This window comes from Segetibacter koreensis DSM 18137 (assembly GCF_000374045.1).
Classification (GTDB): Bacteria; Bacteroidota; Bacteroidia; order Chitinophagales; family Chitinophagaceae; genus Segetibacter; species Segetibacter koreensis.
The window spans coordinates 173,015-258,827 of record NZ_KB893381.1; the positions used below are offsets into that span (position 1 = coordinate 173,015).

Here is an 85,813-nt window from a genome sequence, read left to right on the forward strand (position 1 = left end):
GCAAATGTACTTCTATCGTTCCCAGACTGAAGAAAAACACTGTTATTCAGAGACACTGGCTTTATAAAGAAAGTGGAAGGATCGTTCGCTGCAGCTACCCAAGGCGTAGCTTTTTTATAATTTGGAGAAGTTGGGTCAAATGAATGCCATTGGTAAACCATTAAGTTCGGATTAAAAGCAGTACCCCAGGAAGCATCATCATAAGTTGGGGCTATTTTGTCAGGAACTCCATCACCATTCACATCAGCCTCGTCAAAATAAGAGCCGTAACCTGCACCGTATTTTTTTTGATACTTAGGAAAAGTATTTCTTAAAATAGAATTTACGGTTACACCGGAATTTATAATAATTCCCAAACCTCTTTTGCCTTTCTTAGTTGTAATTAATATTACTCCATTACTTCCTCTCGATCCATAAAGAGCACTTGCAGCAGCTCCTTTCAAGACAGTTATATTGTCAATATCGTCAGGATTAATATCCGCAGCAGCATTGCCGTAGTCGTATCCTCCACGCCCGGTTGTCTGGTCAAGAGTATTATTATTACCATTATCAAAAGGAACCCCATCGACAACAAATAAGGCCTGGTTACTACCTGTAAGAGACTTTGATCCTCTTAACAAGACGTTTGTAGAACCTCCCATAGTATTAGGCTGCCTTATTTCCAAACCAGATACCTTTCCAGATAGATTTTGAACAAAATTAGAAGTTCTTGTTTTGCTGACATCTTCGCCTGTGACTGTTTGGGCAGCATAAGGAACCTGGTTACGGGTTCTTCTGATACCTAAGGCAGTAACCACCACCTCTGAAAGATTTTCACTTTGTCTTGTCAATGAAACTGAAATAGAAGAACCTGCGGGAACCCTTACTTCTTTAGAAGGTATACCTACCGCAGAAATTACCAGTACATCACCGGTTTTTGCATTAATAGTGAAATCTCCACTTGCATTAGCAGAAGCTCCGGTATTAGTACCTTTAATAAGGACAGATGCTCCACTTACAGGTTGCCCTGATTCATCTAAAACTCTTCCTGCAATTTGCCGGGTTTGTGCGATTCCCAGCATAACTACAAGCATGAGCATTGTAAAAAGTGATAAAAATTTTCTCATGTGCATATAAATTTTTCTCTAATAAAATCGTAAAACTACGTGAATTGAAACAAAAAGTTAAAAAAAACCTTTAAAAAAGTTATTTTTAGATTAACGGTAAATAACGCAGACAGATGGAAAGCTGAAAATGCTGCTTTGATTAAAAAAAAATTAAAAAAAGCAATTTGAATAGACATTATTTATTAAAAATCGTACAACACCTGGATTTTTACTTCACTTCTTTTATTTCCTCGTATTTGATTCAGGCTCGCCCCAATCAAACTTTTATTTGTATAAATTGTCTGGGCCCATCTGAACCAAATTGCCATTTTTTTACTAAAATCATAATTTACGTTTAGATAATAACGGAGACCTTGTCCTGTAAACTGAGGTATGGAATAGCTGTATAAAACATCACTTTCAAAAGCATACAGACCGCTTTCTGAACTATCCGTTTTGAAATACTGCAACCTTCCGTTTAATGACAGAGGTTTGTTGAAAGGTTTATACACCGCTTCAAAATAACTTAACAGCCCGTGTTCCATTCTGTCTTTTTGCTGGGTATCAAACCATAATAGTTCAATTCTTTCGCGTAGTGTTACTGCTTTAGTTATAGCATTAGAAGATTGAATGCGCCAATTTATTCGGGGCACGGTATATACAGGTATTGTTGGAAGATCTGACCGTGAAACATTAATAGCTTTATTTTCATTTCGTAAGCGGCTATATAACTCAAACTGTTTATTAGGTTTATAAGTTAGCTGCAACAAATATTCAGTGCCGTTGCTGGGTGCATCTACCCGGTAGCGCAACCAGGGAAAGCTGAAGATATCAGCATAGGCATCTATTTTTAAAAAAGTAACTGGCTTAATGCTTATTCCTGTAAACAGCCCTTTCTCATTTGTAGGCAAAGTGCTTTCAGTAAACGCATTACCGTTTAGAGCCTGGTAAGTTTTTTCTATGTTTCTATATAAAACTGAGGCATCAACCTTTGGGTCAAGACTCGCTATGATACCACCGATAAAAGCTTTTGATTTTCTTTTATCCATTGCCGCTTCCCCAAAAAAATGAAAATTGCGAAAAGTATAGCTATAGTCCAGACTATAATTGTACCACTCCTTTCCCTGTATAGCATACTGATTATAAGGTTGAACATCACGAATCAAAGGAATCGAAAATTTAAAGGCAATAACATTTAAGCCAACATGAAAACTATTTTTATTGTAAGAAACATTGCCTCCTAAAGAAGCTTGTGTCACTATATTTTTCTTTGCATTTTCATTAGGAGTACGATGATATCCTGAAGTTGCTATTGATGAAACAAAATCCCTATTCATTTGTGAGGTATCGTCATTAAAAGTTGCATCAAGTTTACGAACAGATGCAAAAGCAGTTACACTGGTGTTTTTGCCGCCTGCTGTTATACCTGCACCACGCATAAAATTGTATTCTCCTGCCGAATTGTAGGGTCGTAAAATATCTGCCTGCCTTTTAATCGCCGTTATATCTGCACTTTTCTTAAAAGCAAGGCTTTGCCACTGTATTAGCCCCTGTCCGAGGTTTACTGCAAAATCTCCCAGGGCGAGCATTTTTACAGCGCCTAATTTTCTTGCAAACAAATGGAACGAATAGAAATCAAAACCATATTTCTGTTTTCCCTTAAAAAATGCTTCACCTGCATCTTTATCTCCTGTTAGGCCGAATTGCAAAAGATTGCGATATACATATTTATACCTGAAAAAAAGTCGTTGAGCACTTCCCATGTATCGGTTTGAGACAGTATCATTTCGTGTAAATCCATCGCTTTTTTCTAATAGTTGTTGTGCCCTGAAAAGAAAGGAATGCTGCCCTGCTACCAGTCGGTCTTTAATATCTGCAGAAAAAGCTACTGCATTGCCCACCCGTATATCCGGTAAAATCTGTTGTATAGTCTCCAGGTCCAATAAGGGCACAGCTTGTAATTCATAAATACTAATAAAATTTCCCAGTAATCTTCTGTATCTTAACAAACTTTGAATTTGCAAATCAGAAAGGATTCTTAAGTCACGCAGTTCATTTTCCTGCGCGGTATTTATGTTGATAGGATTTCGATGAAGTTGAACCAATTGCTGCAGGTAACTATCATCTTCTGTTTCGGCTTCCTGCTGTTCGGTAATATTTTCCAATTGCTGCTCTGCAATACTTCCGGGTTGAGTTGGGCCTTCCTCTTGTGAATAAGCATAAGAGCTCCAAAAAGCAATTAATAATATTACTGCTTTTTTCCTCAAATTTTATCTTCTTTCTTTAATTTAAACAACAGTAGCAATCCGGGAGTGAAGCCAAGCTGGGGATGATAAGAAGCGCTTACATCAATTCTTGCAAAACTCAATTGTAAGCCAACAGCAGCATAACTATTACTGGTGAGGGTTGAGACGCCGGTTCTTATAAAGATATTTTTTTGAAAGTTGTATTGAAAGCCTGCATTTATACTTACCGGCTGATTTTGCTGTTTTACGACTTCTGCACTTACAAACGTCGTTTCAGAAACTTCATACCCGATACCCAAGCGATAAACAGATGCTAATTGCTCCCTGGTATTTTTGCCTAATTTACTACTGGCAGGATTGTATGTGTGAAGACCAGCATGCAGCTTATCAGTTAAATGAAAAATCAAACCGGCTTCAAAATTTATTGCAGTTGCACTGCCATAACCGGGAATTCGAAGAGAATAATAATTAAACTTTGTACCAATATCTATGTTTCTGGTAACTTTTCTACCGTATAGAATACCTAATTCATTTTCGTTAAATTCTGCAGAGCCAAAATAATCTGCTTCAAAACCAAACACACCTGATGATGCCGGAATGGCGACAACAGCAGCATAATTACTTAATTCTTCAAGTAAAAATCTTTTTTCGCCATACACAGCAAACCCAGCCGTTTTTAGTTGTGCCAATGAAGCCTGGTTAGAAGTAGCTGAAAAAATATCAGAAAAGTTTTTGCTGTAGGCGCCGAGTGCACCATACTGTACCGACAGAGGTTGTTTAATCACCTGCGCGTTCGCAGTACTTATCGCAACCATGGTAATTAACAGGTTGAGCAATTTCAATCGGCTAGCATTAAGATTGGAAAGTAGCAATAAGAAATTAATCAGTCAAAAATTTTATTAGTAATTCCAATAGTTATCCTTCAGTAATTTAAATCCGAGGCAATATCTTTGGCAAATGTTACTACTTGATGGAAAAATTGCTTCGCAATCAGTTAAACAAAATTTGACAGAAGCGACTAAAAAATTATTGGAACAAGGAAAAAGAGCGCCCCATCTTGCCGCTATATTAACCGGAAATAATGGAGCAAGTGAAACTTATGTCGCAAGTAAAGTAAAAACTTGCAGCGAAATAGGATATAAGTCCACACTTATACGCCTGGAAGAAACTGTTGAAGAACAGGAACTGTTGAGAAAAATAATAGAACTGAATAATGATGACTCAGTAGATGGAATTTTAGTTCAACTACCACTGCCAAAACATATCAGCGAAGCAAAAGTTATCAATAGCATTAATCCCGATAAAGATGTTGATGGTTTTCACCCCGTAAGTGTAGGGCGGATGGTTCAAGGGCTTGATACCTTTATTCCCGCAACGCCATACGGCATTATGCTCATGCTTGAGCACTACAACGTGGAAACGAAAGGAAAACATGCGGTTGTAATTGGCCGAAGTAATATTGTTGGCCGCCCTATGAGTATTTTACTTAGCAGCAATCTGCCATATGGAAATTGCACTGTTACTATTTGTCACAGCCACACAGTCAATTTAAAAGAAATAACACTGCAGGCAGATATTATTATAGCCGCGCTTGGAAGGGCCGAATTTGTAAGGGAAGACATGGTAAAAGAAGGCGCCACTGTAATAGACGTAGGCATAACCCGGGTAGATGATGCTAGCGCGGCAAAAGGGTACCGTATAAAAGGTGATGTTGATTTTGCCAATGTTGCTAAAAAAGCATCTGCCATTTCACCTGTTCCTGGAGGGGTGGGACCAATGACAATTGCTGGTCTTATGAAAAACACTATGGACGCTTATATAAGAAGAAATTTATCCATAGAATAAGAAATGCATGTAAACCTTTTGCAATAGAAGTAAGCTTACTTTTAATTTTAGATAACTACAGCTATTGCATCGGTTTTACCATTTACCTGTTTTCAAGGAATCGGGCAAATAATTCCTGAATTGAAATTTTGTTTCAGCTTGAAAATATTATTTACTAAAATGCGAATGAAGAAACATTTAGTAAATAACCGTATACCCATAACAAACACGAAGGCTTCAACTTGCCTTTTCTTCCTTAGGAAGTTGTAAAGTTTTTATTTCACTGTGTAAGTTTTCTTTTCCAGGCCTATTCCTGTTAATTGTAAAGACTTCCACTCTGAAGGCAGCTTAGTTTTTAATTGCGTAATGCCATCAGTGGTAATTTCTAACCCACCGAACCCGTTAAGCATCGCTTGTATCATACCGCCTGCACCGGTAGAAAAATAAGGATTATTGCCGGTAGCTGTTTCTGCAATAACACCAAAAGGAGGGCGCATATTAGGCGTATAACCGGCCTTAAAAGCCTTATATGCTTTGTCAGGAATTCCTAACCTGGAGTATAAAATAGCGAAAATAGCGTGTGTCATAGCAGGACCTTCACCCACTCGTGGCTCGTAATATTCAAGATCTTTTTTGATAGCTGCCGCATCGGTGATTTCCTTTAAAGGATAGGCAAGCAAATTCACATCTCCCTGTTTAATCTTTTCACCCTTGTATGTCGCGTGCTCTTTAGTAACGCCATCCGGAAACTTAAGAATAGGAATATTGTTAAACACATTCATCCAATCTGAGTCGGGAGTGATGCTTAAAAGTTTAGCTGCATCCGTTGCGTATTTCAGGTTAGCTTTTGCAGCGGCATTGGTATATGCGTTGTTATCTATATTTTCTGCCCACTCATCGGCTGCTACTACATTTTTAATATCATATTTTCCAGGTCCATTTCTTTCTACACGACTGGCCCAAAAGTCAGCAGTTTCTTTTAAAATAGGGTATCCCTTTTCTCTTAGCCATTCTTTGTCTTTTGTTACAACGTAATAGTTCCATGCGGCAATAGCAACGTCGGCAGTTATATGATGTTCAAACGGTCCGGAAAGTGCCCAAACAGGAGTCTCCTCATTACCACTGGCAGCACTTTCCCATGGATACATGGCGCCTCTATACCCATGAGCAAAAGCATTATGCCTGGCGGCCTGCAACCGTTGATACCGGTACTCTATGAGCGACTCTGCTATTTTTGGCTGAAGCAATAACAATGATGGATACATCCATATTTCAGTATCCCAAAACGCATGACCATTGTAACCGAGTCCGCTTAGCCCCATAGGAGATAAACTATAAGCTGTACCTGCACGCGCGAAAGAATACAGGTGGTACAACATGCTGTGTACTTCCCGCTGGGTAGCATCATCACCCTGTATGACAATATCACTTTTCCACAATTCATCCCACGCTTTGTTATGAAATTGTAATAGTCTGTTCCTTCCTTCGAGCGTTGCAAAAAGAGTTAGCCGTTCGGCTTCATTTAAAGGATCATCGTCATGTGCAGAAGTGATGGCAGAGCCAACAACGGCAAAATGATAAGTTTGGCCGGCTTTCAGTTTCTTTCTAAACTTAAGCAAATGCATATTGTTATCCCACATTTCATGGATAACAGAAGGCTCAGAGCCATGTGGCTCATCAAACAAAAAGCTATTGGAAGCAGCCATCAATAGTTTACCTGTCGGACTTTTTGCAGTAGATGTCAGCAACGAAATTCTTACGTGTGGACGGTCAATTTCGTTATAATAATTCTGCACGTCTTTCAGCATATCAGGAGCTTCCATTACACTGGCTGGTGTAATTTCTATATCTTTCTTAGCCGTAATGGTTACATCGACTAAAGCGGTATAAGGCAAGTGCCGCAAAGCATAATGGCTATAACTGACTGTAGCCTTCTCCCCGATACTGAAACTGGTCGTCATGCTTGCGTGTTTCATGTCTAAAACCTGCTGAGCATTTTGCACCTGGCTAAAATTTTCAATTCTTGCACCATCTACATCGAGATACATATTCACGAAATTGAAAGTTTTTAAAATGTTACTTACCCTACCTCGACCATATAAATCAAAAGCGCCATTAAGCACAACATCTTTTACTTTAAAAGGCTCGGGCGATGATACAATGCCTACCATTCCATTCGCTACAGTTTCGCCAAAATAGTTTGATGGATTGATAGCTGAAGCTTTTATAGTCCAGACGTCCTGTGCTATGAGAGATTGTAATACGAGGAATACGAAACACAATAATGACAATCGTCTTAACATTATAAGTAGTTGAAGAATTTAAAAAATAGGAAATAAAGATAGAGACAATCCACTGATAATTACACAAACCATATCGACATAAAAATGTTTAATACTAGTTTAAAGTTGTACTAATATTCTTTGAGTCTGCACCTGCGAACGTTACTTTGCAGACTAGCACATAAAGTTTTTAATATGAACAAAGCGTTAATCGGTTTATCTTTTTTCGTGGTATTAACGTTAATATCCGTTTATATTTTCATTCCCGCTCAACTGCATATTTCTGTAAGTACAGCAATGAATACAAACACTAATGCTTTATTCCGCTATGTATCAGATGAGTCAAAGTGGAACCAATGGTGGCCGCTTGAAACCAATGAAATAAAACTAATTGATGAAGACCATTATAAACATTTTAATGGATATACTTACAGGCTAAAAGAAAAATTGTATAACGCTGTGGGTGTAGAAATAATAAAAAAAAACCAAGTTATTGCCGGTAAAATTATTATTATTCCAATTGCGCAAGATTCTCTTATTGTACAATGGAATAACAATCTTACAACAAGCATAAATCCTTTCATCAGAATTAAGCAGTATCAGCAGGCCTTAAACACAAAAAAAAATATTACTGTCATTCTTCATAGCCTCAAATCTTTTGCTGAAGACAAAGACAAAGTTTATAAATTAAACATTCGTCGTACCACATTAACAGATACACTTTTCGTAGCTGTAAAAACAGTCACAACAGGTTATCCATCAACCGAAGTTATATACCATTTTATTCAAAACCTGCGAACATACATTACTCAACAAAAGGCCAGGGAAATGGATCGTCCGATACTTAATATTACAAAGAGGGACAGTGTACATTATGAAATGATGGTAGCGATTGCTACCAATATCGCTTTAAAGGGAAATGGGAGCATAGCCTTTAAACGGATGATAGCATATAAAGATAAAATTCTTACAGCAGATGTAACAGGAGGGCTGAATAGTATAAAGAAAGCTTATAATGAACTGAACACATATATGAGTGATTATAACCTTACAAGCCCTGTTATTCATTGGGAAACACTTATTACAGACAGATCTAAAGAAACAGACAGTACTAAGTGGATTACGAGAATTTGTATTCCTATTGTTTAATAAAGAATTTTTGCTTTTTAATTTAATTCTCAATTTAATTAATCTGATCTAGAAAAGGTGTAAGGAAATAAGTTTCTACAATTATTAATTTTTTCTTTCAAATTGAATAACCTTAGTACTATCGTTATTTCTGGCAATTACAAATGCCTCCCTTTTTGCAATTGTTATCTTTTTTATATGACGCGATTGTCCCTTTATATTTAATCCATTTAAACTTTCACAAGAAAAGTTATCGTTGCCATGATTAATGAGCAGCGAACCATAGTCTGCATCATATCTTCCCATTTCTACGTTATTTTCATAATAATTTCCGACCAAAAAAATGTCTGGAAGCTTGTCGCCGTTTGCATCCACCACAACTGCATCTTTGTAAGGCGCTAATTGAGCCTGCCAGGGCAATGCTTTCATATCAAAATCAAGCTTACCATTGTTTATAAGAATGGCATTAGAGAAATAATCGGCAGTGTATACTTTAGCTTCGCTCAACTTCGATTCTGAAAAAATATCCTGCAAAGAAGCTTTTGCAAAATCACTCGCGTACAAAAACTTTTTCTTAAGAAATGGCATCTGCTTTTCAAGCTCCCCTTTATTTGCAAAAGGAATTTCTTTTCCATTAAGGTGATATGTTAGTACCTGTTCTTTTGTACCATTATCATCAAAATCGTTGTAATATAATTTAATCGGTTCCTTTTCTGAAGCTTTTAACCTGCTGTTCAATCCAAGATTGCCGGCTATCAGGTCTATGTCTCCATCGCCATCAATATCGCAAGGCATCACAAAATTCCACCAACCTTTTTTGTCTGTTAATACCTTTTTAGTAAAAGTTCCGTTGTTATTCATAAAAGCCACAATACCATCCCATTCCTGTGAAAGTATCAGATCTTTATCGCCGTCTTTGTCAATATCGAACCAAACACCTTGTGTTACAAAACCTGTGTAAGCGAGATCTTTTGCATAGAGAGAAGTAACATCTTTAAACCTGCCTGTTTTGTCATTTTGCAGAAGATAGGATCGAGGGATTTCTCCATACTTCCAGGAGACGGCCCGACCACCTATAAACAAATCCATAAAGCCATCGCCATTAAAGTCGCAAGGCAATACACAAGATGCAGTAATATATAAATGATCAAATGCGTTTGGAGCAAGAGTAAGATTAGCCTTACCATCATTCATGTAAACACGCGGCATTAAATATTTATCCTCACCGTAATATTCATTGCCTCCACTTGCCACTACCAGGTCGACATTACCATCATTATTTACGTCAGTCCAGCAAGCGTCTACATCTTCCCATGTACTGTCATTATCTAACACAGGCGTTTCACATTTTGTGAATTTGCCCTTATTATCCTGAAGAAAAACTGCACTTTTATATAATTTTGAAGATCCTATAAACATATCTTCAAGTCCATCATGATTAATATCTGCTACCGCCAGAGCTGGTCCTTCAGCAGACATCATGTGAGGAATTAAAGGCTCCCTGTCAAATTCTGTAAAAGAATTTTCTACATGCTGATACTTAATATCGATATCGGCAGTTATGTCTTTTACCGGAAAACTCTGAGGTTTATAGTAACCGGTTATTTTTTTATAATCAAAAAGCGGTAAGTCTTTTTGATAACTAATTGTAACAGGAGTTGTATCTTTTGACAGCGTAACGGATTGATAAGTATTGTCGGGCCAAATAAGAAATATTGAATCTATTTTAGTTTTATCGAGCCCGATCTGTAAGGGCACTTCCATACTCGACTGAAAACCGTGAACAGGAAATTTCTCGTACGTTCTAATCCCATTATTTGCAAACACCACAACTTTAGCACCTACTGCATGGGTGTTTTTAGCAGATCCATTTAATTTTATTTCCAGAGAGCTTTTATGCTTTATATTATTGTATTTATTTTCATACAATAAAGCAGGCTCGTCGATATTATTAACTACCACATCCAAATCTCCGTCGTTATCAAAATCTGCACACACCGCACCATTTGAATATGTAGGCTTGTCATTGCCGATTTGAGTCGACAAGTCCTGGAACATCAGCTCTCCATTATTCTTAAAAAATTTATTGGGTAATTTTATTTTAGGAAACTTATCAATCAGAGTAGCGTCGTTTGGATCAATTTTATTATCGGCTAATTTTTGCTGAATTTCCTGGTCTGAGATAAAATTGATATAATCAATGTCATTCATTCTTTTTGGGATTCCGTTTGAAATAAACAAGTCTTTTAAACCGTCATTATCAAAATCCATCCACAAAGGCGACCACGACCAGTCTGTAGCTGCAACCCCCGAATACAAGCCGGTCTCACTGAACATCCCATTTCTACGGTTAAACTGCAAGTTATTTCGCGTATACTGGTAATTATAGCCCTCACGTATTTTAGTATTAAAAATATCATATTCATTCTCCCCCAGCGATCTTTTAAGTATGTATGGATCAGCCGGCAGCATATCTACTGATATAATTTCAGGGTAGCCATCATTCGTCGCATCTGCTGCATCTACTCCCATCGTAAACTTACTTGTATGCATCACCTGGTCATTAATATCCTCCTTAAAAGTCCCATCCTTTTGGTTAATGTACAGGTAATCATTTTCATGAAAGTCATTACCTATATATAAGTCCGGGTATCCATCAAGATTTATATCCGCTACTACTACACCCAATCCATAACTGATAGCAGAGCTGTTTATTTTAGTTTCACGGGTGACATCTGTAAAATGCTTTCCATCATTCCGATACATGCGATCGCCAGATAACTCACTGTATGTTCCGATAAAATCTCTTCTTGGTCTGAATGAGCCATCCTGGTGTACAGAATGGTTTAATAAAAACATATCGAGGTCACCATCCATATCATAATCAAGAAAAGCGGCCTGGGTGCTAAAGCCTGAAAAGTCAAGACCAAATTCATGTGCCTTTTCTGCATAATAAGGCACTCCATTTTTATCAATGCCCTGGCATATCAAAAGCTGGTTGCGACTTTTCAGTATTTCATAATTACCAACACGGCAAATATAAATATCCAATAATCCATCGTTGTTAATGTCAACTACAGAAACGCCGGTGTTCCACCCCTTATCTTTCGGTATTTTTGCCTCTGCAGATACATCTTTAAACTGCAGTTTTCCTATATTGAGGTATAAGGTATTGCTGCCCTGGTTAGATGAAAAAAACAAGTCAATTTTTCCATCATTATTAAAGTCTCCGGCACCTACACCTGCGCCGTTATAAAAATACATGTACTTAAATAAGTTGAAGGAATCGGTTGAAGTCAGATGATTGGTAAAGTTTAAACCTGTTGCTTTATTGTCCAATACTTCAAACAAAGCCGGATCTTCTTTATGCGCATGTGAAGCACATGAATTTAAAATAAATAAAGAAACTATTAAAATTAAAAATCTCACTTTCGGTTCACAATACATCATAAACGCCTGTAATTAAATAGCTGCTTTTTTGTAATTATCACTTTTTTATTTGTATACCGGCAGTTGTTTTTCAAATCATCATTGTTGTGTCACTCACTTGTACATTTCTTTTTTCATGGCAGCTCTTTGCTTCCTTTAATAATTTGCAAAGGATTCTAACTGGACTTTTTTATAACAGTTTAACCTTAATAATATAAGCAGTTGTAATGCAATGATTTAATTGTTTATCCTGTACATCATTGGGTAATCATTATTTCTTAAAAAAAGCAAATAATTTCTACTTTTCTCTTTTAATTCTTTTATATCTCTCACTTCACCCTCTACTTTTAAGCCAGACCGCTTTTCGCCCATCCATGTAAAACCGCCTCTACCATTATTAATGAAAACATCACCAAAACTTGCATCCAGCCTTTCTAATTGAGGAAGAAAACCCGAATTGTTACCCCCGGTGATCAAATCAACATAACCATCCCCGTTCACATCCCTGCAATATATAGCATTTACCGAGGAAAGCTGGGCTCGAAAAGGTAATTTCTGAACTGTGAAATTTCCATTGCCATTATTTATTGCGACACATGAACTTGTATAATTAAAGGTTTTAACAACTGCCTTGCTTAAAACTTTGGATGGAAACAATTGCTGTATCGATTTTTGTGCATAATCCTGGTTTTTAAGATTTTCCTTTTTTATTCCAGGCACTTGTTCCTGCAAATCATTTTTTAAGAAAACGGGCTTATCGTTTCCCTCCACCGTTCGTGTAAGTATTTTATCGGCATCTCCGTTACCGTCCACGTCTGCAATCCACAATTTTACCGGATTTTTTTCGTCAGGATGCAGGTAAAAATTTTCTCCGATATTTCCCAAAATTAAATCTGCTTTACCATCTCGGTTTATGTCGGCAGCAGCTACTGATTGCCACCAACCAAACATTCCAGATAGATTCGTCTTAACCTCTATAAAATGATCTCCATTGTACGAAAATATTTTTGGAGCCATCCATTCACCGGTAATTACCAGTTCTTTATCACTGTTGCCTACAACATCTACCCAAAGCGCACCTGTCACCATACCTATCGAAGTAATATCAGGGTTTTTTGTTTCAGCCATATCTTTAAAATGGCCGTTGCCGTCATTTACATAAATATAACTGGTTGGACTTACGCCATAGTCTCGTGGAGAGCTTCTGCCACCAACGAATAAATCAAGGTCACCGTCATGATCAAAATCATTTGCTGCTGCCACTGCTGTATTCATGCCATTGGTCGGAAATGCAGAAGCATCTAAGGAGAAATTTCCTTTTCCATCATTTTTGAATAACCTGTTTTCCATTTGCCTTGAGTGAGGAGGATTATTATTTCCGCCGGGGCCTATAAACAGATCAAGATCGCCATCTTTATCTGCATCGAAGAAAAGAACTGCCTCATCTTCAAAGTCTGAAAATTGCTGAAAGATTTTTTCATCTCTTTTTTCAAAACCTGAATTATTTTGAATATACAATTGTCCGGCATGTCCTTTTGTTCCGCCAATAAATACGTCCGTTAATCTGTCGTTATTCACATCTCCTGTAGCTGCCTTCGGACCTTCTCTTGACAGCATTTCAGGAATATTTCTTTCATAATAAAAATCTACATAATCATCTTCCTGGTGTTTTTCGAAAGTATTTTTTACTGAGTCAAACAATGTTGACGTCACAGTCATAACAGACGATAACCCAGTGTCAGGCAGTGCAACGCCCGAAGCGTTTTTATGAATATCATACACGGAATCAACCGATGGGTGTATGAAACGAGTGCGGGTAAGATCGGGCCAGGTAATAACCATTGAATCAACTTCTTTCAATTGACCCAAACCTATTACCTGCTTATAATCCACAGAAGACTGAAAACCCCGGCTGGGAAACATTTCCCGGCAAAAAAGCTCACCGCCTTTGTATATTTTTATTTTACTGCCAATGGCAAATTTATTGTTCGCATCACCCTTTAGCTGCACCGCTATATAATGGTTTTTGTTCTGCTCTCGGGCATTGTTTTTATACACAAACGCCGGTTGATTTTCGTTGTTGATAATAAGATCGAGATCGCCATCATTGTCAAGGTCTGCGTAGGCAGCCCCATTTGAAAAAGAGGGTTGTGTAAAACCCCATTCTTTTCCTTCATCTGAAAATTTTAGATTGCCGTTGTTTCTAAACGCTTTGTTTAGCATAGGGGTAACCGGAATATGTTTCAAGACTTCATCCACATTGTCTTTTTTACCTGTCAGCACCATTTTTTGAATGACATCATTGGCAAAAAAATTCATAAAATCAAGATCAGTTACATCTTTGTTTACACCATTACAAACATAAATGTCATTTAAACCGTCATTATCAGCATCAAAAATAAGAGCGCCCCAACTCCAGTCAGTTGCATCTACCCCGCTGTAATTGGCAATCTCAGAAAATGTACCATTGCCATTATTTAACTGCAGGCAATTTTTCATAAACTGGTGATAAAAACCCAACTGCAGCTTTTTATTATAAACATCAATATTGTCAAAAGCGCCTAGTGTTTTTAAACGATAATCATCCCCGGGCAACATATCGGTAGTAAATATTTCAGGCGAACCATCATTATTTATATCTGCCACATCTGCCCCCATAGAAGAAAAACTGGTATGCTTTATACATTCCTCAAATTGGTCTTTAAAGGTGCCGTCTTTTTGATTCAGGTATAAATAATCGCGCTCGTAAGAGTCGTTTGAAACATAAACATCAGGATAGCCATCGTTATTTACATCACCTACAGAAACGCCGAGACCAAAGCTCATGAGCGTGCCATGAATACCTGCTTCTTTTGTTACTTCCTTATAATGCCCGTTATCATTGCGGTATAAATGATCGCCTCCATCCTTTACAAAATCTGCAACGGGCCAATCTTTTGCAGGCAGATCGCGCCTATTGGCAAACCCCAATGTATTGATGGGCATTGGGCTATTTGCGATAATAAAACAATCGAGATCACCATCAAGATCATAATCGAAGAACGAAGCCTGCGTAGAATATGATGAAATATCTAAACCATATTTTTTTGCAGATTCAGTGAAGGTGACCGATCCTTTTGACGCTGGCTGTCCATTATTTATATATAATTTGTTTCTCCTGTTTCCACTTGTCATATGGCCCGAATTACAAACATAAATATCTAACAGACCATCATTATTTATATCTGCCATAACCACCCCAGTACTCCACATGCTGTCTTGCCTAAACCCCGCCTTCTCTGTAATATCTTCAAACTTAAAGTTTCCTTTATTAATATATAACTTGTTTTCTCCCATATTTGAGGTGAGAAAAACATCAGAAAGGCCATCGTTATTAATATCACCTATGGCTACGCCGCCTCCATTATAATAATTGCGAAAAACAAAGGTGTTTTCTATTTTTCCATCAATAACGTCGTTTCTGAAGTTAATGCCAGTATCTTTCATCAACTCATATAAGGGCTGTTCAGATTTTTTACAAGAGAGATTAAAAAAAATACAACAGATAAAAAAATAGATTTTAAGCTTCCACATATTAATTTAAATGCATTGTTTATTTCACTTTCACCACTATGTCATGCCGTGGCAGTCGGATCCTTTGAAACTTGGTGAATAAATTTGACACACAACTGCTTCCTTCCACCGGCTTGTTATGAGCTGAAGTGTTTTGAGCATTGTCAGTTTTAATGAAAACAAAGGAGATTAATAATAACATTTTTTTGAAAAGCGTTCCTTTTATAAATTTTCATCGCTCGGTTATTAGTATTATAAGATTGATAGGTAATGCCGATCGCTGCTTATCACAAATTGCATTTACACAAAAATGAATATGAAAGTTGAACGAAATGTACCATTATAACGAACACTCCAAGGTATCTTTATCGGTCTGTCGTAAACTTAGTACTAAAGAAAAAATTGTAATTGTGGCTAGTCCCTGTTTCTCTACTTGAAAATATCGCTGCTAAGATGTTTGAAAGCTTCCATAGCGCCCATGTATTCACACGTCCGTGCTCCTGCTTTGTTAGAATTGTATATAATTTCTTTCCAATCTTCTACAGACAAAGAGAGAATTGCTTTTAAATTTTTATCACTTAACTGATACAATACAGCTCCTACAAAAGCGTCACCCGCGCCTGTTGTATCTACCGGTTTTACAGGTATGCTTGTTATGATTTGTGTAGTATTGTTTATGCCCAGCATTGTACCGTCTTTTCCAAGAGTAATGGCAAAGATGGCTTTTGTTTTTTGCATTAAGGTATGGGCTGCCTCTTCTATGGTAACATTACCCGTTATCATCAACGCCTCTTCGTCACTTAATTTAAAAAAGTGACAGCTTTTTATAAAGTTCCATGACTGGTCAATAAAATGTTGTGTATTGTTTTTAAATAACAAATGCCGGTAGTTCGGATCGAAACTAATAAAGACCTCCTGCAACAAACATTTTTGCAATAGTCCTTGGTATGCGGACTGCAAAGGGCCGGGTAAAAAAGCCGTTGCTGAGCCAAAATGTGCAATAGAGAATAAATTCAAATCTATACCGTCTATCTCCTGCCTGTCTAATTCTCCATCCGCACCCCTGTTGAAATAAAAATCCCGTTCACCATTTTCCATTAGGGAGACAAAAGCCAGGGTAGTAAAGTAACGCTCGTCTTTCAGCATGCAAAGAGTACCTACGCCAAAAGATTGCATCACATTTATGAGATAATTACCGAAGGGATCTGCACCTACTTTTGCTGCCAGTTCTACCTTGCCACCTAATGCGGCGATAGCGGCAGCCACATTTGCAGGCGCACCTCCTGCTTTTTTTAAAAAAGACTGTCCTTCAGTTAATGATTTGCCAATATCAGTACAAATCATATCAATTAAGGCTTCACCGACACAAAGTATTTTCATAATTTCGGTTGTTATTAAAGGTAATGAGAGGCTAACTCAAAAGTAATGTCTCATCTTTTATTTAACGGATTTTATTCTAAAAGAAACTTTTAAGCTAAAGAAATTTTCTTAGAACTACGATTTTTTTATCGTTATTTAAATTTTACAGTAATCTTTTTAAGAATAGAAGGTTAGTGTTGTGATAGCATTTAACTTATGAGCTATGAAAAAAAGGTTAATTAGTTTATTTTTATTGGTGGTGTTAACGTTAATATCAATTTATTTATTTATTCCGACTCGACTTGAAATATCAACTGTAACTGTAATGAAGGCAAACACAAATGCATTATTCAGGTATCTGTCTGACGAGAACAAATGGGAAAAATGGTGGCCTGTTGACCGCGAAGAAGAGTCGATAAATGCAAACGCTCCTCCCAGGTTAAATAATTACACTTATCGGGTATCCAAAAAATTATACAATGCTGTAGAAATAGAGACAATACAAAAGAATCAACTTGTACCTGGTAAAATTATAATACTACCCATTACTGAGGACTCTCTTATTGTACAATGGAAAAGTTCTATCACCACGAGCCTTAATCCCTTTACCCGAATCGAGGAATATCGTGATGCGGTAAATGTCAAAAAAAATATGACGGTAATTCTTAACCATTTACAATCTTTTATTGAAGACAACGAAAGAGTATATAAATTTCATATCCGCCATACTACATTAAAAGATACAGCTTTGGTAGCTATTAAGGTGCTTACAACAAGTTATCCTTCAATACCTTTTATATATCAACACATCAAAGAATTACGGACCTACATAAGTTCCCAAAAAGCCAGGGAAGTAGATTATCCGAGACTAAATATTACAAAGAAGGATAGCTCACATTATGAAGTGATGGTTGCAATTCCTACAAATATTCCCTTACCGGGAGAGGGGAATATCTCGTTTAAACGATTGCTGATATATAAAGATAAAACCCTTACAGCCGATGTAACAGGAGGTCCGGAAAATATAAAAAAGGCATTCGATGAATTGAGCACCTATATGAGTGATTATAACCTTTCTAGCCCGGTTATTCCCTGGGAAACACTAATAACAGACAGGTCAAAAGAAACGGATAGTACGAAGTGGATTACAAAAATTTTCATTCTTATCGCATAATACAATATTGGGCCTTACTCAATTTCTTACTATCTGCTTACTAGTAAAAAACTATTGCTATTCCAAATTTGTTACCTAGATCAATATCTAATACAATTTTTATATTCTAAATAAGTTGAGAAAACAGACATGTAGAAATAAGAGTAAATTTTAAACAAGTAAATTAAACTATCAAACAGAGTGGCTGTTTTATTAATAAAAAAGACCAGCGAACTGGTCTTTTTTATCTTATAATTCAAGATGCTTGAAATTAATATCCTGCATTTTGTTTTAAATTAGGATTAGCCGCTAAAGCCGAAGAAGGTATTGGGAAAACCAGATTACGGGCATCACTTGCTGGTTTATAAGCCCATGCTTTAGTAAATACTCCGAAACGAATTAAATCTGTTCTTCTTACCCCTTCCCAATATAGCTCGCGTCCTCTTTCTGCCAATAAGGTATTAGGGTCATAAACATTAGCTGTATTAACGAGTGGCATAGCTGTTAACGGAGTGGCGGAGCGCGCAACCCTAAGTGCATTAACCAGAGCCAGGGCGCCAGCGTTATCAGGTGCAGAAGCCCGCATCTTTGCTTCAGCAACCATTAACACCACATCAGGATATCTAAATAGCATCAACCAGTTTCCTGCTTTATTATCCCCATAATTTGCTCCATTGTTAGAATAATCAGGTGGATATTTGACAGCCCGAATACCTGTAATTTCCAGGTTATTCCCTGTTTCCTTCAAGTCTGCGGCAACAGTTGGAGTGTAACTTAAAGGATTGCCTTTCCTGTCTTTTAAAGGCTCAGTCAAACCTGCATCTAAATATTGTTGTCCCAATAAAAGGCCGGGCCTGAGGCCGGATATATCTGTCGCGCCTTTATAAAATCTACCGCCTATCCTTTGATCTAATGAACTGTCTGCAAGCGTTTGCTTGGCAGTAGAAGAAACGGCAAATGAATTGTAAAATTCTGCTACAGTTGCAAAACCATTCCAGCCGCCTATTTTTCCCGGAAGACCTTGATTGTAGTGTAATGTTGGCCACCACCTGTTATGAATACCTGAATTATTAACCGAAACGCCCGAGAAGTTCCTATAAGTAAAGATGCCTTCTTTAGATTTTAGTCCGTTATCGGCACTGAAATTATCAAAATAATTAGGAGTGTACGTGTATTTTCCGCTGTTAATAATTTCATTTCCTAAAGAAATTACTTTCTGCATATCTGCATTATCAAAAGTGGGAGCTGCGCGGTTATTAAAAGCACCCCTGTTTAAATAGCATTTCATCAGCAACGTTTTCGCTGCATCCGGATTTGCCTGATAGCTTGCGTTGGAAGCACTTAGCTTAGGTAATATTTCGGTTAATTCGCTGATTATAAAACTAACTGCGGAGTCTCCCGTATAAACTTTTGGCGCATTAAGGAGGTTTTCGTTAGGTTGACGAATAGGAAACTGGCCATACAAATCCAACAGTTGATAAAGAGCTAATGCTCTTATAAATCTTGCTTCTGCAGCCTGCTCCTCTGTTGGCGTAAAGCTTAATACGTTTGTCGCATCAAAACTCATTTTATTAAGAGCATTAAATTGTTCTATAATAGTATTAACACCATCTACAGCCCAGTTGTGTTGGTGTAACGCCCTGAATTTTCCATTATCATCCCAATCGCCTCCACGGGTGGGAACAAGAGATTCGTCAGCCGTTACCTCTTCCAAGGTCGAGATAGCACCCAAGTCAGAAAAAGGAACTCCAATATCTGTATATGCCGTTTGTAATAACAATGAAGTGCCATTAGTACCTAATGCATTCCTTGCCTGCTCGTTAGTAAGTGCGCTATTTAGCTTCTGATCTAGTTTTGTACAACTGAAAGTAGTAACGGTGAGCAAGAAAATAAGTAAGGCAGAGATATATTTATATGTATTCATAAAGCAAATTTTATTTTAATTTTTTACAAGCCGAGATTAAAGCCAAAAGATATTGTCCTTGGAGTAGGATAAGGCAGATATTCCATATTCCTGGAAGGATAAGCGTTACTACTCTTATCAACATTTACTTCAGGGTCAAACCCGGTAAACTTTGTTATTACAAACAAATTAGTACCGCTAACAAAAGCATTTAAATTCTTAATGTAACGACCGACATCTCCAACTGCATAGGTTAAAGAAACATTTCGCATTTTAAAGAAATTCCCACTTTCAAGATATCTTGTTGATGCGGCAACCCCCGATTTAACACTTTCGGCACTACTTACATTAGCCGCCGCAATATTCTGCCCTTTCGCAATCTGGCTTATGTTAGTAATCGTATTAAAAGTATTGTTGTATATTAAGTATTTGAAGGCGCCGCTGCCGTTGATGGTTAATGAAAGTTTATTGTATCGAAGCGTATTGCTAAAACCAACTATATAGCGAGGGTTTGGGTCTCCTGCATACACGGGATTATCGTCAATAATCTGCTGACCACTCTGATCAAAACCATTAAACTTCTTCAGGTAATATTCGTTCACCGGATAATTATTTGCAATGATTTGGGCTAATGCACCTGAAACACCATTACCGTCAACTCGTCCGGTTGCAATAGGAGCCTGGGCAAAATTCTTCAACAAATTCTTATTGTAAGCTATATTAAAGCCGGCATCCCATCCAAATTTCTTATGCGAAACAATCGCTGCACCAATCGAAAATTCCACACCCTGGTTAACAAGGTTAGCAGGCAAATTGATAAAGAAAATAGAAGCCGGAGCTGGCTGAATGGCTGTACTTTGAAAAAGAAGATCGGTTGTATTTTTATAATAATAGTCAATAGAACCTGTTATCCTATTTTTTAATAAGCCGTAATCTAAGCCAATATTATAAGAAGTGGTCTTTTCCCATTTTAAATCAGGATTAGCAACATTGCTTTGTCCAATGCTGTTATAACCTCCCGAAGTAAATTGTTCAAGTGAAGCTCCTGCCGGAAACTCCTGGTTACCTGTGATACCCCAGGAACCGCGCAGTCCCAAATTACTTATTGTCGTATTACCCTTCAAAAATCCTTCATTGCTTATCAGCCATTTTGCACCTACGGAAGGAAAGTAACCGTATTTGTTGTTTTTACCAAATTTATTAGAACCATCAGCCCTCATTGTAACTGTTAATATATACGTACTTAATAAGCTTAAATTAACCCTTCCGAAATACGACTGAATTTCAGTAGTAGGATCTACTGTCGTTCTTAAAGGATTTTGGGTCCTCGCGTTTTGCAAAAAATCAGTATAAAGTATAGGAATCCTGTTTGCCTGATCTAGGTTTGTATTAAATCCGGTTGCAGATACAATCGAATTTGAGTAAGCGGTCTTCCAATATTCATAGCCTGCCACAGCATTTAACGTTAAATTGCTGGTCAGGTCCGCATTATAATTTAAAGTGTGGGTGAATGTTTGAGAAGTTAAAGTTGCGTGGGATATAGCTCCTATTCCTGTACCTGAAATGTCCTGGATCGATTCTAGCCATCCTCCTATGTTTGAGTTTCTTACGCCGGCGCCATGGTTAATTGCATATAAAAATTTGTACTCAAGAGCTTTTGTTATTTTAACTCCTGCAGAAATATTTGCTAAAAAAACGTTTACATCCGCCACATCATCCACACCATCGATTACAGCAACAGGGTTAGGAATTGAATTAGCGGTCAAATTGTACATCCCATTACTGGCATAAAACGGCGCAGTAGGATTCCAGTTTAGGGTATAGCTCATTAAATTACCCGCAGCACCAGCAGTATTGCTTATAAGACCCATATGCTCTGTGGTATGTCCGGCTATCACACCAAAATCAATGGACAAGCGTTTATCAATAAATTTATAGCCACCTGAGAAATTACCCAGGTATTTGTCTAAAGAGGTCTTTTTAATAAAGCCAGGTGTTCTGGAACCTAAAAATGAGGCACGGAACTTTCCGGTTTCATTTCCACCACTTACTGCAAGATTATAATTTTGTGTCAATGTGTTTTGTGTAATTGCTTTCAACGCATCTACAGATCCGCCGTGATCATATGAGGTAGAAAACGTATCTAAAGTATATTTATGGAGCGCAGATCTATACTCATCTGCATTAAGAAGTTTGTACTTTTTCATATATCCGGCAAACACTCCGACGCTCGCACCAAATTCCAGCTTTGTTCCAGATGACGTACCTCTTTTTGTAGTGATAACAATAATACCATTAGCACCTCTCGAACCATAAATTGCAGTTGAAGACGCATCTTTAAGTACATCGATTTGGGCAATATCAGCGGGATTAATATAGAGCAAAGGATTTGACTCTGGTGTAGGACCAAAACCTCCTGAACCAAAATCGAGGCTGGGTCGGGCGGTTCTTCCGTCCAAAGGCACGCCATCTATAACATATAAAGGATTATTATTAGCTCTTATGGAATTATTACCCCTTATTTTAACGGTAGTAGCAGCACCTGGCTGGCCACTATTTGTAGTAATATCCAAGCCGGGAACCTTGCCTTGTAGCAATTGATCAGGCGATGCAATAACGCCCTGGTTGAAATCCTTTGCTTTTACAGAAGTCAACGCCCCCGTTGCATCTTTTTTACGAACCGATCCATAACCGATAACAACCACTTCATTAAGATTTTGAGAAGAAGCAGCCATAGCAACAGTTACATTGTTAGAAGCAGGAATGTCAACGGTTTGATCTGTATACCCAACATACGTGACTTTTAGCTGGGTAGCTCCTTCCGGCACGTTAATAGTGAAAGCGCCATCGGCTTTTGTTTTTACACTTACTGGTTTTCCTACAACAGACACCGTTGCATCTACAAGAGGAGCGTTGTCTTTATTATCTGCTACCTTTCCGGTTACTGTTCTTGCCTGGCTAAACAATAATGAGGGGATAGATAATAGCGTAATAAAACACAAAAAGAGCAGAACTTTTTTCATAAACAGCAGTTATTAAAATTGTTTAATAAATATATACAGATAGATCTACATTTTGTTGCATTAACAATTAGTTTTTTTAAGCTTTCTTTTCAAGAAAAGCCACTTTATAAATTGTCGTCAGCAGACGCCTATATATATCAATCATTAATAATAGAAACAAAAGTTTATTTCAACTAATATTTCCGATTCATTCAAGACTTATAATTTCCTCATTGTGCTGCTTTTAAATAAAAATATTGAATAAAATATTTTTCCTGTTATTGCCACCTCTGCTTTTTATACAATTATTTGCCTTAAAACCTGTTTTATATCTTTTCACATAGTCGGATAAAATGACTTAGGGAAATTCTGGAGGCACACTTTGCCCTGTAAAGTAATAAACCCCTATCTTCATATTAATCTAATTATATGAAAAACATTTGCACTTCCCAAATACTGCAAAAAGCTGATAACTGCTTTTATATTACATTGGATTCTCGGCTAAATATTGTAAGCTGCAACAAGAAATTTCAAAATATCCTGGATCACAACGGTCAGGAGAAAACCTTTCTAAACATTTTTAGTATAGCTGATCAGGAACGTTGGAAGAACATTTTTGAAAAAGCTGAACAAACAAGTCACAATCTTCATACTGCAATAATTCCTTTACAAACGGGGAAAGATATTTTAGATCTAAATTGGAACGTGTGTGTATTGGATAATGACAAGGAGGTAGTGGAGAGATTTGAAATTTTAGGTGTACCGTCGTTCAGCAAGAAGGAAGAGGAAAACAGGACCATTCGCACTACACTCGGTTTAAGGGAAACCCGATTTAAATCAGTCCTAAGTAAATTAAAAAAAGTATTAAATTCTTCCCTAGATATCATTTGTGTCCTTGATTCGAAAGGGATGTTTACAAGAGTAAGCCAGGCCTGCAAACCCATTTTAGGCTATGAACCGCGAGAACTGGTTGGCAAGAGCTACATAGATTTTGTACATGAGGAAGACATACCTCGCACCATTGAAGCTTATGATAATATTAAAAATGGTTTAATTACTACAAATTTTGAAAATGAGTATCGTAGAAAAGACGGCTCACTTGCCAGATTAATATGGTCATCAAAATGGGAAGAAGAAGACCAGAAATATTATTGTATAGCGCGTGATGCTACGGAAAAAAAAGCCGCAGAGGCAGCGTTAAAAGCATCTGAAGAAAAATACAGGATTCTATTTCAAAACCACCCTTTGCCAATGTGGATATACAATGTAGAAACATATCAGTTGCTAGAGGCAAATGACGCGGCTGCAAACCACTACGGATACACACACGAGGAGCTCTTACATTTAACCGTTAAAGATCTGCTTGACGACGAAGAGGTGGTAAAGTTTGAAAAGTTATATCAGCAAAAAGATTATTACAGGCAAGATCACAAAGGAGTATGGAAGCACAAAAAGAAAAATAAAGAAATATTCCATTCAGAGATAACTTCAAATTTTATAGAATTTCAGGGAACCCGGGCTAAGCTGGTTTTATCAATTGACCGTACACAACAGTTAAAGGCTGAAAGGGAACTTATAAAGATTCATGAAAGATATAAATTTCTAAGCCTTGCTACATTTGACGCTATCTGGGACCTTGATCTGAAAACAAACGAGGTAGAATGGGGCGAAGGAGTAAAGCGCATGTTTCAGATTGAAGATCTTTCAGTAATGAAAAAAATGGATGGATGGCTAAAAAATCTACATCCTGATGACAGGGAAAGGATAGAAAGCAAACTGCAGGATCATCTACTTAGATTAGAATCACATTGGGAAGATGAATACAGGTTTAAGATTGGCGAAAACACTTATAAGTATATTTCCGCAAGAGGCTATACCATATATGATGAGAATAAAACTCCTGTAAGAATGATTGGCGCTATGCAGGATCTCACAGAAAGGAAGATCCATGAAAATATGCTGCAGCAATTGAATCAGAATTTGGAAAAAAGAGCAAGAGAATTATCTGAATCAAATGCCGAATTGGAAAGGTTTGCTTATGTTACCTCACACGACCTGCAAGAACCCTTACGGATGGTCACAAGCTTTTTACAATTGCTTGAGAAAAGATATAAAGACAAATTAGACCAAAAGGCGCATGAATACATTGCCTATGCAGTGGATGGAGCCGAGCGAATGAAACGCCTTATTTTAGATCTTCTTGAATATTCGAGAGTAAACTCGAGCGTTATAGAAAAAGAAGATGTTGATGTAAATGAAATAATTGATGATTTAAGGATAACATATAAAAATCTGCTGCTTGAAACTGATGGCACAATAAATAGTGAAGAACTTCCGTTAATAAAGGGTAATAAAACTCAAATTTTACAATTGTTTCAAAACCTGATTGGAAATGCATTTAAATACAAAAGTGAAAAACCTCCAATAATAGATATCACTTATAAAGAAGATATTAACTACTATAAATTTGCCATCACTGATAACGGAATAGGTATTGATCCTAAGTTTTTTCAGAAAATATTTATTATTTTCCAACGTTTACATAAAAGAGAACAGTATTCGGGAACAGGAATAGGTTTAGCCATATGTAAAAAAATAGTGGAAAAACATGGTGGGAAAATCTGGGTTACTTCAGCCCCCGAACATGGAAGCACCTTTTACTTTACATTACCTAAACCCAAATTAGAGCCAATATGATGAAAAACGCACACATCTTACTCGTAGAAGATAATGAAGGAGATATTGTGCTTACAAAGGAAGCGCTGGCAGAAGCCAATATAAAAAACAAAGTTTCAGTAAGCAGAGATGGAGAAGAAGCGATCAATTATCTTACAAAAGCGTTTGAAAATGTCGAAGAGCTTTTGCCTGACTTAATTTTGCTCGATATCAACCTTCCACGGGTAGATGGTAAGGAGGTGCTTCATTTTATAAAAACTACCCCCGGGTTAAAAAAAATCCCCGTGGTCATGTTGACCACTTCTTCCAATCAGTCTGATATTGCTGATGCCTATAATAACTATGCTAATTGTTTTATATCAAAACCGGTAGATTTTAACAAGTTCTTCGATGTAGTGAGAATGATTGAAGATTTCTGGATTTCCATTGTTAAACTACCGTCTAAAAATTGAAAATGCGACAAACTCTCCTGAAATTATTAGTCATAGAAGACAATCCCGGAGATTTTATACTGGTAAATGAATACCTGGAAGAAAGTTTTCCAAAAGCAACTATTTTTCATGCAGATACTTTACTAAAAGGAATAGAATTTTTAGAAAATGAAAATATAGATGTTATTCTTTTAGACCTTACTTTGCCTGATGGAATGGGTATAGACTCTTTTCTCTCCATTAATTTAAAAGCGCCACAGGTTCCCATTATTATTTTAACCGGCTTAGGTGACACAAAACTTGCACTGGAAAGCTTACAAATAGGAGCACAGGATTATATTGTAAAGGATGATTCATCGCCTGCGGTATTGGCAAAAAGCATTCAATATGGAATTGAAAGAAGTAAGATTTTTGCCCGTCTAAAAAAATCCGAGGAACAATATAAGTTGCTGTTCGATCACAATCCATTGCCAATGTGCGCATATGATAATGCATCACATCAATTTTTAAAGGTAAATGAGGCAGCTGTACGACATTACGGTTATTCAGAAGATGAATTTTTAAAACTGACTATTGATGAGTTGGAACCAGGCAGTGAAGATGTAAACCAACCGATTTCAATAAGTGATTATAACGTCAGCAGAAACGGCCTTTACTCCATCGATCATAAACACAGAAAAAAAAACGGGGAGATTATAGATGTGGAAATGCGTTCGCATGAAATTATAATTGACGGGCAAAATGCCTGCCTTGCAGTTATACATGATGTAACAGAAAGGAACAGGGCTAAAGAACAGCTACGTGAAAGCGAACAAATGTTTAGAACCATTTCAGAGAATTTTCCTAATGGTGAAGTTGCCATTTTAAATAAAAATCTTACCATTTTATATATTGCCGGTAAAGAATTTCACATTCCCGGAACTAATGCATCTTATTTCGAAAATACAGCATATACTTCGCATTTTCATTCTCCGGAAAAAGAAAAAGTTTATGATAAGCTTATGCAGGTTTTTGCCGACAATAACGTTGTATTTGAAGCAGCCTATGACAACCTGAGCTACATGATAAGTGCAGTACCATTGTATGAAACCGATGGAAAGATTAATAAAATTCTTATCGCATCTCAAAACATAACAGAACAAAAAAGAAATGAGATCGAAAAAGAAATGTTTATTGAGAAATTAAAACAAAACAATAGCGACCTGCAGCAGTTTTCGTACATCACTTCTCACAACCTTCGCTCACCGCTGGGTAACCTTTTAGGGATCATTAAATTGCTTGACACTTCTTCGATCTCAGATCCCATGACAAAGATGCTCTTGAAAAATTTTGAAGATTGTACGATACAGTTAAATGAAACGGTTAATGACCTCATTAATATCCTACTCGTTAAAAACAGCAGCGACTCTAAGAAGGAAACACTTGATTTGAGAAAGACATTCGAAAAAGTTGTGCAATCGGTACAAAACACCATCGATCAAAAAAGCATGACTATCATAGCTGATTTTGATGATGCTTATGAAGTAGAATTTAACCGGACGTATCTTGAAAGTATTTTATTAAACCTGATCACAAATGCTGTAAAATACAGCTCACCAAAACGTGATCCACAGGTAAAAATCAGAACAGAAAAAATTGACGGGGGAATAAAGATGTACTTCTCAGATAATGGCCTGGGCATTGACATGCAAAGAAATAAAGATCGTATATTTGGCCTTTATCAGCGTTTTCACAACCATGCCGATAGCAAAGGATTAGGTCTGTATATGGTAAATTCGCAAATACGGGTTATGGGAGGAGGAATAGATGTTGAAAGTGAGGTAGATAAAGGTACTACTTTCATCATCACCTTTAAAAACTGATATCTATGATAAACAAGGTATTCTGCATAGATGATGATCAAATCACTCTTGTGCTTTGTGACATGGTAATTAAAAAATCGGGGTTTGCAAAAGACGTTATCACAGCGCAAAATGGCAAAGAAGGGTTAGCATGGTTTTCTGCTTATTTTTCAAAAACTAACACTGGTCCAAAACCAAATCCACCTGAAGTAATTTTCCTTGATCTTAACATGCCTGTCATGAACGGATGGGATTTTCTCGAAGATTATTTGATGAAGTACGCTGAAAGAATACCCGAAACAAAAGTGGTCATTTTATCTTCAACAGTAAACCCTGAAGATTTTTTAAGAGCAAACAGGTATGATATAGTTATTGATTTTATAAATAAACCTTTAACTGCCGAAGGGCTGGACGAACTTAAAGAGAATGATCAGTTGAACGGCTACTTTTAGGGCTAAACCCTTTTACTCCTTTATATACCAACCCTCAATTATTGAGGGTTTTTGATGTAATCACATTTTTGGTTTTTACCTTCGTTGCGCTAAACTACCTCTATGAATAATTATGCTATCGCTGATAACTTTTCATTACTTTCCAAACTTATAGATATTCATGGAGATGATAGTTTTAAAGCCAAATCATATTCATCGGCGGCATATACTATAGAAAAACTTCCTGTACAACTTTCTACACTTTCAGCAGAAAAAATTTATGCGATTAAAGGTATAGGAGCCACCATTGGCAAAAGAATAATCGAACAAATTGAGTCAGGAAGACTTGCTGGTCTTGATGAGTACATCAACAAAACGCCGGCAGGCATTTTCGATTTGTTAAAGATAAAGGGGTTGGGCCCTAAGAAAATATCTGTGATATGGAAAGAGCTTGGAATAGAAAGTATTGGCGAATTATTATACGCGTGCGAAGAAAACAGGTTATTGCTGTACAAAGGCTTCGGAGCGAAGACACAACAAAACATCGGCGATGCGATACGGTTTTACCTTAACAGCCAGGGCAGTCACCTATACAGGCAGATAGAAGAATATGCTCCTGCATTTACCAAAAGGCTTCAAAAAACTTTCCCATCAAACACATTTTCAATTACAGGTGATTTTATTCGCCATGCAGAAGTGATACATAAACTTGAATGGGTAACAGATATAGATCTACATGTTTTAGAAACATTTTTTAGAGAGCAGGAATATGAGGTAAATATAACAGACACTATACTTTCTGTACGCGGCGCTGACAATGTTAACCTTGAGTTTTATTATTCGCCCGCTGACAGTCTCATTGGTGAATTATTTATTAGAAGCTGCAGTCCAGAATTTTTTACTGCCTTTACAGAAAAGTACGGCTGGAAGCCCGGAGAAAATTATGTAGATGGAGAGCAGATATTCAAGCAAAATTCGCTTCAGTTTATTCCGCCTTTTTTACGTGAATCGCCTTATGTTTTACAACTAGCCGCTGCACATACTTTGCCTGATGTTATTGAGCAAAAAGATATTCGTGGCATAATACATAGCCACAGCAATTGGAGCGACGGCGGCGATACAATTGAAGCAATGGTGCAAGGGGCAATACAGCAAGGTTTTGAATATCTTGTTATCAGTGATCATTCGCAGTCCGCTTTTTATGCAAAAGGCTTATACCCGGACCGAATAAAAGCACAACATGAATTGATAGATGAGCTAAACGAAAAATACAAACCGTTTAAAATATTTAAAAGTATAGAATCAGATATTTTAAATGATGGCAGCCTAGATTACCCCGATAACATTCTCTCTGCATTTGACCTTGTCATTACTTCCGTACATTCTAATTTAAAGATGACTGAGGAGAAAGCTATGACAAGATTACTGAAAGCTATAGCTAATCCGTATACGACGATCCTCGGTCATATGACCGGTAGATTGTTGTTGAGCCGCAATGGCTACCCGGTAAACCACAAAGAGATTATAGATGCATGTGCGAAACATAACGTAGTAATCGAATTAAATGCGCACTCCCGCCGTCTTGATATGGATTGGCGACATATTCCTTATGCAATAGAGAAAGGCGTTCTCATATCTATTGATCCTGATGCACATGCAGTTGATGCATTCGGCGATATAAAATACGGTGTGCTGGCAGCTCAAAAAGGAGGGTTGACTTCACAACAAAATCTAAGCAGTTTTACCTTGCAACAGTTTGAAAGTTTTCTTCAAAAACAAAATGAGAAAAGATAAATTCCAATTTCAAATTTTACCATACCGTCCATAATTGAGGGGCACCAATACGGGCAGATATTTGCAGAAACTATTGCAAATATTAAAAATATTATCTACTTTTCATTGTCTTTACTTCTTCATGGTATTGTGTTCGCCTGTCACTCAATATCCTATTAACACATTTTTGCCAATATACTATCAGACTTACTTCCCGAAGTTCTACAGAATTTACATGCTTCCCTGCTTTTAAAATTTATTTTTTAAACAACTAAAATATGTTTTTATGAGCCCCTCTGTATTTTCATTCCGAACTGCCGTGGGTATGGCAAAGAAAGATTTGATCCAAAAAAAACGATTCGGTCAGTTTCTTAATTGCTTCAAAACCATTTGCATTTACCTGTCCTTCTCGCTTGCAACATCTGCAACTTCTTTCGCCCAAGACATCCTGGTGGGATTAACGTCCGTTGGTGGCCAAAATGGAGCAGGCACAGCTTTCAGTATAAAAACCACGGGCAGCAATTTTCTACTTCACCGGAATTTCTTAAATGCAGGATATTCTCCACATGGCGACCTTGTGAAAGGCGCCGACGGTTATTTTTATGGGATGACCTCTAGTGGTGGAACGAAAGGTTATGGAACTATTTTTAAAATTTCCTCTTCTGGTACGCTAAACATTATTAAGAATTTAGATTATTATACCACTGGCGCTTATCCTTACGGCAGTTTAATACTAAACGCTACAGATGGTAGTTTCTATGGCCTCACCTCAAGTGGTGGTGCCAAGGGTTATGGTGTTGTCTTCAAAATTACGCCCACTGGCACGCTGACCATTATTAAAAGCCTAGATTACTATACCACCGGCGGTTATCCTTCCGGCAGTTTAATAAAAGCTACCGATGGATACTTTTATGGTCTGACACAAAAAGGAGGTACTGGGGGGTATGGCACTGTTTTTAAAGTTACACCAACCGGTACTTTTACAGTGCTTAAGAACCTGGCCACAACTACGGGTATCTATCCTTATGGCAGTTTAGTTCAGGGAAATGACGGTAACTTCTATGGCGTGACTTACCAGGGAGGCACAAATAATTACGGTACTATTTTTAAAATAACTCCAACTGGAACTCTTACTGTTTTGCACAATCTTAATTATACTCTTACAGACGGATCCAATTCAACTGGTAGTTTAATAAAAGGCAATGATGGTAATTTCTATGGTTTGACTTACTATGGGGGAAGTAAATATTATGGCGCGATTTTTAGAATAACCCCGGCAGGAAGTTTTAAAGTTTTCGGTAATTTAGATTATTATACCACCGGAGGTTACCCCAGAGGCAATCTCCTACAGGGAGCTGATGGTAATTTTTATGGCTTGACTTCGGCGGGAGGCACTAACGGAAATGGTACTATTTTTAAGGTTACACCCACCGGTTCCATAACTGTTTTACGTCATCTAAAAAATACCACTGATGGCAGTAACCCTTATGGAAGCTTGTATAAGAGTAGCGATGGTTACTTCTACGGTTTGACTTACCAGGGTGGCACCAGTTATTATAACGGCGGCACTGTTTTTAAAATCTCATCTACAGGTAGCGGCTTTGCCGTATTGGCGCGCTTCCCGGATGATGCAAAAGGCATATATCCACAGGAAGGCCTTTTACAAGCCAAAGACGGGTATTTTTATGGCACAACGCAGGAGGGTGGCAACTACGGCTACGGCACTATTTTTAAACTTTGTACCAGTGGTTATTTCGCTACTGTTAGGTCGTTAGAATTAACCGTCAATGGAGGGCGACCTAAAGGTAGCCTGGTACAAGGTACCGATGGATACTTTTATGGCACTACCTATCAGGGCGGCTCTAAAGGTTATGGTACTATTTTAAAAATTTCCCCGGCCGGCGCTATTACGGTGCTCAAACACCTGGATTATTACACAACCGGAGGTTACCCTGAGGGCAGTCTTGTACAAGGCAATGATGGTAACTTCTACGGCACAACTGTTCAGGGGGGCGCAAATAATTATGGCGTTATTTTTAAAATCTCACCTACCGGTACATTTACAGTATTACGAAGTTTAAGCCCTAATACTGATGGGTACTATCTATACGGCAGCCTGGTAAAAGGCAACGATGGTAACTTTTATGGTTTGAGTTATGCTGGCGGTCCAGGTGGTTATGGCACTATTTTTAAAATTACTCCAACGGGTACTTTTACAGTTATTAAAAGCTTCAGTTATTCTGTCACGGGCGGTAACCCTTATGGTAACAGCCTTCTAGTTGGGAAAGATGGCAACTTTTATGGCCTGACCACTTATGGTGGCACGTATGGTTATGGAACTGCATTTAGAATAACCCCAACCGGCACATTAACAGTTCTGCATAATTTTTCGAATGCAAAGGAAGGCGGTTATCCAAGAGGTAACTTAGCGCAAGCGTCAGATGGTGCTTTTTATGGCTTTACAAGCCAGGGCGGCACATACAATGGCGGCACTATATTTAAACTTACATCCTCTAAGGCCTTTACTGTTTTACGTCACTTAAATCCAGCGACAGATGGCGGCACTCCGCTCGGAAGCCTGGTGGTTCAGAAGGCAGATCCCAAAGCTGTTGCTCAAAGTATAACAGATGGTGAAGATGCGGCAAAAGCGATCACATTAACAGGTATTGGAGGCATACCACTCACGTATACCATAAGTACCCTACCTAAAAATGGTACACTTACCGGCACAGGGGCTATCCGAACATATACCCCAAAAGCTAATTACGCTGGCAGAGATTCATTTTATTTTACTACTACCTGGGGTTGTCAAACGTCTTCTCCTGCAAAAGTGTATATATCAATAACACAGGTAAATGATGCTCCCGTGCTGAATCATATCGGAAACAAGACTGTAGTGAAAGGTTCTAAACTAACCTTTACTGCCACTGCCACTGATGTAGATGCGGGTCAGACAAAAACCTACTCTTTGGTAAATGCTCCGTCTGGCGCGAGTATAGGCACAGGCTCCGGCGTTTTCTCGTGGACACCTGCCACTGCCGGTAGCTTTACCTTTACCGTAAAAGTTACAGATAATGGTTCACCCAGGCTTTCAGACACAGAAAGCATTACAGTAACCGTTACCAACCCTCCAGCAATAATGGCAGAGAGGCCAATAACTGATACTAAAGTGAATTCAGCAGAAAGAAGGCTAATTGTTACTGCTTCACCAAATCCTTCTCCTGTCTATTTCACCGTCAATTTCAAAAGTAACAATAACGAGCCTGTGAGCCTTAAAATAATAGATGCAACGGGAAGAATAGTGGAAGTAAAAAGTAACATCGCAGCTAACGGAAGTACAAGAATAGGAGATAATTATCGCGCGGGTTTTTACTTCATCGAGGCGTTGCAAGGAAATGAACGAGTAATGCTAAAACTGGTTAAATCAAAGCAATAACTCTTGCTTTTTATACGCAGTAAAAATGGCGGCGACTAAACCGCCATTTTTATTTTTATCATTTTATATAAGGAATAAGTCATTTAAGTACTTCTTACTTCAAAATTATTCCTGCTAAAGGAGGAAGATTTAGCGTAAGCTTGTATGTGTTTTCTTCTGTATCTATAACCTCTGATCTTACCGTTGGGTTATAAACATCTCCTGCTCCCCAATAATCTTTAGAATCACTATTAAAGATTTCTTTCCAGTTTTTTTTACCTTTTACATTTATTTCAACATCGTACCATGGTTGCGGCTTCATGTTTAAAATAACCAGCAGGTCATCCTTTTCCTGGTTGCCCTTGCGTTTATAAACAAGTATGCATTGATCCCGGTGATTAAGATCGATCCACTCAAATCCTTCCGAATCAAATTGTTTTTCGTAAAGCGCGGGTTCCTTTTTATACAAGTGATTTAAATCTTTTACACAATGCTGCAGCAAGCGATGAGAACTTTCACTCAATAAATTCCATTGCAATTCGCTCTTATAGTTCCATTCGCTGGTGTCACCAAATTCATCACCCATAAAGAGAAGTTTCCCGCCGGGATGAGTGAACATATAAGTATATAGTAACCGCAGGTTTGCAAACTTCTGCCATATATCGCCAGGCATTTTATAAATCATAGGACTCTTGCCATGCACTACCTCGTCATGGCTCAAAGGCAACATGAAATTTTCATGGTAATAGTACACCATGCTAAAGGTCAACTGATCCTGGTGCCAGGGCCGGTGTACTGGTTCTCGTTTAAAGTAATTGAGCGTATCATGCATCCAACCCATCATCCACTTCATGCCAAATCCAATACCTCCCTCAGCAATTGGTTTCGATATTCCCGGCCAGTCTGTAGATTCTTCTGCAATGGTTTGAACTCCCTCAAAATCCCGGTAAACCATTTCATTCATTTCTTTTATAAAAGCGATTGCTTCGAGGTTTTCAAAACCTCCCGATTCGTTTGGCTCCCACTCACCTTCCTTGCGACTATAATCTAATCGAAACATAGATGATACCGCATCTACTCTTATGCCGTCAATATGAAACTTTTCGAACCAAAATCTTGCATTGCTTATTAAAAAAGATTTTACCTCTCCCCTTTTATAATTGAAGATGTACGAGTTCCAATCGGGATGAAAGCCTTTTCGCATGTCTGCGTATTCATAAGTATGCGCACCATCAAACATAAATAAGCCATGCGAGTCATAAGGAAAATGTGAGGGCACCCAATCTAAAATAACCCCTATATCCTCTTTATGAAAGGCTTCTATCAAAGCAGCAAACTCTTGTGGGCAGCCAAAGCGGCTCGTAGGGGCATAATAGCCGGTACCCTGGTAACCCCAGCTGCCATCAAAAGGAAACTCCATTACCGGCATAAGTTCTACGTGCGTAAAGCCCATTTCTTTTACGTATGGCACGAGCCGTTCTGTTATTTGCACGTAAGAATTATAACTTTCTTCATCATACCTGCTGGGGCGCATCCAACTGGCAAGATGAACTTCATATACTGACCACGGAGCACTAAGCGAATTATGTTCTGCCCTTTTTTTCATCCATTGTTCATCCTTCCAATCATAATTTGTGTCCCAGGTAATAGAAGCTGTTAAAGGCTTTTTTTCCCAGAAATGGCAATAAGGATCTCCTTTATCAATTTGAACGCCGTTATAACCATGAATGTGATATTTATAAACTTCGCCCCCCAACACATCTGGTATAAATCCTTCCCAAATGCCTGATCTGTCAAGACGTACAAAAAGAGGATGTGAATGCTTATCCCAGTCATTGAAATTACCAATCACTGTTACATATGTTGCATTTGGAGCCCAAACTGAAAAATATGTTCCTTTTTTATTCGACACCTCAATCTGTTTGTTACCAAAGTACTGATAGGCATTATATAAGGTGCCGTGTTGAAAATTTGTAATGACGTCGTCAGAGAATAGAGAATAATTCCAGACGTTTTTTGAAGTATCGATAAAGGCAGCATCCTCATATTTTTCTTTGATTGGTTGTTGCTCTTTTTCTGTTATGACAGTTTGTGTTTTTTGGGCCACAGAAGTTGCTAAACCTTCGACTTTTTTAGTCTTCCTGGATTTAGCAACTACCTTGTCTGAAACGATAACTTCGGCTTTGACCTTTGAGACTTTTTCAACTGCAGGCGCAGATATATCTATCTCTTTTTTAGAAAGAACCCCTTTTTTTGGTAAAGCAACTGCCTTGTTATTCGTAGCTGAACTTTTCTTTACAGGCGGTGCCGGCACATCAGCTTGTTTTTTAGCAGCAGAGGCTTTTTTTATTGAAGATGCAGGTAAATCAATTTCTTTTTTAGAAGCTGAAACTTCTTTAGTTGTCGCTGGCACGGCAACATGTTTCTTAGAAGCTCCAGGTTTTTTTATTGATGCTTCTGTTACATCGGTTTGTCTTTTAGTAGCTGAGTTTTTTTTATCTAAAGCTGTGCCCTTATCAGCTTGTTTCTTCGCAACTGGGGTCTTCTTAGCAGTAGGCGTTGGATTGGTTGTTTCTTTCTTTATAATTGGATTTTTCTTTTTTTCGGCCATATTAGTATTTTTTAAAAAATAAAGAAAAGCATTTCCTGCATTAATTGAAATAAATTATTTATTATATCTGTCGGTTGCTTTATAAAAATGTAAAGATTTTTGTGAAGCTTGTCCTTGTTTTACCTCGGTTTCGGCCACCATCTACCCGGTGTACCCGGCGCAATTTTCACATAATAAAAAAACCCATGCCCTATAACGACATGAGTTTTTATTATTAATATCTTTTTATTTTATTTCTTCTTCATAACCAACGCAGTTCTGTTGGTAAGGTAGACGCTTACGTTTTGATGTTCGTCTGTTGGATAATCAATACTGTCGTCCACCCTTTCAAATCCTCCAAATTCTTTTTTATCAGAATTAAGTACAATTTGATACGTACCTTTTTCAGGTGCCCAGAACTTGTAACCGAAAATGGAATTAGCAGGACTAAAGTTAAAAATGAAAATCAGATTACTCCTTTCAAACACTATCACTTTGTTATTTCCGTCAAGGTGTATCTGTCTTGCACGTTGCGAGGCAAGTACTTGATTTTCCTTAATGATATGTATCATGGCTTTATCCCAGTTAGCCATGTACTGGTACTTGAGTTCACTGTTATCCACCAGCGACCATTGTCTTCTTGCATAATGATGGCTCCAGTTATTGCCTTCCCGCGGAAAATCAACCCATTCAGGATGACCGAATTCGTTACCTATAAAATTCAGATAACCTTCACCTCCAAGACTTATAGTAAACAGCCGAAGCATTTTATGTAACGCTATTCCGCGGTCAACTATCAGGTTTGGATCATCTAAACGCATGTGGAAATACATTTCTTTATCCATTAGCCAGAAAGCAATGCTCTTATCTCCCACTAGTGCCTGGTCGTGCGATTCCGCATATGCAATTGTTTTTTCTTTATAACGGCGATTGCTTAGAACGTCCCACATTTCATATATATCCCACTCTTCGTCTGTTTTATGTTTCAAAATTTTAATCCAGTAATCAGGTATTCCCATGCCTAACCTGAAGTCAAATCCACAACCTCCTTCTTCCGGCTTTCTACACAATCCTGGCATGCCACTTACATCTTCGGCTATAGATAATGCATTCTTTTTAAATTCATGAATTACATCATTTGCCAATTGCAAATAAGTAACGGCATCCCAGTCAACACCTTCTTTAAAATATTTATCATAATGATCGAAAGAAGTATAGCCGTGATGAAAATAAAGCATAGAGGTCACTCCGTCAAAACGGTAGCCATCGAAATGAAACTCTTCCAGCCAATACCTTACGTTTGACAGAAGGAATTTTTTTACTTCCCATTTGCCATAATCAAATAATTTAGAGTCCCAGCCTTCATGGTAACCCCTGCCGCCACTGTGAAAATACTGGTGATCAGTTCCATCAAATTCATTTAATCCCTCCGCAAGATTTTTTACAGCGTGAGAATGTACTATGTCCATAATGGCAGTAATTCCCAGGCTATGCGCTTTATTTACAAGGTATTTAAGATCTTCAGGAGTTCCAAACCGTGAAGACGGAGCAAAGAAATTGGAAACATGATAGCCAAATGATCCATAATAAGGATGTTCCATTACTGCCATTAATTGAATAGCATTGTATCCGCCTTCTTTTATTCTTGGTAAAATTTCGTCGGCGAATTCTCTATAGGTCCCAACCCGTTCATGTTCCTGTGCCATACCTACATGACACTCATAAATAATAGGTTGCTGAAAATTTTCAGCCAGGTCAAAATTGCTGTCGGTCCATTCAAAGGCTTTTTCAGGGAACCATAACTGCCCGGCAAAATCATACGTTTCAGGGTCTTGAATTACTTTGCGCATGTATGCGGGAATTCTGTCTTTCGAACCATTTCCAGCTTGTACGTTTACCTTTACTCTACTGCCATGTACAAAAGTTTCTCTGTATTTGTCATAGGGAAGAAATATTTCCCAATCTCCTTTATCGTTTCTCTCAAGTTTATGAGAAGTTCTGTCCCAGTTATTAAAATCGCCGATTAGGCATAAACCATGAGCTCCCGGCGCCCACTCTCTATAAGTCCATCCATTTCTGTTTTGGTCGAAGTTGATACCATAGTAATAATGTCCCCTGGCAAAGTTGAGTAAGCTACCTTCTGCATCCTCAATTTCTTTGCGTGCTCTTTTATAACGCTCAAATCGTTCGTGAACATCATACATGTATGGATCCAACCAGGAATCTTCCTGGATTATGGCTAGCTTTTCGATTTGGTTCATAGCAAATAAACTTAGTTGTTTGGTACTAAGCTAGCGAGTTTTATTATATAAAGCAATCATTTTATTTACTCCGCACAATTGAACTTCAGTTGAAAAACCTTTATACCGGCTTATTCAATAATAATTACTCAAAAAATATGATGAGCCTATCGATTGCTTAAATTTTACCCTGCTCTGTTTCAGGAGCAACTAGTTATCAACCTTTTTATGGAAATATTCATTTTCTTAATCTAAATCAATCTAAACATGTTTTATGATTTATTCATTCAGCGTTCACCATTCATCATTAGTAATAACCTTTCCTCCTGTTTCTGTAGCCTTTTGTTTTATTTTTTATACTTTCCAATACCAATAAAATTGTCTGCGTGAAAAAAGCTTCTGCTATTTTATTCTTTTCCTTTTTTTGTTCTACAATCGTTTTGGCACAACGTGCTAGCGTTAAAGGAAGTATTGCCGATACCTTAAACAAACAAAATCTATCAAATACTGTCATTTCTCTACTTAAAGAAAAAGACTCTGTACTGGTAAAATTTACACGAAGTGATAAAAGCGGCAATTTTGAGATGAAGAATTTGCCTGCGGGCAATTTTTTTTTAATGATATCTTATCCTGCTTACGCTGATTATATTTACCCGCTAACCTTGCAAGCAGATACTGCAGCAGATATTAGCATTGTAAAAATGACTTTAAAATCAAAACTGCTGGAAGAAGTTTTGGTGAAACAAAAAGTGGCAGCAGTAAGGATGAAAGGCGATACGCTGGAATATAACGCCGATAGTTTTAAAGTACATGCAGGTGCAAGTGTAGAAGAGATGCTGCGAAAAATGCCGGGGCTACAGGTAGATAAAGACGGAAAGATAACCGCCCAGGGAGAAAAGGTCGAAAAGGTACTGGTAGACGGTGAAGAATTTTTTGGTGATGACCCGACAATGGCAACAAAAAACCTGCAGGCAGATGCGATAGAAAAGGTACAGGTTTTTGATAAAAAGAGCGACCAGGCGGCCTTTACAGGAATAGATGATGGAACAAAAAAGAAGACATTAAACCTTACCCTTAAAGAAGACAAAAAGAAAGGATATTTTGGAAAAGTAGAATTAGCATCTGACTTTAAAAACAGGTGGAATAATAATGTAATGGCTAACAGCTTTAAGGCGAAGAGAAAATTATCGGTTTATGGCATTATGAGCAGTACAGGCAAAACTGGTTTGAGCTGGGAAGAGAACAGCAAATACGGCGAAAACAACAACATGGAATATGATGAGGATGGGGGTTTCTTTTTTAGTTTTAATAATGAAGATGACCTCAATAACAGTTCTTACTACGGCCAGGGATTACCCACAAGCTGGAGTGGGGGAATGCAGTATTCACGAAAATTTGATAATGATAAGCAGAATTTTAACGGCAGTTACAGGTATAATAAATTAAATACTATTGGCGGTGGCAACACCGTTTCACAATCTATATTACCCGGCAATGTATTTTACAACAAAGAAAGCCGCACTGCATATAGCACTAAGCAAAGACACTCATTAAACGGAACTTATGACTACCAGGTAGACAGTTTTACATCTATAAAAATTAAGGCCAATGGCTATGCGGGTAACCAAAACAGCTTTACCAGTTATAGCAGTCAGTCACTAGATAATTTTGGCAATAAAATAGAAAGCAACCGTAACACTTCTGCGATTGGAGACAACAGCAGCTTAAACACCAATTTTCTTCTTCGACACCGTTTTCAAAAGCCTGGAAGAACGGTTTCTCTTGCTTTTGACCAGCAGAGTAAAGCTACAAATACAACAGGTTTTTTATATTCTGTCAATAATTTTTATGATAAAGTTGAACTTAAAAATATTGATACTGTTGATCAAAAGAAAGTAAATTATATTATAAATTCTGGATATTATACCCGACTTGCTTATACAGAACCTGTCGTAAAAAATGTATTTGTTGAGGTTAGCTATGGGGTAAGGGTCAGCAACAGCGAATCTAAAAAACTGTCTTATGACAGAAATGGATCAGGCAAGTATGAAAATTTAAACGACAGTTTCAGCAATAATTATAAATATTATGTTCTTACGAACAGTGGTGGCATGGTTTGGAGGTACAACGGCAAAAAAACAACTGCTTCGGCCGGGGGAGATATAGCTCTGGCAGACTTTAAACAAACAGATGTTCTGCACCAATCAGAAAACAGGTACAATTACACCAACTTTTTTCCAAAGGCTAATTTTATGTATAAGTTCAATGCGACGAGCCGTTTTAATATTAATTACAATGGCAGCACAAGACAACCGTCAATTGAGCAGGTACAACCTGTCAGGGACAATACAAATCCATTGAATGTAGCAATCGGTAACCCGAACTTAAAGCAGGAATTTAATCACCGGTTCAATTTTAACCTTAACTCGTATAAAGTTTTAAAGCAACGTGGCTTTTACATTTACGGGTCGTTTAATACAACTTCTAATTCGATAAGTACAAATGAAACAACTATTACAAGCGGAGACTCTGCAGGTATCAGAACATACCAATATGTAAACCTTAATGGAAACTATAACGGTTACTCAGGTGGAGGGTACAACTTTAAAATACAAAAAATTGATCTTTCTTTCAATTTTGGTTTTAACATCAACATTAGCAGGTATAACAATATCGTAAGCACACTAAATAACAATGCTCTTACCAGTATTAAAAACAGGACAAATAACAACAGCTACGGCTTCAACTTCGGAACCTATAAAAATAAAGAAAAGAAATATGACATAAACTATTATGGCAACATCAACTACAACAGTTCCACTTCAACCGTCAATCCCAATATAAAAACAAATTATTTTACCCAGAGCCATAACTTGTATTTGAATGTAACGCTACCTTATAAATTTGAAATAAATTCAAATGTAGAGGCAAATTTCAGGCAAAAAACTAACCTGTTTACAGGAAATAATAACGTTATACTTTGGAATGCTTACTTAGGAAGGAAAATGTTTAAAAACGATAAAGGGATGATAAGTATGCGTGTAAATGACATTCTCGATAAAAACCGTGGATATCAAAGATACCTTAACTCCAATATTTTACGGGAAGACACTTATGAAACTTTGCGCCGTTACTTCCAGTTAACCTTTACCTGGAACTTTTCTAAAAATCCCGGAGGCGCCTCGCCAATGCCATAGAAATTTATTATGAAACAACTTATAATTACATTACTGTTTACTGTTATGCTTTTAAAAGTAACAGCGCAAACACCCTTTATTGTAAAAGGTAAAATAGAGTTCGAAAAAAAAGTAAATCTTTATAAACAATTGGATAACGAAGAAGATGAGAGTTGGCGAAATATGATGAAGAAAATGCTGCCCGCCTCAAAAACCTCTTATTTTGATTTATATTTCAATGGCAATAAAACCGTCTATACACCTGGCCGTGAAGTAGTTTCCGCACAAAAAGTGCCTGAGTGGTTTGATGGGCCTGCTACAGATAATATTGTTTTTACAGACCTGGAACAGCAAAATGCAATCAGCCAGAAAACCGTGTTTGATGATATATACAATATACAAGATAGCGTTAGAAAAATGAGTTGGAAAATAACTGCAGATACAAGAACAATCGCAGGTTTTGAATGTAGAAAAGCAACAGCTATCATTATGGATTCTGTTTTTGTTGTTGCCTTTTTTACAGATCAGATTGTCACTTCAGGCGGACCTGAGTCTTTTTCAGGCTTGCCCGGAATGATTCTGGGAATTGCTGTTCCAAGATTAAATACCACATGGTTTGCAACTAAGGTCGAACTGGTAGATGTAAAAGAGACTACATTGCTTGCTCCCAAAAAGGGCAAAAAAACCAATATCAGTAATTTGAAAATACAATTAAATTCTGCTATGAAAAACTGGGGTAAATGGCGTGATAAAAATATTTGGCAAATAATGATTTAAGGAAAGTTTTTTTGCCTTTTTGATTTTGGTGCTAATTCTGTGCGTGTAAAGCAATTCTATTTCCTTCTGTATCTGCAAAGAAGGCCATATAGCCAATTTCCGGACTTACTTGTGTCTTTGGCACCAACACTTTTCCATTTGCTTTCTCAACTCTGTCTATGACTGTCTGAATGTTTGGATTTGCATTCAGGTAGATGATACACCCTTCCATCGAAGGCTTGTGATTATTACTTCGCACCAATGCTCCCGAAACCTTTCCGTTTCCCATATCGGCAGGAAATCCAACCATCTTCATGCCCATCATGTCAGGGAACCTTTCCATTTTAACATCAAAAATAGTTTCGTAAAATTGGGTAGCTCTTTCAATATCCACAGCAGGAATTTCGAACCAATTAAGAGAATTTGAATTTTTGTCCATAACGTGTCGATTTATAAATGTTAGATATAAATTGAGAAATAACGATATGAGAAAAGGTGTTTAAATCGGGACAGGTTAGAGCGTTTCTGTAGAAGAAATGGGAATTTCGATAGATTATACTAACCAAGCGTTGCCAAGTCTAAAATATAGCATGTTTTAAAGAAGTGCAAGTTTCCTGACAATAATTTGGCGAATAAGATTCTTTTTCATTAAAAGTACTTTTAAAGATCTACTCAAAAACGGGGATGAAAAAGAAAGTACGTGCATAAAACAAAAAACCGGCAAAATTTTGCCGGCTTTTTGTTAATTCAGAAAGTATGAAATAATTATTTTACTTCTACATCAGCTCCAGCTTCTTTTAGTTTAGCTGCAATTTCTTCAGCTTCTGCTTTAGCTACACCTTCTTTAATTGGTTTTGGAGCGCCATCCACTAAGTCTTTAGCTTCTTTCAAACCTAAGCCAGTTAATTCTTTTACGATTTTAACTACTTGTAGTTTAGCTGCACCACCGCTTTTCAAAATTACATCGAAAGCAGTTTTTTCTTCAGCAGCAGGTGCACCAGCACCAGCACCAGCAGCAGGACCAGCTACAGCTACAGCAGCAGCAGCAGGTTCGATACCATAAGTATCTTTCAAAATTTTAGCTAATTCATTAACTTCTTTTACTGTTAAGTTAACCAGTTGTTCTGCGAACGCATTTAAGTCTGCCATTGTTTCAAATTTTTTCCGCCTTCATTGCCTGTGCTCCGGCGGGTATATTAAAAAAATTTGTGTATTTCAACCTTCAGGCTTGGTTGAATAAGTTTGATATTTAATTACGCTTCTTGTGGTTGTCTGTCTTCCAAAGCCTTGATCAGGCTTGCTAATTTACCACCAGCATTTAGGCCGCTGATAACATTTTTAGCAGGAGATTGCAACAATCCAATAATTTCCCCGATAAGATCTTGTTTGCTTTTTAGTGTTTTTAAAGCCTCGAGTTGATCGTCTCCCACAAATACATCAGTATCAATGAACGCCGCTTTTAAAACCGGTTTGTCTCCCTTACTATCTGTACGGAAACTACTGATGATCATTGCAGGCTCTTTAGCATTCTCGCTAAACAGTAGTGCTGTAACACCATTCAGGCTATCAAAAACGCCTGAGTATTTTGCAGAATCAATATTTTCAAGAGCTTTTTTAATTAAAGTGTTCTTAGCCACTTTCATTTCTACATTCTTGTCAAAACATATTTTGCGCAGTTTATTTACCTGTGCTACAGATAATGCTTCTGTATTTGTAACGTAGAAGTTATTATATTGATTGAATTTCTCTTTGAGAACTTCAATTGCTTCGTTTTTTTGTTCTTTGGTCATAACGCTTATTTTTTCGACGATAAGTAACTGCCCAACCCCAAAGGTTTTTGTTTACCACTTTTCTATCGGCGCAAGGTTTAGATGAATGATTTAGTGTCGACTGTAATACCTGGGCTCATCGTGCTGGCTATACTTACACCTTTAAGGTATGTACCTTTAGCAGCGGATGGCTTAAGTTTCATAATTGCATTGATGAATTCAGTGCTGTTAGCAGCAATTTTTTCAGGAGGAAATGAAACCCTTCCTACAGATGCGTGTATGATACCCGCTTTGTCAACTTTAAAAGCGATTTTACCGCCCTTTACTTCATTAACTGCTGCGGCAACATCGTTTGTTACAGTACCGGTTTTAGGGTTTGGCATCAGGTTACGCGGACCTAATATTTTACCTAATCTACCAATTCTTGGCATCACAGATGGTGTCGCAACTATTACGTCAACATCAGTCCATCCACCTTCAATTTTAGTAATAAATTCATCCAATCCAACATAGTCAGCACCGGCATTTCTTGCATCGTTCTCTTTATCGGGAGTGCAAAGTACAAGTACTCTTTTGGTTTTACCGGTTCCATGAGGAAGCGTTACTGTACCACGAACCTGTTGGTCAGCTTTTTTAGGATCAACGCCCAAACGAACGTGAACATCTACGGAGCTGTCAAATTTTGTAAGGTTAACTTCTTTTACCAAAGCAGAAGCTTCAGGAAGTGAGTATATTTTATTTTTATCGATTTTAGCTTCTACAGCTTTTCTTTTTTTAGTGAGTCCCATTGTTAATCAGTTTAGAAATTGATCAATTTATTTGTCCCATGGTGCCTGACCTTCTACAGTTAAGCCCATGCTGCGAGCCGTACCAGCAACCATTTTCATTGCGCTTTCTTCAGTAAAGCAGTTAAGGTCGCTCATTTTGTCTTTAGCAATAGCTTCTACCTGTGACCAGTTTACTTTTCCAACTTTGTTGCGGTTAGGCTCTTTGGAACCACTTGTAATTTTTGCTGCTTCCAGCAACTGTACTGCTGCAGGAGGAGTTTTGATAACAAATTCGAAAGACTTGTCGGTATATACAGTAATTAATACGGGAAGTACTTTTCCCATTTTATCCTGGGTTCTTGCATTAAATTGTTTGCAGAACTCCATAATGTTCAAACCTTTTGAACCTAATGCCGGTCCAATAGGAGGTGCAGGGTTGGCTGAACCGCCTTTAACCTGCAACTTTACGTAGCCGGAAATTTCTTTTGCCATGATGTAAATTTTTGGTGTTAACGTTCCACCTGATAATTTTCAGAACGGAACTCCCAAATCAATCAATTCTTCTGAAAGAACTTTTTTGGGAGTGCAAAGGTAAGAAAAAGGTTTATATGATATTATAAAATTTAATAAATAATTTTTAATAGTGGTTTTATTAGCCAGATAAGAAATTGGCAGGCACAAGTATATTTCAATTTATGCTCACTACACATATACAAAAAGGTATTTGTAATTGATATTATTAAAGCATCTGAGCCAATTTATATCATCTCAAAATCGAGGAGATGTTGTAGAGAATGAGTATCTGTTTTCAATCTATTTTTTCATGATAAACTTTTTATTTTTTTCTAAAAAATTCTTCTATTCCAATAGGTTTTAATTGCCATCATTGCAATTTTTTTTAGAGAATTCTTTGTACACACATTGTGTGAATATTGTTTGTAAAACAAGCGGAAAACTTTTGTAATTTGTGAATATGCCAGCTTTTATTGTTAATAAACCTTTGTTTTGGGGAAAAACAATGTTGAATAAAAAAGAACAATTATTCTTTAGGCAAAAGTTTTTTCTTCAGTTTTTAAGGTTCTATATTCGCCTCCCCCGAGTCGGATAACAATTTGGTAACATTAAAAAAAAGAGTGAATTGTGAAGGCGAAATGGAAGGGGAAGTAAGAAAAAATCACGTATAAAAAGACCACCTAAAAAATAATGGATCTAACGAACTTGAATAAGGACAGGAAGAACAGGCGGAAGTCTTCCATTGACCTTAGCACAATGGTGTACGGCAAAGTGCCTCCACAAGCCAAAGAACTTGAAGAAGCAGTTTTAGGTGCAATAATGCTTGAAAAAAGCGCATTTGATAATGTTGTAGAAATTTTAAAACCAGAATGTTTTTATGTAGAAGGACATCAGAAAATTTTTAAGTCTTTTCAATCACTTGCGCAGAAAAGCCTGCCAATAGATATCCTTACAGTAGTAGAAGAGTTAAAAACAACTGAGGAACTTGATGTTATAGGCGGTCCATATGCAATAACGAAGTTGACCAATATGGTGGTGTCCACCGCCAATATTGAAGCGCATGCAAGAATTATATTACAAAAGTTTATCCAACGCGAACTCATACGTATAAGTGGTGAGATCATTGGTGACGCTTACGAGGACAGCACCGATGTGTTTGACCTGCTTGACGAAAGTGAGAGCAAAATGTTTAACATAACCAATAACTACCTTAAAAAGAATTTTGACGATATAGGTACTGTTTTGGTTAAGACCATTCAACGTATTGATGACCTGAGAAACAAACAGGAAGATATTTCAGGCGTTCCCACAGGTTTTCCAACGATGGACAAAGTCACTTACGGTTGGCAGCCCACTGACCTTATTATTCTCGCTGCTCGTCCCTCAGTAGGTAAAACAGCTTTTGCGCTAAACCTTGCACGGAGCGCCGCATTACATCCAACAAAACCAACGGGTGTAGCATTTTTTAGTTTGGAAATGAGCGCAAGCCAGCTGGTGCAACGTATTCTTAGCGCCGAAAGTGGTATTATGCTGGAGAAAATCAGTCGGGGAAGGTTAGAAGACTATGAAATGCAGCAATTGTACAGTAAAGGGGTTACAAAGCTTAGCGATGCACCAATTTTTATTGATGATACTGCTGCACTCAACATTTTTGAGTTTCGTGCAAAAGCCCGCAGGTTGGTAAACAAACATAATGTTGGTTTAATAATTATAGACTACCTGCAGTTAATGAGCGGCAGCGGGGACCGTAATTCTAATCGTGAACAGGAAATTAGCCGTATTTCAAGAGATTTAAAAAGTCTTGCTAAAGAACTGCAGGTGCCGATAATTGCCTTGAGCCAGTTAAGCCGTGCGGTAGAAACAAGGAAGGAAAGCAAGATGCCTCAACTGAGCGACCTTCGTGAATCAGGTGCAATTGAGCAGGATGCCGATATGGTGATGTTCCTGTACCGCCCTGAGTACTACGAAATTGTAACTAATGAAATGGGTGAAAGCAACCGTGGTGAAACGCATGTAAGAATTGCAAAGCATCGTAACGGTAGTTTGGAAACTATTAAATTAAGAGCCTTATTGCACATTCAAAAGTTTGTTGAAGAAGAAGGTGACGATTTAGGACCGGGTCCTGCCCCTTCACCGGGGGGAAACTGGAAGCCGATACCTCCCGGCGGTGGACCCGGTGCTCCACCATCAGATGATGGAGCACGTCTGTTTATACAAAAAGGAAGTAAAATGAATACAGGAGAGTTTGACGAAGGATTTGATGAAGCTGCTCCTTTTTAATTAAGTCTAATTTGTCATATTTCTAATTTGTCATATTCTAATATAAATAGATGTTCTAGCGGAATATTTGGGAATCGCCACTTTCGCTAGAACATCTTTTAAAAAATCCACCAAAAGGTCTTAAACGTCCGTTGCCACCTGACGTTCCCACTCCTTTCGAAATTTCAGTTGTGGATGAAACAAAAAGGAACTTACACAATGAATTGACAGTTTTTAAAACTTGCGCAAACAATCCTGCTACAACTTTTATTGAGACTAGAATAGGGGCGATGAACAATAAAGAATGCATTATCTTTCAGAATAGACACTCACATACCTTTTCAAACAATCCAGTTTGTTGCTGCCATTACTTAGAGTTGCTATTAAAAACTAGCAATAATCAAATATGTGGTAGTATAAGCGCGAAATCCTTTCTTACCAAAGACCTTATTTTCTAATTTCTGCTTACATATACTTAAATAAAAAAAATTAAACTGCAAACAACACTGTTTGAAAGGAAGCCTCGCCGGTTGGTCTATTGAAATGATTATCAGCTATTTTTCATCTAAAAAATATCACTAAACATACTGCGATTGTTTAATTAACATAACAAATATTGATAAATAGTTTGCTGTTTTAAATAATAACGATATCTTTAATTTATTAATTAAAATTATCATGAAGGAAACAGGTACAGTTAAGTTTTTTAACACACTAAAGGGTTTTGGTTTTATTACAAGCACTAATGGAAAGGATTATTTTATTCATATTTCAGGGCTTAATGGTGTCTCATTAACTGATGGGGCAAAAGTTGAATTTGAAACCAGGCAAGGACAGAAAGGTTTAGAGGCTTTTAATGTCTCTTTACTTAACTAAATATATATAAGTATATTAACAAAAAAGCCACCTTCCATTAAGGTGGCTTTTTTGTTTAAACCATTCATTGTTCTTCGTCTGTCACTCATCTAATTTCCTTTGACTCAGCGCCTATTCCCCGCTCTTATTTTTTCATTACAGCTTTCACCCAAAAATCTTGAAAACCTTTTCCATAATTGTGTAACAATAACTTATAAGTGCAATGGTAGCTTTGCTATATTAATATAAATTAAATGGCAATCGGAAATAATAACTCTATTTACCTGCCCTTAGAAGGCATAGAAAGCGAACATGGGGCCATAATAGTTGATAAAGGATTAAGTAAGGTAAAAGGCATTACAGCACATAAAGTAGAATATAATAACAACCGGGCAGTCATAAACACTAATGGAGATGCAGACGTTTTACCAGATGCGGTTAAAGCTATTCGTGATTTAGGGTATAATGTAGAAACAATCAAAAAAACTTTTCCTGTTCTTAATATGTCTTGTGCTTCTTGTGCAAGCAGTTCACAAAGCATGTTGGAAAACGAGCCAGGAGTAGTAGCTGCCGCTGTTAATTATGCAAATGCAACGGCGCTGGTAGAATATATTCCAACTATAACAGACCCGGGCAGGTTAAAAGCTGCACTGCAAAGCATCGGCTATGATCTGATGACTGACGAAAGCGTAGAAGCAAAGGACGAGTTAGAAGAATTACAAAAATCGAAGTATCTAAAACTTAAAAGAAGAACAAGGGGCGCAATTCTTTTAGCGATACCTGCAATAATTATAGGAATGTTTTTTATGAATATTCCTTATGCCAATTACATCACGTGGGCTTTATCTACTCCCATAGTACTAATATTTGGCAAACAGTTTTTTATAAATGCCTGGAAACAATCTCAGCATCTTTCAGCTAATATGGATACGTTGGTAGCCTTGAGTACTGGTACTGCATATTTATTTAGCGTCTTTAATACTCTATTTCCGGGATACTGGCATACCAAAGGCTTCCACGCCCATGTTTATTTTGAAGCCGTAGCAGGCGTAATTGCCTCTGTTTTATTAGGTAAACTACTGGAAGAAAAAGCGAAAGGAAACGCGTCTTCCGCTATCAAAAAGCTAATGGGCCTACAACCTAAAACAGTAATAGTAGTTCAAAGCAAGGGTCAACAGATGGAAATACCAATTGCGAGGGTTAAGGTAGGCGACACACTATTGGTAAGGCCGGGAGAAAAGATTGCTGTTGACGGAACAGTAACTACAGGCAATTCTTTTATAGATGAAAGTATGATTAGCGGAGAACCTATACCTGTTGAAAAAAGACAAAATGACAAAGTATTTGCCGGAACAATTAACCAAAAAGGGAGTTTCCAGTTTACTGCCGACAAAGTAGGAGGAGACACTATATTAGCACAAATCATAAAAATGGTACAGGAAGCACAAGGCAGTAAAGCACCTGTACAAAAGCTGGCCGATAAAATTGCAGGAATCTTTGTTCCAATAGTTATTCTTGTAGCTCTCCTCAGCCTTATCGCATGGCTAATACTAGGCGGAGAGAATAGTTTTATACAAGGCTTACTAGCATTAGTTACGGTTTTAGTGATTGCATGCCCCTGTGCTTTAGGCCTTGCAACACCTACAGCTATTATGGCCGGAGTAGGTAAAGGAGCAGAAAACGGTATTCTTATAAAAGATGCAGAAAGTTTGGAATTAGCAAAAAAAGTAAATGCAATTATTTTTGATAAAACCGGTACCATTACAGAGGGCAAACCAATTGTAACAGACCTTCGTTGGTTAAATAATGACACCAAAGGTTTAGATATTTTAGCTTCTATCGAAAAACAATCAGAACATCCATTAGCGGAGGCAGTAGTAAAGCATCTTGGGAAAACAAATCATTTACCGGTATTTGATTTTGAAAGCATTACAGGCTTAGGAGCAAAGGCAAGAGTAGGTAATGAAATGTATTATATAGGAAATGCGCTGCTTCTAAAAACAAATAATATTTCTGTTGGCTTGGAGTTAGAAAAGGTGGCATCTGAATGGTTAAGCGCAGCTAAAACAGTTATTTATTTCGCAAGTGAAAAGCAGGCATTAGCAGTTATTGGTATCGCAGATAAAGTAAAACTAACGTCTGCAGAAGCTGTAAAACAAATGCACGATTTGGGGATAGAGGTTTATATGCTAACCGGAGATAATGAATCGACAGCAAAAGCCATTGCAGACCAGATAGGCATCAAACATTTTAAAGCGGAAGTTTTACCTGCCGACAAGGCAGCGTTTGTAAAAGAGTTACAGAAAAAAGGTAAGGTTGTAGCAATGGTCGGTGATGGCATCAATGACAGTAACGCATTAGCACAGGCAGACGTAAGTATTGCAATGGGCAAAGGTAGCGACATAGCTATGGATGTAGCTAAAATGACAATTATTTCTTCTGACCTGACTAAAATTCCTAAAGCCTTAATGCTATCGAGATATACGGTGGCAACTATAAAACAAAATCTTTTCTGGGCATTTATCTACAACCTTATAGGCATTCCAATTGCTGCTGGTGTTTTATACCCTATTAATGGTTTCCTATTAAATCCAATGATTGCCGGCGCCGCTATGGCACTAAGTTCAGTATCTGTAGTATCAAATAGCTTGCGCCTGCGGTCAAAAAACCTTTAGGTGAAAAAATAAAAGTCGCATTAGCATTTTATAATACAGCGGCGGAGATTTGCAAAAGGGACGTCCCAGAAACTGAAGAAAAATGCGCAGGATTACTGTGCATTTGTAACGGAAGACCAAAAATTATATAAAACAAATCGAGAATTGTGTAACAACCTGGGGTTCTTGCTAAAGTAATTTTACATCATAAAAAAATTAAACAGAAAGTCATGAAAACAATAGAACTGAAAACAAACATAATGTGCGGCTCATGTGTGGCAAAGGTTACCCCAATATTAAATGAAACAGTGGGCGAAACAAACTGGAAGGTAGATACGCTACATCCGAAAAAAATACTACGGGTATCTACTGATAAATTAAATGAAGATGAAGTAATTAAAGCTGTTGAAAAAGCCGGGTATAAAGCAGAAAAAGTAGCTTAAAAAATTTCTTATTAAGTCGGGCAAAGTTTTTGTTCGGCTTAGTTTGTTAGATGTTAAGATTGCTTTTAAAGTTTACAAAACAAACCGGGTAGCTTTACATTAAATATCTTTACGGTTTTATTTACAAAAAAGAATAAATAGATTTTAATACTTACAGGTGAAGAAGGTATTAGCAACCATATTAACACTCATATATTTCATAGCATCAACAGGTGCTACCGTTAATATTCATTATTGTATGGGGAAGCCTCAATCAATGGATTTGGGGCATCCACTTTCAAAGAAAGAGGTTTGCCATAAGTGTGGCATGACCAATAAAAAAGGTTGCTGCGAGGAGAAACAACAAGTTGTAAAACTTGAAAAAAAATACACTATTCCTGTAACAGGTGTTTCTGCAACTAAAACTACCAGTTTACCCGCCAAATATTACGCAATTGAACCAAGTGTGATACAACTGAATGATGTTGCAAATTATTTTTCTTCTAATTCACCGCCGGGTAAAAGTGACTTACCTATTTTTATTCGCAATTGTGTTTTTCTCATTTAATTTACTCCTCCCCTAACAGCAGTTCGCCAGGTAGCAATTTGTCTACTTAGCCAAACGACAACTTAAATGTTTTAAAAGAACATCTGCATGTATGAGGCTTGAAGGCAATACATCTCCCTTTCGCTCTGTAGTAAACCAATCTAATATTATTGATATAACCGTTTTTAAGATCCTTTTTCTTATTACACATCAAACCATTAAAATGAAATCAATACAATTTATAATAATGACCATTATGGTCTTTATCTCGGCAACATTATTTGCACAAACTGCAAAAACTGAGGATATAAAAGTTTGGGGAAACTGCTCCCTTTGCAAAAACCATATAGAAACATCATTAAAAGTTGATGGTGTTGCAAAAGCAGACTGGAATAAAAAAACAAAGATTCTTACGGTAACATATGACTCAACAAAAATTACAAATGACCAAATACAAAAGAATATAGCGGCTGTTGGATATGATACTGAAAAATACAAAGGAGATGACAAAGCTTATAATGATATAGATGAGTGTTGCCAGTATGATCGCAAGAGCACCGAGGATAAAAAGAAAGATTAAAAATATAAGGTCGTTTTACTATAAATGTATTACCGGCAACTCTAAAAGATTTTAAAAGATAAAATATGAAAAAGCTATTTTTCCTGATAATAATAAATTGCTTGCTCGTGTATGTGGCAAGGGCGCAGCACGAACATCACATGATGCATGATACAGCCAATACTGAAAAGAAAATGTCTGACAGCATGCAGATGGATGGAATGAATATGGGCAGTGAAAGCAATATGAATATGAGCCACCATAATAGTATGAGTCATGTGTATTCATTAAACCTGCCAATGAATAGAAATGGCTCAGGCACCGCCTGGTTGCCAGACGCATCTCCGATGTACGGCTACATGTTTCATGCATCCAAATGGATGTACATGCTTCATGGCAACTTATTTTTAAGATATAACAACCAGGATTTTACAAACAAAGGTTCCAGGGGAGATAAAAAATTTGATGCCCCAGACTGGGTGATGTTTATGGGGCAACGACAGGTTGGAAAAAACGGCCTTTTTCATTTTAGCACTATGTTTTCTTTAGATGCAGCTATTGGCGGCGGTGCAGGCTATCCTTTGTTGTTTCAAAGTGGTGAAGCATATAAAGGCAAAGCGATTGTTGACCGCCAGCACCCTCATGATCTATTTTCTGAGTTATCAGTAAGCTATTCACACGCTTTATCAAAAAAAGCAGATGTTTTTGCTTATATTGGTTATCCCGGTGAGCCTGCATTAGGTCCCGTAGCGTTTATGCATCGTCCCTCGGCATTAGACAATCCTGATGCACCTATTTCGCATCATTGGGTAGATGCTACGCACATAACATTTGGTGTAGCAACATTGGGTGTAAGATATGGTGATTTTAAAATAGAAGGATCTTCGTTCACTGGCCGTGAACCTGATGAAAACAGATATTCATTCGACAAACCATTGTTCAATTCATGGAGTGGGAGGTTGTCTTATAATCCTTCTCAAAACTGGGCTCTGCAGGTGTCACACGGCTTTATTAAAAGCCCGGAACTGTTGCATCCGTCAGAAGATATACATCGCACTACAGCCTCTGCTATATATAGTACCCCTATAGCCGATAACGGCACTTTTAATGCAACTGCAATATGGGGGTTAAACAAAATAAAAGATCATGAGGGAGAAAATGCTTTTCTGTTAGAAGGCTCATGGAGAAGAAGTAAACTGGCACTTTATACCCGGTATGAATTTACCCAGAAATCTACAGAAGAATTATCTTTAGAAGGAAGAGAATTTGAACATGATGCAGTGTTTCCTGTTAATGCTTTTACTGTTGGTTTCAATTACGATGTGTTGCACTTTAAACAAACCCGCGTGGCGGCAGGAAGTCAATACACATTATATCACGCAGATGAAAGATTAAACAGTTTATATGGCAAAAATCCGATGGCGTTTGAAGTATTTCTTAGAGTATATCCGTCGATGATGAAGATGAAGATGAAAAAGAACTAATCCTGATATTTCCCTAACCCTTTATTTATTATTTAACTTAAAAATTTAAAATTATGACAGGTTATCACACGTACAAAAATTGTATTGATGCATGTTTACATTGCGCTGCTATTTGCAACCATTGCGCTTCATCATGCACCCAAGAAGAAGATGTAAAAATGATGGCGCGTTGCATTCAGCTAGATATGGAATGTGCAGCTATCTGCTATGCAGCAGCCCAGCTAATGAGTTTAGGCAGTGAAAAGGCAAAAGATATTTGCCGCATTTGTGCTGATTTATGTGAAGCATGTAGTGCCGAATGTTCTAAGCACCAGACTGAGCATTGCCAGGAATGCGCGCGCGCATGTAAAGAATGCGCTGAAGCATGCAGGGCAATGTAGTTTTTTTAAAGGTATGAGAAAGTTTCATGCCTTCTTCTAAAAACTTGTACTGACATTACTCCAGCCTTTCATAAAAAAAATTGAATGGTAAAAATATATTAGATAGAAACAAAATAAAAAGAAAGAGGCATTTGAAAAAAATCAAATGCCTCTTTCTTTTATTGTTCGCAAGGTGATTGCTTAACTATATTGCTTGCCTTAGTACAAAGCCGTCAAGTACAATGTCTGTTACTCCATCATGTTTTGCTATTCTCATTTTGGTAGGATAATAGCCAGCCTTCTTAAACTTTGCGGGTTGCGGTATTATACGCTCAAAGTTTGAATTGCTTTTCAGAAAAGCAAGCGTTATCATCGGTTCAAAAAAAGTTACTTTAGCATCATATGTTCCATAAATGAACGTTTGTGAAAATGGTTGTCCATTCAATTCGGGAGAAGTTACATCAATAAAATGTTTGCCCATTTGAGGAACAGGAGGACCAGGTACATAATTTTGTGGAAGGTAATCAGCAGCGGGGTTTGCATTTAGCTTTGCGGTATCTGTTGCAGCAGCCACTTCTCCTTCTGACACCATGTAAAAATGAAAATCAAAATGGGGTTTGTCATAAATACCGGCAGGCTCGTGGCCATGAGGGTTCCAACCTACTTCAATATGGTCAAAAGGGGTAGACGATTTAGCCATCGCAGGTAAAGAAAGCTTTACTTCACTTTCATCTCCATCTGCAGGCATACTATTTAGCGCTTCATCAGTAATCGTTAATCCTAATTGCTCAGGTGCACCAGTGGCACCCAATTTAATCCAGCTTTTTCCTTTTCCTTGTTGTATAGTTGCATCAGGACCACTAAAAGTGCCCGATCTGTCATCGTTTTTTTTGCAGGAAAACAATAAGTTTACTGTCGCCACAAGAATTAAAATTTTTTTCATAATTACAGTTTTTTATATTTTGGTTGATGCAAAAAAATGAAGGAAAACATCTCAACGCAATCACATAAATATGTATCTTGGATAAACGGCAATAAAAAAAATAAATTGAATTCAGAAAAAGGATAAGTGGAAAAAAACAATCCTTTAGACTTTTTAGGAAACATTAAACTAAGCAGGCATTTTGCATACTAATACAGTAGTGTATGCAACAGAAGCAATTGCAATAGCTGATAAAAACAGAGGCCTCATTCTTTATCGTAATTACAACTGTATTTTTACAACAAAAGGGAGTGCTATAAAAGTAACATTAGAATTACCATAAAATTCTAATGTTACTATGGATGATTTTAAAATAGAATTTGAAAATTCATCTTTATGCTTATTCTTCTTCTCCGGTATTCTTCATCTTCATTAAAGCAGCGTAAGCATTTTTTATAATAATAACCTGGTTAAGCATGTCGGTATCGGTAGAACTAATTGAAACCAATCCGCTTTGAGATACAGCAGTATTTACAGGCATCATTTCAAACTGCTTATTTTTACGTTCAATAAAAATATACTCTTTATCTCCTGAGCGAACCACAGCTTCCTCTGGTACTGTGATAGCTGTATTGTTCGTTACCTGTATATCTGCATTTACAAACATCCCCGGTAATAAGGGCGGTGTTGCTCCATCAAAATGACAATGAACCGTAGCACTCCTGTTACTATCAAGTGTTTTGCTAACAAGCAGCACTTCAGCATTATAGGTTTTAGTAGTATCGCTGGTTAGATACACTTTTACTTTTTGCCCTGTATGAATAGATCGGAGATCTTTTTCAAAAACTGTAAGAACCAGGTGTAAATCTTTTGGATTAACAAGTTCAAACAATACATCGGTGGGGTTTACATATTTGCCAATATTTACATTAACAGCAGCAACATATCCACTTATAGGGGCATAAATATTAACAGTCCTGCTGATAGTACTTTCATTTAGCGTGGAAGGGTTTATTCCTAACAGCAACAATTTCTGTTGCAATGCTTTTACCGTAATTCTTACTGACTGGTAATCACTCGCTGTTTGTTCGTATATTTTATCAGAAGTGGCTTTTGTAGTATTTAACAGCTTTTGCCGTTCATATTCTTTTTGCAAGAAAGAAAGTTTTGCAACCGCCATCAAATAATCCTCCTGCATTTGTACAAAAGACTGATCCTGCATTACCCCTATAACCTGCCCTTTGCTAATTTTCATACCCGGTAACAGATGGGTACTTTTCAGATACCCTCCCGATGGAAAACTTACCGTTACCATGTTCTGAGGTGGTACATCTATTAATCCATTTACTTTTAGCACTGCCTCGATGCTACGCATGACCGGCTTTCCGGTTACAATGCCTGCATTTTTTATTTGCGCATCTGTCAGGCTAACTGTTGTGACTGCGTTTTGTTTAGGTGCACTTTCTTTTTTTGGCTCTTCTTTTTTTGAAAAGCAGCCAATAAAAAGGGGTAGAAATAATATAAAAAAGAATTTGTTCATAATTGATACTTTAAAAGTTAGGTGCATAAGTATTTAGTTCAATAACGGTGCGGTTTCTTTCGCTTAATGCACTGATATATTCTGACTGAAGGTTAATGGACTGATTGATAAGCATTGACCATTCTAAAAAGTTTATAGCGCCGTTGTTATATTGAAGCGTTGCATTTTCCGAAAGAATTGAAGCCTGGTTTAAAGCAACAGTTTCATAATACTTTACTGTTTGTTCATTTTTCTTGTATCGTAAAATCAACTGCTGCACCGCTGATTTTTGAAGTGCCAGCGTATCTGCGTACTCAGCTTGCACTGCAACATATTGCGATTCACTTGCAGCTACTCTTGCTCTTCCACTTTTGTTGAAGATGGGTATGCTAATGCCTGCTAAAACGGAGGAAAACCGCCTGGCAGATGTAAAGTAGTGTTCACTTCCATTTATATTTTGAGAACCAATAATAGATTGATTGCTATAACCTGCATTTAATAAAGGTAACGTTCGGGCCTTGTTCAATTTAATTTCCTGCTTTGCAATTTCCTGCTGTTGCTTTTTAAACAGAACTACAGGATGTTGGCTTATGGAGCCTGTATCAGGTAAGTTAATAAGTGCAACTTTTAAGTCTGGCTGCTCAGGTACAAATGAAGATGTACTATTAAGCAGGTAGCTAAATTGCGCTTGTACGATCTGAAAGTCAGCATTTAGTTGCAGCAATTGATTGGTTGCTTGCATCCGTTGTGTTTCTGCTGCTGTTTTTTCAACAATGTTAGCTTCTCCCGCTTTGAACCGCTGCTCCTGCCTTTCAAGAAAAGCAGCATATAAACTATCTGCTCTAATTAAAAGATTCCTTTTTTGAACCATCATCAACAATTCGTAATAAAGTTGGGTAACGTGCCTTTTAATATTTAACTTAATTATGTTTTCATTCAATAGACTTCCTGTCGTCCGGGCTTTTAAAACCTCCAGCTGTCGTTTATACACAATCGGAAAAGCTATAGACTGGGTTAACGTAAACCGGGTATCATTCGCAATTGTATTCATCTGGCCATATTCTCCTTCGACCGCAGTAAATGGTATATCCCATGCACTTTTTTCAAGTTTTTGAAGCGTTTCTGTCTGCAGCCGCGAAGACCGGACAGACAAGTTTTGCGTTACGGCCATATCAATTGCAGCTTGCAAGGAAATCTTTTTTTCCTGTGCTTTAATCGAAAAGGAGGTTGCTAGTAAAACAAAAATAATAGAGGCTATTGTTTTGCTTTTTGCTTTAAATGGATCCGAAATATTTTTAGATGTTCCTTTGTTACGAACTTTATTAAATAACATGTATAAAACAGGTAGTACTACAAGTGTAAGAAGGGTGGCCGAAATTAATCCTCCTATAACAACAGTTGCCAACGGCCTTTGTACTTCTGCACCTGCCCCATTGCTTAAAGCCATAGGTAAAAAACCTAAAGAAGCAACAGAGGCTGTCATAAGTACAGGTCTTAGACGCGTCGACGTGCCTTCCCTGATACGCTCCATTACATCGTGCACTCCATTTTTTTTCAAGTGATTAAACTCGGTCAGCAATACAATTCCATTCAATACAGCTATACCAAACAAGGCGATAAAACCTACGCCGGCAGAAATACTAAAAGGCATACCTCGCATGCTTAAAGCTAAAACACCGCCAATAGCAGAAAGCGGAATGGCTGTAAATATGAGCAGGCCTTCTCCTAAAGAATTAAAAGCAAAATAAAGCATGATAAAAATGAGCAGCAACGAAACAGGAACGGCAATGCTAAGTCGTTTTTTGGCTTGTACTAAATTTTCAAATTGCCCTCCATAAGTAATGTAATAGGCCGCTGGTAATTTTATTTGAGCTGCAATTTTGCCTTGAAGATCTTTTACTACCGTTTGAACATCCTTTCCCCGAACATTAAAACCAATGGTAATTCTTCGCTCAGCGTTTTCACGCTGTATTTGATTAGGCCCTACTTTTATTTGTACATCAGCTACTTGCTGCAAAGGAAGTTGTTGCCCTTTTGGTGTAGGTATCAGCAGGTTTTGTACATCTGTAAGGCTCTGCCTGTTTTGATTATTTAGCCGAACCACTAAATCAAATCGTCTTTCGTTTTCGTAAACCTGCCCACTTACCGCTCCTGCAAATGCGGATTGAAGTACATTGTTTACATCTGCCACTGATAAACCAAACTGTGATAAAGCTGCCCTGTTGTAGTTAACTTCAATTTGTGGCAAGCCCGTTTGCGATTCCACATAAACATCTTTGGCGCCATCAACCCTGCTCACAATGCCACCAATTCTTGCTGCATACTTTGCAAGGGTGTCTAAATCTTCTCCAAAAATTTTACATATTACATCTTGTCTTCCACCAGTCATCAATTCATTAAAACGCATTTGTACAGGAAACTCAAAACCTGCTGTCACCCCCGGAACGTCTTCCAGCGCTTTGCTCATTTTCTCTGCAAGTTCGTCGAACGTCTTGGCTGACGTCCACTGTTTTTTAGGCTTTAAGATAACCATCATATCGGAGGCATCCATTGTCATCGGATCTGTAGGAATTTCGCCGCTACCGATCTTGGTTACCACTTTTTGTACCTCAGGAAATTTTGTTAACAGTATGTGTGATGATTGCTGAGTAGCTTTTATGGTAGTCGTAAGAGAACTGCCGGTAAGCACCCTTGTATCAACAGCAAAGTCGCCTTCTTCTAATTTAGGAATAAATTCACCTCCAAGATTTAGTAAAATAACAAGCGCCACAGCCAATAATAAAACAGCAAAACCGATGACCATTTTTGGAAAAGAAAGCGCTTTATTCAATAATGGCTGATACGCTTTTTCCAGCCGGCTCATCATTTTATCGGCAAAAGAAGGCTTGGTTACTACTTTTTTACTTAATACCAAAGAACTCATCATAGGCACGTAGGTAAGTGAAAGTATAAAAGCCCCTATAATGGCAAATAATACTGTTTCCGCCATAGGCCTGAACATCTTTCCTTCGATGCTTTGTAACGATAAAATTGGTAAATAAACAATCAGGATTATCATTTGGCCAAAAACAGCAGCATTCATCAATTTGCCTGATGCTTCCTTTACTTCCTCATTCATTTGCTGTTGAGAGAGACGTTGCAAACCTTTGAAGCTGGTGGTCTTGTGCAGCGCATGCATTACCGCTTCTACAATAATAACAGCGCCGTCTACAATCAATCCAAAATCGAGCGCCCCAAGACTCATTAAATTACCACTAACACCAAAAAGGTTCATCATGCTGATGGCAAACAGCATGGCTAACGGTATAATAGATGCTACCAGCAAACCGGCCCTAAAATTCCCAAGAAATAGTACCAGGATTAATACTACAATTAAAGCACCTTCAATAAGATTTCTTTTAACTGTACTAATTGCGTTATTAACCATTTTGGTTCGGTCAAGAAATGGTTCTATAATTACACCTTCCGGTAATGTTTTTTGAATTTGCGCAATTTTTCTTTTTACATCCTTAATGACTTTAGATGAATTTTCGCCTTTAAGCATCATTACTACCGCACCTGCCACTTCACCCTGGTCGTTATAACACATCGCTCCATAACGTGTAGAAAATCCCAGATGTACGTCGGCAATATTGCGTATCAAAACGGGGGTTCCATCTTGTAGCGTTTTTACAATAATACCTCCAATATCATCTATTGTTTTTACCAATCCTTCACTTCGTATAAATAAAACCGCAGGCCCTTTTTCTATATACGCTCCCCCCGAATTCTGATTGTTTTTTTCAAGGGCAGTAAATACATCACTAATGGTAAGGTTATAAGATTTAAGGCGGTCTGCGTTCACTCCTATTTCGTATTGTTTAAGCTTGCCGCCAAAGCTGCTTACATCTGCAACGCCGGGTGTACCAAGTAGTTGCCTGCGTACGATCCAATCCTGTATGGTTCTTAGTTCCATTGCATCGTACTTGCCTTCATAACCCGTTTTTGGTTTAACCACATATTGAAAAATTTCACCCAAACCGGTTGTTACCGGTCCTAATGTAGGTGTTCCAAGTCCGAGAGGTATCTGGCTTTGCACCTGCACTAATCGTTCACTTACCTGCTGTCTTGCCCAATACACATCAGTTTTATCGTTAAAAACAATAGTGATGATGGAGAGGCCAAACCGGGAAAAAGAACGTTGCTCAATTATTCCGGGAATATTACGTGTTGCTATCTCGATAGGAAAGGTAATGAGCCTTTCAATGTCAGATGCACCTAAGGAAGGTGAGGATGTGATTACCAGTACCTGGTTATTAGTAATGTCTGGTACGGCATCAATAGGAAGCCGAGTGGTATTATACACGCCCCATATAATAAGGGCGAGCATCATCATCCCGACAATTAACTTATTACGAATAGAAAATGCAATGATTTTATTAAGCATAAGCAAAAAAATCTTAATCAGTGTTAATTCAATAATAGAAATAATTTGCCTTAACAACAGTTACTGTCAAGGCCAGGCAAGCATTATTTATGACCAGGAAAACCGGGGAGGCTGGAAGATGTCGTTATGCTTTTCAGAAGGAATCCACGTTACATAATTCTTATTGAAATGATTTAGTATCTCTTTTTCGGGCAAAATAAGAACAATTGCAGAGGAAGGAACAGGAACGGAATGACTATGGCTTATGATAAGAGCTCCCGCATTTGTTTTAAAAGGTAATTGCATGTCTCTTTCATAATCCGCGTCTTTAGCATCACCATTAAAATAATGCATCTTAAGAAAAGCAAAAAAGGATATACCGTTATCCGCACCTCCATGCTCTTTGTAGTGTTCAATCAATACAGGCAACTTTATCAGCTGGCATAATTCGGTATTGGTCAATAACTGTAACGATAAAAATAATATAGCGATAAAGCGAGGCAACTATTTATAGTATTTAGTTAAGCGATTAATATTTATCAATGCAGTGTTTTTATGTAATTACAACAAATGTATAAATAGACGTTTAATAAAGGTAAAATATTTTATTAAACAATATTATATATGATCTGATATCATTTGTCTTGTGAATTAGTATCCATCGACAACAGCGATCCATTTCTGCAGGATTATATCTGTTATTTCCTTTCCTTTTTCGACTGTTGCTTTTCCTCGCAGCCTCTCCAACTTTTCTAAATATTATTAATCAGCTCATTGACAATGCAAAACGTAATTATTACTTTTATATCATACCCTTACCCATGAAAAGGCAATTTAATACAGACCTTAATGGGGAGCCTTTTTCTGAAGAAATCAAACGGATAGTTTGGCAAAAAGGCTCTTCACTTTTAAACTATGACCCTAACAAACTGAGAAGAGACAGATGCGGACATCTTATTCAGTATAGTCAATTTGGCAATAGACACAACGTTCATGGCTGGGAAATAGACCACATTATACCCGTTGCTAAAGGTGGAACCGATGCTATAGACAACCTACAACCATTATATTGGAAAAGTAATTTTGAAAAGGGAAATAACCTTAAATGGCGATGCAGGTAAAAACAATCACATAAGTGCGTTCGCCCCGAAGCTTACTAGAAATATTTTAGTGGAAAACATTTTAATAATAATTACCGAAAATAAAGAGCTGTTGTTTTACATCATTATCACCTTCTCCCTTCTTCCCCATCAACTGTATCTCTTTTTCATAATCATTGTTCTATTCCCAGGTATTTATTTTTAAATACCTCTGCAACCATATCGAAGATTTACCTATCTATTGATTAGTATTTTGTACAAAAACCACATTTATTCATCACAATTACAACTAAAAATTTTATGCAAAAACAATTTGTCATTTATGCCTTGTGTCTTTTTTCTCTATCCGCTGTTATTCTTCCCAGTTGCCAAAAGGGTTTGACTGATGTACCGAAGAATACAACCACAATACCGCCAACTACAGCCGATAGCACCAACAACAATACAACAGACAGTACTAATAATTCTGCTGACACTGTAAACAAGGAATTACCAGTTTTAATAAATGCAAGTGCAACTAATATAACAGCAACAAGAGCTACAATAGGTGCTGAAATAACAGCAGATGGCGGTTTCCAAATAACAGAGCAAGGTATAGTATATGATACGCTTCCTAATCCAACAATTAACAGCAACATCTTAAAAGCTAAAACCGTGCAATTAGGAGCTTTCTCATTAGAAATAGCAAAAGGATTGAAACCTAACACAAAATACTATGCGCGGGCTTATGCAACCAATAGTGCAGGCACCGGTTATAGCAAGCAGGTAGACTTTACAATTGCAGCGGTACAAATAGGACAACGCTATGGTGGAGGAGTTGTTTTTTACATAGATGCAACAACACACCACGGTTTAATTTCGGCATTGCCCGGTCAAAATGAGACTGCAGAATGGGCAACCGTTTCTGTAAGCGTACCCGGATTGAAAACCGAAATAGGTAGTGGTCTGGCTAATACTAAGGCTATTCTTGCAGCTTTAGGTGACAAAGCTACAGCAGCTAAATTTTGTGATGACTTAAGTTCATACGGATTTACTGACTGGTACATGCCGTCAAGAGATGAGTTAGCCGAAATGTATAAGTATCGTGATCTGATCGGATTTAACAGCGCATATCGTCTCAGTTCTTCCGAAGCTGACGCTGATACTGCATGGGGTCAAAGTTTTGACACCGATGGCAGCAACGGACCTACTAAAATCAGTAAGACTGCAGTAGCCGGTGTACGCGCAATCAGAGCCTTTTAATCATTCTTCCTAAAACTTTTTAAAAATCTATTCAAAGCCCTTTTCTGCTGATAGCAGAAAGGGGCTTTTTGCAAATAAGAAAAACAATCATTAATTGTTGGAACTCTACGCTGGCTCATACCTACTCGGTGTTTCCTTGCTATGCATTCATGACAATAGAAAAGACGAATAAAAAAATGCCGTACAAGTTTTTTGTAACAGTAACTGCGCCTACTTCTAACTTCGGGGGTCGTAAATTTTAATTCAAAATCAGCAATAGGTTTTTTGTAAAAAGAAATATAATATCTTGCCGTACCTAAGAGGAATATAGAATGATTGAAGTTTACAACATTCTAAATAGCTTTTTTAAAAATCACAAAAAGTAATTTTATTAGTGCGAAGATGTATGTGAAAAGCATATTGCAATAGATAACAGGGAGAAAACAATTAATAGTCTTTATATATTTTCAGTAGCTTTTAAAAATTAATTTATACAAATTGACGATTACCGCCTATGAATAATTTCAACATCAACCGACGGAGATTTCTTAAGGGAACTGCTGCAACCCTCGCTTTAACCGCTCTTGGCGCCAACGCTATGGACATTATTTATCAGCCCAAAACGCTTCGCGTTGCGTTGATAGGAACAGGATGGTATGGTAAAAGTGACTTATTCCGGTTAATACAAGTTGCCCCTGTTAATGTGGTTGCTCTTTGCGATGTCGACAAACACCAATTGAGCCAGGCTGCAGACATGGTAAGTCAACGGCAAAAATCGGGAAAAGTGCCAAGACTTTACAATGACTATAGAAAGATGCTGTCCGAAAATGCAATGGATATTGTACTTATCGGAACGCCAGATCACTGGCATGCGCTGACGGCAATAGAAGCAATGAAATCCGGGGCGAATGTGTACGTGCAAAAACCCATAAGCGTTGATGTGATTGAAGGAGAAGCTATGGTGGCTGCAGCACGAAAGTATAACAGGGTAGTACAAGTTGGCACGCAACGCAGAAGCACTCCTCATCTTATAGAAGCTAAGAAAAACATTGTAGATGCCGGCCTGCTTGGAAAAGTATCGCACGTGGAGATGTGTTGTTACTATCATATGCGGAACAATAGCAATCCTCCTGTAATTCCAGTACCGGATTTTCTTGATTATGATATGTGGACCGGCCCTGCCCCTTTTCGTCCTTATGATGGCCTTCCGCATGTTGGCTGGTGGCGGACTTTTATGGAATATGGAAATGGCATAGTCGGGGATATGGCCATACACATGTTTGATGCCACACGGTGGATGTTAAACCTGGGATGGCCAAAACGTATTAGTTCAACAGGGGGCATTTACATGAATAAAGGAGGAAAATCAGACATTTCAGACACGCAGTCAGCATTGTTTGAATATAATGATCTTACTTGTATATGGCAACACAGAACATGGGGAACTCCATCAGACCCCGAGTACCCCTGGGCGTTTACATTGTTTGGAGAAAAAGGCACTTTAAAGGCAGATGTTTATAAATATGATTTTATACCTGAAGGGAAAGGCAGCAAGATTCACAAAGACGTGGTTTACGAAAAAGAAAAATATCCTGAGGATTTAAAAGAACCAAAGATTGAATTACATACAGCTCCCGCAACAAGATTGCATATGCTAAACTTTTTGGGTGCTATCGCTAATAATAGCAAACCCGTAGCCGATATAGAACAAGGCCACATATCCACAGCAAGCTGCATAATGGCCAATTTATCAATGAAAACAGGACGACCATTAGTCTACGACCCTCAGAAGCGTATTATTGTAGGAGATACTGAGGCCACCAGCCTCCTTAAGCGTCCTTATCGCCAGCCGTGGGAACATCCTGATTTTGATAAAGTTTAAAAGCAAAAAATATATTGCATTCAAATTAAACGTTCGATACTGATTACATAAACTTCATTTTTTTCATCCATTGTTCCACTAAATCCATCCACTTAACAGGGCTGGTCTTATTGTTCATGCCATATCCATGTCCACCCTTTTCGTACTGGTACATTTCTACTGGTACGCTATGCTCTTTTAAAGCTTTTTCAAATTCCAGTGAATTTTGAACTTTAACTGGGTCATCTTTTGCATGCACTAAAAAAGCAGGTGGCGTTTTGGTAGTAACGTGAAATTCATTGGAGTATTCTTTTATTTTTTCTTCAGACGCATTTTTGCCTAACAACTGATCTCTCGACCCAATGTGTCCTATACTATCAGTAAAGGAGATAACAGGATATACTAAAATCATAAAGTCGGGTCGAAGACTTGTATGATTTGGATTTGAAATGTAAGTTTTATCAAAATGAGTTCCGATGGTAGAAGCTAAATGCCCACCAGCAGAAAAACCCATAAGGCCAATATGATTTTTATTGATGCCCCATTCTGCACTTCTTTCTCTAACTATTTTTATCGCCTGCTGAGCGTCCTGCAATGGCCCGATTTCTTTGTTTATCATGGTCTCATCATCAGGTATGCGGTACTTTAATACAAAAGCTGTTACACCCATTTCATTAAACCGTTTGGCTACGTCTGCGCCTTCGTGTCCCGCTGCTTCTACCGAATAACCACCACCCGGACAGATAATTACAGCAGCACCTGTTCTTTTCTCTTTCGCCGGCTGGTAAACGGTTAACGCAGGCCTGCTTATTTTGCTTATGATTAGTATGCTGTCTTTATTAATTTCTGATTTTTCCTCATCCTGCGTAGGCTTTGAATTGGGAATACTGTCAGTATACAGCGGGATAATGGTTTGAGAAAAACTTTTAAAGCTTGTGCCTGTAATCATACCCGCAAGTAAAACAATAATGAGAGAAGAGTAACCTCTGGCCATACGATATTTTTTAATGATTTTTTTTATAACAAATATTTTTTCTACCTTTTTATATTAATGCAGGAAAACAACTCAAAATAGGCATAAAAAGAAAATTCAACTAAAAAGTTTATTCCTAATTTTAAGTCTTTTATTTTTCGCGATTCAACTATAAATTTTATAGTCCCTATTTTAAAAACATTTCATGAAAAAAGTTACTCTTATTTTGCTTTTCTTTTTTGTACAAATTATGATGTATGCTCAGAAAGAATGGAGCGCGTTTTCCCCTGATCATTCTCTTGCTATAAAATTATCTAACAACAATGGAACACTTTCTTACCAGGTCCTGGCTGGTCCTGAAGTATTAATTCAACCATCTTCTTTAGGAATTGAAACCAGTAACAATAATTTTTTAAGCAATCTTTCTTTCGTAAAAACCACTTCAAAAAAAATTGATGAGCAGTACACGTTGACCATAGGCAAACGAAAAAAAAATCATGCTACTGCCAATGAAACAAGTGTTGTTTTCAGAAATGAGAATAAGACATTACTGCAAATAGATTTGAGAGCATACAATGATGGGATGGCTTTTCGTTACCAATTTCCCGGGAAAGGAAAGAATATAACCGTTACCAATGAAGCGACTGGATTTGCTGTTCCGACCAATGGTAAAGCCTGGTTTGAACCTTATTCACCACCATATGAAAATGTATATACAAATGGTATTCCTATAGGCACTAATGCAAAAGATTCCAGTGGTTGGGCATTTCCAGCACTTTTTCAAACCAATAATCATTGGTTACTGATAACAGAATCCAACTTACATAAAAATTATTTCTCATCGCACTTACAACAAAATTGCGAAAACGGCTTGTATAAATTGTCGTTACCAGGCCAACAGGAAGCAAAAGGCACAGGTACGGCTTCGGCAACTGGTTCTACCCCTTTTGCAACACCATGGCGCACTATAATTTGTGGAAAAAAATTAGGTACGATAGTAGAATCAAACTTAGTATATCACTTATCTGATGCCAATATAATTGGTGATATAAGTTGGATAAAACCAGGACGTGCTTCGTGGAGTTGGTGGAGCGACCATGCCAGCAGCAAAGACTTCAATAAGTTAAAAAGCTTTGTTGATCTAGCTAAAGAAATGGGATGGGAATATTCCCTGGTTGATGCTAACTGGAACATCATGCAAGGCGGAACTATAGAGGATTTGGTCAAGTATGCTGCAACAAAGAATATAGGATTAATACTATGGTATAATTCAGGAGGGCCCCATAACGATGTTACAGAGCAACCAAGAGACATCATGAGCGACCCGGCAAGGCGAAGAGAAGAATTTAAAAAATTAAGATCGTGGGGTGTAAAAGGCGTGAAGGTTGATTTTTTTGAAAGTGATAAACAAAACGTTATTCAGTTATATCATGATATTTTAAGTGATGCAGCCAAAGAACATATTTTTGTTGATTTTCATGGTTGCACAATACCTAAAGGATGGTCAAGAACATACCCTAACCTAATGAGTATGGAAGCCGTAAGAGGTGCAGAAAATTATGGCTGGAGTAATGAATTTGCACAGGCAGCCCCGCAACAAAACAACATCTTTACTTATACAAGAAATGTGGTAGGACCGATGGACTATACACCTGTTACTTTCTCTGATTATGAATGTTGTCCGCACATCACTACAAATGCACATGAGCTGGCATTAAGCGTTTTATTTGAAACAGGTATTTTACATTTTGCCGATAAAGCAGCTTCTTACGAAAACCTTGATAATAGAATAAAAGAATTTATGAGAACTGTTCCAACGGTTTGGGACGATACAAAGTTTATACAAGGGGAGCCTGGCAAAGAAACTATATTAGCGAGAAGAAATAAAAATACATGGTACATAGCCGGAGCGAATGGAGAGAATTTACAAAAGGCAATTACCTTACAACTTCCTTTCTTAACGGGTAATTATAAAGCAGTTGTACTTTCAGATGGTGACGTAGCAAGAGAAATAAAAGTAAGTGAGATGGATATAAAGAAAAACGGCACAATAAACATTAATATGCTTCCAAATGGAGGATTTACTGCAGTGCTAACTCCCACCAGGAAATAATATTAATATAATAAGGGCCTTTTTCAACTGTAAAGAAGACATAAAAACCTTCGGAGGACATCCGCGTCATAAAGGCGCTGTACAGTAGTTCTATATCTCTATACCAATTTTTTTCATTAATATAGAGGCATTCAGGCTTTTGCAAATGCCTCTTTTCAATTTATAATCAAAATATAACTCCTCCCCTTCTACCTGCACGTCAAAATGATAATTGGTGATTGCATCAATAAATTCACTTTCAAGACTAGCAAGTTCTACATCATGGGTAGCAATAACTGCTACAGCCTGCTCTCTGATCAATTGCCTGATTAATGCTTCGGAACCAGTATGACGGTCTAGTGAATTTGTACCTCTTAATATTTCATCAAGCAAAATGAATATTTTTTCATGTTGCTTTACCTGGTCAATAATGCTTTTCAGCTTTTTTAATTCTGCATAAAAGGTAGAAGTGTTTTCGGCAAGATTATCAGCAATGCGCATACTGCTGTACAAATGAACCGGGCTAAATATAAACGCTTTTGCACAAACGGGCGCTCCCATCTGTGCAAGTACAAGGTTTACAGCAACGCTTCGCAAAAAAGTGCTTTTGCCCGCCATGTTCGAACCTGTGATAATACTTACTTTTCCTGTTCCATTTGTACAAAAAGAATTATTTACCCTTTTTCTGGCATCAATCAAAGGATGCCCTATTTGTTCTCCGGCCAGCGTAAAATGAGTATCGACTATAACTGGAAAAACCCAATCAGGATGATTAAAAGTTAATGTAGCCAATGAGTTAATTACTTCAATATTTGTAATAATACTGAACCAGTTTGGCACCGAGGCTGCATTTTTCTGCTTCCATTTTCCAAGACCATTTACTTGTCTTACATCCCATAGTAAAAAAGTATTAAGAACCAAAAACACAAACACATTTAACCTAAAATCAAATCTTTTTAATATCTTTTTCAGATCTTCAATGCTTGCAGAACCGCTTTTTTCTAATGTCAACAAAGATTTATAAGAATGTAGAAGTGGCGAAGAAGCAGGAACGTTTTCTACCTGCCTCAATTGTTGCTGAATGGTATTAACCTCAGGTTCAATTTTAGATAATGCCATGTATATCTCATGTACTTTGCCGCTCGTATATTTTGCTATTAAAAAGAAAATAAAAAGAAGAAGTGTAAAAACAGATGCATTTATCCAATCAAGTAAATATGCGACAAGGGTGGCTAAAGTAATTGAGCTAAATATCAATGGGATAAATTGCCAGAACTTCTGGTTGAAAGGAATGGGCATTTTTATCCATGAAATTATTTTTTCCTCAGTAGCAAAAGTTAAAGGATTGGCTAAGCCGGCAGCCTGCAGATCCTGTCGCCATTCTATGTGCGAATGGAGACTTTTTGCTGTTTCCCGTTGTTGAATAATGACTTCTTTTTTTAAAGGAGATAACAAATGTTTTGCAAGCATTTTTTTTGATTGCTCAGAAGTACACCTGTTGATATACTGGTAAATAGAAGCGGTACCTAACAAATCTATATCACTGGCATAGGGATGATCATTTGGCAAAAAAGAAAGTCCATCTTCCCTGCCTGAATAGTTGCCGTTTAATATTGCTAATTCTTCACTATTAATAAGAAGCAGCCTTTCAAGATAACTAATTTTATTATTGTTATTTGTATCAACTGAGACAGTGTACAGAAAAAGTACAATTCCTGCTGCTGCAGCTACCCAGACGAATAAAGATGAGTTGAAAAAGAGGTAATAAATCATTAAGATAATGCTTAGTACAATAATGAGCCGAAGCCAGCCAAGCCTGCTTCTTTTTATTTTAAGTTTTTTTAGACCGGTTGTATAAAAAGCAACCTGTTTTTGATATATTTCTTCGGGTGTCGTTTTTGTCAGCATTTGTTATAATAAAAACGTTAAGATAAACATTGCTATACAAATGTTTTGTAAATTTGCATTTCACATGGGGCTGTACCTGGTTTTGACAGCATAGGTTGTTGTGGGTATAAGCATGCAGTGCGTTGTGTTATTAGCACTTTAATCTGAAAGCTCAACAAACAAACGGCGAAAATACTTACGCCATGGCTGCCTAGTTCAGAGAATTAGCATCCATTATGGCCGGGAATGCAGGCTGACCTGTTGCCACGCTTCCCCGCCCAATCAAACAAACAAAACAGGTTGCCACTACAGAAGGCTGTGATTGTAGTGTAAGACCATCCAGCTAAGGAAGCAATTGGTTTGTCCGGTTCCGGCTGCTTCCCGACAAATAATTCCGGAATAAGCATGTAGAAGGCTTATGGCAGATATGTTTGGACAGCGGTTCGACTCCGCTCAGCTCCACAATTAAAAGGATAAGTGTTGTAAATCAATTACTTATCCTTTTGTTTTTGTAGTAGGCAGCAAAAAGGGTAGCAATCTGATTGATAATAAAAAGCCTCGTTGGTTATGTTGGAGTTTTTTCAAATCATTGAACTTGTAATAGCGATTTGTTCTTGTATCTATGGGGGCTTAACCGCTAACAAATGGAAAGAAATCAATTCTACAAAACAAACTTTTGTAGTTATAACAATTATTGCCGGTATCACTTTGGCTTACAGATCCACGAAATCACAAGGCAATGACTTTTAACTCTTATATGAAATTTTGTTGAATACCTTTTCGTCTCTCAGTTATTTGGAGGAAGGTAAGGAGGCGATTAAAATTTACTTGAAGACAATAAATCTACGATGAAAGTCGTTAGAATTATCGGTAAATTCTCTAACAATTCCATACACTTTACACGTTAGCTTTATGCAAAAACTGACTTTCTTTTTTTTATTGCTCTTGCTTTTATCTTGTACAAAAAATTCTACTTCTATCAAAACAACGACCAATAACCAAGGTAGTGGTCAAACGGAAAGTAAACCTGTATGGCCTGTTGCGAGTGGGAATTATTGGGTGTATCAAGATTCCCTGTTTAATGATGACGGGTCTTTTGGTTCCGTATTTCCTTCGGATACACTTAAAACTACTGATAGTATTATCCATGAAGGAAAAGTGTTTTATGGAACTAATCCTTTTTATATTTCCCGGACCTACTACAGGCAGGCAGATGATAACACAGTTGAAGAATATGATTTCAACACAAATTTTTCCGCTATTTATTTTAGACAAGTACAAGCAAACAATACAATAATAAGGAAACAAGATGTAGTTATTCCCAACGAGTATGGTTATGATTGCATCAGAAATGAGAATACGCAAACCATTTCTGGCGACCTTAGGTTGAGAGAAATTTTTTATGTGAAACCGGGTGTCGGATTAGTACGACTTGAATACTTTGTAAAATACAGAACGTCAACAAAATTAAACTTATACTTCACCCGGACTCTCGTATCTTACAAGATTAAATGACAACAAGGTCTAAATAACTTTTTCAAAACTTTGCGATCTTCTATTAAGGATTAAATACCCTTGCCAAATAACTTTGCTACCCTTTTTGCTACGTAAAAAGATGTAACTAATAATTTTCAATGAGTTATACAGTAATTAATAGAGAGAAGGTGACTTAAATGATAAACTAAACGGTGTCCACTTTGAATAAATTCTTTTGAACTGATAGTGCATTTATATTTTTTTTGTTGCTCCCCTTTTTGCTGGCTGTAATTTTAAAAGAGCTGTATCTTATTCTTAATCAATTTTTTATTTTTGCTTGTATTAAAGGAAGAAGAACTGCCTACTTCTCGTTGATGTCCTTCCAACAAGTTAAAAAATTCCTACCTTGTCTTTTCTTGCTTTCTAACGCTTTAACTACCTCGCCAGTTATAACGAACTGCACTTCCAATTTGTAAAAATGGAATAGTTCCGCGTTTTCGATAACGAATAGCTGTCGGCTCAGTAATATTTAATCTAGAGCAAACATAATTATCTATTTTTTTAAGCTTAAATGTAGTAAGGACGGAATAATCCAAGACATTTTATCTTGTAGTTACTAATGACGCAAATATACTTTTTGCTGAAGCAATCTACATTTTGGATAGTTGCTCCTCCCAGAACCATGGTTAAGATGTCACGAGGCATAGCTAGAGAGATTCAGCAGTAAAAAAATAGTTAGCTGCAGCTTAATTAGTACTCAACCGGAACGTGAAAATTATTTGTTTACGAATGGAGCCGTTCCCGCCTCTTTTAGGTCTAACTCTTTGTCTAATGTGTAGCATTCTTTTGTACCTGGCCGCAAAACCTTCAATTATCCTATGGCACTAATGAATCTGCACCTTAAATTTGAAAATCAACGCTTAGAACATTTTAAAAAATCCGCTATTCATATGTTCATTTTGTCTGGCTTTGGCCCTGCCCACGGTCCTGTTGGCTTCACCAATTATGCCCGGTACCTTGGCTAACACACAGGGCTTTGAAGGAGACCCGGTAGGACGAAATATTATCAATCCCTGAAAGAGATGGTAAATTTTGAACCCTCATTAATTTTACTTTCTAAAGATATTGTTCCGCCTAAACTTGTAATGTGATTATACACTAAATAAAGTCCTATCCCTTTGCTATCGGCATGTTCATGAAACCTTTGATGCAATCCAAAAATCCTTTCTCTTACGTTGTCCATATCAAAACCTACACCGTTATCACCAATAATCAACTGACTAATTCCATTCACTCTTTTTGAAGAGATGGTGATAACCGGTAAACAATCTGTTTTGGCATATTTAATAGCATTAGTAAGTAAATTAAGGAATATACTATGCAGGTAAGCTTTATTAAACTTCACTTTAGCCAGTTCTGAAAAGTTTACTTCAATTGTGGCTTTTGAACTTTTAATTAAGGAATTGATTGATTCGAGCACTATATCCAGAACATCTTTTAAATACAGTTCCTCAACAGGTACATTCATGCTTTCTTTTTCACTTAAAATATCTACATAACCGTTTAGGGTATGCCTTAAACTTTCACTTGCAGCTTTCAGAATATGTATTAATTCAAGTGTTTGTGCATCAGTAATCTTCGAAATATCTAACAGGTCGAAAATGGAAAGTAGATTATTTACAGGAGCTCTAAGATCGTGTGAAGTAGTGTAGGTTAATTCCTTAAGCTCTTTATTAACACTGGTCATGTTCGCCAGAAGCATATTCCGATCTTCTTCAAGTCTTTTTTTATGTGTTATATTTTTAGCGATTGCAAAAACCATTTTGTCGCTGTCTATATTCATCGAGGTCCAGGAAAGCCATACAGTCTCGCCTAATTTCGTTACGTAGCGATTTTCAAAATGGAAAAGTGGATTACCCTTAACGAGCTCAGAACGAACTTTACCTGTAATTTCTTTATCATCATCATGCACAAAATCGTTAATGGGCCTTGACATTAGTTCTTCATTTGTATAACCTAATAATTTCGAAACAGCAGGATTTATTTGTTTAAAATATCCATCAAATCCAGCAATGCATAACAAGTCTGCCGATAGTTCAAAGAAAAGTTCAAAAGGGTTGCGTTTACTAAGGGAAACCAGTTTGTCACAGTCGTTCATTTGTAGTTTTAATGGTTGTCGAATTGTTCGCGCCCCTAGGCATTTTTATAGGAAACGCACATTATTGTTAATAATTGTATGGTATACTCAATCTTTGCCCTTAAGTTTTTGCTTTTGCAATCCCCTTACTAAATATTCCAATAGTTTACTTACGCGACAAAACGAAAAATTTTATTCGCTAGGTTTCGTTGATAAAGGATTGGGGGCGGAAGCACAGGAATACTGCTTCAACTAACATAAATCCTTCTTTTGTACCCAACCTCAATACTTTTACTAAGCCTCCTTTGCTTCCCAATTTTTACATTTGTGCTCCGTGCGACAAATCCTGTACTGCATGTTAAGGAGCCTCCTGCTCAATTGCATCTTTTATTTTTGCAACATCAATTTTCTTCATTTTCATCATTGCTTCAAATGCCCGTTTTGCTACTTCGCCACCCCTGGCCATTGCATCAGTCAGAACACGGGGAGTGATTTGCCACGACAGTCCCCATTTGTCTTTGCACCAGCCACACTCACTAGCTGTGCCTCCGTTGTCAATAATCGCATTCCAATAAAGGTCAGTCTCGGCCTGGTCGTCTGTAGCAATTTGAAAGGAAAACGCCTCGCTATGTTTAAAGAAATCGCCGCCGTTAAGTCCTATACAAGGTACTCCACAGACAGTAAACTCTACTGTAAGCACGTCGCCTGCCTTGCCTCCCGGAAAGTCTGAAGGCGCCTGAAATACCTTTCCAACGGAACTGTTGGGAAATGTATTTGCATAAAAGTGAGCGGCATCCACCGCGTCGTTATTGTACCATAAACAGATTGTGTTCTTTTGCATGGCTACATTTTTTATGTATTTAATCGTTGTTTGCCTTTTATAAATTGAGCAAATTAATCCAACAAATCTGAAGCAATATACTCTTTGCTTATAGAATTTCAAAGAACGGGGATAGTGGTGAAAATCTTTGTACAGCTGGTCATCTAACGGTAGGAACAAAAGTAAATTTTTGTCACTCTGGCAACCAACAACTGCAAGAACCCGTGGGGTCTTGGAACACAAGTAATGGTAAAAAATTGCTTTACAACTGGTTTAAACGCTGCCAAAGTGCCGTTGGGTTGTCTTTCGAATTTTTAGTGTACATCGCAAATGCTTAAACCTGTGGGTGGGAGAAAAGTATAAGTTTTTCTAGCCGGCATTTAGAATGTCGTTCGCCACCGTAGTGTCAATGCTTGTACTTGTATAACCTGGATGTAGCCTAACATTTGCTGTAAACGTTAGCAGTTGTTTTCCAAATACCACATAGTCGGGCTTCTTCATTTGCCTCGGTAGTTAGAGACGTACTGAGAGCAGCGGAAAGTCAAGGAGTGCTGGGGAGGTAGAGTAGAAAATCCGGAGGATCACTTTTAAAACACCCCAATAGTAGCGATTCATAGTTATTTGTGGACAAATAACTTCTTGATTTCTAAATATTTAATGCTAAAAACTTTTATTTACAAAAAAGTACCCTTACTTTTAGAAATCAATGCTTCTGTCAGCTCATTTTATTGTTGTTCAACTTCTCTTCATCCGCAGTAGATTTTAAAAAAGCATTGTTACGGACCAATACACCACCCCAACAAGGGCGCTTTCACTATCATGGTTTATCGAATAGACGATAAATACCTCCAATATTTATGCTCCTCAACTATCCTAATAAAAGTTTTAGGTGATAATTATTTATTTACGGTTAAGCTACTTAAACGAGTTATACTAATAACCTAAAATCTTTCTTTTAAGGTGACACGTGCTGCATGCTCAGGTATCCTTCATACTGTTACGAGCTAATCAGATGATCAGGATCCGTTGAGTCCAACACTAAACTCCAATTCAAAACTTAGATCGTTTTGACTTCTATTTAATACCCTGAATGTTTTTTTTAATCATTTAAAAACAAAAGAAATGGAAGAGAAATTTGACAAATCGAACGTCTTGAATTTATCAATGCAAACATCTTTGATGTTTAAAAAAGAAAATCACCAAAGCTGCAATTATCGAAAGCTCATTTCATTTATGTTGTTGTTAACGCTCTTCTCATCCCAATTGATAGCGCAGGATAAAAAGCTATGGTTGATGGGTGGGCAAAACCTTAATAACACACGCAATGCTGTTGAAGAAAACACGTTATCTGCCAAAAATGTTAGCGATCTAACTGTAAAGTGGACGTTCACAACAAGCGGTGACGTGTCCGCTACTCCCGCAGTTGACGAGGATGGTGTATATTTTCCTGACTGGGGCGGCAATCTATATAAAGTGAACTCTGCCACAGGTGCACAGGTTTGGAGTAAAATGATTAAAGATTATACGGGTCAGGTTAAAGGCCTTGCGCGAGCCACACCAGCCCTTTCGGGAAATACGCTTGTAATTGGAACACAATTAGGCTTTCCCTTCGAAGGGGCTTATGTGCTTGGTATAAACAAGATGACGGGTGCGTTGCTCTGGAAGACAAAGGTAGAAGATCACCCGCTATCAATCGTCACACAATCAGCTACAATAAACGACGGAAAAGTTTATGTCGGAGTAGCATCCCAAGAGGAAGGTTTTGCTGCAGACAACAGTTATCCGTGCTGCTCTTTCAGGGGAAGTATGCTTTGTCTTGACTTAAGTAGCGGCCACATAATATGGAAGACTTACATGCTGCCTGAAGGTAAAGGCTTTGCGGGAAATGCTGTATGGGGAAGCACACCCGTAGTTGATATGAAACGCAACTCTCTTTTTATAACTACCGGTAACAATTATAAGGTTCCACAGGCAATCCTCGATTGTCGGGCAGTTGGCGGCGGCGCAGCAGCGGTAAAGACATGTATAGAGGCGGTACCTGGAAGTGCTGAAAATTATATTGACGCTATTGTAGCGATAGATTTAAAAACCGGGGCTATAAAGTGGACAAAGTCAGCCCTTCCTTTTGATGCCTGGACCGTTGCTTGCTTTATCCCCGGCTCTGCAAATTGCCCCGAGAACGCTGGCCCCGATTACGATTTTGGACAAGGCCCTGCTTTATTCTCTGCAGGAACAGGCGCTAATAAAAGGGAGCTATTAGGAGCTGGACAAAAAAGTGGAACTTATTGGGCAGTAGACCCTGACAATGGAGCAGAGGTATGGCGTACCGAAGTAGGACCTGGGAGTTCTCTTGGAGGTCTCGAGTGGGGTTCGGCAGTTGATGACAAACAGATTTATACTGCCGTTGCAAATTATTATTACATTCCTCATCTTATGACAAAAGGACCAGGAGCTGGCAACACAGTAAAAGGAGGATTTTGGGCGGCGTTGGATGCTACAACAGGTGTTCTAAATTGGGAGTATGCAGCAGACAAACTACCTGCAATTGCTCCTCCACCCGGAACCACTGCCCCTAACCTTGGAATGGTAACAATAGCTAACGGAGTAATGTTTGGCGGTGCGCTTGATGAAAAAGGAACAATGTATGCACTAAATGCCGCTACCGGAGAAAAATTGTGGTCTTTTGAAAGCGGCGGATCCGTTAATTCAGGGGCTGCAGTAGTTAAAGGAAATGTATATTGGGGAAGCGGTTATTCTAACTTTGGACTCGGAACCCCTAACAATAAACTATATGCTTTTTATGTTCCGAATAAAAATAATAATGCAAACAGTATTGTTGCAAGAAGCTCTGCTATCAGTAATAAACTCGATCAGCTAAATACATCAAACAAAAGCATTTCCATTTACCCCAGCCCCGCTAAGGATGTACTTCAGGTTATGTCTATCGACAAGAGCATGATAACTTCGATACGGCTTTTTGATCTTTCAGGCAAGCTGGTAAAAGATTTTCGCCCATCCCAAACTTCCAGCGCAAAACTTGCTGTCGGCAGCATTAAAACTGGAAGCTATGTTATTAAGGTTTCTACCACGACGAGTAACCTATCCACGCAGGTGTTAGTAGTGCATTAATTAAAATTAATTGTAGTGTTATAAATTGTAGCGGGGAAAGTCAAAAGAATACGGCTTTCCCCGCTTTTTTTGCGAAAATTGTAAGGATTGACTTAAGCTCGAAACCGAAGACGCTAGATTGTTTACTTGTTACATCACGTACTTCTTTTAAGTTGGTAACTTTCAAACTAGCGTTTTCTAACTTTCCTTCATAACAATATACCTTTCAGGATTGAGATGACAATAATGTTAAAGCCCCACCTTCTTTAGTAGGCATTGAATTTCCCTTATCGTCCGGCATTACTAACTTCATAGTCGCGGGCTGACTTAGGGCTATAGTAAATATAAAAAAGGTAATGAGCAGGAAACCTAGATCTACCATTCGAGTAAGATCAACACGTGTTGAGAGTCTTTTTGACTTTGCAGTAACTGCAGTCTGTTTTTTGTGGCTTTCGCCTGGAGAAATTTCCGCGATAGCTTAAGATTTATATTAAGATGCCTATTAGCTTGAATTCCATATTCTATTACAAGGTATTTGGATTTTAGGCCAATGGAAAATAGCCTTTGCGTCCATCGCACTTTACAACACGGAACCGAAGATGGCGGGAGAAATTTTCCCCCACGCGAGCAGCAGCAATCCATTAGTATCTTTCGCATCTGGCTTTCGAAAGCAGCGGTGGGCAAATGTTCTTCAAACAGTTTACCATTTACATATGGGAAGGCATTGAGGCTTTCGTTGATGTTGCGGAGGTACTTTTCTTTGGGCGTGTTGAGTACCTCGGAGAGTTGTGCAAGTGTTGCGGCAAGGTTAGTTCCATCTTCTTCAGTTGTGACGTCGAGGTAATCGTAAAGAATACCCGTTCATCAAAAATAGCTGTATCGTCGGCAAACAATAAGAACACGAGACGAACGAGGTATAACTCAAGCGAATTACCTTCGCAACCGATGTCTTTTAGTTTATCGTGCAACAGAGCCATTAGTTCGGCAGCTTCTATATTTACCGGGTACTGTTCTTTGTAAGTTCGCTTTTGATAACCAGAAATGAAGCCAAACAAGCGCACATGATCTACGAGTTGCGATAGATTGAATTCGTATTGCTGTCCATCTTCAAGGTCGTATAGTTTGAAGCGTTCGAAATCGCTTACAGGTATGTATCTGGGAAGTTCTTTTTCGGTCAATCCGGGAAAGGTTGAAGAAGTTTCTCGAACGAAAAGACTGTTTGGAATTTTGATTAAACTGCTCATCCGTTAATCCTCCTGCTATCTGCTGTACGACGAATTGCAAGGGCCAAATAAAGGGAGCTTTACCTTCACAATTAGAAAGATTTGGTTGTTAATACTACTTGCCCCCCGGATATTGAACGTTGGAGTCATCTTCGCCTGTTATAAAAATGGCTGTAGGTTTATAAGGCGTTGTCGTTGTAAGTGAACTTTTCAATGTACTCGAAAAAAGTCCACTGGACGTATTTAACCTACCGATGTTTTTTGTGCCGTTATGTTCAGTTTCCATCCAAACTACGTAAGTGCTTTTAGGGGGACTAATCTTTTTGGCTCTGCCAGCCGAATAACTTTTAAATCAATGCTGTAATTCTTATTATTGTCCTTTTTAATTTTTACCGAACCCTCTGCTGTAGGCACTACTGTTGATTTGGCGAAACTTATTTTTCTGGAACAAGAACTAAGAAAAAAAATCATAAATATCGAGAGTAAAACCGGCAAACCAGCTACCCTTAATTTTGTTGGCTTCATTGTATCTATTTTTATGTTTCTATTCAATTTTTAAAACCGATTAAAAATTGTTCCTTTATTCAGGTCGTTTATAATTTCCGCTAAAGCAATGAAACTTCCCCGTTTAACTACGTAAAAATCGGCGCCTATTTCAAAGCAATACTCTACATCTTCTTTAGCCGAAGATGTAGAAAATATCATAATAGGTATAGAATTGTACTTTTTATTTTCTCTGATAGTCTTTACGCACTCAATCCATTCATCCGAGGCATATTTAAATCCAGAATAACAACATCAGGAGGTTCCTCGTTCTCTGATAGTTCTATAAGCTTTAAACCATCTCCTGCAGTTACTATTCTAAAGCTTTCGTTACATTCTTTTGCAACCGATTGAAACAGTTCGATATCATCAGCATCATCAGCTAATATGATGCGTTTAAATGTAGACATTGATAGAGTTGAGGAAAAAGAACTAACGGAATGTAAATGTCGTTTTTAGCAATTAGAGATAGATTAGTGATTGATTAGAACTGTATTAGAATTGGCTGGTAGTTAAATATTCCACATTTTCCCGTTCATTTTATTTCTAAACTTAATCTAATCTTCTTTTAATCCACCCTTAATAACGCCCAGCTAGTTTCGTATCTAATTTAATTATTTCAAAAAAGATACAATATGAAAAAGATAATATTTTCCATCGTCCCTTTTTTATTCTTCCTGCTGTTTCAAACTGGTTGCACAAGCAAAATGACACCTACTGTAGCTAAAAATGCGGACCTTTCAACTAACTATAAGAATATAAAGACCTACTCCTGGACTTCGGATATTGATAATATACCTAATGACCAGCTTTTTATAGGGATGAACGGTATATACATTTTCAACAATGAATCTGCAAGAAAAATGATTAAAGATGCTATTCAATACGAGCTTGACTCTCGCGGGTATAAAAAAGTGAAAGGCGACAACGGCGATATGAAGGTATCTTTTTCAGTGTTGGAAAGAGAGGGCAGATTAAAAACTACTAATGGCTATGTAACCTTGTCTTCCGGCGAGAAAGTACGTACAGACGACAACGTCAGTTATACAGATGTAAAGCCTGGTACCCTTATCATTAACCTTATCGACTCTAAACAAAAAGTGCAGATCTGGCAGGGTTTTGCTTCAGGCATTTTGCAGCCTGATAATCTTAGAGATCAGTCTAAGGTGAGACAGGCGGTATCCAGCATTTTTTCAAAGTTCCAGCACAACAACCATAGTAATATGTAAGAACTAAAGCTTTTGCCGATAACCCTGGCGACGGTAAACAGTTATCGACACTAACATCATTAAAAGGGGGCGCACAGTTATTGCAGGATCTATGTTGTAGCCAAAAAAGCACGATTGTATGGAGGCAATTATAAAGTGGTTTAGAGTTCGTTATAGAAGTATTGTAAATAGTATTGCCTTTCTGCCAGCTATAATTGCCTCCCTTTTTTTAGTGTTGTCATGGCTAATGATAGCGTTCGATTTTTCAAATGCGGGAAAAAATATAAAATCTCAACTACACTGGTTAAGTTTAAAAGATGCTACTACCGCCAGGAGCATTATCTCATCAATTGTTGCCGGTATTATATCTCTTACCGTCTTTAGTTTCTCTATGGTTATGATTGTTTTAAACCAGGCAGCATCACAAATGAGCAACCGGATTCTTGATAAATTGATAGGCAACCGGTCTCAGCAATGGCTGCTGGGATTCTATATTGGTACTATTGTATATGCACTTTTTCTGCTTAGCGCTATCCGCGATATTGATTCGGGTATATATGTACCTGCCTTAAGCACTTACCTGTTGATCACACTGACCATCATCGACATTTTTTTATTTATTTATTTCTTGCACTACATTACTACCTCGGTTAAGTATGAGACTATTATCGGCCGAATTTTCAAACAAACTAAAGAAAGTCTCGAGAAGAGTTGTAACCAGAAGAAATTCATCCCAAGGGAGCCAACTACGGAACAAGGAGTGAGAATTACAGCTAAAACGTCGGGCATATTCCAGGGGTTTCAGCAAGAAAAGCTGCTGAAGCTGTGCGAAGAGGAAAACCTGTTGATTTCGTTTATTTATGCTGAAGGCACGTTTATTTTAAATGGGTCGCCTTTTGCTGTTGTCTTACATGCAAAAAATATTTCAACAGAAACGGGAGATAAAATTGCTTTCTTAACCTACATAGAAGACAGTGAAAAAATAGAAAGCAATTTTTACTATGGCTTCAGGCAATTAAAAGAGGTAGCTGTTAAGGCATTAAGCCCTGGTATTAACGATCCGGGAACTGCTATTTTAAGCCTCCATGCTTTAGCAGACTTACTGGCGTTTCGATCGTGTAATTATCCTGAAAGTGGAATAGGGGATTCAAAAGACCGTGTACGAATCCTGGTTAATGAGAAAAGCTTCGACCAACTATTTGTCGAATATTTTTTGCCAATTTGGGATTATGGCAGGAACGACCGTTCTATAAGACAAGAAGTACGGTTAATATTAGTTCAATTACGAATGCAGACAAAAAACCAACTGGTCAGTAATCTTTTACAGGAAGTGGAAGCATTGGAAAGCGACGCAATTACGTTGAAGCGTGACTACTAGTGCGTTCGCAGAAGTACGGTGGTATTTGATCAAACATTTATAGTGCAGGAACTGTTATCTATTAAAGCTTGTTATGGATAAAATTATAACGCGACTGCATACTTATTACATCGCTTTTTTAAAAGCAATACCGCGTATTGGATTAGCAATTTTAATCTTAATCATAGGTATTATTGTTGCCTCCTAGATTACCAAAGTCATCTGGGAAAGATTGATCGGTAAATCGCACGATCCATTAATGAGTGGTTTTTTAGAGAAAGCAATTAAACTGGTCTTGCTAATTGCTGTTTTTCTTCTTGCTTTAAACATTGCTGGGTTAAGCAGCATAGCCGCAGCAATAATGGCAACTGCCGGTGCTTCGGCTTTGGTAATAGGTTTTGCTTTTAAAGATATCGCCGAAAATTTTCTGGCAGGAACCATTTTGGCATTTAATCGTCCCTTTCATGTTAACGATACAGTGCAGGTAGAAAATGTTTTTGGCAAGGTGAAATCAATGCATCTAGTCCCTTTACCGTTAAAGCAATAAATGGAGCAAATAGCCCCGTAGAAGATAAGTAGCCAAATTATAAGAAATGGGAGGCATAATGGAATTTGTTGAACTTTAAAATTTGTATAGCGCCTCCCATTTCATTTAAAGCCCCGTTATCAATTTGCCTTCTTATCGCTTTTTTTGTTGTTCGACTTAGTTCCATTATTTTTAAGAAGTTCATTTGATGCTTTTTTGCCTATTGCATTTTCCGATGCAGAGCCTTGAGGAGATCCGCTGAGTGTACCGCCGCCGGCTCCTCCTGTACCCACCGGGCTGCCTGGCGTATAGTCATGCTTACCATGATGAAGGGTAACAACTTTACCACCATGTATCGCAGTTCCAGGCGGAAGGTTTGATTGTTTCAATTTAGAAACTTTTGACTGCCCTGTTTTACTCTTATTGGTTGATTCGGCAAAGGTGTTGCTTTTTACTTTGTTAGTCGCTTTGCTCTTTGCCTGAGCATTTACCAAAGTAGTTGATAGTGTAAGCGCTGTTATAAGAACTAGTAATTTCATACTGTTGCTTTTATAAACTTACTCAATAATGTTGCCATACCCCTCAAATTTAAAATATTATAACAATAGACCTTTCCGGATTGAGATGGCAATAATGTAAAGCCCCACCTTCTTTGGTAGGCATTGAATTTCCCTTATCGTCCGGCATTACTAACTTCATAGTCGCGGGCTGACTTAGGGCTGTAGTAAATATAAAAAAGGTAATGAGCAGGAAACCTAGATCTACCCATTCGAGTAAGATCACCATGTTGAGAGTCTTATCGACTTTGCAGAAACTGCAGTCTGTTTTTTGTGGCTTTCACCTGGAGAAGCCTAACATCTGTTTCGAATCGGGATAGCGAACAAAGAAAAGACGCAGCATCAACTTCATTAGCCACGCCGGGAGTTTCGCCAGACGAGCCTGAGCATCCGTCAGGGTGAGCTCAACTAAGGCATCGAGGTTCCTATTCTGCGCTAGCTTCTTCTCGTAGCCCGCCTTTCAGGCAATGGGCATCGAGCCGTCGATTGACACACCAGGCTCATACACGGCTATCTTTGTGAAAGTATTGTTGTTTCTGGCAGCTTCTAAGGCAATCAATCCACCATAGTTGTGCCCTACCAAAAAGTTTCCGCATGAATCTCGCTGCACTGCAAGCACGTCATCAATTTCCTTTTGAATGCCGTAGGCGTCGGCTTGTGCGCCAGTTCCGCCTCGACCTAGGCGCTCCCGGAGTATGTCCGGCAAAGTTGTCTGCAAGGGCCGAAGCGAAGACAGCATAGTCGCTCGCCATCGAACGGACGCTGGGGAGCACCATTACTCCCGGTCCCGTGCCCACTGAGAGGAAACTGATATTCGTTCCATCCTTAGAGATCACAGTTCGAAATTCACCTTTTCTGTTGGTTGACTTTGTCTTCGACATGATCGTCCTCCTTAGAGTGTGATCATATCTCTGGCTACATATCAAAGGCAATAACGCACTTTGGCACCTATCGCCATTCAACAATTTTATTCTGACTAACGTAAGAAAATAGGGTTTAGAAGTCATGCTGTTACTATTCCTAATCCTTCGCTTGCGATTTCAAATTTACTGATTTGCTTCTTCATCTTTTTAATTAAGACCAGTTTTCTTTTCTGAAATAATGGTTCGGTACAAACACTTTATTTAAACAGAAATGGAGGAGATGTTATCCTAGGATCAGAATTATTATTCACATTCTAGTTGAGCTTCACTTATGAAGTCCCCAAGTTCTTCTGGTGATTGACCTTCTTTCACTTTGCTTCTATCTTTAAATATTTCAACAATGGTAAGCAAGATGTTTTTTCAAAATAGGTTGCAATATTCATTCCTTAAAATCAAAAAGCTGGATAAAAATCCAGCCTTTGTTTTAAAAAAAACCTATCACCTCTTTAAAAGTAGTACTTTTATATTAGCATTATAATTAATTCATCTTTTTGCTTTAAGATTAATCTATACATTTAAAATAATTTAATAAAAGAATAGGGAGCAGAACTTTGCTCTTGAGGGGGTCAAGTTGCAAGAAGTTAACTGCTCCCTTTATATATTTCAATGTTAGAACTTCAGTTAATTTCAAAGGTACCTCTTTGCTGAGGGATTTGAAAAAAATGATAGTGAGACAGTATGAGCGTCACTACATTTCATTCCGCCAATTTATAATCATTTCGTTAGTAGAGGAACCCGCTTTTTATCTACAATAAGCCATAAGGAAAACTCGACAATGGATCTGGCTACCACATCCCTTTTCATCTTTCGCTATATTAATTAGCAACCCGGAACTTGTTAGCAGTAGTGCATTACCTTGTCATACAGTTCTTTCAGTTGGGTATCACCGAAACCATAAATACTTTCCCTACTCCAGAATTCTTTAAATACCTGCCGAAAATCTCGTGAAATATTTTTGGTGATCTCTTCCAAAACTCTTTCAGGTCTTCCCTTCATGCCATCTTTTGGAAAACGTTCAACATGCGCTTTTACTACTTCTTGCAAATACGGAAAAACGGGAGATTGATTTTTTGCAAGACGAATTAATTCTTCAAGATCGTCACTCTTATAAGCTNTCCATAAGTCTTGTCCAAATTGCAAATCATTATCATTTAAAGGAATTCTTTCAGCAAAACAAATTTTCAGTTCACTTGATGTTGCCTGTCCAAATCCATTCCAAAACTGTTTATCATTTCTGCCCAAATAAGAAGTATAAACAGCATAAACTTTTTTCTTTATTGACAAACTATTGATGATTGAAATAACGAACCACATATTAACCTGGCAGAACAAGTCATACTCAAACCAAAGATTGAATTCGGTATTGTCAGGCGCATTAATTATCTTTTCAAGTTCTTTTGCAACGCTGCTATGGTATTCAGCTTCTGTCGATCCATAGTATTTGGCTCTTGATCGCCAAAAATCATTCAAATTGT

62 protein-coding genes, 1 other RNA gene and 1 pseudogene (1 of these 64 only partly in view) are annotated in these 85,813 nt (G+C 37.7%); 30 read left to right on the plus strand and 34 right to left on the minus strand.

The genetic code is table 11. The features are described from left to right. From B154_RS0124755 to B154_RS0124770, 3 genes are all read right to left on the minus strand, one after another. Positions 1-1,106, minus strand: the 5' end (the start) of a protein-coding gene (locus B154_RS0124755) for a SusC/RagA family TonB-linked outer membrane protein (RefSeq protein WP_018617051.1). It extends 2,125 nt beyond the left edge of the window; the window shows 1,106 of its 3,231 coding nt (coding positions 1-1,106); the start codon lies at positions 1,104-1,106; its stop codon lies off the left edge, out of view. A 182-nt stretch (positions 1,107-1,288) separates the two neighbouring features. Next, positions 1,289-3,352, minus strand: a complete 2,064-nt coding sequence (locus B154_RS0124765) for a ComEA family DNA-binding protein (RefSeq protein ID WP_018617053.1) — start codon at positions 3,350-3,352, stop codon at positions 1,289-1,291. Beyond that, positions 3,349-4,173, minus strand: a complete 825-nt coding sequence (locus B154_RS0124770; protein ID WP_157580946.1) for a hypothetical protein — start codon at positions 4,171-4,173, stop codon at positions 3,349-3,351. The genes B154_RS0124765 and B154_RS0124770 overlap by 4 nt, the downstream gene beginning before the upstream one ends. A gap of 115 nt (positions 4,174-4,288) precedes the next feature. On the opposite strand from B154_RS0124770, the gene B154_RS0124775 reads away from it, so the two are divergent. Beyond that, a complete protein-coding gene (locus B154_RS0124775) occupies positions 4,289-5,176 on the plus strand; it encodes a bifunctional 5,10-methylenetetrahydrofolate dehydrogenase/5,10-methenyltetrahydrofolate cyclohydrolase (RefSeq protein ID WP_018617055.1) in 888 nt (295 codons plus the stop codon). A gap of 254 nt (positions 5,177-5,430) precedes the next feature. On the opposite strand, the gene B154_RS0124780 is transcribed toward B154_RS0124775, so the two are convergent. Continuing rightward, positions 5,431-7,458, minus strand: coding sequence for a kojibiose hydrolase (locus B154_RS0124780; protein WP_033412634.1), 2,028 nt, complete (start codon positions 7,456-7,458; stop codon positions 5,431-5,433). Between the two features lie 174 nt (positions 7,459-7,632). Here B154_RS0124780 and B154_RS0124785 point away from each other — a divergent pair, with 174 nt between their 5' ends. After that, positions 7,633-8,586 (plus strand): GyrI-like domain-containing protein, encoded by a 954-nt coding sequence (locus B154_RS0124785; RefSeq protein WP_018617057.1) that lies wholly within the window; start codon positions 7,633-7,635, stop codon positions 8,584-8,586. Between the two features lie 84 nt (positions 8,587-8,670). Here the strand turns inward: B154_RS0124785 and B154_RS0124790 are convergent, their stop codons facing one another. From B154_RS0124790 to B154_RS0124800, 3 genes are all read right to left on the minus strand, one after another. Beyond that, positions 8,671-12,015, minus strand: coding sequence for a VCBS repeat-containing protein (locus B154_RS0124790; RefSeq protein ID WP_051084347.1), 3,345 nt, complete (start codon positions 12,013-12,015; stop codon positions 8,671-8,673). A gap of 216 nt (positions 12,016-12,231) precedes the next feature. Then, entirely contained in the window at positions 12,232-15,480 is a 3,249-nt protein-coding gene (locus B154_RS0124795) for a VCBS repeat-containing protein (RefSeq protein ID WP_018617059.1), read from the minus strand. A gap of 495 nt (positions 15,481-15,975) precedes the next feature. Next, positions 15,976-16,926 (minus strand): carbohydrate kinase family protein, encoded by a 951-nt coding sequence (locus B154_RS0124800; protein ID WP_018617060.1) that lies wholly within the window; start codon positions 16,924-16,926, stop codon positions 15,976-15,978. 202 nt (positions 16,927-17,128) lie between these two features. Here B154_RS0124800 and B154_RS0124805 point away from each other — a divergent pair, with 202 nt between their 5' ends. Next, positions 17,129-18,079, plus strand: coding sequence for a GyrI-like domain-containing protein (locus B154_RS0124805; protein ID WP_026260425.1), 951 nt, complete (start codon positions 17,129-17,131; stop codon positions 18,077-18,079). 250 nt (positions 18,080-18,329) lie between these two features. Here the strand turns inward: B154_RS0124805 and B154_RS0124810 are convergent, their stop codons facing one another. Both B154_RS0124810 and B154_RS0124815 read right to left on the minus strand, forming a co-directional pair. Next, the gene (locus B154_RS0124810) at positions 18,330-19,982 is read right to left on the minus strand and encodes a RagB/SusD family nutrient uptake outer membrane protein (protein WP_018617062.1); all 1,653 of its coding nucleotides are present in this window, start codon (positions 19,980-19,982) and stop codon (positions 18,330-18,332) included. Between the two features lie 23 nt (positions 19,983-20,005). Beyond that, positions 20,006-22,984, minus strand: a complete 2,979-nt coding sequence (locus B154_RS0124815) for a SusC/RagA family TonB-linked outer membrane protein (protein ID WP_018617063.1) — start codon at positions 22,982-22,984, stop codon at positions 20,006-20,008. Between the two features lie 408 nt (positions 22,985-23,392). Between B154_RS0124815 and B154_RS31080 the strand changes: the two genes are divergently transcribed. The 6 genes from B154_RS31080 (at position 23,393) to B154_RS0124845 (ending at position 33,551) form a co-directional block, all read left to right on the plus strand. After that, a complete protein-coding gene (locus tag B154_RS31080; RefSeq protein WP_018617064.1) occupies positions 23,393-25,660 on the plus strand; it encodes a PAS domain S-box protein in 2,268 nt (755 codons plus the stop codon). Then, positions 25,657-26,091, plus strand: coding sequence for a response regulator (locus B154_RS0124825; protein ID WP_018617065.1), 435 nt, complete (start codon positions 25,657-25,659; stop codon positions 26,089-26,091). Before B154_RS31080 ends, B154_RS0124825 begins: the two co-directional genes overlap by 4 nt. Positions 26,092-26,093: 2 nt before the next feature. Beyond that, positions 26,094-27,932 (plus strand): PAS domain S-box protein, encoded by a 1,839-nt coding sequence (locus B154_RS31085; RefSeq protein WP_018617066.1) that lies wholly within the window; start codon positions 26,094-26,096, stop codon positions 27,930-27,932. A 5-nt stretch (positions 27,933-27,937) separates the two neighbouring features. After that, the gene (locus B154_RS0124835; protein ID WP_018617067.1) at positions 27,938-28,363 is read left to right on the plus strand and encodes a response regulator; all 426 of its coding nucleotides are present in this window, start codon (positions 27,938-27,940) and stop codon (positions 28,361-28,363) included. Between the two features lie 102 nt (positions 28,364-28,465). Further along, positions 28,466-30,136 (plus strand): DNA polymerase/3'-5' exonuclease PolX, encoded by a 1,671-nt coding sequence (locus B154_RS0124840; RefSeq protein ID WP_018617068.1) that lies wholly within the window; start codon positions 28,466-28,468, stop codon positions 30,134-30,136. Between the two features lie 265 nt (positions 30,137-30,401). After that, entirely contained in the window at positions 30,402-33,551 is a 3,150-nt protein-coding gene (locus B154_RS0124845; RefSeq protein ID WP_018617069.1) for a choice-of-anchor tandem repeat GloVer-containing protein, read from the plus strand. Between the two features lie 94 nt (positions 33,552-33,645). Here B154_RS0124845 and glgB read toward each other — a convergent pair whose 3' ends face one another. Both glgB and B154_RS0124860 read right to left on the minus strand, forming a co-directional pair. Next, a complete protein-coding gene (gene glgB / locus B154_RS29710; protein WP_018617070.1) occupies positions 33,646-36,141 on the minus strand; it encodes a 1,4-alpha-glucan branching protein GlgB in 2,496 nt (831 codons plus the stop codon). Between the two features lie 230 nt (positions 36,142-36,371). Next, on the minus strand, positions 36,372-38,381 hold the full coding sequence (locus tag B154_RS0124860) for an alpha amylase C-terminal domain-containing protein (protein WP_018617071.1): 2,010 nt from the start codon (positions 38,379-38,381) through the stop codon (positions 36,372-36,374). 365 nt (positions 38,382-38,746) lie between these two features. On the opposite strand from B154_RS0124860, the gene B154_RS0124865 reads away from it, so the two are divergent. Both B154_RS0124865 and B154_RS29715 read left to right on the plus strand, forming a co-directional pair. Beyond that, entirely contained in the window at positions 38,747-41,557 is a 2,811-nt protein-coding gene (locus B154_RS0124865) for an outer membrane beta-barrel protein (protein ID WP_018617072.1), read from the plus strand. Between the two features lie 9 nt (positions 41,558-41,566). Next, entirely contained in the window at positions 41,567-42,313 is a 747-nt protein-coding gene (locus B154_RS29715; protein ID WP_018617073.1) for a GLPGLI family protein, read from the plus strand. Positions 42,314-42,344: 31 nt separating this feature from the next. Here the strand turns inward: B154_RS29715 and B154_RS0124875 are convergent, their stop codons facing one another. The 5 genes from B154_RS0124875 to rplK all read right to left on the minus strand — a co-directional run bounded on the left by B154_RS0124875 (position 42,345) and on the right by rplK (position 45,320). Continuing rightward, complete coding sequence (locus B154_RS0124875) at positions 42,345-42,731, minus strand: VOC family protein (protein WP_018617074.1); 387 nt, start codon at positions 42,729-42,731, stop codon at positions 42,345-42,347. 326 nt (positions 42,732-43,057) lie between these two features. After that, positions 43,058-43,441 carry a 50S ribosomal protein L7/L12 gene (gene rplL, locus B154_RS0124880; RefSeq protein ID WP_018617075.1) on the minus strand — a complete coding sequence of 128 codons (384 nt, stop codon included), beginning with the start codon at positions 43,439-43,441 and terminating at the stop codon, positions 43,058-43,060. Between the two features lie 104 nt (positions 43,442-43,545). Continuing rightward, a complete protein-coding gene (rplJ, locus tag B154_RS0124885) occupies positions 43,546-44,082 on the minus strand; it encodes a 50S ribosomal protein L10 (RefSeq protein WP_018617076.1) in 537 nt (178 codons plus the stop codon). 77 nt (positions 44,083-44,159) lie between these two features. Then, positions 44,160-44,849, minus strand: a complete 690-nt coding sequence (gene rplA / locus B154_RS0124890; protein WP_018617077.1) for a 50S ribosomal protein L1 — start codon at positions 44,847-44,849, stop codon at positions 44,160-44,162. Between the two features lie 27 nt (positions 44,850-44,876). Further along, the gene (rplK, locus tag B154_RS0124895; RefSeq protein ID WP_018617078.1) at positions 44,877-45,320 is read right to left on the minus strand and encodes a 50S ribosomal protein L11; all 444 of its coding nucleotides are present in this window, start codon (positions 45,318-45,320) and stop codon (positions 44,877-44,879) included. Positions 45,321-46,031: 711 nt separating this feature from the next. On the opposite strand from rplK, the gene dnaB reads away from it, so the two are divergent. The 8 genes from dnaB (at position 46,032) to B154_RS0124945 (ending at position 54,501) form a co-directional block, all read left to right on the plus strand. Beyond that, on the plus strand, positions 46,032-47,621 hold the full coding sequence (gene dnaB / locus B154_RS0124900; RefSeq protein WP_018617079.1) for a replicative DNA helicase: 1,590 nt from the start codon (positions 46,032-46,034) through the stop codon (positions 47,619-47,621). 657 nt (positions 47,622-48,278) lie between these two features. After that, positions 48,279-48,476 carry a cold-shock protein gene (locus B154_RS0124910; RefSeq protein ID WP_018617080.1) on the plus strand — a complete coding sequence of 66 codons (198 nt, stop codon included), beginning with the start codon at positions 48,279-48,281 and terminating at the stop codon, positions 48,474-48,476. A gap of 233 nt (positions 48,477-48,709) precedes the next feature. Beyond that, positions 48,710-51,130 (plus strand): heavy metal translocating P-type ATPase, encoded by a 2,421-nt coding sequence (locus tag B154_RS0124920; protein ID WP_018617082.1) that lies wholly within the window; start codon positions 48,710-48,712, stop codon positions 51,128-51,130. Between the two features lie 209 nt (positions 51,131-51,339). After that, the gene (locus B154_RS0124925) at positions 51,340-51,552 is read left to right on the plus strand and encodes a heavy-metal-associated domain-containing protein (protein WP_018617083.1); all 213 of its coding nucleotides are present in this window, start codon (positions 51,340-51,342) and stop codon (positions 51,550-51,552) included. 157 nt (positions 51,553-51,709) lie between these two features. Then, positions 51,710-52,099 (plus strand): HYC_CC_PP family protein, encoded by a 390-nt coding sequence (locus B154_RS32630; protein WP_157580948.1) that lies wholly within the window; start codon positions 51,710-51,712, stop codon positions 52,097-52,099. Between the two features lie 202 nt (positions 52,100-52,301). Then, on the plus strand, positions 52,302-52,658 hold the full coding sequence (locus B154_RS0124935) for a heavy-metal-associated domain-containing protein (RefSeq protein ID WP_026260431.1): 357 nt from the start codon (positions 52,302-52,304) through the stop codon (positions 52,656-52,658). 65 nt (positions 52,659-52,723) lie between these two features. Then, positions 52,724-54,121, plus strand: a complete 1,398-nt coding sequence (locus tag B154_RS0124940; RefSeq protein ID WP_018617086.1) for a hypothetical protein — start codon at positions 52,724-52,726, stop codon at positions 54,119-54,121. A gap of 53 nt (positions 54,122-54,174) precedes the next feature. Further along, positions 54,175-54,501, plus strand: a complete 327-nt coding sequence (locus B154_RS0124945; protein WP_018617087.1) for a four-helix bundle copper-binding protein — start codon at positions 54,175-54,177, stop codon at positions 54,499-54,501. A 184-nt stretch (positions 54,502-54,685) separates the two neighbouring features. Here B154_RS0124945 and B154_RS29720 read toward each other — a convergent pair whose 3' ends face one another. From B154_RS29720 to B154_RS31090, 4 genes are all read right to left on the minus strand, one after another. Beyond that, the gene (locus tag B154_RS29720) at positions 54,686-55,423 is read right to left on the minus strand and encodes a DUF5602 domain-containing protein (protein ID WP_018617088.1); all 738 of its coding nucleotides are present in this window, start codon (positions 55,421-55,423) and stop codon (positions 54,686-54,688) included. A 379-nt stretch (positions 55,424-55,802) separates the two neighbouring features. Continuing rightward, positions 55,803-56,942 carry an efflux RND transporter periplasmic adaptor subunit gene (locus B154_RS0124965; protein WP_026260432.1) on the minus strand — a complete coding sequence of 380 codons (1,140 nt, stop codon included), beginning with the start codon at positions 56,940-56,942 and terminating at the stop codon, positions 55,803-55,805. A 10-nt stretch (positions 56,943-56,952) separates the two neighbouring features. Then, entirely contained in the window at positions 56,953-61,347 is a 4,395-nt protein-coding gene (locus tag B154_RS0124970; RefSeq protein ID WP_026260433.1) for a CusA/CzcA family heavy metal efflux RND transporter, read from the minus strand. Positions 61,348-61,434: 87 nt separating this feature from the next. Then, on the minus strand, positions 61,435-61,746 hold the full coding sequence (locus B154_RS31090; RefSeq protein WP_157580949.1) for a hypothetical protein: 312 nt from the start codon (positions 61,744-61,746) through the stop codon (positions 61,435-61,437). A gap of 401 nt (positions 61,747-62,147) precedes the next feature. On the opposite strand from B154_RS31090, the gene B154_RS0124980 reads away from it, so the two are divergent. From B154_RS0124980 to B154_RS0124990, 3 genes are all read left to right on the plus strand, one after another. Further along, positions 62,148-62,447: an HNH endonuclease signature motif containing protein gene (locus B154_RS0124980; protein WP_018617094.1), complete on the plus strand. Its 300-nt coding sequence runs from the start codon at positions 62,148-62,150 to the stop codon at positions 62,445-62,447. A gap of 279 nt (positions 62,448-62,726) precedes the next feature. Then, positions 62,727-63,668, plus strand: a complete 942-nt coding sequence (locus B154_RS0124985) for an Lcl C-terminal domain-containing protein (RefSeq protein ID WP_018617095.1) — start codon at positions 62,727-62,729, stop codon at positions 63,666-63,668. Positions 63,669-64,161: 493 nt separating this feature from the next. Beyond that, complete coding sequence (locus B154_RS0124990; protein ID WP_018617096.1) at positions 64,162-65,529, plus strand: Gfo/Idh/MocA family protein; 1,368 nt, start codon at positions 64,162-64,164, stop codon at positions 65,527-65,529. Positions 65,530-65,572: 43 nt separating this feature from the next. On the opposite strand, the gene B154_RS0124995 is transcribed toward B154_RS0124990, so the two are convergent. Beyond that, complete coding sequence (locus B154_RS0124995; protein WP_018617097.1) at positions 65,573-66,502, minus strand: alpha/beta hydrolase; 930 nt, start codon at positions 66,500-66,502, stop codon at positions 65,573-65,575. Between the two features lie 184 nt (positions 66,503-66,686). Here B154_RS0124995 and B154_RS0125000 point away from each other — a divergent pair, with 184 nt between their 5' ends. Next, complete coding sequence (locus B154_RS0125000) at positions 66,687-68,594, plus strand: glycoside hydrolase family 97 protein (RefSeq protein ID WP_018617098.1); 1,908 nt, start codon at positions 66,687-66,689, stop codon at positions 68,592-68,594. A gap of 90 nt (positions 68,595-68,684) precedes the next feature. Here the strand turns inward: B154_RS0125000 and B154_RS0125005 are convergent, their stop codons facing one another. Further along, positions 68,685-70,481, minus strand: a complete 1,797-nt coding sequence (locus B154_RS0125005) for a MutS-related protein (protein WP_018617099.1) — start codon at positions 70,479-70,481, stop codon at positions 68,685-68,687. Positions 70,482-70,547: 66 nt separating this feature from the next. Between B154_RS0125005 and ssrA the strand changes: the two genes are divergently transcribed. Then, positions 70,548-70,925, plus strand: a transfer-messenger RNA (tmRNA) gene (gene ssrA, locus B154_RS31665). A 447-nt stretch (positions 70,926-71,372) separates the two neighbouring features. Next, positions 71,373-71,975: a hypothetical protein gene (locus B154_RS0125015; protein WP_018617101.1), complete on the plus strand. Its 603-nt coding sequence runs from the start codon at positions 71,373-71,375 to the stop codon at positions 71,973-71,975. 1,027 nt (positions 71,976-73,002) lie between these two features. Here the strand turns inward: B154_RS0125015 and B154_RS0125025 are convergent. The 3 genes from B154_RS0125025 to B154_RS33675 all read right to left on the minus strand — a co-directional run bounded on the left by B154_RS0125025 (position 73,003) and on the right by B154_RS33675 (position 75,394). Then, the gene (locus tag B154_RS0125025; protein WP_018617103.1) at positions 73,003-74,094 is read right to left on the minus strand and encodes a sensor histidine kinase; all 1,092 of its coding nucleotides are present in this window, start codon (positions 74,092-74,094) and stop codon (positions 73,003-73,005) included. A gap of 337 nt (positions 74,095-74,431) precedes the next feature. Then, positions 74,432-74,914 carry a VOC family protein gene (locus tag B154_RS0125030; RefSeq protein ID WP_018617104.1) on the minus strand — a complete coding sequence of 161 codons (483 nt, stop codon included), beginning with the start codon at positions 74,912-74,914 and terminating at the stop codon, positions 74,432-74,434. A gap of 348 nt (positions 74,915-75,262) precedes the next feature. Next, positions 75,263-75,394 (minus strand): hypothetical protein, encoded by a 132-nt coding sequence (locus tag B154_RS33675; protein ID WP_281166912.1) that lies wholly within the window; start codon positions 75,392-75,394, stop codon positions 75,263-75,265. A gap of 621 nt (positions 75,395-76,015) precedes the next feature. On the opposite strand from B154_RS33675, the gene B154_RS29730 reads away from it, so the two are divergent. Further along, complete coding sequence (locus B154_RS29730) at positions 76,016-78,022, plus strand: outer membrane protein assembly factor BamB family protein (protein WP_018617105.1); 2,007 nt, start codon at positions 76,016-76,018, stop codon at positions 78,020-78,022. Between the two features lie 205 nt (positions 78,023-78,227). Here the strand turns inward: B154_RS29730 and B154_RS34045 are convergent, their stop codons facing one another. From B154_RS34045 to B154_RS31095, 6 genes and pseudogenes are all read right to left on the minus strand, one after another. After that, the gene (locus tag B154_RS34045; protein ID WP_425423124.1) at positions 78,228-78,476 is read right to left on the minus strand and encodes an ExbD/TolR family protein; all 249 of its coding nucleotides are present in this window, start codon (positions 78,474-78,476) and stop codon (positions 78,228-78,230) included. Then, positions 78,377-79,245 (minus strand): annotated as a pseudogene (locus B154_RS34050) (type IIL restriction-modification enzyme MmeI). Before B154_RS34050 ends, B154_RS34045 begins: the two are co-directional and overlap by 100 nt. A 94-nt stretch (positions 79,246-79,339) precedes the next feature. Further along, positions 79,340-79,510: a hypothetical protein gene (locus tag B154_RS33205; RefSeq protein WP_018617107.1), complete on the minus strand. Its 171-nt coding sequence runs from the start codon at positions 79,508-79,510 to the stop codon at positions 79,340-79,342. Between the two features lie 5 nt (positions 79,511-79,515). Beyond that, positions 79,516-79,749 carry a hypothetical protein gene (locus B154_RS33210; protein ID WP_018617108.1) on the minus strand — a complete coding sequence of 78 codons (234 nt, stop codon included), beginning with the start codon at positions 79,747-79,749 and terminating at the stop codon, positions 79,516-79,518. Between the two features lie 30 nt (positions 79,750-79,779). After that, entirely contained in the window at positions 79,780-79,929 is a 150-nt protein-coding gene (locus tag B154_RS32635; RefSeq protein ID WP_018617109.1) for a response regulator, read from the minus strand. Between the two features lie 41 nt (positions 79,930-79,970). After that, positions 79,971-80,177: a response regulator gene (locus B154_RS31095; RefSeq protein ID WP_018617110.1), complete on the minus strand. Its 207-nt coding sequence runs from the start codon at positions 80,175-80,177 to the stop codon at positions 79,971-79,973. 225 nt (positions 80,178-80,402) lie between these two features. Between B154_RS31095 and B154_RS0125065 the strand changes: the two genes are divergently transcribed. The 3 genes from B154_RS0125065 (at position 80,403) to B154_RS31100 (ending at position 82,879) form a co-directional block, all read left to right on the plus strand. After that, a complete protein-coding gene (locus B154_RS0125065; protein ID WP_018617111.1) occupies positions 80,403-80,996 on the plus strand; it encodes a DUF4136 domain-containing protein in 594 nt (197 codons plus the stop codon). A gap of 118 nt (positions 80,997-81,114) precedes the next feature. Continuing rightward, positions 81,115-82,353 carry a DUF2254 domain-containing protein gene (locus tag B154_RS0125070; RefSeq protein WP_018617112.1) on the plus strand — a complete coding sequence of 413 codons (1,239 nt, stop codon included), beginning with the start codon at positions 81,115-81,117 and terminating at the stop codon, positions 82,351-82,353. A 238-nt stretch (positions 82,354-82,591) separates the two neighbouring features. Further along, on the plus strand, positions 82,592-82,879 hold the full coding sequence (locus B154_RS31100) for a mechanosensitive ion channel domain-containing protein (RefSeq protein WP_018617113.1): 288 nt from the start codon (positions 82,592-82,594) through the stop codon (positions 82,877-82,879). Positions 82,880-82,998: 119 nt separating this feature from the next. On the opposite strand, the gene B154_RS0125080 is transcribed toward B154_RS31100, so the two are convergent. After that, the gene (locus tag B154_RS0125080) at positions 82,999-83,397 is read right to left on the minus strand and encodes a hypothetical protein (protein WP_018617114.1); all 399 of its coding nucleotides are present in this window, start codon (positions 83,395-83,397) and stop codon (positions 82,999-83,001) included. Positions 83,398-83,446: 49 nt separating this feature from the next. Then, positions 83,447-83,644, minus strand: coding sequence for an ExbD/TolR family protein (locus B154_RS33520; RefSeq protein ID WP_018617115.1), 198 nt, complete (start codon positions 83,642-83,644; stop codon positions 83,447-83,449). Between the two features lie 44 nt (positions 83,645-83,688). On the opposite strand from B154_RS33520, the gene B154_RS33680 reads away from it, so the two are divergent. Then, positions 83,689-83,817: a hypothetical protein gene (locus tag B154_RS33680; protein WP_281166913.1), complete on the plus strand. Its 129-nt coding sequence runs from the start codon at positions 83,689-83,691 to the stop codon at positions 83,815-83,817. Positions 83,818-83,875: 58 nt separating this feature from the next. On the opposite strand, the gene B154_RS32645 is transcribed toward B154_RS33680, so the two are convergent. Then, entirely contained in the window at positions 83,876-84,034 is a 159-nt protein-coding gene (locus tag B154_RS32645) for a hypothetical protein (RefSeq protein WP_157580951.1), read from the minus strand. Positions 84,035-85,813 lie beyond the last annotated feature (1,779 nt).

Excerpts from the sequence above, each read along its gene's own strand:
- B154_RS0124775 (WP_018617055.1), top strand. The coding sequence starts at position 4,289 with ATGTTACTACTTGATGGAAAAATTGCTTCGCAATCAGTTAAACAAAAT.
- B154_RS0124780 (WP_033412634.1), bottom strand. The coding sequence starts at position 7,458 with ATGTTAAGACGATTGTCATTATTGTGTTTCGTATTCCTCGTATTACAA.
- B154_RS0124785 (WP_018617057.1), top strand. The coding sequence starts at position 7,633 with ATGAACAAAGCGTTAATCGGTTTATCTTTTTTCGTGGTATTAACGTTA.
- B154_RS0124790 (WP_051084347.1), bottom strand. The coding sequence starts at position 12,015 with ATGATGTATTGTGAACCGAAAGTGAGATTTTTAATTTTAATAGTTTCT.
- B154_RS0124795 (WP_018617059.1), bottom strand. The coding sequence starts at position 15,480 with ATGAAAGATACTGGCATTAACTTCAGAAACGACGTTATTGATGGAAAA.
- B154_RS0124800 (WP_018617060.1), bottom strand. The coding sequence starts at position 16,926 with ATGAAAATACTTTGTGTCGGTGAAGCCTTAATTGATATGATTTGTACT.
- B154_RS0124805 (WP_026260425.1), top strand. The coding sequence starts at position 17,129 with ATGAAAAAAAGGTTAATTAGTTTATTTTTATTGGTGGTGTTAACGTTA.
- B154_RS0124810 (WP_018617062.1), bottom strand. The coding sequence starts at position 19,982 with ATGAATACATATAAATATATCTCTGCCTTACTTATTTTCTTGCTCACC.
- B154_RS0124815 (WP_018617063.1), bottom strand. The coding sequence starts at position 22,984 with ATGAAAAAAGTTCTGCTCTTTTTGTGTTTTATTACGCTATTATCTATC.
- B154_RS31080 (WP_018617064.1), top strand. The coding sequence starts at position 23,393 with ATGAAAAACATTTGCACTTCCCAAATACTGCAAAAAGCTGATAACTGC.
- B154_RS0124825 (WP_018617065.1), top strand. The coding sequence starts at position 25,657 with ATGATGAAAAACGCACACATCTTACTCGTAGAAGATAATGAAGGAGAT.
- B154_RS31085 (WP_018617066.1), top strand. The coding sequence starts at position 26,094 with ATGCGACAAACTCTCCTGAAATTATTAGTCATAGAAGACAATCCCGGA.
- B154_RS0124835 (WP_018617067.1), top strand. The coding sequence starts at position 27,938 with ATGATAAACAAGGTATTCTGCATAGATGATGATCAAATCACTCTTGTG.
- B154_RS0124840 (WP_018617068.1), top strand. The coding sequence starts at position 28,466 with ATGAATAATTATGCTATCGCTGATAACTTTTCATTACTTTCCAAACTT.
- B154_RS0124845 (WP_018617069.1), top strand. The coding sequence starts at position 30,402 with ATGAGCCCCTCTGTATTTTCATTCCGAACTGCCGTGGGTATGGCAAAG.
- glgB (WP_018617070.1), bottom strand. The coding sequence starts at position 36,141 with ATGGCCGAAAAAAAGAAAAATCCAATTATAAAGAAAGAAACAACCAAT.
- B154_RS0124860 (WP_018617071.1), bottom strand. The coding sequence starts at position 38,381 with ATGAACCAAATCGAAAAGCTAGCCATAATCCAGGAAGATTCCTGGTTG.
- B154_RS29715 (WP_018617073.1), top strand. The coding sequence starts at position 41,567 with ATGAAACAACTTATAATTACATTACTGTTTACTGTTATGCTTTTAAAA.
- B154_RS0124875 (WP_018617074.1), bottom strand. The coding sequence starts at position 42,731 with ATGGACAAAAATTCAAATTCTCTTAATTGGTTCGAAATTCCTGCTGTG.
- rplL (WP_018617075.1), bottom strand. The coding sequence starts at position 43,441 with ATGGCAGACTTAAATGCGTTCGCAGAACAACTGGTTAACTTAACAGTA.
- rplJ (WP_018617076.1), bottom strand. The coding sequence starts at position 44,082 with ATGACCAAAGAACAAAAAAACGAAGCAATTGAAGTTCTCAAAGAGAAA.
- rplA (WP_018617077.1), bottom strand. The coding sequence starts at position 44,849 with ATGGGACTCACTAAAAAAAGAAAAGCTGTAGAAGCTAAAATCGATAAA.
- rplK (WP_018617078.1), bottom strand. The coding sequence starts at position 45,320 with ATGGCAAAAGAAATTTCCGGCTACGTAAAGTTGCAGGTTAAAGGCGGT.
- dnaB (WP_018617079.1), top strand. The coding sequence starts at position 46,032 with ATGGATCTAACGAACTTGAATAAGGACAGGAAGAACAGGCGGAAGTCT.
- B154_RS0124910 (WP_018617080.1), top strand. The coding sequence starts at position 48,279 with ATGAAGGAAACAGGTACAGTTAAGTTTTTTAACACACTAAAGGGTTTT.
- B154_RS0124920 (WP_018617082.1), top strand. The coding sequence starts at position 48,710 with ATGGCAATCGGAAATAATAACTCTATTTACCTGCCCTTAGAAGGCATA.
- B154_RS0124925 (WP_018617083.1), top strand. The coding sequence starts at position 51,340 with ATGAAAACAATAGAACTGAAAACAAACATAATGTGCGGCTCATGTGTG.
- B154_RS0124935 (WP_026260431.1), top strand. The coding sequence starts at position 52,302 with ATGAAATCAATACAATTTATAATAATGACCATTATGGTCTTTATCTCG.
- B154_RS0124940 (WP_018617086.1), top strand. The coding sequence starts at position 52,724 with ATGAAAAAGCTATTTTTCCTGATAATAATAAATTGCTTGCTCGTGTAT.
- B154_RS0124945 (WP_018617087.1), top strand. The coding sequence starts at position 54,175 with ATGACAGGTTATCACACGTACAAAAATTGTATTGATGCATGTTTACAT.
- B154_RS29720 (WP_018617088.1), bottom strand. The coding sequence starts at position 55,423 with ATGAAAAAAATTTTAATTCTTGTGGCGACAGTAAACTTATTGTTTTCC.
- B154_RS0124965 (WP_026260432.1), bottom strand. The coding sequence starts at position 56,942 with ATGAACAAATTCTTTTTTATATTATTTCTACCCCTTTTTATTGGCTGC.
- B154_RS0124970 (WP_026260433.1), bottom strand. The coding sequence starts at position 61,347 with ATGCTTAATAAAATCATTGCATTTTCTATTCGTAATAAGTTAATTGTC.
- B154_RS0124980 (WP_018617094.1), top strand. The coding sequence starts at position 62,148 with ATGAAAAGGCAATTTAATACAGACCTTAATGGGGAGCCTTTTTCTGAA.
- B154_RS0124985 (WP_018617095.1), top strand. The coding sequence starts at position 62,727 with ATGCAAAAACAATTTGTCATTTATGCCTTGTGTCTTTTTTCTCTATCC.
- B154_RS0124990 (WP_018617096.1), top strand. The coding sequence starts at position 64,162 with ATGAATAATTTCAACATCAACCGACGGAGATTTCTTAAGGGAACTGCT.
- B154_RS0124995 (WP_018617097.1), bottom strand. The coding sequence starts at position 66,502 with ATGGCCAGAGGTTACTCTTCTCTCATTATTGTTTTACTTGCGGGTATG.
- B154_RS0125000 (WP_018617098.1), top strand. The coding sequence starts at position 66,687 with ATGAAAAAAGTTACTCTTATTTTGCTTTTCTTTTTTGTACAAATTATG.
- B154_RS0125005 (WP_018617099.1), bottom strand. The coding sequence starts at position 70,481 with ATGCTGACAAAAACGACACCCGAAGAAATATATCAAAAACAGGTTGCT.
- B154_RS0125015 (WP_018617101.1), top strand. The coding sequence starts at position 71,373 with ATGCAAAAACTGACTTTCTTTTTTTTATTGCTCTTGCTTTTATCTTGT.
- B154_RS0125025 (WP_018617103.1), bottom strand. The coding sequence starts at position 74,094 with ATGAACGACTGTGACAAACTGGTTTCCCTTAGTAAACGCAACCCTTTT.
- B154_RS0125030 (WP_018617104.1), bottom strand. The coding sequence starts at position 74,914 with ATGCAAAAGAACACAATCTGTTTATGGTACAATAACGACGCGGTGGAT.
- B154_RS33675 (WP_281166912.1), bottom strand. The coding sequence starts at position 75,394 with ATGAAGAAGCCCGACTATGTGGTATTTGGAAAACAACTGCTAACGTTT.
- B154_RS29730 (WP_018617105.1), top strand. The coding sequence starts at position 76,016 with ATGGAAGAGAAATTTGACAAATCGAACGTCTTGAATTTATCAATGCAA.
- B154_RS33205 (WP_018617107.1), bottom strand. The coding sequence starts at position 79,510 with ATGGAAACTGAACATAACGGCACAAAAAACATCGGTAGGTTAAATACG.
- B154_RS33210 (WP_018617108.1), bottom strand. The coding sequence starts at position 79,749 with ATGAAGCCAACAAAATTAAGGGTAGCTGGTTTGCCGGTTTTACTCTCG.
- B154_RS32635 (WP_018617109.1), bottom strand. The coding sequence starts at position 79,929 with ATGATATTTTCTACATCTTCGGCTAAAGAAGATGTAGAGTATTGCTTT.
- B154_RS31095 (WP_018617110.1), bottom strand. The coding sequence starts at position 80,177 with ATGTCTACATTTAAACGCATCATATTAGCTGATGATGCTGATGATATC.
- B154_RS0125065 (WP_018617111.1), top strand. The coding sequence starts at position 80,403 with ATGAAAAAGATAATATTTTCCATCGTCCCTTTTTTATTCTTCCTGCTG.
- B154_RS0125070 (WP_018617112.1), top strand. The coding sequence starts at position 81,115 with ATGGAGGCAATTATAAAGTGGTTTAGAGTTCGTTATAGAAGTATTGTA.
- B154_RS31100 (WP_018617113.1), top strand. The coding sequence starts at position 82,592 with ATGAGTGGTTTTTTAGAGAAAGCAATTAAACTGGTCTTGCTAATTGCT.
- B154_RS0125080 (WP_018617114.1), bottom strand. The coding sequence starts at position 83,397 with ATGAAATTACTAGTTCTTATAACAGCGCTTACACTATCAACTACTTTG.
- B154_RS33520 (WP_018617115.1), bottom strand. The coding sequence starts at position 83,644 with ATGGTGATCTTACTCGAATGGGTAGATCTAGGTTTCCTGCTCATTACC.